General features: G+C 45.4%; 110 protein-coding genes, 1 tRNA gene and 1 pseudogene (1 of these 112 running past the window's edge). 57 read left to right on the top strand and 55 right to left on the bottom strand.

Translation table 11 applies throughout. The features are described from left to right. From fusA to VFC92_14435, 34 genes and pseudogenes are all read left to right on the top strand, one after another. Window positions 1–1,658 carry the 3' portion of an elongation factor G gene (fusA, locus tag VFC92_14600; protein ID HZK09411.1) on the top strand. It extends 448 nt beyond the left edge of the window, so 1,658 of the gene's 2,106 nt are visible here — the last part of the coding sequence; the start codon falls outside the window, past its left edge; the stop codon is at window positions 1,656–1,658. Window positions 1,659–1,688: 30 nt separating this feature from the next. Beyond that, window positions 1,689–1,994 carry a 30S ribosomal protein S10 gene (gene rpsJ / locus VFC92_14595; protein ID HZK09410.1) on the top strand — a complete coding sequence of 102 codons (306 nt, stop codon included), beginning with the start codon at window positions 1,689–1,691 and terminating at the stop codon, window positions 1,992–1,994. Between the two features lie 59 nt (window positions 1,995–2,053). Next, window positions 2,054–2,683 carry a 50S ribosomal protein L3 gene (rplC, locus tag VFC92_14590; GenBank protein ID HZK09409.1) on the top strand — a complete coding sequence of 210 codons (630 nt, stop codon included), beginning with the start codon at window positions 2,054–2,056 and terminating at the stop codon, window positions 2,681–2,683. Continuing rightward, the gene (gene rplD, locus VFC92_14585) at window positions 2,674–3,303 is read left to right on the top strand and encodes a 50S ribosomal protein L4 (GenBank protein HZK09408.1); all 630 of its coding nucleotides are present in this window, start codon (window positions 2,674–2,676) and stop codon (window positions 3,301–3,303) included. The genes rplC and rplD overlap by 10 nt, the downstream gene beginning before the upstream one ends. 33 nt (window positions 3,304–3,336) lie before the next feature. Next, window positions 3,337–3,627: a 50S ribosomal protein L23 gene (rplW, locus tag VFC92_14580; GenBank protein HZK09407.1), complete on the top strand. Its 291-nt coding sequence runs from the start codon at window positions 3,337–3,339 to the stop codon at window positions 3,625–3,627. 5 nt (window positions 3,628–3,632) lie between these two features. Next, entirely contained in the window at window positions 3,633–4,457 is an 825-nt protein-coding gene (rplB, locus tag VFC92_14575; GenBank protein ID HZK09406.1) for a 50S ribosomal protein L2, read from the top strand. Between the two features lie 26 nt (window positions 4,458–4,483). After that, entirely contained in the window at window positions 4,484–4,753 is a 270-nt protein-coding gene (gene rpsS / locus VFC92_14570) for a 30S ribosomal protein S19 (GenBank protein HZK09405.1), read from the top strand. A 19-nt stretch (window positions 4,754–4,772) separates the two neighbouring features. After that, a complete protein-coding gene (gene rplV / locus VFC92_14565) occupies window positions 4,773–5,192 on the top strand; it encodes a 50S ribosomal protein L22 (protein ID HZK09404.1) in 420 nt (139 codons plus the stop codon). Between the two features lie 33 nt (window positions 5,193–5,225). Beyond that, window positions 5,226–5,966: a 30S ribosomal protein S3 gene (rpsC, locus tag VFC92_14560; protein ID HZK09403.1), complete on the top strand. Its 741-nt coding sequence runs from the start codon at window positions 5,226–5,228 to the stop codon at window positions 5,964–5,966. Window positions 5,967–6,007: 41 nt separating this feature from the next. Then, the gene (gene rplP, locus VFC92_14555) at window positions 6,008–6,427 is read left to right on the top strand and encodes a 50S ribosomal protein L16 (protein ID HZK09402.1); all 420 of its coding nucleotides are present in this window, start codon (window positions 6,008–6,010) and stop codon (window positions 6,425–6,427) included. 12 nt (window positions 6,428–6,439) lie between these two features. After that, complete coding sequence (gene rpmC / locus VFC92_14550; protein HZK09401.1) at window positions 6,440–6,640, top strand: 50S ribosomal protein L29; 201 nt, start codon at window positions 6,440–6,442, stop codon at window positions 6,638–6,640. A 15-nt stretch (window positions 6,641–6,655) separates the two neighbouring features. Further along, entirely contained in the window at window positions 6,656–6,922 is a 267-nt protein-coding gene (gene rpsQ, locus VFC92_14545) for a 30S ribosomal protein S17 (protein ID HZK09400.1), read from the top strand. A gap of 2 nt (window positions 6,923–6,924) precedes the next feature. Beyond that, the gene (gene rplN / locus VFC92_14540) at window positions 6,925–7,293 is read left to right on the top strand and encodes a 50S ribosomal protein L14 (GenBank protein HZK09399.1); all 369 of its coding nucleotides are present in this window, start codon (window positions 6,925–6,927) and stop codon (window positions 7,291–7,293) included. Between the two features lie 14 nt (window positions 7,294–7,307). Further along, window positions 7,308–7,634, top strand: coding sequence for a 50S ribosomal protein L24 (gene rplX / locus VFC92_14535; protein ID HZK09398.1), 327 nt, complete (start codon window positions 7,308–7,310; stop codon window positions 7,632–7,634). Then, window positions 7,634–8,206 carry a 50S ribosomal protein L5 gene (rplE, locus tag VFC92_14530; GenBank protein ID HZK09397.1) on the top strand — a complete coding sequence of 191 codons (573 nt, stop codon included), beginning with the start codon at window positions 7,634–7,636 and terminating at the stop codon, window positions 8,204–8,206. Before rplX ends, rplE begins: the two co-directional genes overlap by 1 nt. Continuing rightward, window positions 8,199–8,468: a 30S ribosomal protein S14 gene (gene rpsN, locus VFC92_14525; protein ID HZK09396.1), complete on the top strand. Its 270-nt coding sequence runs from the start codon at window positions 8,199–8,201 to the stop codon at window positions 8,466–8,468. The genes rplE and rpsN overlap by 8 nt, the downstream gene beginning before the upstream one ends. Before the next feature lie 36 nt (window positions 8,469–8,504). Further along, window positions 8,505–8,903 carry a 30S ribosomal protein S8 gene (gene rpsH / locus VFC92_14520; protein ID HZK09395.1) on the top strand — a complete coding sequence of 133 codons (399 nt, stop codon included), beginning with the start codon at window positions 8,505–8,507 and terminating at the stop codon, window positions 8,901–8,903. Window positions 8,904–8,916: 13 nt separating this feature from the next. Further along, on the top strand, window positions 8,917–9,471 hold the full coding sequence (gene rplF, locus VFC92_14515) for a 50S ribosomal protein L6 (protein HZK09394.1): 555 nt from the start codon (window positions 8,917–8,919) through the stop codon (window positions 9,469–9,471). Between the two features lie 43 nt (window positions 9,472–9,514). Further along, the gene (rplR, locus tag VFC92_14510) at window positions 9,515–9,883 is read left to right on the top strand and encodes a 50S ribosomal protein L18 (GenBank protein ID HZK09393.1); all 369 of its coding nucleotides are present in this window, start codon (window positions 9,515–9,517) and stop codon (window positions 9,881–9,883) included. A gap of 6 nt (window positions 9,884–9,889) precedes the next feature. Next, window positions 9,890–10,408, top strand: a complete 519-nt coding sequence (gene rpsE, locus VFC92_14505; GenBank protein ID HZK09392.1) for a 30S ribosomal protein S5 — start codon at window positions 9,890–9,892, stop codon at window positions 10,406–10,408. A gap of 21 nt (window positions 10,409–10,429) precedes the next feature. Then, on the top strand, window positions 10,430–10,609 hold the full coding sequence (rpmD, locus tag VFC92_14500) for a 50S ribosomal protein L30 (protein ID HZK09391.1): 180 nt from the start codon (window positions 10,430–10,432) through the stop codon (window positions 10,607–10,609). A gap of 24 nt (window positions 10,610–10,633) precedes the next feature. Continuing rightward, the gene (gene rplO / locus VFC92_14495; protein ID HZK09390.1) at window positions 10,634–11,080 is read left to right on the top strand and encodes a 50S ribosomal protein L15; all 447 of its coding nucleotides are present in this window, start codon (window positions 10,634–10,636) and stop codon (window positions 11,078–11,080) included. Between the two features lie 6 nt (window positions 11,081–11,086). After that, window positions 11,087–12,448, top strand: a complete 1,362-nt coding sequence (gene secY, locus VFC92_14490; protein ID HZK09389.1) for a preprotein translocase subunit SecY — start codon at window positions 11,087–11,089, stop codon at window positions 12,446–12,448. A gap of 31 nt (window positions 12,449–12,479) precedes the next feature. Next, complete coding sequence (map, locus tag VFC92_14485) at window positions 12,480–13,259, top strand: type I methionyl aminopeptidase (protein ID HZK09388.1); 780 nt, start codon at window positions 12,480–12,482, stop codon at window positions 13,257–13,259. Between the two features lie 26 nt (window positions 13,260–13,285). Then, window positions 13,286–13,504 (top strand): translation initiation factor IF-1, encoded by a 219-nt coding sequence (infA, locus tag VFC92_14480; protein ID HZK09387.1) that lies wholly within the window; start codon window positions 13,286–13,288, stop codon window positions 13,502–13,504. Between the two features lie 15 nt (window positions 13,505–13,519). After that, the gene (gene ykgO / locus VFC92_14475) at window positions 13,520–13,636 is read left to right on the top strand and encodes a type B 50S ribosomal protein L36 (protein HZK09386.1); all 117 of its coding nucleotides are present in this window, start codon (window positions 13,520–13,522) and stop codon (window positions 13,634–13,636) included. A 28-nt stretch (window positions 13,637–13,664) separates the two neighbouring features. Further along, complete coding sequence (gene rpsM / locus VFC92_14470; protein ID HZK09385.1) at window positions 13,665–14,048, top strand: 30S ribosomal protein S13; 384 nt, start codon at window positions 13,665–13,667, stop codon at window positions 14,046–14,048. Window positions 14,049–14,100: 52 nt separating this feature from the next. Further along, entirely contained in the window at window positions 14,101–14,499 is a 399-nt protein-coding gene (gene rpsK / locus VFC92_14465; GenBank protein ID HZK09384.1) for a 30S ribosomal protein S11, read from the top strand. Between the two features lie 36 nt (window positions 14,500–14,535). After that, window positions 14,536–15,141, top strand: a complete 606-nt coding sequence (gene rpsD, locus VFC92_14460; protein ID HZK09383.1) for a 30S ribosomal protein S4 — start codon at window positions 14,536–14,538, stop codon at window positions 15,139–15,141. Window positions 15,142–15,195: 54 nt separating this feature from the next. Continuing rightward, on the top strand, window positions 15,196–16,188 hold the full coding sequence (locus VFC92_14455) for a DNA-directed RNA polymerase subunit alpha (protein HZK09382.1): 993 nt from the start codon (window positions 15,196–15,198) through the stop codon (window positions 16,186–16,188). A gap of 7 nt (window positions 16,189–16,195) precedes the next feature. Next, a pseudogene (gene rplQ, locus VFC92_14450) lies at window positions 16,196–16,621 on the top strand (50S ribosomal protein L17). Between the two features lie 386 nt (window positions 16,622–17,007). Continuing rightward, window positions 17,008–18,297: a phosphopyruvate hydratase gene (gene eno / locus VFC92_14445; GenBank protein ID HZK09381.1), complete on the top strand. Its 1,290-nt coding sequence runs from the start codon at window positions 17,008–17,010 to the stop codon at window positions 18,295–18,297. 579 nt (window positions 18,298–18,876) lie between these two features. After that, window positions 18,877–19,314 (top strand): CGGC domain-containing protein, encoded by a 438-nt coding sequence (locus VFC92_14440; GenBank protein ID HZK09380.1) that lies wholly within the window; start codon window positions 18,877–18,879, stop codon window positions 19,312–19,314. A gap of 242 nt (window positions 19,315–19,556) precedes the next feature. Beyond that, window positions 19,557–20,504: a radical SAM protein gene (locus VFC92_14435; protein ID HZK09379.1), complete on the top strand. Its 948-nt coding sequence runs from the start codon at window positions 19,557–19,559 to the stop codon at window positions 20,502–20,504. A 77-nt stretch (window positions 20,505–20,581) separates the two neighbouring features. On the opposite strand, the gene VFC92_14430 is transcribed toward VFC92_14435, so the two are convergent. The 3 genes from VFC92_14430 to VFC92_14420 all read right to left on the bottom strand — a co-directional run bounded on the left by VFC92_14430 (window position 20,582) and on the right by VFC92_14420 (window position 24,340). Continuing rightward, complete coding sequence (locus VFC92_14430; protein ID HZK09378.1) at window positions 20,582–21,928, bottom strand: metallophosphoesterase; 1,347 nt, start codon at window positions 21,926–21,928, stop codon at window positions 20,582–20,584. A 297-nt stretch (window positions 21,929–22,225) separates the two neighbouring features. Then, on the bottom strand, window positions 22,226–24,004 hold the full coding sequence (locus VFC92_14425) for an aconitase/3-isopropylmalate dehydratase large subunit family protein (GenBank protein HZK09377.1): 1,779 nt from the start codon (window positions 24,002–24,004) through the stop codon (window positions 22,226–22,228). A gap of 168 nt (window positions 24,005–24,172) precedes the next feature. After that, complete coding sequence (locus VFC92_14420; protein ID HZK09376.1) at window positions 24,173–24,340, bottom strand: hypothetical protein; 168 nt, start codon at window positions 24,338–24,340, stop codon at window positions 24,173–24,175. A gap of 300 nt (window positions 24,341–24,640) precedes the next feature. Between VFC92_14420 and VFC92_14415 the strand changes: the two genes are divergently transcribed. From VFC92_14415 to rfaD, 5 genes are all read left to right on the top strand, one after another. Continuing rightward, window positions 24,641–25,387 carry a 30S ribosomal protein S16 gene (locus tag VFC92_14415; protein ID HZK09375.1) on the top strand — a complete coding sequence of 249 codons (747 nt, stop codon included), beginning with the start codon at window positions 24,641–24,643 and terminating at the stop codon, window positions 25,385–25,387. 139 nt (window positions 25,388–25,526) lie between these two features. After that, entirely contained in the window at window positions 25,527–26,051 is a 525-nt protein-coding gene (rimM, locus tag VFC92_14410; protein ID HZK09374.1) for a ribosome maturation factor RimM, read from the top strand. A gap of 14 nt (window positions 26,052–26,065) precedes the next feature. Then, entirely contained in the window at window positions 26,066–26,794 is a 729-nt protein-coding gene (locus VFC92_14405) for a methyltransferase (protein HZK09373.1), read from the top strand. A gap of 48 nt (window positions 26,795–26,842) precedes the next feature. Further along, the gene (locus VFC92_14400; protein HZK09372.1) at window positions 26,843–27,631 is read left to right on the top strand and encodes a gamma-glutamyl-gamma-aminobutyrate hydrolase family protein; all 789 of its coding nucleotides are present in this window, start codon (window positions 26,843–26,845) and stop codon (window positions 27,629–27,631) included. 61 nt (window positions 27,632–27,692) lie between these two features. Beyond that, on the top strand, window positions 27,693–28,658 hold the full coding sequence (gene rfaD, locus VFC92_14395) for an ADP-glyceromanno-heptose 6-epimerase (GenBank protein HZK09371.1): 966 nt from the start codon (window positions 27,693–27,695) through the stop codon (window positions 28,656–28,658). Window positions 28,659–28,870: 212 nt separating this feature from the next. Here the strand turns inward: rfaD and VFC92_14390 are convergent, their stop codons facing one another. The 5 genes from VFC92_14390 to VFC92_14370 all read right to left on the bottom strand — a co-directional run bounded on the left by VFC92_14390 (window position 28,871) and on the right by VFC92_14370 (window position 36,238). Beyond that, window positions 28,871–30,727, bottom strand: a complete 1,857-nt coding sequence (locus tag VFC92_14390) for an LTA synthase family protein (GenBank protein HZK09370.1) — start codon at window positions 30,725–30,727, stop codon at window positions 28,871–28,873. Between the two features lie 39 nt (window positions 30,728–30,766). Then, on the bottom strand, window positions 30,767–32,188 hold the full coding sequence (locus VFC92_14385) for a tetratricopeptide repeat protein (protein HZK09369.1): 1,422 nt from the start codon (window positions 32,186–32,188) through the stop codon (window positions 30,767–30,769). Next, complete coding sequence (locus VFC92_14380) at window positions 32,185–33,282, bottom strand: helix-hairpin-helix domain-containing protein (protein ID HZK09368.1); 1,098 nt, start codon at window positions 33,280–33,282, stop codon at window positions 32,185–32,187. The genes VFC92_14385 and VFC92_14380 overlap by 4 nt, the downstream gene beginning before the upstream one ends. 95 nt (window positions 33,283–33,377) lie before the next feature. Then, window positions 33,378–34,742, bottom strand: coding sequence for a sodium-dependent transporter (locus VFC92_14375; protein HZK09367.1), 1,365 nt, complete (start codon window positions 34,740–34,742; stop codon window positions 33,378–33,380). A 71-nt stretch (window positions 34,743–34,813) separates the two neighbouring features. Continuing rightward, window positions 34,814–36,238 (bottom strand): sodium:alanine symporter family protein, encoded by a 1,425-nt coding sequence (locus VFC92_14370; GenBank protein HZK09366.1) that lies wholly within the window; start codon window positions 36,236–36,238, stop codon window positions 34,814–34,816. A gap of 24 nt (window positions 36,239–36,262) precedes the next feature. Between VFC92_14370 and VFC92_14365 the strand changes: the two genes are divergently transcribed. Beyond that, window positions 36,263–36,418 carry a hypothetical protein gene (locus VFC92_14365; GenBank protein HZK09365.1) on the top strand — a complete coding sequence of 52 codons (156 nt, stop codon included), beginning with the start codon at window positions 36,263–36,265 and terminating at the stop codon, window positions 36,416–36,418. Window positions 36,419–36,519: 101 nt separating this feature from the next. Here the strand turns inward: VFC92_14365 and truA are convergent, their stop codons facing one another. Continuing rightward, window positions 36,520–37,272, bottom strand: a complete 753-nt coding sequence (gene truA, locus VFC92_14360) for a tRNA pseudouridine(38-40) synthase TruA (protein HZK09364.1) — start codon at window positions 37,270–37,272, stop codon at window positions 36,520–36,522. A gap of 174 nt (window positions 37,273–37,446) precedes the next feature. On the opposite strand from truA, the gene VFC92_14355 reads away from it, so the two are divergent. Continuing rightward, entirely contained in the window at window positions 37,447–38,337 is an 891-nt protein-coding gene (locus VFC92_14355; GenBank protein ID HZK09363.1) for a cation diffusion facilitator family transporter, read from the top strand. A gap of 172 nt (window positions 38,338–38,509) precedes the next feature. Here VFC92_14355 and rlmN read toward each other — a convergent pair whose 3' ends face one another. From rlmN to VFC92_14290, 13 genes are all read right to left on the bottom strand, one after another. After that, complete coding sequence (rlmN, locus tag VFC92_14350; GenBank protein HZK09362.1) at window positions 38,510–39,550, bottom strand: 23S rRNA (adenine(2503)-C(2))-methyltransferase RlmN; 1,041 nt, start codon at window positions 39,548–39,550, stop codon at window positions 38,510–38,512. A gap of 22 nt (window positions 39,551–39,572) precedes the next feature. Continuing rightward, complete coding sequence (locus tag VFC92_14345) at window positions 39,573–40,238, bottom strand: hypothetical protein (protein ID HZK09361.1); 666 nt, start codon at window positions 40,236–40,238, stop codon at window positions 39,573–39,575. Continuing rightward, on the bottom strand, window positions 40,238–41,026 hold the full coding sequence (locus VFC92_14340; GenBank protein ID HZK09360.1) for an SDR family oxidoreductase: 789 nt from the start codon (window positions 41,024–41,026) through the stop codon (window positions 40,238–40,240). Before VFC92_14340 ends, VFC92_14345 begins: the two co-directional genes overlap by 1 nt. Before the next feature lie 86 nt (window positions 41,027–41,112). Continuing rightward, window positions 41,113–41,940, bottom strand: a complete 828-nt coding sequence (locus VFC92_14335; protein HZK09359.1) for a M48 family metallopeptidase — start codon at window positions 41,938–41,940, stop codon at window positions 41,113–41,115. 259 nt (window positions 41,941–42,199) lie between these two features. Next, complete coding sequence (locus VFC92_14330; GenBank protein ID HZK09358.1) at window positions 42,200–42,787, bottom strand: non-canonical purine NTP diphosphatase; 588 nt, start codon at window positions 42,785–42,787, stop codon at window positions 42,200–42,202. A 195-nt stretch (window positions 42,788–42,982) separates the two neighbouring features. Next, on the bottom strand, window positions 42,983–44,464 hold the full coding sequence (locus tag VFC92_14325; GenBank protein HZK09357.1) for an alpha-amylase: 1,482 nt from the start codon (window positions 44,462–44,464) through the stop codon (window positions 42,983–42,985). 407 nt (window positions 44,465–44,871) lie between these two features. After that, complete coding sequence (tnpA, locus tag VFC92_14320; GenBank protein ID HZK09356.1) at window positions 44,872–45,423, bottom strand: IS200/IS605 family transposase; 552 nt, start codon at window positions 45,421–45,423, stop codon at window positions 44,872–44,874. Between the two features lie 415 nt (window positions 45,424–45,838). Then, entirely contained in the window at window positions 45,839–47,203 is a 1,365-nt protein-coding gene (locus VFC92_14315) for a hypothetical protein (GenBank protein HZK09355.1), read from the bottom strand. A 16-nt stretch (window positions 47,204–47,219) separates the two neighbouring features. After that, complete coding sequence (locus tag VFC92_14310) at window positions 47,220–48,506, bottom strand: outer membrane protein transport protein (GenBank protein HZK09354.1); 1,287 nt, start codon at window positions 48,504–48,506, stop codon at window positions 47,220–47,222. A 141-nt stretch (window positions 48,507–48,647) separates the two neighbouring features. Next, window positions 48,648–48,731, bottom strand: a tRNA-Leu gene (locus tag VFC92_14305). A gap of 391 nt (window positions 48,732–49,122) precedes the next feature. Further along, entirely contained in the window at window positions 49,123–53,100 is a 3,978-nt protein-coding gene (locus VFC92_14300; GenBank protein HZK09353.1) for a FlgD immunoglobulin-like domain containing protein, read from the bottom strand. A gap of 275 nt (window positions 53,101–53,375) precedes the next feature. Beyond that, complete coding sequence (locus VFC92_14295) at window positions 53,376–63,983, bottom strand: BspA family leucine-rich repeat surface protein (protein ID HZK09352.1); 10,608 nt, start codon at window positions 63,981–63,983, stop codon at window positions 53,376–53,378. Between the two features lie 233 nt (window positions 63,984–64,216). Further along, window positions 64,217–64,438 carry a hypothetical protein gene (locus tag VFC92_14290; GenBank protein HZK09351.1) on the bottom strand — a complete coding sequence of 74 codons (222 nt, stop codon included), beginning with the start codon at window positions 64,436–64,438 and terminating at the stop codon, window positions 64,217–64,219. Between the two features lie 295 nt (window positions 64,439–64,733). Between VFC92_14290 and VFC92_14285 the strand changes: the two genes are divergently transcribed. Beyond that, entirely contained in the window at window positions 64,734–65,270 is a 537-nt protein-coding gene (locus VFC92_14285; protein ID HZK09350.1) for a HEAT repeat domain-containing protein, read from the top strand. Between the two features lie 127 nt (window positions 65,271–65,397). Then, window positions 65,398–65,817 carry a DUF6146 family protein gene (locus VFC92_14280; protein ID HZK09349.1) on the top strand — a complete coding sequence of 140 codons (420 nt, stop codon included), beginning with the start codon at window positions 65,398–65,400 and terminating at the stop codon, window positions 65,815–65,817. 128 nt (window positions 65,818–65,945) lie between these two features. Here the strand turns inward: VFC92_14280 and VFC92_14275 are convergent, their stop codons facing one another. Then, a complete protein-coding gene (locus VFC92_14275; GenBank protein HZK09348.1) occupies window positions 65,946–67,631 on the bottom strand; it encodes a Zn-dependent hydrolase in 1,686 nt (561 codons plus the stop codon). Between the two features lie 237 nt (window positions 67,632–67,868). Beyond that, the gene (locus VFC92_14270) at window positions 67,869–69,227 is read right to left on the bottom strand and encodes an acetyl-CoA hydrolase/transferase C-terminal domain-containing protein (GenBank protein ID HZK09347.1); all 1,359 of its coding nucleotides are present in this window, start codon (window positions 69,225–69,227) and stop codon (window positions 67,869–67,871) included. A 305-nt stretch (window positions 69,228–69,532) separates the two neighbouring features. Here VFC92_14270 and VFC92_14265 point away from each other — a divergent pair, with 305 nt between their 5' ends. Together VFC92_14265 and VFC92_14260 are read left to right on the top strand one after the other, a co-directional pair. Next, window positions 69,533–70,555 carry a hypothetical protein gene (locus VFC92_14265; GenBank protein HZK09346.1) on the top strand — a complete coding sequence of 341 codons (1,023 nt, stop codon included), beginning with the start codon at window positions 69,533–69,535 and terminating at the stop codon, window positions 70,553–70,555. A gap of 303 nt (window positions 70,556–70,858) precedes the next feature. After that, entirely contained in the window at window positions 70,859–72,166 is a 1,308-nt protein-coding gene (locus VFC92_14260; GenBank protein ID HZK09345.1) for a DUF5103 domain-containing protein, read from the top strand. A 175-nt stretch (window positions 72,167–72,341) separates the two neighbouring features. On the opposite strand, the gene VFC92_14255 is transcribed toward VFC92_14260, so the two are convergent. The 10 genes from VFC92_14255 to VFC92_14210 form a co-directional block, all read right to left on the bottom strand. After that, complete coding sequence (locus tag VFC92_14255) at window positions 72,342–73,319, bottom strand: tetratricopeptide repeat protein (GenBank protein ID HZK09344.1); 978 nt, start codon at window positions 73,317–73,319, stop codon at window positions 72,342–72,344. A 230-nt stretch (window positions 73,320–73,549) separates the two neighbouring features. Then, window positions 73,550–74,677 carry a lipid-A-disaccharide synthase gene (gene lpxB, locus VFC92_14250; GenBank protein ID HZK09343.1) on the bottom strand — a complete coding sequence of 376 codons (1,128 nt, stop codon included), beginning with the start codon at window positions 74,675–74,677 and terminating at the stop codon, window positions 73,550–73,552. Between the two features lie 2 nt (window positions 74,678–74,679). After that, window positions 74,680–74,961, bottom strand: a complete 282-nt coding sequence (locus VFC92_14245) for a hypothetical protein (protein HZK09342.1) — start codon at window positions 74,959–74,961, stop codon at window positions 74,680–74,682. A gap of 30 nt (window positions 74,962–74,991) precedes the next feature. Beyond that, a complete protein-coding gene (gene surE / locus VFC92_14240) occupies window positions 74,992–75,822 on the bottom strand; it encodes a 5'/3'-nucleotidase SurE (GenBank protein HZK09341.1) in 831 nt (276 codons plus the stop codon). 11 nt (window positions 75,823–75,833) lie between these two features. After that, window positions 75,834–76,421 (bottom strand): DUF502 domain-containing protein, encoded by a 588-nt coding sequence (locus VFC92_14235; protein HZK09340.1) that lies wholly within the window; start codon window positions 76,419–76,421, stop codon window positions 75,834–75,836. A 270-nt stretch (window positions 76,422–76,691) separates the two neighbouring features. Continuing rightward, entirely contained in the window at window positions 76,692–77,273 is a 582-nt protein-coding gene (locus VFC92_14230) for a Maf family nucleotide pyrophosphatase (GenBank protein HZK09339.1), read from the bottom strand. A gap of 229 nt (window positions 77,274–77,502) precedes the next feature. Further along, window positions 77,503–78,717 (bottom strand): ectonucleotide pyrophosphatase/phosphodiesterase, encoded by a 1,215-nt coding sequence (locus tag VFC92_14225; GenBank protein HZK09338.1) that lies wholly within the window; start codon window positions 78,715–78,717, stop codon window positions 77,503–77,505. Window positions 78,718–78,800: 83 nt separating this feature from the next. Beyond that, complete coding sequence (locus tag VFC92_14220; GenBank protein HZK09337.1) at window positions 78,801–82,163, bottom strand: carboxypeptidase regulatory-like domain-containing protein; 3,363 nt, start codon at window positions 82,161–82,163, stop codon at window positions 78,801–78,803. 419 nt (window positions 82,164–82,582) lie between these two features. Continuing rightward, complete coding sequence (locus tag VFC92_14215) at window positions 82,583–82,930, bottom strand: thioredoxin (protein HZK09336.1); 348 nt, start codon at window positions 82,928–82,930, stop codon at window positions 82,583–82,585. 412 nt (window positions 82,931–83,342) lie between these two features. Beyond that, on the bottom strand, window positions 83,343–84,122 hold the full coding sequence (locus tag VFC92_14210) for a C40 family peptidase (protein HZK09335.1): 780 nt from the start codon (window positions 84,120–84,122) through the stop codon (window positions 83,343–83,345). Between the two features lie 145 nt (window positions 84,123–84,267). On the opposite strand from VFC92_14210, the gene VFC92_14205 reads away from it, so the two are divergent. After that, on the top strand, window positions 84,268–86,340 hold the full coding sequence (locus tag VFC92_14205; GenBank protein HZK09334.1) for an HDIG domain-containing protein: 2,073 nt from the start codon (window positions 84,268–84,270) through the stop codon (window positions 86,338–86,340). Between the two features lie 128 nt (window positions 86,341–86,468). Next, on the top strand, window positions 86,469–86,807 hold the full coding sequence (locus VFC92_14200; GenBank protein HZK09333.1) for a phenylpyruvate tautomerase MIF-related protein: 339 nt from the start codon (window positions 86,469–86,471) through the stop codon (window positions 86,805–86,807). A 119-nt stretch (window positions 86,808–86,926) separates the two neighbouring features. On the opposite strand, the gene VFC92_14195 is transcribed toward VFC92_14200, so the two are convergent. Beyond that, window positions 86,927–88,537, bottom strand: coding sequence for a DUF6377 domain-containing protein (locus VFC92_14195; protein HZK09332.1), 1,611 nt, complete (start codon window positions 88,535–88,537; stop codon window positions 86,927–86,929). Window positions 88,538–88,777: 240 nt separating this feature from the next. Between VFC92_14195 and VFC92_14190 the strand changes: the two genes are divergently transcribed. After that, on the top strand, window positions 88,778–89,680 hold the full coding sequence (locus VFC92_14190) for a cation diffusion facilitator family transporter (GenBank protein HZK09331.1): 903 nt from the start codon (window positions 88,778–88,780) through the stop codon (window positions 89,678–89,680). Here the strand turns inward: VFC92_14190 and VFC92_14185 are convergent. Continuing rightward, complete coding sequence (locus VFC92_14185) at window positions 89,652–89,873, bottom strand: hypothetical protein (GenBank protein HZK09330.1); 222 nt, start codon at window positions 89,871–89,873, stop codon at window positions 89,652–89,654. The two genes, VFC92_14190 and VFC92_14185, sit on opposite strands and share 29 nt — an antisense overlap. 45 nt (window positions 89,874–89,918) lie before the next feature. Here VFC92_14185 and VFC92_14180 point away from each other — a divergent pair, with 45 nt between their 5' ends. After that, a complete protein-coding gene (locus VFC92_14180; GenBank protein ID HZK09329.1) occupies window positions 89,919–90,140 on the top strand; it encodes a hypothetical protein in 222 nt (73 codons plus the stop codon). 47 nt (window positions 90,141–90,187) lie between these two features. Further along, window positions 90,188–90,532 carry an SHOCT domain-containing protein gene (locus VFC92_14175; GenBank protein HZK09328.1) on the top strand — a complete coding sequence of 115 codons (345 nt, stop codon included), beginning with the start codon at window positions 90,188–90,190 and terminating at the stop codon, window positions 90,530–90,532. Window positions 90,533–90,753: 221 nt separating this feature from the next. Here VFC92_14175 and VFC92_14170 read toward each other — a convergent pair whose 3' ends face one another. Next, the gene (locus tag VFC92_14170) at window positions 90,754–90,966 is read right to left on the bottom strand and encodes a hypothetical protein (protein ID HZK09327.1); all 213 of its coding nucleotides are present in this window, start codon (window positions 90,964–90,966) and stop codon (window positions 90,754–90,756) included. 363 nt (window positions 90,967–91,329) lie between these two features. On the opposite strand from VFC92_14170, the gene VFC92_14165 reads away from it, so the two are divergent. Continuing rightward, on the top strand, window positions 91,330–93,738 hold the full coding sequence (locus tag VFC92_14165) for a DUF349 domain-containing protein (GenBank protein HZK09326.1): 2,409 nt from the start codon (window positions 91,330–91,332) through the stop codon (window positions 93,736–93,738). Between the two features lie 200 nt (window positions 93,739–93,938). On the opposite strand, the gene VFC92_14160 is transcribed toward VFC92_14165, so the two are convergent. Then, window positions 93,939–94,067: a hypothetical protein gene (locus VFC92_14160; GenBank protein ID HZK09325.1), complete on the bottom strand. Its 129-nt coding sequence runs from the start codon at window positions 94,065–94,067 to the stop codon at window positions 93,939–93,941. Window positions 94,068–94,099: 32 nt separating this feature from the next. Continuing rightward, window positions 94,100–94,228, bottom strand: a complete 129-nt coding sequence (locus VFC92_14155) for a hypothetical protein (GenBank protein HZK09324.1) — start codon at window positions 94,226–94,228, stop codon at window positions 94,100–94,102. 137 nt (window positions 94,229–94,365) lie between these two features. Between VFC92_14155 and aroC the strand changes: the two genes are divergently transcribed. From aroC to VFC92_14135, 4 genes are all read left to right on the top strand, one after another. Further along, complete coding sequence (gene aroC / locus VFC92_14150; protein ID HZK09323.1) at window positions 94,366–95,463, top strand: chorismate synthase; 1,098 nt, start codon at window positions 94,366–94,368, stop codon at window positions 95,461–95,463. 18 nt (window positions 95,464–95,481) lie between these two features. Beyond that, window positions 95,482–98,403, top strand: coding sequence for an AsmA-like C-terminal region-containing protein (locus VFC92_14145; protein ID HZK09322.1), 2,922 nt, complete (start codon window positions 95,482–95,484; stop codon window positions 98,401–98,403). A 124-nt stretch (window positions 98,404–98,527) separates the two neighbouring features. Beyond that, window positions 98,528–99,340, top strand: coding sequence for an SDR family oxidoreductase (locus VFC92_14140; protein HZK09321.1), 813 nt, complete (start codon window positions 98,528–98,530; stop codon window positions 99,338–99,340). 23 nt (window positions 99,341–99,363) lie between these two features. Further along, window positions 99,364–99,837, top strand: coding sequence for a hypothetical protein (locus tag VFC92_14135; protein ID HZK09320.1), 474 nt, complete (start codon window positions 99,364–99,366; stop codon window positions 99,835–99,837). A gap of 151 nt (window positions 99,838–99,988) precedes the next feature. Here the strand turns inward: VFC92_14135 and VFC92_14130 are convergent, their stop codons facing one another. Further along, window positions 99,989–100,150 (bottom strand): hypothetical protein, encoded by a 162-nt coding sequence (locus VFC92_14130; GenBank protein ID HZK09319.1) that lies wholly within the window; start codon window positions 100,148–100,150, stop codon window positions 99,989–99,991. Window positions 100,151–100,198: 48 nt separating this feature from the next. Between VFC92_14130 and VFC92_14125 the strand changes: the two genes are divergently transcribed. Beyond that, window positions 100,199–100,705, top strand: coding sequence for a flavodoxin (locus tag VFC92_14125; GenBank protein HZK09318.1), 507 nt, complete (start codon window positions 100,199–100,201; stop codon window positions 100,703–100,705). Between the two features lie 249 nt (window positions 100,706–100,954). Here VFC92_14125 and VFC92_14120 read toward each other — a convergent pair whose 3' ends face one another. From VFC92_14120 to VFC92_14110, 3 genes are read right to left on the bottom strand one after another with little or no spacing between them, the layout of a single operon-like run. Next, window positions 100,955–103,294, bottom strand: coding sequence for a T9SS type A sorting domain-containing protein (locus tag VFC92_14120; protein ID HZK09317.1), 2,340 nt, complete (start codon window positions 103,292–103,294; stop codon window positions 100,955–100,957). Window positions 103,295–103,325: 31 nt separating this feature from the next. Further along, window positions 103,326–103,748, bottom strand: a complete 423-nt coding sequence (locus VFC92_14115) for a SoxR reducing system RseC family protein (GenBank protein HZK09316.1) — start codon at window positions 103,746–103,748, stop codon at window positions 103,326–103,328. Window positions 103,749–103,767: 19 nt separating this feature from the next. Next, window positions 103,768–104,472 carry an SDR family oxidoreductase gene (locus VFC92_14110; GenBank protein ID HZK09315.1) on the bottom strand — a complete coding sequence of 235 codons (705 nt, stop codon included), beginning with the start codon at window positions 104,470–104,472 and terminating at the stop codon, window positions 103,768–103,770. 145 nt (window positions 104,473–104,617) lie between these two features. Between VFC92_14110 and VFC92_14105 the strand changes: the two genes are divergently transcribed. Then, window positions 104,618–104,857, top strand: a complete 240-nt coding sequence (locus VFC92_14105) for a T9SS type A sorting domain-containing protein (protein HZK09314.1) — start codon at window positions 104,618–104,620, stop codon at window positions 104,855–104,857. Between the two features lie 199 nt (window positions 104,858–105,056). Here VFC92_14105 and VFC92_14100 read toward each other — a convergent pair whose 3' ends face one another. From VFC92_14100 to VFC92_14045, 12 genes are all read right to left on the bottom strand, one after another. Next, a complete protein-coding gene (locus VFC92_14100; GenBank protein ID HZK09313.1) occupies window positions 105,057–105,692 on the bottom strand; it encodes an energy transducer TonB in 636 nt (211 codons plus the stop codon). Window positions 105,693–105,850: 158 nt separating this feature from the next. After that, window positions 105,851–106,948, bottom strand: a complete 1,098-nt coding sequence (locus VFC92_14095) for a TlpA disulfide reductase family protein (GenBank protein ID HZK09312.1) — start codon at window positions 106,946–106,948, stop codon at window positions 105,851–105,853. 108 nt (window positions 106,949–107,056) lie between these two features. After that, window positions 107,057–107,218: a hypothetical protein gene (locus tag VFC92_14090; protein HZK09311.1), complete on the bottom strand. Its 162-nt coding sequence runs from the start codon at window positions 107,216–107,218 to the stop codon at window positions 107,057–107,059. Next, on the bottom strand, window positions 107,215–107,892 hold the full coding sequence (locus tag VFC92_14085; protein ID HZK09310.1) for a restriction endonuclease: 678 nt from the start codon (window positions 107,890–107,892) through the stop codon (window positions 107,215–107,217). The genes VFC92_14090 and VFC92_14085 overlap by 4 nt, the downstream gene beginning before the upstream one ends. Beyond that, window positions 107,892–108,368 (bottom strand): GIY-YIG nuclease family protein, encoded by a 477-nt coding sequence (locus VFC92_14080; protein ID HZK09309.1) that lies wholly within the window; start codon window positions 108,366–108,368, stop codon window positions 107,892–107,894. The genes VFC92_14085 and VFC92_14080 overlap by 1 nt, the downstream gene beginning before the upstream one ends. Window positions 108,369–108,373: 5 nt before the next feature. Beyond that, window positions 108,374–108,652 carry a hypothetical protein gene (locus VFC92_14075; protein HZK09308.1) on the bottom strand — a complete coding sequence of 93 codons (279 nt, stop codon included), beginning with the start codon at window positions 108,650–108,652 and terminating at the stop codon, window positions 108,374–108,376. A gap of 199 nt (window positions 108,653–108,851) precedes the next feature. Further along, on the bottom strand, window positions 108,852–109,706 hold the full coding sequence (locus tag VFC92_14070) for a hypothetical protein (protein HZK09307.1): 855 nt from the start codon (window positions 109,704–109,706) through the stop codon (window positions 108,852–108,854). 222 nt (window positions 109,707–109,928) lie between these two features. Further along, window positions 109,929–111,503 (bottom strand): radical SAM protein, encoded by a 1,575-nt coding sequence (locus VFC92_14065; protein HZK09306.1) that lies wholly within the window; start codon window positions 111,501–111,503, stop codon window positions 109,929–109,931. Between the two features lie 191 nt (window positions 111,504–111,694). Continuing rightward, entirely contained in the window at window positions 111,695–112,537 is an 843-nt protein-coding gene (locus VFC92_14060; GenBank protein ID HZK09305.1) for a hypothetical protein, read from the bottom strand. Window positions 112,538–112,989: 452 nt separating this feature from the next. Beyond that, on the bottom strand, window positions 112,990–113,412 hold the full coding sequence (locus VFC92_14055; GenBank protein HZK09304.1) for a hypothetical protein: 423 nt from the start codon (window positions 113,410–113,412) through the stop codon (window positions 112,990–112,992). A gap of 19 nt (window positions 113,413–113,431) precedes the next feature. Next, complete coding sequence (locus VFC92_14050) at window positions 113,432–113,926, bottom strand: hypothetical protein (protein HZK09303.1); 495 nt, start codon at window positions 113,924–113,926, stop codon at window positions 113,432–113,434. Window positions 113,927–114,094: 168 nt separating this feature from the next. Next, complete coding sequence (locus tag VFC92_14045; protein HZK09302.1) at window positions 114,095–115,132, bottom strand: YCF48-related protein; 1,038 nt, start codon at window positions 115,130–115,132, stop codon at window positions 114,095–114,097. Window positions 115,133–115,343: the final 211 nt, after the last annotated feature.

Below are 115,343 nucleotides of genomic sequence, written 5' to 3'. Positions count from 1 at the left end.
TTAGCGACATTCGCGAAAAGCTGGGAGCCAACCCCATTCCGTTGCAAATACCTATTGGCGCCGAAGATGATTTTAGAGGCATTGTCGATTTGATTACCAACAAGGCTTACGCCTGGGACGAGACCTCCAAAGGAATGGTATTTAATGAAATTGAAATTCCTAACGACCTTAAAGAAACTGTCGCCTCCCATCGCGCAAGCCTCATCGAAGGCATTGCCGAAGAGAGCGACGAGCTGCTCAATAAATTTATTGCCGATCCCACTTCTCTCACTACCGATGAAATGATTGGCGCCGTTCGCAAGGCCACGCTTGAAATGCGGATAACCCCGGTGCTATGTGGATCAGCATTTAAAAATAAAGGTATCCAAAACCTGATGGATGCCGTGACTGCTTATTTGCCTTCACCCATCGACCTGCCACCGGTAATAGGAATTAATCCTTACACCGAAAAACAGGAAGAGCGTGCTCCTGATCCTGACAAAGAATTTGCCTCCTTAGCTTTCAAAATTTCTGCTGATCCTTACGTTGGCAAAATTGCTTTTATCCGGGTTTATTCAGGAACACTTAAAGCCGGCATGCAAATACTCAATACCGGCACCGGCAAAAAAGAGCGCATATCGCGTATCATGCAGATGCACGCCAACAAGCAAAATCCTGTTGAAATGCTCGAAGCCGGCGACATAGGAGCTTTGGTAGGTTTTAAAGAAATTCGTACAGGCGATACTTTGTGTGCTGTTGAGGCTCCCATCGTTCTTGGAAATATCAATTTCCCGGAGCCTGTAATTACAATGGCTGTAGAGCCCAAAACACAGGATGATTTTGAAAAGCTCATCGAGGCACTTGGAAAGATCGCAGACGAAGATCCTACCTTCAAAATTAAAACCGACCAGGAAACCGGACAACTCGTAATTAGTGGAATGGGCGAGCTGCACCTCGACATAATCGTGGATCGCTTGCGCCGTGAATATAATATACAGAGCAACCGCGGTAAGCCGCAGGTAGCTTACAAAGAGGCATTTGCCAGCACCGTTACCCATCAGGAAGTTTATAAAAAACAAACCGGTGGCCGGGGCAAGTTTGCCGATATTACTTTTGAGATTGGTCCTGCCGACGAAGGCATCACAGGTTTGCAGTTTGTTAGCGAAGTAAAAGGCGGACGTCTTCCCAAAGAATACATCGAAGCTGTGCGCAAAGGATTTAGCATGGCAATGCTCAATGGTCCTTTGGCAGGTTTCGGCGTTTTCAGCATGAAAGTGGTTTTGCAAGATGGCACTACCCATCCTGTCGACAGCGACCAGTTAGCTTTTGAAATTGCTGCTAACATTGGTTTTCGCAATGCAACCAAAAAGATGAAGCTGATCATGTTGGAGCCAATAATGAAACTGGAGGTTTTGACTCCTGATCTTTACATTGGCGACATCAGCGGCGACCTCAACAAGCGTCGTGGACAGATAGAAGATGTTACGTCAAAGGTTAATTTCCAGGTGTTGCATGCGCAGGTGCCGCTGGCAGGCATGTTTGGATATGTTACCACATTGCGCAGCCTCTCTTCGGGACGTGCCAGCTCAAGCATGGAGTTTTCGCATTTTGCAGAACTGCCGCACGATTTGTTAGAAGACGTTCTGTATAAAATTAAAGGATACGTAGTAAAAGTTTAGAGTTCCAATAAACACTAAAACATAATCAAGGTGAGTCAAAGGATTAGAATAAAGCTTAAATCATACGATCATAACCTGGTTGACAATTCAGCCGAGAAGATTGTAAAAACTGTAAAGAGCACAGGAGCTGTAGTAAGTGGCCCGATCCCATTGCCAACGAATAAAAAGATATTCACGGTGAACCGTTCCACTTTTGTGAACAAAAAATCCAGAGAGCAATTCGAATTGTCTTCGTACAAGCGACTGCTCGATATCTACAGTTCAACTACCAAAACTATCGACGCATTGATGAAGCTTGAGCTGCCCAGTGGAGTAGAAGTGGAGATCAAAGTATGATGATTGGTTAAGCTGGATGATAATAAAAGAGTTTCGAAAAAATTAAACATTAGTAAATAATGTCTGGAATAATAGGAAGAAAGATAGGAATGACCGCCGTTTTTGATGAGTCGGGAAAAAATATACCGGTAACGGTTATCGAAGCCGGTCCCTGCGTGGTTACGCAAATCAAGACCAAGAAAACTGACGGCTATGAGGCTATACAGGTTGCTTTTGACGAAAAGAAAGATAAGCATACCACCAAGGCGCTCAAAGGGCATTTTGCCAAAGCAGGAGTTTCGCCCAAGAAGATCGTTAGAGAATTTACGCGTTTTGAGCCCGGACACCAGAAGAAAGTTGGTGAAACCTTGGATGCCAGCATCTTTATCGAAGGCGAATACATCGACGTAGCAGGAATTACCAAAGGTAAAGGTTTTCAAGGTGTTGTTCGACGCCATGGATTTGCTGGTTCGGGTGGCCAAACGCACGGTCAGCACAATCGTTTACGTGCCCCGGGTTCGATAGGTGCTTCATCGTGGCCCTCACGCGTATTTAAAGGTATGCGTATGGCCGGCCAAATGGGTAACACCCACGCTAAGATGATCAACCTGCAGGTGATCAAAATCGACAAAGAAAATAATCTCATTCTCGTGAAAGGTTCTGTACCAGGAGCCAACGGATCATATGTAATAGTGGAAAGATGGAGCTAAAAGTTTATAAAATTACAGGAGAGGTTACCGATCGCAGTGTAGCTCTCGACGATGCCATTTTTGGTATCGAGCCCAACGACCATGCGATTTATCTCGATGTGAAGCAGATCATGGCGCGCAAACGCCAGGGTACGCACAAGAGTAAAGAAAGAAACGAGATATCAGGAAGTACGCGCAAGCTGAAAAAGCAAAAAGGCACAGGAACTGCTCGCGCTGGTTCTATCAAGAGCCCGCTCTTCAGAGGTGGTGGTCGCGTATTTGGCCCAAGACCTGCCGTGCATGGTTTCAAACTGAACAAGAAACTCAAAAAACTGGCACGCAAGTCGGCACTGTCTTACAAAGCTGGTGACAACCAAATCACCATCCTCGAAGACTTCAACTTTGATGCTCCCAGAACAAAGGATTTTATCAAGTTGCTGAAAAACTTTGAGCTGGAAGGCAAAAAAGTTCTGTTGCTAACCCCCGAGACACGTGAAAATGTTTACCTCTCGTCGCGCAATTTGAAAAATGTGAAATACCAAAACTCAGCAAGCATCAACACTTACGACTTGTTGCATGCACAGCAGATTCTGATGCTTGAGAGTTCGCTGGACACTATTTATGCATTGTTTAACAACTAATTCTATCTGATAGAATAAAAACAGTAAGGTAAAATGAATATTATTATTAAGCCGATCATTACCGAAAAGATGACTGAACTGGGCGAAAAGCTCAACCGGTATGGCTTTATCGTTCGCAAGGAAGCCAATAAAGTTCAGATTAAGCAAGCTGTTGAGAGCCTGTACGGTGTAGAGGTCGAAAGTGTTAACACCATGAACAATGCAGGTAAACTCAAATCGCGTTATACCAAAACCGGTCTCATTAGCGGAAGAACCAGGGCAACAAAGAAGGCCATCATTACATTGGCCAAAGGTGAAACTATTGATTTTTACAGCAATATTTAAGATAAATGGCTTTAAAAAAATACAAACCAACGACATCCAGTCAGCGCTTTAAGCTTATTAGTGCGTTTGATGAGATCACTACCGATAAACCAGAAAAGAGTTTGCTGGAACCCCAGAAAAGGTCGGGTGGTAGGAACAACACTGGAAAAATGACCATGCGGTATCTGGGCGGTGGTCACAAGCAGAAGTATCGTCGCATCGATTTTAGAAGAGATAAAGACGGCGTGGCTGCAGAGATACAAACCGTAGAATACGACCCCAACCGTAGTGCACGCATTGCGCTGGTAAAATACGAAGATGGCGAGAAACGCTACATCATTGCCCCCAATGGCATCAAAGTAGGCCAGAAAATTGAGTCGGGAAAAGGTGTATCACCTGATGTTGGCAACACACTCTTCCTTAGTGAAATTCCTTTTGGTACTGTGATTCACAACATAGAGTTGCGTCCTGGCCAGGGAGCCAAAATGGCCCGCAGCGCAGGTTCGTATGCACAGCTTATGTCGCGCGACGGAAAATTCGCCGTCATAAAGTTGCCTTCAGGCGAAACTCGTATGCTGTTGCAGACTTGCAAAGCTACCATCGGCATGGTGAGCAATACCGACCATAGCCTGGAGATATCAGGTAAAGCTGGTCGTACCCGTTGGATGGGTCGTCGCCCCCGTACTCGTGGTGTTGTAATGAATCCGGTAGATCACCCAATGGGTGGTGGAGAAGGCCGCGCTTCAGGTGGCTTGCCCAGATCACGTAATGGGATGCCCGCCAAAGGTTTCAAAACCCGCAGCAAGAAAAAAATCTCCAATAAGTACATTGTCGAAAGAAGGAAGAAGTAACAAGTAACAAGTAAACTATTGATACAATGAGTCGTTCGCTTAAAAAAGGTCCATACATTTACTTCAAGCTCGAAAAAAAGGTGCTTGAAAGTCAGGCAGCCAAAAGAAAATCAGTGATAAAAACCTGGTCGAGAGCCTCTATCATTTCACCCGATTTTGTCGGACTTACTGTTGCTGTGCACAATGGAAACAAATTCATTCCGGTGTATGTAACCGAAAATATGGTAGGTCACAAGTTAGGAGAATTTGCACCTACACGTCAGTTCAGAGGTCATGCCGGTAGCAAGAAAAGATAAAAAAGGGAGATAAACTATCATGGGAGCACGAAAACATAACACTGCGCAAGCACGCAAAGAAGCTAAAAAGACACTTTATGTCGCCAAGCTTAACAATTGCCCTACATCGCCACGTAAGATGCGGCTGATGGCGGACCTGGTAAGAGGTCAAGGCGTGGAAATGGCTTTGAATATGCTTAAGTTCAAGCCTAATCACGCTGCTGATCGTCTCTACAAACTCATAGTTTCAGCCATCAACAACTGGCAGGAGAAAAATGAGGGAGTAAGATTGGAAGACAGCAATCTGTACATTAAATCGGTAATGGTGGACAGCGCACGACAGCTCAAGCGCATTCGCCCTGCCCCGCAAGGCAGAGCTCACCGCATCCGCAAACGCTCTAATCACGTTACTGTTGTGGTGGATAGCCGTCAGGTTCAATTGGCAGATACGCAGGAATAAAATAGATATTAATAATTTATATCAAAATAATTAATGGGACAGAAAACTAATCCAATAGGTCTTAGGTTAGGAATCATCAAAGGATGGGATTCGAACTGGTACGGTGGCAAAAGTTTTGGCGCCAAGCTGGTGGAGGACGATCAAATTCGTAAATACCTCAATGCCCGCCTCTCCAAAGCCGGTATCTCAAAGATATACATAGAGCGTACACTTAAGCTTGTCACGGTTACCATTTACACCGCACGGCCGGGTATCATCATCGGAAAAGGCGGACAGGAAGTGGATCGGTTGAAAGAGGAGCTCAAAAAACTCACAGGCAAAGAGATTCAGATCAACATCAGCGAAATAAAGCGCCCCGAGCTTGATGCTGTGTTGGTAGCCAACGGAATTGCCCGTCAGATTGAAGGTCGTATCTCTTTTCGTCGTGCCATAAAAACCTCGGTGGCCAGTACCATGCGCATTGGTGCCGAAGGTATCAAAGTGTTGATATCAGGCCGACTTGGTGGAGCGGAGATGGCTCGCAACGAAATGTACAAAGAAGGCCGTACGCCATTGCACACTCTGCGCGCTGACATCGACTATGCTCATGCCGAAGCACACACTACCTACGGACGTATTGGTATAAAAGTTTGGATTTGCAAAGGTGAAGTGTTTGGCAACCCTGAGCTGGTTCCAATGACTACACCCGGCGACAGCAAGCAGCAGCAAGGCCCTGGCGGAAAACGCCCTCGTGGCCCCCGTGCTCCTCGTCCGCCACGCCAGCGTAGAGACTAATAATCACAAAGAGTATTCATTTTTTTTAATTATATAAAACAATGTTACAGCCAAGGAAAACCAAATTCAGAAAGCAGCAGAAAGGCAAAATGAAAGGCAATGCCCACCGTGGTACCCAGCTTGCTTTCGGCTCCTTCGGTATCAAATCGTTAGAGGAGACCTGGATAACAGGACGACAGATAGAAGCTGCACGTCAGGCAGTAACACGTCACATGAAACGTGAAGGACAGATCTGGATCATGATATTTCCAGATAAACCCGTGACCAAGAAACCTGCTGAGGTTCGTATGGGCAAAGGTAAAGGTGCTCCCGAATATTTCGTGGCACGCGTTACACCTGGTCGCATGCTCTTCGAAGCCGACGGGGTGCCCATGGAAGTAGCCAAAGAAGCTTTGCGGCTTGCAGCACAAAAACTGCCCGTTACTACCAAGTTTGTTGTAAGAAGAGATTACTCAGAATAATATTTCGGAACTATGAAACAGAATGTAATAATAGAACTAGCTAACGACGATTTGATCGAACGGCTCGAAGGGGAGGAAAAACAACTTACGCGCCTCAAGCTTAACCATGCGGTAAGTCCTCTGGAAAATCCGAATAAAATTGTGGACTATCGCCGCACCATTGCACGGCTCAAAACAGAGATCCGCAAAAGAAAACTTCAAGGTAAATTATAATCAGATTGCATAACAATGGAAGCCAAAATAACAAGACCGTTAAGGAAAGAGCGTACAGGCCTGGTTACAAGTGACAAGATGGACAAGTCTATCACGGTGCAGGTCGAGCGAAGGGTAAAACATCCCATGTACAAAAAGTTCGTTAAGAAAACTACCCGGTTTTCGGCTCACGACGAGAACAACGAATGCAAAATCGGCGACAGAGTGCGCATCATGGAAACCAAGCCATTGAGCAAAAATAAATGTTGGAGATTAGTGGAAATCATCGAAAGAGCTAAGTAATCATGATACAGAAAGAATCCAGACTATTGGTTGCTGATAACAGCGGCGCCAAAGAGGTGCTTTGCATCAGTGTGCTGGGGGGTACCCGCAAGCGCTATGCAACCATCGGCGACATCATCGTTTGTACCGTAAAGCATGCGATTCCCTCGGGAAACATCAAAAAAGGTACGGTAACCAAAGCGGTGGTAGTACGCACCAAAAAAGAAACACGCCGCACCGACGGAAGCTACATCCGCTTCGACGACAATGCTGTGGTACTACTCAACGCTACTGGCGAAATGATTGGAACCCGTATCTTTGGGCCGGTAGCACGTGAGCTTAGAGAAAAACAGTACATGAAAATTGTTTCTCTGGCACCAGAGGTACTTTAATAAAACTCAGAACAATGGATAACTATAAATTGCATATAAAAAAAGGTGATAATGTGATGATTATCACCGGCGACTCCAAGGGGCAGCAAGGCAAGGTGCTGGTGGTGGATCACAAAAAGAAAACCGCCATCGTAGAAGGGGTGAACATGGTTACAAAACATGCAAAACCTGATGCTCAGAATCCGCAAGGTGGTATCGTGAAGAAAGAATCCCCTATCCACATCTCCAACCTTAAGGTAATTGATGGCTCCGGAAAACCTACCCGCGTAGGTCGCAAAACAGATGAAAAAACAGGTAAAAATGTCCGCTATTCAAAAAAATCAGGGGAGGTAATTAAATAATGAGTTACATTCCAAGACTTAAGAAAAAGTATTTCGAAGAAATACACCCCGAACTTAACAAGAAGTTCGACTATAAAAGCCCTATGCAGGTGCCACGTTTGATAAAAATTGCTATCAACCAGGGCATCGGTGACGCAATTGCCGACAAGAAACTTATCGACTCGGGCATTAGCGAGATCAGTATGATTACCGGGCAGAAAGCTGTGCCTACCAAGAGCAAGAAAGACATCTCCAACTTTAAGCTGCGTAAAGGCATGCCCATTGGTGTGCGCGTTACCCTGCGGCAGAATCAGATGTATGAATTTCTGGACAGACTCATCTCGGTAGCTATCCCTCGTATCCGCGACTTCCGCGGTGTGAACGACAAAGGCTTCGATGGCCGTGGCAACTATACCCTGGGCATCACCGAGCAGATCATCTTCCCGGAAATCGTTATGGACAAGGTGACCAAGATCAATGGCATGGACATTACTTTTGTAACCACTGCCACCACCGACAAAGAAGCACTGGAGCTGCTCAAAGCATTTGGCATTCCATTTAAAAATCAAAAAACTGACGTGGTTTATGGCTAAAGAGTCAATGAAAGCAAGAGAAGTCAAACGAAAAGAACTCGTTGACAAATACGCTGCAAAGCGTGCGGCACTCAAAGAAGCTGGTGATTATATCGGCCTTCAAAAACTGCCCAAAAATTCATCGCCTGTGCGTTTGCACAATCGTTGCCAACTCACCGGACGCCCCAAAGGATACATGAGGATGTTTGGCGTATCGCGTATCAACTTCCGCGAGATGGCACTCAAAGGTTTGATCCCCGGCGTGAAAAAAGCTAGTTGGTAAAATAAGAATTAAGAATAATAAACAATCCTGCAAGATATGGTTACTGACCCTATTTCAGATTATCTCACCCGAATTCGCAACGGCATAATGGCCAACCATCGTGTGGTGGAGATTCCGGCATCAAAATTTAAGAAGGAACTTACCAAGATCCTCTACGAAAAAGGATACATCCTAAATTACAAATTCGTAGACGATGTTTTCCCGGCTATCATTAAGATAGCTTTGAAATATCATCCGGTAACCAAGCTTTCGGCTATCACCGAGCTGCGTCGTGCCAGTACGCCTGGTTTGCGCCGCTACGTCAGCCACGAAGAGCTGCCGCGCGTTCTCAACGGCCTGGGCATTGCTGTCATCAGCACCTCCAAGGGCCTGATGACCGACAAAGAAGCCCGCACACAGAATGTTGGCGGAGAAGTAGTTTGTTACATCAGCTAAAAAGAACATTATCATGTCAAGAATAGGAAAATCACCCATTGCGTTGCCCGAAGGTGTTAAGGTGGAAATCACCGACAACAACCTGGTTACCGTTAGCGGTAAGTTGGGCACGCTACATCAAAAAGTAGATCCCGACATTATCGTCGGTGTTGAAGACGGAAACATCGTTCTGCAGCGTCCTACCGAGCAAAAGCGTCACAAAGCCCTTCATGGTCTCTACCGTGCGCTCCTGGCTAATATGGTACAAGGCGTTACTGAAGGTTTCACCATAAAGCAGGAACTCGTGGGCGTGGGCTTCAAAGCACAGGCTAACGGACAGCAGCTCGAACTCGCTCTCGGATACTCGCACAATTTCGTGCTTGTGTTGCCTGACGAAATTAAGGTTGAAACTCTTACCGAACGTGGTAAAAACCCTACCATAACATTGACATCCTCTGACAAACAACTCGTTGGTCAGATAGCTGCCAAAATACGTTCGCTGCGCAAGCCAGAGCCTTACAAAGGTAAAGGTGTCAAATTTGTGGGCGAAGAAATCAAACGCAAAGCTGGTAAAGCTGCTGCAGGTTAATAGTCACAATATTATTGTAAATCAGATAAAAATCCATTGAGAAATGGCAATAAAAAGTAAAAAACAACACAGAAGGTTTCGGATCAAACAACGTATCAGAAAGACCATTTCCGGTACTGCCGAACGTCCTCGTCTGTCGGTATTCAGAAGCAATAAAGAAATTTATGCCCAGCTTATCGACGACATCAATGGTCGCACTCTTGCTGCTGCTTCTTCCCTAAGCAAAGATGTTGCTGGCGAAGAAAGCAAAGCCAACAAGATAGAGCAGGCGCAAAAAGTGGGTAATCTGATGGCCAAAAAAGCCCAGGATGCTGGTATTGATACCGTCGTGTTCGATCGCAACGGATATCTCTATCACGGACGCATTAAAGCTTTGGCCGAAGCAGTAAGAAAAGGTGGTCTTAAATTTTAAGCTATTATGACAAACGTAAACGTACAAAGAGTTAAATCGAGCGAGATCGAATTTAAAGATAAGCTTGTCAGCATTCAGCGTGTAACCAAAGTTACAAAAGGTGGACGTACCTTCAGTTTCTCGGCTATCGTAGTGGTGGGCAATGAAAATGGTGTAGTAGGATATGGTTTGGGAAAAGCAAAAGAGATTACCTCGGCTATTGCCAAAGGTATCGATGATGCCAAGAAAAACCTGATCAAAGCTCCTATTCTCCATGGCACAATTCCACACGAAGTTACCGGAAAATTCAGCGGAGCCGAAGTCTTTATGAAGCCTGCTGCTCCTGGTACCGGTGTTATCGCTGGTGGTGCCATGCGTGCCGTATTCGAGAGTGTTGGCATCAGAGATGTGCTGGCCAAGAGCAAAGGCTCTTCCAACCCGCACAGCGTAGTAAAAGCTACCATCAACGCACTGCTCCTGATTCGTGACCCATACACCATAGCACAGATGAGAGGCATTTCGCTCGATAAAGTATTTAATGGTTAAATCCGAAAAATTATTACAGCAATGAGTAAGATAAAAATCAAACAGATACGCAGCGGAATAAACCGCCCGATCGATCAGAAACGCACACTACAGGCCCTGGGCCTAAACAAAATGCATCGCACCGTTGAACATGACGCTACTCCACAGATCATGGGAATGATCAACAAAGTGAAGCATTTATTGGAAATCGTAGAATTATAAACAATCTTAACCCATACACGTACAATGGATTTAAGTAATTTAAAACCGGCAGAAGGTTCAACTAGCAACAGAAAACGAATCGGCCGCGGACAAGGTTCCGGAAGAGGAGGTACCTCCACAAGAGGCCACAAAGGCGCCCAATCAAGATCAGGCTATAAATCAAAAGCCGGCTTTGAAGGTGGACAGATGCCATTGTACCGCCGTGTTCCCAAAGGTGGTTTCAAAAATATTAACCGCGTAGAATATCGTGGTATCAATGTGGATAAACTTCAGATGTTGGCCGACGAAAACAATATTACAGTTTTTGATATCGATGTGCTCATCACTCATGGCTTAGCGCAAAAACGCGACCTGATAAAGATTTTGGGTCGTGGAACGCTCGAAGCCAAAATAGAAGTCACCGCACATGCATTTTCAAAATCAGCAATACAGGCTATCGAAGAAAAAGGTGGCGTTGCTACAAAAATCTAATTTTTGATGAAAAAATTAATCGAAACCATACGCAACATCTTCAAGATTGAAGACCTAAGAAACAGAATAGGTTTCACTCTGGGTATCATCCTGCTTTATCGATTTGGTTCGTTTGTGGTATTACCTGGTGTTGACCCGTCCATGTTGGGCGCTTTACATCAGCAAACTTCAAGTGGGCTGCTGGGGCTGCTTAATATGTTCTCCGGCGGAGCTTTTGCCAACGCCTCCATCTTTGCACTCGGTATTATGCCCTACATCTCGGCATCCATCGTGGTGCAGCTGCTTGGAATGGCAATTCCTTATTTCCAGAAGTTGCAGCGTGAAGGTGAAAGCGGTCGGAAAAAAATCAACCAGATCACTCGTTATCTTACGGTGATCATCCTGATTTTCCAATCGCCTGCCTACATCGCCAATATCGTTAGTTCGTTGCCTGGCGAAGCCATCTACCCGTTCGATCCATCGATTACTTCGCACACTATTTTCTCGTTCTTTGGAATATCATCCATCATCATGCTTACCGCCGGATCGATGTTCGTTATGTGGCTTGGCGAGAAAATTACCGACCAGGGCATCGGCAACGGTATCTCATTGATCATTATGATTGGTATTATCGCCCGCTTGCCCTTTGCACTTTTTGGTGAGTTTATCTCGCGCATGGAAGAACAAGGCGGTGGTTTGGTAGTATTTATCATCGAGCTTATTATTCTGGTCGGCGTCATTTTGCTTACCATCCTACTCATTCAGGGTACACGTCGTATTCCTGTGCAGTATGCCAAGCGCATGGTCGGCAACCGTCAGTACGGCGGCGTGCGTCAGTACATTCCTCTCAAGGTGAATGCTGCAGGCGTTATGCCCATCATTTTTGCACAAGCAATTATGTTTCTGCCGCTTACCCTCGCCAACTATGCTCAGTCGGAGGCTTTGTCAGGGGTTCTGGCAGCATTTACCAACATGAACGGATTTTGGTACAACTTTGTCTTTTTCCTGATGATCGTTCTTTTCACCTATTTTTATACAGCTATCACCGTAAATCCAAATCAGATGGCTGATGATATGAAAAAGAACGGAGGCTTCATCCCTGGTGTAAAACCCGGTAGACGTACCGCCGAGTTTATCGACACTGTGATGTCACGCATTACATTACCCGGCTCACTATTTTTGGGATTGGTAGCCATCATGCCTGCGTTTGTAAGTCTCATTGGGGTTAATCAGCAGTTTGCCCAGTTTTATGGAGGCACTTCGCTACTCATTTTGGTAGGTGTTGTTTTGGATACGCTTTCGCAGATAGAAAGTCATCTGTTGATGCGCCACTACGATGGTTTGACAAAATCAGGACGTATAAAAGGACGCTCATCATTGGGGATGTAATTTTGCACTCCTCCGACGTAAGCATACTACAATGGCTTTGATTAAAACAGAAGAAGAAATAGAATTAATACGAATCAGTTCATTACTTGTTGGAAAAACACTGGCTGAGGTAGCGCTTCATGTGCGTGCTGGTGTTACTACGCGCGAGCTTGACGCGGTGGCCGAGACGTTTATTCGCGATCATGGTGCCGTGCCGGGTTTCAAAGGCTATGGAGGATTTCCGGCCACACTTTGTACCAGCGTCAACGACGAAGTGGTACATGGAATCCCCGGCGATTACGCTTTGCGCGATGGCGACATCATCTCGGTAGATTGTGGAGCGGTGCTCAATGGTTTTCATGGCGACTCTGCCTACACTTTTATGGTAGGCGAAGTTTCGGAAGAAATACAGCTCTTGCTGCAGCGTACACGCGAATCGTTGTACCTGGGAATAGAGGCTGCGGTTGCCGGAAACCGTGTTGGCGACATTGGCTATGCAATACAAACCTATGTTGAAGGTTTTGGTTATGGCGTTGTTCGCGATTTGGTTGGTCACGGTTTAGGACGGAATTTGCATGAGCCTCCCGAGGTGCCCAATTTTGGCCGACGCGGAAAAGGCAAAGAGTTGCGCGAAGGAATGGTGATAGCCATTGAGCCAATGATTAACCTGGGCGGCAAAAAAGTGTTTCAGCAGCGCGACGGGTGGACAATACGCACCCACGATGGAACACCATCAGCACACTTCGAACACGACGTGGTGGTGCGACGCGGCAAAGCCGAAATACTTTCGACTTTCGACTACATCGAACAAGCATTGAAAACTAAAAATTAATTAAATAGAATACGATAAAAAATTTTATGGCCAAGCAACCTATCATCGAGCAGGACGGAACAGTAGTAGAATCATTGGGTAATGCCATGTTTCGCGTGGAACTCGAGAATGGGCACGTAATCACAGCTCACATCTCTGGTAAAATGCGCATGCACTACATCAAGATACTGCCTGGCGACCGCGTGAAGATTGCTATGTCGCCGTATGATTTGACAAAAGGACGAATTACATTCAGATACAAGTAACACACACAATTAGTCATGAAAGTAAGAGCTTCAATTAAAAAGAGAACCGCAGATTGTAAGATCGTGCGTCGTAAAGGCAGGCTTTACATCATTAACAAAAAAAATCCTAAGTTAAAGCAAAGACAAGGATAGTAACTAATTTTATTAAAACAAGGATAACATTATGGCACGTATTGCAGGTGTTGACATACCAAAGAACAAGCGCGGTGTCGTTTCGCTAACTTACATCCACGGTATCGGCCGTAGCCTGGCTACCGAGATACTGGTAAGAGCCGAAGTAGACCTCGACAAAAAGGTTCAGGACTGGAACGATGACGAACAAAACAAGATCCGCGGCCTGATTTCCGATGAGTACAAAGTGGAAGGTGCACTGCGCTCTGAAGTGCAGATGAACATTAAACGGCTCATGGACATCGGTACTTACCGTGGTATCCGCCATCGTTTGGGATTACCCCTGCGTGGGCAATCAACCAAAAATAACGCACGTACCCGTAAAGGCCGCAAGAAAACTGTTGCTAACAAAAAGAAAGCACCAACCGGTTGATGCTTGTTCGGGATATTGTTTTTGCGAAAATTAAGTAAGAAATAAATAGAAAATGGCAAAATCAGCTAAAACAGGAAAAACAACCAAGAAACGGGTTGTGAAAGTTGAACCATACGGAAGAGCATACATCAGCGCTTCTTTCAACAACATCATTGTTACCCTTACCAACAATGTCGGGCAGGTAATATCCTGGTCGTCATCAGGGAAAATGGGTTTCAGAGGTTCGAAGAAAAACACACCTTATGCAGCACAAACTGCCGCCGAAGATTGCTCCAAAGTAGCTTTCGATGCAGGCTTGCGCAAAGTAAAAGTGTATGTGAAAGGCCCCGGCTCCGGTCGCGAATCGGCCATTCGTACCCTCCACTCTGCTGGCATCGAAGTAACCGAGATTAACGACGTTACGCCTTTGCCTCACAATGGTTGCCGCCCGCCTAAAAGAAGAAGAGTTTAAGATATTTGTTTGTTAGAAATTTAATTATAGATAAAAATGGCAAGATACATTGGGCCAAAAACGCGCATCTCGCGTAAGTTTAACGAGCCACTTTTCGGTGCTGATAAATCCTTCGAGAAGAAAAAATATCCTCCCGGACAGCATGGGCAAACCAGGCGTAGAAAGAAAGAGTCGGAATACGGGCTTCAGCTGGCTGAAAAACAGAAGGCCAAATACACCTATGGTATTCTGGAGAAGCAGTTTAGAAATACCTTTACGAAAGCTGCGCAAAAACGTAGCGTTACCGGCGAAGTCTTGTTGCAGTTCATCGAAACACGCCTCGACAACCTGGTATACCGCTTTGGAATAGCTCCTACCCGTGCAGCAGCCCGTCAGCTCATTGGTCACAAACACATCGTGGTCAATAACGAAGTTGTGAATATTCCTTCGTTTGCTGTACGACCCGGCGACATTGTAGGCATCCGCGAGCGTAGCAAATCACTCGAGGTTATCAGCGAAGCATTGTCTTCGCGCACCAATCCTTACCCCTGGCTGGAGTGGGACGAAGAGAAACTTTCCGGGAAATTGTTGAACTATCCCGAAAGAAGTGATATTCCTGAGAATATCAACGAGCAACTCATCGTAGAGCTCTATTCTAAGTAAGCGTAATAGATTTTTTATTTTTTTATTTAAAACAAAAAACCAAAGGTTTATATCATGGCAATATTAGCATTTCAGAAGCCCGAAAAAGTGATCATGATCGAATCGGATGACTACCGTGGATCTTTTGAGTTTCGCCCCCTTGAACCCGGTTTTGGCATTACCATTGGTAACACACTGCGCCGCATTCTTTTGTCTTCGCTCGAGGGTTTTGCCATAACCAACGTCCGTATTGAGGGGGTGGAGCAGGAGTTCTCTACCATCAAAGGCGTGGTGGAAGATGTAAGCGAGATGATTCTTAACTTGAAACAAATTCGTTTTAAGAAACTCGTCGACGATACCAACGCCGAAAAAGTACACATCGTTATCTCAGGACAGGAAGAGTTTAAAGCCGGCGACATCAATAAATACTTGTCGGTGTTTCAGGTGCTCAATCCCGAAATAGTGATCTGTACGATGGATCCTAATGTTAAGCTGTCGCTGGAACTCAGCATCAATAAAGGGCGTGGTTATGTGCCTGCCGAAGAAAATAAGGATATGAATGCACTCATAGGCACTATCGCTATGGATTCCATTCATACGCCTATCCGCAACGTCAATTTCGATGTGGAGGACTTCAGGGTAGAACAAAAAACCGACTACGAAAAACTCATTATCGAGATTCTTACCGATGGATCTATCCATCCCAAAGATGCACTCAAAGAGGCAGCCCGCATTCTTATCTATCATTTCATGCTCTTCTCCGACGAAAAAATAGCACTGGAGACCGAGGAGAAAAATGTTAGCGAAGAATTTGACGAGAACTCACTTCACGTCCGGCAGTTGCTCAAGACCAAGCTGCTCGATCTGGATCTCTCGGTGCGCGCACTCAACTGCTTGAAGGCTGCTGATGTAGAAACACTTGGCGACCTGGTGGTTTTCAACAAAAACGATCTGCTGAAGTTTCGCAACTTTGGTAAGAAATCACTTACTGAACTCGAAGAGCTGGTGAAATCCAAAAATCTGGAGTTTGGAATGAATACTTCGAAGTATAAATTAGACAAGGAATAATTGTAAGATGAGACACCGTAAGAAATTTAATCATTTAAGCAGAACCAGTTCCCACCGCCGCGCGATGTTGTCCAACATGGCCACCTCGCTCATTTTGCACAAGCGAATCACCACCACCGTGGCCAAAGCCAAAGCATTGCGGATTTATGTCGAACCATTGATAACGCGCTCCAAGACCGACACTACGCACTCGCGCCGGATGGTATTCAGTCATCTGCAAAGCAAAGAAGCTGTGACAGAGCTTTTCCGCGAAGTATCTGTTAAAGTTGCCGACCGTCCCGGCGGATACACCCGCATCATAAGACTTGGCACCCGTGAAGGTGACAACGCCGAAATGTGCATGATGGAACTGGTAGATTACAACGAGAACCTGCTCGGAGGTGGAAAAGTCGAAGAGAAATCAACAGGTCGTCGTCGCCGCCGCAAAAAAAGTGGTGCCGATACAGTAGCTCCTGTCGCAGTTCCCAAAGCCAAAACCGAAGAGAAAAACAAACCACAGGCCAAAGCTGAAGAAGAAAAGCCTGTAGCTGTTGCTCCGGCTAAAGAAGAAGAGACGCCTGTAGTTGTCGCTGAAGCTGAAGAGGAAGAAAAAGAAATGGAAGAAACAGAATCCACTCCTGCCGATCAGCAACCTGAGGAAGTTGAAGATGTTGCTGAGCAAACTGATCAGCAGCAGGCTGAAACCGAACAGGAACCTGAAAACGACGACGAAAGCACCAAAAAAGAGTAACCTTTTGAAGGTTAAAAATTATAAAAGGATAAGGCGATGTCGTTGCTTTATCCTTTTTTATGTAGTATAAATCATCAAAAATAATTTTTATGAGTACAATTGCAAATATCCACGCACGACAAATTCTCGACTCGCGTGGCAATCCCACTGTGGAAGTAGAAGTATTAACAGATAATGGCGTGGTAGGTCGTGCTGCCGTGCCTTCAGGTGCCTCCACCGGAGTGCACGAAGCTGTGGAATTACGCGACGGCGAAAAAGATAACTATCTTGGAAAAAGTGTTTTAAAAGCCGTTCACAACGTCAATAATATCATCAGTGATGAACTCATCGGTGAATACGTGCTCGATCAGGTAGAGATCGATCGCAAGATGATCGGACTCGACGGAACACCCAACAAAGGAAACCTGGGTGCTAATGCTATTCTTGGCGTGTCTCTGGCTTGTGCCAAAGCCGCTGCCATCGAAACTGGTCAGCAGCTCTATCGCTACATTGGTGGCGTTGGTGCCAACACACTTCCCATCCCCATGATGAACATCATGAACGGCGGATCACATGCCGACAACAGCATCGACTTTCAGGAGTTTATGATCATGCCTGTCAATGCACCTACTTTTACCGAAGCTATCCGCATGGGCGCCGAAGTATTTCATCAGCTTAAAGCCGTGCTTAAAAAAAGTGGTTATTCTACCAACGTTGGCGACGAAGGCGGATTTGCTCCCAACCTTAAGTCCAACGAAGAGGCTGTGACGCTTATCCTGCAAGCTATCGAGAAAGCCGGTTACAGACCAGGCGAAGATATCTACATGGCGCTCGACCCCGCTGCAAGCGAATATTTCCTGAAGGACGAGAACAAATACCATCTGAAGAAATCAACCGGTGAAAAGCTCACACCAGCACAAATGGTCGATTTCTGGAACGACTGGATTACACGCTATCCTATTATCTCTATCGAAGACGGAATGGACGAAGACGACTGGGATGGCTGGCATCTGATGAATCAGCGCATGGGTAGCAAAATTCAGCTCGTGGGCGACGACATTTTTGTTACTAGTACCAAACGCCTGCAGGAAGGTATCGATAAAAAGACCGCCAACTCGATCCTGATAAAGGTTAACCAGATCGGTACACTTACCGAAACCATCGAAGCCGTTAATCTTGCTTATCGCAATAGCTACACTGCCGTAGTGAGCCACCGTTCGGGCGAAACCGAAGATACCACTATTGCTGACCTGGCCGTTGCTCTCAACACCGGGCAGATAAAAACCGGTTCAGCAAGCCGTACCGACCGCGTTGCAAAATACAACCAGCTCATGCGCATAGAAGAAGGACTGGGCAGCGCAGCTTATTATCCTGGCAAAGATTTCAAATACGCCCGCTAATATCATCCTGTCGCAACCAGACGCGTTGCGAGATGGTTTTTGAATATTAAAAAAAGCGACCTGCGAGGGTCGCTTTTTTGTTTTCCGGAGTTTTGCCTTTTGAATAAATCGGCATAAGAAGAGTAAACCCCAAAACAAAAACCCAAAAAAAAACCATTTCAATTGGGTAAAAAGTCATGTTATATTTATTAAAAAAAAGGACTGCCTGTGGGTAGCTCCTTTTTGTTTGCCCGGGATAATTTATTTTGGATTAGCATCAATATTTTAAAAATTCGATGTCTACCGATTGGCGTTCACAGCCCTGCAAATGAAGCGATGGTTCTATCTTTATTTTGAGGATTATTTATAAAAAACGACATCAGTCCTTTTTGACCCCCTTGTTTGAAAAAAATGGCATCATAGCCCCCATGGGGGGGGATCATTAGCATGGCGCAAAGCGCTATGATATTGGTTGCGAAATCGGTAAAAGCACCAACCGGGCGGCATCATCAATTTTGAAAAATCATGTCAAAAAATGAAAGAAAGTTTGCGCGAGAATATTTTCTACCTTTACACCTTCATTCATAAAAAAACAGACAGATGAAAATAGGAATCATTATTTGCAACAGATACAAGAGCTGTGCTGGTGGAAAATGCTTTAAAGCCGTGAAAAACCGTGAAGGAGCTTTTGATATTTACGATCCTGCCGAAGAGCTTGAAGTTGTAGGATACACCAGTTGTGGCGGCTGCCCCGGTGGAAACATCGAATACGCCGCTGCCGAAATGATCAAAAACGGCGCTGAAGTAATTCATCTTGCCACCGGAATGGTGGTCGGCTATCCGCCGTGTCGTTCGGTCAATTATTTCAAAAGGTTTATCGAAGAGAAGTACAAAATAAAAGTGGTGGTGGGTACGCATCCAATCCCCCAGAAATATTACGACACCCATCAAAACCTCGAAACCTGGCGTGGAGATATGTGGCAGGAGCTGATAAAACCTACGCTAACCAATGAGGAGCTGAGGATACAATACAATTAGTGTTCAAATTACAAAACACAAATATCAATTGACAAATAAATCCCAAAAGCCACAATCCAAAGTTAAGGATAGCGATTCATTTCGTTTCTTTAGTATTGCCGCTGGTTGTGGTGGCTGAGCGTCGGTTGGTGAGCGGAGCCGAACCAAGTCGAAGCCAGCTTTTCGAAACCTGGTTATTGAGTTTTTGATTTTGAGATTTATTGATTGAGTTCCCTAGTTAAACTAAAAGAAAACCACCTTTCATGTACAAATATCTATTTGGCCCTGTGCCATCGCGCAGGCTTGGAATTTCGCTTGGCGTCGATCTGGTTCCCCGCAAAGTGTGCACGCTCGATTGCGTCTATTGCGAAGTGGGCAAAACCACCAAGCTCACCATCGACCGAAAGGAATACCTCAAAATGGCCAGGATAAAAGAGGAGCTGACGGATTATTTCAACAACAATCCTGATCCTGATTTTATCACCTTCTCGGGGTCGGGTGAGCCCACGTTGAATATTCATATTGGCGAAATCCTGCAGTTTATAAAAGAAAACAAGCCTGCAATCCCGGTGGCGGTTTTGACCAATGCCACGCTGTTTTATGATAAAAACGTTCGCGATGCAATTGTAGGTGCTGATGTTGTGCTCCCCTCACTCGATGCTGCCACCGACGAGGCTTTTAGAAAAATAAACCGACCCCACGAAAATCTCAGCGTCGAAAAATACATCGACGGATTGGTTGAATTCAGAAAGGAATTTAAAGGGAAGATTTGGTTGGAGATATTCATCCTGCCCGGCTACAATGATGATGAGCCGGAACTTACCGGGATCAAAAATGCCATTTTGAAAATCAAGCCCGACTCCATACAAATCAACACGCTCGACCGCCCCGGCACCATCACCGGATTACGGGGAGCTACCCGCGAAGAGTTGCAGCGTGTGGTTGACTTCTGGCAGCTCCCGAATGTCGAAATCATTGCCGCAGCCAAGCAACGAACCGAAGTGCAGTCGTATCGAAAAGATGCCGAAGCCGCCATACTCGAAACCATTGCCCGTAGGCCATGTACAGTCCACGATCTGACGAGCATCCTGGGCATGCACATCAACGAAGTGAATAAATATCTGGATGTGCTCGACGCCGACAATAAAATCGAAACCATAGAGCAGCAGCGGGGCGTATTTTATCAACTCAAGGAGCGGCAGAGCGGATAATCCGATTTTGTGCCGGCTGGGTATTTTTGAGGGGGAGGTGTTTTTCTGAATTTTATTAAAACTAGGCTTCTCGATTCCTACCCCTTCACCAGCTCCATCAGTGTAATTTCGGGGAGGATGCCCACCCGGCCGGGATAGCCGATGTTGCCCAGGCCGCGATTTACGTAGAGGCGCTGCAGTTGCGATTCAGGCGAAAAACGCTCGTACATGCCAGCCCAGTGTTTATAGACGTACTGTGCCGGACTCCATTTTATATTTTTTATTTCGATGCCAAACTGGAAGCCGTGGGTGTGGCCGGCAAAGGTGATGTCGATGTCGCGGAAACGCTCTGTCACCACTTTGTCCCAGTGTGAAGGGTCGTGCGAAAGCAACAGCTTCACACGGGCATCTTCGGCGCCGACGATGGCTTTGTCGAGGTCGCCATGTTTGGGAAAGCTTCCGAAGTCGCCCCAGTTTTCTACGCCGATCACCGCCAGCTTACCATCGCCGTTGTCGTAAATCCGGTTTTCGTTGTTGAGCAATTCCCATCCCAATCTTTTATAAAGATCATAGAGCTGCTGCATATTTTCTTGCTTGGCAGCTTTGCTCGGCCAGCGCACATAGTCACCGTAGTCGTGGTTGCCCAGGGTGGCATAGATGCCTGATGCAGCTTTCAACTCGCCCAGAATATCTTCAAAAGGAGCGGTTTCATCGGTTTTATTGTTTACCAGGTCGCCGGTGAAAAATATAAGGTCCGGCTCCAGCTCGTTGATGCGATGGATGGCTTCGCGCAATGCCTGCTTACTGGCCCAACTACCCAGATGGATATCCGAAATCTGAATGATGCGAAGCCTGTCGAAGGAAATGGGCAAATTTGGCAAAAGCACCTGATGGCGATGTATTTTGAAATCAAAAGCCCATTTTACCATGCCTGCCATCAATCCGCTGAAAAGCAACCCACCGCCAATGAGTCCGGTGGTTTTCAGGAACTCGCTTCTTGTTATACGCTTGGTTTCCCCGTCGGGCGTGCTTTCCCGACGTACTGCGCGTGTCTTAAAGAGCAAATAGCGCAGACCGCGGATAACATCAGCCAAAAGCAAAAACAGGATGGGAATGAATTTAGAAACGTACGCAACGAAGATGAACCCATAGAAATAAATCTCGGTGGGGCGGTTCCATGTCAAATTAGGAAAAGCCAGGAGAGCAAGGGTAGCGCCGACGATCATTGCAAAAGGAACCCAGTAAAGCATTGTAAGAAAATACCGCAGTGCTTCGCCTTTGCGTTGCATCCATTCGCGGATGGAGCGCCACAAATAATAGTCGCCAAAAAACAAGACAACCAGAAACGGAAAACGTCCTGCATTTTTGGGGTAAAGCTGTAAAACTATGAGGTAGGCAACCACTATTGCGATGATGATGCCCAGTATCTTGAAGGATTTCTTCATTTATTTTTATAAAAAAAGCTGTTGTTGACTGTGGGATAACAGTTTTTTATTTCAATTGTTTTGCGCGCGTTTTCGGAAGTAAATTACCTGTGGCTTTGGAAATAAAATGGTATGTATTAAAATGACCAGCCGTCCAGGTATTCCGCAATTATTTGACTCTGAGTTTGGACGAGGCTTAGGGTTTGGACGAGGCTCAGCCTGCAAAAATAGATTCAGCTTAGGCTGTGGTTGAGCGATGTCGAAACCAGCCTAGGCTGAACCTATCCGCCTATGTATGTTTTGTTTGAAACTTAAAAATCAAACAGTTTCCTTGATATAGTTCACCAAACCCTTAGCATCGAATATCTTCATCAGCTTGTCGGGTAGGGGGGCAAAATGGAATTCTTTACCAGCGATGGTAACGGTTCCTTTTTCGAAATCAATTTTAGTTTCGTCGCCCTGATGATAAGCATCCACAGCCTCGGGCAGAATGATGATGGGCAATCCCTGGTTTACTGCCGAGCGATAGAATATCCGGTTTACCGATTTACAAATCACTGCTTTGATGCCGATGTGTGCCAATCCTACTGCTGGATGCTCACGGGAGCTCCCGCAGCCAAAGTTGGCGCCGGCGATGATGATGTCGTTTTGCTGCGCGCGTTCCGAAAAGCTATCGTCGAAACCTTTAAAAAGATAAGGAAGTATCTTTTCTGCTTCCGACGAAAGCACGGTGTAGGTCAGGTTTCCGGCAAACATCTGGTCGGTGTTGAGGTTGTCCACGTCGGCGTAGTTCCAGATGCTGTCGGTGTAGCGGTCATCGGTGGCGGCAACTTCCACGGTAGCGCTTTGCTCGCGCTGGTAGGGAAACACATCGTTGGCACGGATGCCGCGCGGGTCGGTGATCTCACCTTTGAGTGCCGACCAGGCCACGGCTGCCGGCGAAGCCAGATAAATGCTGGATTCTTTGTTGCCCATGCGCCCTTTGAAGTTGCGGTTGGCGGTAGAAATTACATTGTAACCGTCGGCGGGAATTCCCTGGCCTGTGCCCAGACACGGGCCACACGAAGTCGAAAGCACCTGAGCGCCGGCTTCGATGAGTATTTCAATGACACCTTCTTTGAGCGCTTCCAGATAGATTTCGCGGGAAGCAGGAATCACCAACATTTGTACGGTGACGGGCAATTGTTTGCCTTTGAGCACGGCGGCGGCTTCCCTCAGGTCTTCCATCCGGCCGTTGGTGCACGTGCCTACCAGCGCCTGGTCGATGCGTGTGCCTTGTACTTCCGAGAGCGCTTTCACATTGTCCACATGATGGGGCGCTGCTACCACCGGGAAAAGTTTGTTCATGTCTATTTCAATTTCCTGAGCGTAGCGCGCATTGGCATCAGCCCATACACCTTTTGTTTCTTCACCAAGAAATTTATTCAAAACTTCATCGCAGGGGAAAACGGCGTTTTTAGCACCCATCTCCGAAGCCAGGTTGGCGATGGTCATGCGTTGCGACACCGAAAGCGTTTTCACGCCGTCGCCGTGGTATTCTATCGACATATAGTCGGCGCCGCTGCTGCCAATCATGCCGATGATCCAGAGTGAGAGGTCTTTGGCAAATACGCCTGCGGGCAGTTTCCCGTTGAGCGTGATCTTGAGTGTTTCCGGAACACGGAACCAGGTTTCGCCCTGGCGCCAAAGTCCTGCCGATTCGGTGCGGTCGATGCCGGCAGCAAAAGCGTTGAAAGCTCCGGCAGTGCAGGTGTGGCTGTCGCTGCCTACCACCACCATTCCCGGACGGGCATGATACGACATGATCTGATGGCAAATGCCACGGCCGATATCATAAAACTTGCTGATGCCCTGCTCTTTCACAATGTCGCGCACCTGCTGGTATTGGTTGGCCAGCTTGCTGCTGGTGGGCGGTGCATTGTGGTCGAGCACGATGAGCAATTGGTCGGGATCGGCAACACGCTGGCCGTTCATCTTTTTGAACGTAGCATCGATGCTGGCGGTATTGTCGTGGGTGAGGATGAGGTCAGGTTTTTTGAAAACGATACTCCCGGCGGGAGCATCAAAAATCTTTTCTACAAAAGTTCTTCCTTGCATAGCTGTTGGTTTTGATATAATAATAGTAATTTTTAATCCTGCAAATCTCATCAAAATTTAGCTACCAAAAGCGTTGGATCATAATTTAGAAGCAAGCTGGTTTATTTCGCCTTTTGGGTAAAATCATCATTCCGAAAGTTGTTTTCTAATTTCTAATTTCAGTTTTTATTAGGGAGGCCGGGCGGGCTTTCCGCTATACCCGTCTTGCAGCGGCTGTGTTTTTGTAGGTGGTACGTGGGCTTCCTGCGTCAGCCTCCGCCCGCCAACAAAAAACATCAGCTGCTGCAGCGACAGGGTGTCGCTCCAATCCCTGCCTCGAAGAAAGCCTACAGTCACCGTCTTGTCATTGTATTACAAAATCTATCCGTGGCAGCTAATCGATTGATGAATGGAGCTTTTTTAATCTTCTATCCTATCATTGTTTTAACAAATAAGGGTTGCATCCCTTTTAGGGCTGCGAACCCGGCTTCCGGTGTCTTGCGCCAAGCTCTCCGCGCCAAGCTCTCTGCGCCAAGCTCTTTGCGCCTTGCGCCATGCCCTTTGCGGAAAAAGCAAATAACATTTTGTTGTTCAAGAAATTAATCAGACCTTTGCCGCCACTTTTTTAATACAAATTTTTAAACAAATTATCATTTTATGCCAACAAGAATTAGATTACAAAGGCATGGTAAAAAAGGGCAACCTTTTTATCATATCGTAATTGCGGATGGTCGGGCACCACGCGACGGCAGATTTATCGAGAAAATTGGCACCTACAATCCGGTGTCGAGACCTGCAGAAATCAACATTGATTTCGACAGAGCCATACACTGGATTCAGGTCGGCGCATTACCAACCGACACCGTTCGTACATTGCTTTCCTACAAAGGTGTGATGTATAAAAATCACCTGCAAAAGGGCGTCAAAAAAGGCGCTTTAACCCAGCAACAAGCCGATCTGAAATTCCAGGAATGGGACGAAGCCAAACAGGCCAAGATCGAAAGAGCACAGAGCGAGATACAAAATAAAGATCGTTCCGTAGCCAAAGAACGCACCGACGTTGAAATCAAGATCAACGAAGAGCGTATGGAGGAGATTGCTCGCCGCAGAGCTGCTGAAATAGAAAAACAAGCGGCTGAAGCGCGCGCGCGCCACGAGGAAGCCAAAGCTAAAGAGGAAGCCAAAGCCAAGGATGCTGAAAAAGCCAAAGAGGAAGCCAGAGCCAAGGAGGTTCCCACTGCTAAGGATGTTCCGGCTGCCAAGGAAGTTCCATCTGCCAAAGAAGTAGCAGAACCTGCGAAAGAAGCTCCAGCTACAAAAGAAGCCGCAGAACCTGCAAAAGAAGCTGCACCTGAAGAACCTACCGAACAAAAAGAACCAGAGCAGGAGTCGACAGAGAAATAAGCTAGCGCTTCTCCTCTTTAGGATCATCATAAGCCGGAGTGGTAAGACCGATAGTAATAACGGCTGCTGCTCCGGTTTTTTATTTGTTTAGTTTGTAAAGAATACCTCCCCCAAATAATTATCATAATTTTAGAAAAGCATGACGAAAGAAACCTGCGTTTTACTAGGTCCCATTACCAAAGCCAACCGCAAAACCGGACAGCTCACCATCAGCACCGGGCAGCATCCTGCCGAAAGATTTGTAGACATCAAAACACTCTTTCTGGAGATTGACGGTGGATTGGTTCCTTTTTTTGTCGATCAGCAATCGGGTTCCGGTTCCGGACAGTTGCGGTTGTGGCTGCAGGATTATGACACGCCCGAGCTGGCGCAGCAGCTCACCGGATACAAAGTTTACATCGCCGAGGAGGATTTGCCTGCCACTCAACCCAATCAGCTTTATCATCATCAGCTCACCAATTATACTGTCGTTGATAAAACTGCAGGGGAGCTGGGGCAAATCACCGATCTGATAGAATCGACGGAGCAGGCGCTGCTGCAGGTAGACCATAGCGGAGATGAAATATTGATTCCGTTTGTCGATGAATTTATTGTGAAGATCAACAAACGAAAGAAAATCCTTTACCTCGATCTGCCCGAAGGGTTGATTGACCTTAATAAATAATCCAACTGCATGCAATGAAAGCTGCACCAGAACCTTTCCGTTTTAGACAGTTTACGTTAAGCCACCACCAAAGCACCATGAAAGCCGGTACCGACGCCATGTTGCTGGGCTCCTGGCTGCCGCTTGTAGGGCAGGAGCGGCGCGTGCTCGACGTGGGCACCGGCAGTGGCATCATCGCTTTGATGCTGGCGCAGCGCTCGCGGGCTTTCATCGATGCCATCGACATCCACCAGGCTTCCGTGCAGGAAGCTGCCGAAAACTTTCGCAACTCTCCGTGGGGCAATCGCCTCAAGGCACATTGTATTGCTTTTCAAAAATTTGCTTTGCAACAATCTCAGCTTTACGATCTCATCGTGAGCAATCCTCCGTTTTTTCGCAACAGTCTTTTGCCTGCCGATGAGCGGTTGAAGATGGCCAAACACAACGTGAATCTTTCGATAGAAGATTTCATCGGCAGCAGCTTATTGTTGCTTGCTACGGAAGGAAGGCTGGCGGTGATATTGCCCATAGCCGAAGCAGTCGATTTTTGTGCTGGCGCCGAGGCTAACGGTCTGTATCTGCAGCAGCAGCTTTTTGTGTTGCCAACTCCGGAGCGCGTGCCCTCACGACGAATCTTGTTGCTGGCGAAGCAGCCTGCCGATAAAATTATTATCCAACATCTTACCGTGAGGAAGTCGGATGGTAAATACACAGAAGATTATGTTTTGCTCACGCGCGATTTCCATGCCGAGGGCTATCTCTGAAATGACAAAAGATTTTTGCCGACATTTGCAGCATAATAAATTTTGCTGATGAAAACATCTGTTTTAAAACTCTACAGCCTGGCAGCTTTGATGTTGTTTGTGCTGATATTTTCAGCTTGTCAAACGGAACCGGCTCCTAAGCCGCGTCTGATTGCTATTTCGTACATCGGTGGCGATACTGCCGGTAACAGCTATTTGCAATGGCTTCGTTATGCCGATCCGCAGGTGCGCTATGAGGTGATGAACCAATATCCATGGGATTCCGCAGGCATCATCTTCGACGACTGCACGGGGTTGCTGCTTACCGGTGGCGAGGATGTTTATCCCGGCTATTACAACCAAACCGAAGATACTGTTCGCTGCGATGGATTTAACCATTATCGGGATTCACTCGAGTTTTTGCTGATAGAGCAGGCGCTGCAGCGTAAATTGCCAATCCTGGGAGTTTGCCGCGGACAGCAAATTCTCAATGTGGCATTGGGCGGCTCGTTGGTGGTGGATATTCCGACTGAAATCCAAACGGCTGTTTATCATCGTTGCATCGACTGGCAGAAATGCTATCATCGGGTGATGATTCTGCCGGATAATATGCTTACGGGCATGGGTGCAAAAAGCGGCGACAGCGTCACCAGCAACCATCACCAGGCTGTGAAGCGTACGGCTGACGATCTGAAAGTTTTGGCTGTATCCAATGATGGAGTTATTGAAGCTGTAGGTTGGAAGAAGCCGGATGGCAAGCCATTTTTGCTGGGCGTGCAGTGGCATCCCGAAAGGATGGACACCATTAGCCGCTTGTCGATGCCGCTGGCGCGAAGGTTTTTGGAAGAAGCCGAATAAATGTATTTTGGATTTTATTGAAATCCTGTTCAACTTAATTGTAATTGAAAAATACTTCGATATGATAGTAATAACGGGCGCTGCCGGGTTTATCGGCAGTGCATTGACATCAAAACTGAATAACATCGGGCGCCACGACCTGTTGCTGGTGGATGATTTTGGAAACGAACAAAAGCTAAAAAATCTAAGCAAAAAGAAGTTTGCGGAGCAGGTGCATCGTGATGTGTTCTTCGACTGGCTCGACAAAAACCACAAAGAGGTCGAAACCATCTTTCATATTGGCGCCCGCACCGACACCGCCGAATTTGATATGTCCGTCTTCGACAGGCTCAATCTTAACTACAGCAAAAAAATGTGGGAGGCTTGTGCGCGTTATCAAATTCCGTTGCTTTACGCTTCTTCGGCAGCTACCTACGGAATGGGCGAGCATGGCTACACGGATAGCCACGACATTGTTCCTCAACTAAAGCCGCTAAATCCTTACGGTGTTTCCAAAAATGAATTGGACAAATGGGCGTTGAACCAAAAGCAGACTCCTCCTTTTTGGGCTGGTTTTAAATTTTTTAATGTCTATGGCCCCAACGAATACCACAAAGGACGCATGGCTTCTGTGATTATGCATGCTTTTTATCAGATAGAAAAAACCGGTAAGATGAAGCTCTTCCGGTCGCATCATCCCGACTTTAGCGATGGTGGACAAATGCGCGACTTTGTGTATGTGAAAGATGTGGTGGAAACGTTGCTGTTTTTTGCTGCACATCAGCGGCAACCCGGATTATACAATCTGGGCACCGGCACGGCCCGCACTTTTCTCGATCTTACCAACGCCACCTTTGCCGCTATGGGTCGCAAGCCGGTGATAGAATTTATTGATACACCCGAAGACATCCGTGACAAATACCAATATTACACCCAGGCCGACATGAACAAGGTGCGGGATTATGGGTATAGCCGCACCTTTACCTCACTCGAAGCCGGTGTGGATGACTATGTGAAAAATTATCTCTTGCAAGCCAAATATCTTTAAGCTGCTGTTTCTTCCAATTGAGCTTCACCGCAGAGACGCTGAGGCGCAGAGGAAGAAAACTGCATCACCACAGAGCCACGAAGGCACAGAGGAAAATAAAACATATTTCACCACAGAGCCCCTAAGGCACAGGGGTTATTTATTCTTCCTTTTTTCTTCTTTTTTTTTGTGTCCTGTTGGCTCTGTGGTTTTCTTTATTTTCCTTATTAAAATCAATAATCAAGATATTCCTGAAACAGTGTCTGCAGGTAGGATTTACCGCGGATAATCACCGAGTCGTCGGGTGCCATCGGTGGCTGCTGCCAATGATAATCGTTGAGGTCGGCGTCGAATGCAAAGGAGCCTTTTTCTTCTTCCCAAATCAAGCCGTTATCGAAGCCGAAGTAGCGGTATTTTTTTTCGTAAGGATTAAATAAGTTACGGCTCCAGGTAAATTGTTGGTGCGTCAACTGCATCTGCGCAAGCAAAGTAGCAGGAATATCGGTTTGAGAACCGGGGCGAAGCCATTGCTTGCCGCGGTAGGCGCTGTCGATTACCGGACCGGTCCAAAGCATAGGAATGCTGTGGTAGGCGATGGTGTGGTAAGGATGATTGCGGTAACTGTTTTTGCTGTGGTCGGCGACAATGATAAATAAGGTGCTGTCGTACCACGGCTGCCGGCGAGCTGCTTCAAAAAACAGCCCCAGGCTCCGATCCGTATAGTAAGCCGAGTTGATATATCGACGCTCATTATCGCCCCAGTCGAAAACATCTTCCATCGGCTGGTCGTAGGGCGAATGAGAACTCAGAGTAAAAAGCGCTGCAAAAAAGGGTTCCTTTTCAGTTTTCAAATCAGCGATAAGCTGCTGCATGGTATATTCGTCGTGCACGCCGAGTTTTCCACGTATCAGGTTGTCGGGATAGTCGCTGCCTTCTCGTATCCGGTCGAAGCCATTATTGAGAATATATCCTTTAATATTTCCATAAATCAGTTGCCCGCCGAAGCTGAACGAGGTGTGGTAGCCTTGCTCTTTGATTATTTTCGCCAGCCCCGGCAAATGAATAAACTTATCGGGCTGCAAGGTGATAGCCGTGAGTGCATGCGCCGGAAATCCACCAAAGATACTCGCCATGCCCTGCTCTGATCGTGAGCCGCTCGAAAGCATTTCTGTAAATAGCAGTCCCTCTTTTTCGAGTGCTGCAAACGATGGCGTGATGCCGCCCTCCCCGCCCAGAGTCTCTATCAGATCGGCCGACCAGCTTTCCATGATCAGCATTACAATATTAGGACGCGTGGTGCTGAGCACCCGGATGGTGGTATCTTTTTCGACAGTCAGCAACTCCTGTGTGATGCGCTTTGCAGTGGCCGGATCGTAATAAGTAAACGGATTGTTGCGGATGCTTTTGGCATTTTCGAAGATACTAATGTAGAGGTTGAAGGCATTGTTGGTGGCGGTCAGGTTGAGAATATTTTTTTGTGAAAAATAGGTGCTGCTCTGGTTGATAGGGATTTCCTGCCATCCGCCCCGCAATCCCAAAACCAAGAGTGCTGGCGTTATCAGCACAAATACGATGGCCTGAATCGGCCTAGCAGGATGATGAATGTTTTTATAAAAAAAGCGATAATAACTATAAATGCCAACTCCGGCCAGTACCAGCGTTATAATTACTAAAGTAAAAAAAGTAGTGCTGTCGGCTGAGTTATACACCTCTGACGGATTTTCGAGATAGCGCAGCGCCTTCACGTTGATTTTACTTTTCCATTCGCCGTAAAGGCCAATTTCGCCACCGGTGATGAGGGCGTACAAAACGATCAGCACAAAAGTGTAGACCTTATTCACAACATTGAGGAACCCTGCCCTCCAAAGGGATTGAACTGCCAGGAGCAGAAAAGGGATGATAAGAAAGTAGCAGGCTGTGGCCAGATCGAGAGGTAGGGCATGATAAAATACCGAAAACAACTCAGCAATCGTCACATTTTCGATGCGGATAAATTGAAAGTGGTAAACGATAAACAATGCCCGCGAGAGGGCAAAAAACAGAAGCCAGAAAAGCAACTGTCGCAGCAGGTTGAAGATGATTGATTTCAATTGTTAAAATGTTTTGGTTTGTCTTCGGGATATCTTCGTTTAATTGATTTTTCTATAAAATTTCTTCCGTTGTTGCCGGCGGCACGTCAAAAAGGCCAGAAGCACAAAGATGAAAACAACAAGACCGGTGATAATGATCAACGAGAAAAGCCATGTCATCCCGTTGGATGGCGTGTTTCTGATAAGTCCCGCAGAATCATTAGCAGCATCTGTGCTCTCTTCCACCAAAACTATTTCTTCCTCCTCATCAAAATCCATTTTCAGTTGCATCTTCAGCTCTGCATACCGGTCGATGTATTCTTTGGCGCTGTCCATCTGATTGTCCGCAGCAAAAATAAGCGTCAACAGCTTATAGTTTTCTGAGGTGTGTAGCCGTAAACTGGCTCCTTGTGCAATTTCCAGGCTCTTCCTGGCGTAGGCTTCAGCGCTTGCAAAATTGCGGCTTAGCAGCAGATTTTCGCCAATAAATCGCAAACCGGCAGATATTTGAATTTTGTCATCATAGGCCTCACTTATCTGCAAACTCTCGATATACAACTCATTGGCGCGTTGCAGGTTGCCTTCCAGTTCGTAAACTTTACCGATGATGTTGAGGGTGGATGCATATTCCCGATCCAATCCCAGCGAATCGCGGAGGTATAGGCTCTTAAAAAGACAATTCAGCGCCTTGTGGTTTTCGTCGGTTTGTATAAATATCACGCCCATGTTTCTTAATATTGAAGCAGAAATCTTGTGGAAGCGAAGGCTGTCGGCAACTTTGAGCGCCCGGTTGTATCTGTCGAGTGCCTCATCGAATTTGTCCAGTTCTATATAAAGAGCGGCCATATTAGTAAGGGTATTGAGCGCGACATCGATGTATTTATTATTTATGTTCATTTCCATGACCTGCTGATAATAGCTGTATGCCTCCTGGTAACGTCCCATGTAGTGGTAACTGGCCGCAATACCTTGCAGGCATTCGAGCGCAGCGAGCGTGTCGTGTTGCTGAAGAGTAACTTCCAATGCAGTTTGGTTGTAGGAAATGGATTTATCATAATCGGCCTGTGCCACGTAGATGCGCCCCATATTTAAGCAGGCATGCGACCAGTTCACCGTGTCGTTATTGGTATGAAAGCGTGCCATTGCATCTTCCCAAAGTATTTGTGCACTGTCGTAATTGCCGGTGAGGTAGTAAATGCCTCCTTTATTTAAAATCGGTAAAGCCAGCAGTTTTTTATCATCCATTTTGTAAGCAAGTTTCAGCGCCTCGTCGGCAAGCCTGGTTCCCAAAAGAATATTACTGTTACGCACTTCCACAGTGTGTTTGTTGAGTACTTCCAGCTTTTGTCTGTTATCGAGCCCCTGCGTTATCGAGTCGATATAGCGCGCAGCATCCTGACCCACAACCGAAAAAGCTATCAGCAGCATGGGCAGCATCAGTATTATACGAATGCCTCTTTGCTTATTGATGATTGTGCTCAAGGCAAATCCTTTCGTTTTACTGTGGTGAGATAGGGCGCTATTTTAAAATACAACTGATCATAGATCAGAGAGATGTTTTTGAGCTGCGCTATCGAGTCGAAAACTCCAATGGTTTCGCGATAGCTGAAGATTTCTTTTACAATATAATATTCAAGGTAAGGATGCTTAAGCAAAATGTCGAAAGTGGCGTCGTTGATGTTGATACGGCGGATAACCGATTTGTCGATAACCACTTGAGGAGCAAACATCGCATAGCGACTTGTATCGATACCGTATATTTCGAGAAGCTGTGATTTGTCAAAAAAGCCGCCCAACTTATCGCGGTAAGCAGTAATGCGATTTGCGTATACTTCCCCGATGCCTTTCAGCTTGCACAATTCCAGTGTGTTGGCGGTATTGATTTCGATAAGTTCCAGGTGCCCGGCAGCCTCTGTTGTTGCTGGCGGGGTGTTAATTTCCGAGGGCAGCAGGATGTACTTTTCCATATTTTGATAAGTGTCGGCATCAATACCATAAATTTTGTTGAAATCTTTTTTTGACGTAAAGGTGCCGCCGGCCTTTCTGTATTTCAGAATATTTGCTGTTTGGTAGGTGCTCAGCCCTAAAGCCATGAGTTGCGTGCTGTCGGCGCTGTTTGGATCGAAGCCAAATAGAGCTGTTTGTACTGCTTTTGGACTTTTTACTACGTTTTGGTTTTGCTGGCCTATAATAATATAAGGTTTCAAAAGCTCATACTCTGCATCGCTGATGGCATAAATCTTTCCGAAATCTTTGGCATTATAAAACCACCCTCCTGCGTCCCGGTATTTTATTATCATATCAGCCTGATGGTTCGTGAGGCCAAGCTCCAGCATCTGCGTTTTGCCGATGATGTTGGGGTCGAAAGGGAAATAATTGAAGTGGCTGGCAATTGCTTGTGGCTCTGCTGCATCGGTGTGCGCTTCTATTTCGTTTTCAAAATTTTGATCAGATAAATTCTCGGGATGGAAAAATAAACCCATGGTAAAATACAGAACCACCAGCAAGAAGATGCTCCCTGTCAAAAAGAACAGTCCCATGCGTTGCCGTCGGGTGATAAACATAAATGGTCTCATCTATAAATCCCGTTTTACCAATGTGCCTCAATTTTTAACAAAAATAGAATAATATTTGTCCTTCTGCAAGGCATTGAAGCACCTGCTTTTTTATTTTAAAAATTATAAAGTCCAACGCCGTTCATAAATACCAAAGCAATGGCTACCGGCGCCAAAAAGCGGATGATATACAAAAATATTTTAAAAAATCGTATGCGTAGAGTGCCTTCATTCGACAATTCAGCATACACCGTTTTGCGTCCCATAAACCAGGCTACAAAAGTTACGATGAGCAAGCCACCCAGCGGAAGCAGCACATTGGCCGACAAATATTCCAGATCGCCAAACAGGCTGTCGCCCCACAGTCGCAAATGCTTACAAGAGCCTTGCGAAAGGGTACAGCCAATCCCCAGCACAGTGACAAGCGCTGCTGCAATGGCAGTAGCCTTCTTTCGAGGAATGTTAAGCTCTTCGCTAAAATAGGCTACCACCACCTCCAGTAGCGAAATGGTAGAAGTGAGCGCTGCCACTGCAAGTAAGATAAAAAACAGGAGTGCCCAAAAGTACCCGCCGGGCATCTGTTGAAAAATATTGGGAAGCGTGATAAAAACCAGGCCTTCGCCAGCTGCAGGGTCGATGCCAAAGGCAAAAACAGCCGGAAAAATGGCCACGCCGGCAAGCACAGCTATCAGCGTATCGGCACCAGACACGGCAAAAGCGGTGGAAGTAAGATTATCTTTTTTGGAAATATACGATCCATAGGTGATCATTGTACCCATACCAATACTCAATGAGAAGAAAGCCTGCCCCAGTGCTTCGAGAACTGCTTTTGCATTGATTTTTGAAAAATCAGGTTTAAACAAAAACTCTATTCCTGCCCTGGCGCCCGGCAGCGTTATCGAACGGATGGAGATGATGATAATAATCAGCAACAATATGGGCATCAGGATTTTGGAGTATTTCTCGATGCCGTTTTTTACACCCATCCACACAATGGCTGCCGTGAAAAACATAAAAACAATCTGCCATATTACCGGCATCCAGCCACTTTGCTGAAAGATGTCGAAGCCCGTGCGCAGCTCTTCGGTCGATTTGCCGCTGAAGCCGTCGATGATGGATTGATAAAGATATTCGAGCGTCCAGCCGGCAATGGTGGTGTAGAAAGCCAGAATCATAAAAGCTGCACCGATGCCCATCAGCCCGATCAGGTACCACGGCTGTCGCGGTTTTAGCAGCTTGAAGGCGCCAAAGGGATTTCGCTGGGCGCGTCGTCCGATGATCAGCTCCGAGAGCATCACGGGCATCCCGATAAGGAAGATAAAACCGATGTAAATAATCAAAAAAGCGCCGCCGCCATTTTCTCCTGCAACATACGGAAACCGCCAGATGTTGCCCAGGCCTATCGCCGAGCCTGCTGCGGCAGCTATCACGCCTGCTTTTGACGAAAAACTATCGCGATGGCTGAAATCAAATTTTTTCATTAAATCACCTGTTTTGTTTTACTCTTTTTAATAAAAATCATTGCAATGATAAGCCTTTTAGAGCATATTCGTCATAGCTTTCCGGCTTTTTGTTTTTTCCGTGGAGGCTCGAGTGCATCCATGGCGCTGAAATATTTCTGGGTTTCGCTCATCACCACCGGAGCCAATAGCAGGAGTGCTATCAGGTTGGGAATGGTCATAAGCGTGATAACCATGTCAACAAAATGCCAAACCAAATCAAGCCCCCAGATGCTGCCCAGAAAAACAAAAAGTCCATACATGTACCCGAAGGGTTTGATGAACCTTTCGCCTAAAAGATAATTTACTGCACGGCTGCCATAATACGCCCAGGCGATAATGGTGGAGAAAGCAAAGAGCATCAGCCCGCCGGCCACGATGTGTTTTCCCACGCCAACGATGCCAATGCGCGTGAGGCCAATCTCCATAGCACGCGTGGTCATGGTCACGCCCTCTTTGTCGAGTTCCCAGGCGCCGGTAAGGATGATCATCAGCGCGGTGAGTGTGCAGATGATGATGGTATCTACCAGCGGTTCCAGCGAAGCTACCAGACCTTCGCGCGCAGGCCAATCCGTTTTTGCAGCAGCGTGCGCTATGGCTGCCGAGCCTTGTCCGGCCTCATTGGAAAACAAACCCCGCCGCACACCCATGAGCATGGTCATCAGAAAGACAGAGCCGAAGAAGCCCCCAGTGGCAGCCTTGCCGGTAAAGGCATCGCTAAAGATAATCCCGAAAGCATAAGGGATACGATCATATTCGATAACGATAATCAGCATCGCGGCTAGAAAATATACAACAGCCATAAAAGGTACCAACCGCGAGGTTACCTCCGCAATACGCTTGATTCCGCCTACTACCACCAGCAGCGCAAGCAATGCAATGATGGCTCCGGAGACGTATTTGTCGATTTTATAGGTGTCGAATAATGCCCCTGACATGGAGTTGGATTGCGCCATATTGCCCGTTCCAAGCGAACAAAGCACTGCTGCTATTGCAAAAACGATCGCCAGCACTTTTGCATACTTACCGAGTTGATTCTTCAGTCCGTGCTCCATATAATACATCGGACCGCCCGACACCGATCCGTCGCTGTTGAAGCTCCGGTATTTGTGTGCAAGCGTACATTCGGCATATTTCAAAATCATCCCCAGAAAACCGGTTACCCACATCCAGAAAATCGCGCCGGGACCACCCCAACCAATGGCCAGCGCTACGCCAACAATATTTCCTGTTCCTACCGTTGCCGATAAGGCGGTGGTGAGCGCTTTGAAATGGTTTACATCGCCTACGTCGTGAGCCTGATCGTACTTGCCCGCCACAATCCGGATGCTGTGCCCTATCCGCCTGAGGTTGAGAAAACGCAACCGGATGATGAAATATAATCCGGTGGGAATGAGTAACAGTAACAATGCAAATCCACCAATGTATTCGTTGTACCAGATCATTGCATTGTCGATGGTTTGTAGAATTGGATTCATAGCACGTTAGTTAGTGAAAATGAAATGATGATGGAAGTCGGCAGGAGTGAGGCTTCTGCTCTGGGCAATGGTGGCGGTATGATATTGCTTCTGCTGTTGTACACGATTTTTGTTCTGCCAATGATGAAAGGCAAAAATGTAAAAACTTTCGTTACCGGCAAAATTGGAATGATAGAATAGTTTTATTCCACTGAAGGCAGGTACAAATGATGTTTAGGCAATGGATGTTTAGGTGTTACGCACCCAGCCAAATCGCTTGCGCCTCGCGCTATGCGTCCTGTTTATTTCGGCATCCACGGATGATTGTACTCAACCCGCTCCAGAAAAAGCCCCTGCGCCGGCACCGACATTCCTGCCTGGCTGCGGTTTTGGCTTTCGATGATGCGATGGATGGCGTCGGGTTTTATCTTACCACGCCCTACATCCACCAGCGTTCCCACGATGGCGCGCACCATGTTGCGCAGGAAGCGGTCGGCGCTGATTGTAAAAACCAGCAGGTCGCCTTGTATTTCCCAATATGCCTCCTGCACGTTGCAGATGTTGGTTTTTGTGTCGGTGTGAAGCTTAGCAAAGCTGGTAAAATCGGAATATTGCAGCAGGTTGGTGGCAGCTTCATTCATCTTTTCTACATCCAATGGCGCTGCGAAGGTCCAGGCGTGGTGCCGCACAAATGGGTTTTTGCGAAAGCAGATGTAATATTTGTACGTGCGTGAGGTGGCGTCAAAGCGTGCGTGCGCATCGTCAGGAACAGCAAAGATGCGGCGGGCGGTAATGTCGGGCGGCAGAAAACGGTTGAGCTCAGCCACCAATTGTTCTTTCTTTTCATCAAGGTTTTGCGGCAAATCGAAATGCGCAAAAAACTGCCGGGCACTCACGCCCGCGTCGGTGCGGCCGCAGCCTGTAACATGATTTTGCAAACCAGCTTTGTACAAAAGTGCCTGCTCGAGTACTTCCTGTACACTTTTGTCGTCCGGTTGCAACTGCCAGCCGTGGTAGCTGCCGCCATCGTACATGATCTCGATAAAATATCTCAACTTCTTTGTTTTTGTGGTTGGCAAAATAACAACATTCCTGAATATTGTTTTAAAGTGAGACCTCAATTGATTTTTTGGGTGGGGTCTTTTATAATATTATTTTTGTTATTTGTCGCAGGTTTTATTTGTCCAAAGCCTCATTGATGTTATTTTTGTAAAATAAATCTAAACATTTTGTCCGGTACAAAGCATCAAAATAAAGCGAAACAAAACACGCGGATTGCTTATCAGGAAGGATGGTTGTCAGTTGTTGTCAACCTTTTTCTGTTTGCCATCAAGTTATGGGCGGGTATTATTTCCGGATCGGTAGCCATCGTTGCCGATGCCTGGCATACGCTGTCCGATTCGCTGAGTTCGCTGGTTGTCATATTTGGGGCTCGCGTTTCGGCCAAGCCACCCGACGACGAGCATCCTTTTGGCCATGGACGTGCCGAGCTTATTGCCAGCGTTCTGATAGCTGCATTGCTTGGTTTTGTGGCGTACGAATTCATTCGCGAAAGCATCAGTAAGCTCTACGAACACGAAGCCGCTCATTTCGGAACCATTGCCATCGTGGTCACCATCATTTCTATTGTTGTAAAAGAAGGTCTGGCGCAATATGCTTTTCGCGCCGGACGCAAGACCAACTATAGTTCTTTGCGCGCCGACGGCTGGCATCATCGCACCGATGCTATTTCGTCAGCGATAATCCTTGTCGGGATTTTTGTGGGAAGATATTTATGGTGGGTCGATGGTGTGTTGGGGATATTGGTAGCCATAATGATTTTTTGGGCCGGCTACGAAATTTTGAAACAAGCCATGAGCCGGTTGTTAGGGGAGGCACCAGAACCTGATCTGGTGCATCATCTTACCGCTTCCGCTAAAAAAATTACTTCGCTCGATCTGCGTATTCATCATATCCATCTCCACGAATATGGCGACCACAAAGAATTGACTTTTCATGTAAAACTTCCACCGAAAATGACTGTGGAAGAAGCCCATGACCTATCGGAGAAAGTGGAAAAACAGATTTGGGAAGATCTTGGAATGGTGGCTACTGTGCATATGGAGCCTCGTCTGCATTAGCTATTTTCAAATTTTAGATTTTCTTTTTGTAAAATATGCCAGCTCTATCATCGCGTTGGTAAAGTCGAATTTTTTTAGTGAGCTTTTTTTAGGTGTTAAAGAAATTTCATTCTCTTTTATTCCCGTTCCACACCGTTAAAATTGTTCAGATTTATTTTGCCTTCATTCCAAATCAATAATCCTCCTGTTGCCGTTTTACCAGCTCTTTGGTCGATAGCAACCCGCACGCAGCAAAAATATCCTGCCCGCGTGAAGCGCGTAACGTGGTGCGGATTTTCTTTTCGTTGAGTGCTGCCATAAATTGTTCGATCACCTCATCGGTCGACGACTCCAGCGGCGTGCCGGGGATGGGGTGAAACCTGATAAGATTGATGCGGCACCGGATGCCGTTGAGAATGCGTGCCAGCTCTTTTACGTGGCGGGGCGTATCGTTGATTCCTTTGAACATGATGTATTCAAACGATACCCGACGCTGGCGCCCCAGGTCGAAGTTGCGGATGGTTTCGAGCACCTCGCTGAGTTTATACACATTTTCGATGGGCATCAGCTTCTGCCGCTCCTCCTCGAAAGGTGTGTGCATGCTCACCGCCAGATGACACTGGCTTTGCGCCAGGAAAAGCCGCATCGCCGGGATGATGCCAATAGTCGAAACGGTGATGCGTTTTGGGCTCCAGCCGTAGCCCCAGTCCGAGGTCATTATCTCAAGGCTTTTCATCACCTCGTCGGTGTTATCCAGAGGCTCGCCCATGCCCATGTAAACGATGTTGGTAAGCTTGTCCGTTTCCGGAATGCTGCGCACCTGGTTTATGATCTGTCCGGCGGTGAGGTTGTTCTGAAAGCCCTGTTTGCCTGTCATGCAAAACAGGCAGCCCATTTTGCAACCCACCTGCGACGAAACGCACAAAGTGGCGCGTTCCTCTTCCGGGATGTAGGCTGCTTCGATAAACTTACGATCGCCGGCAGCAAAGAGATATTTACGGGTGCCGTCGGTCGAAGTCTGCACTTTCGTAAATGGCGTTAGCCCAAACTCGTAATGTTCGTTGAGCATCAGCCGTGCATTTTTCGACAGGTTGCTCATCTCATCAATGGTTGTAATATCTTTTTGATAAAGCCATCCAGCGATTTGCCTGGCAGTATAGGCGGGTAGACCGAAGTCGGTCACTATCTTTTGCAGCTCGCTGAGGGTTTTACCAAAAAGTGCTTCTTTGGCCATGCTATTATTGGTTTCTTAATTTTTAAAAATAAATTTCCGCTACGATATTGTCGTAAGGGATTTGTTTTTCGATAAGAATATCGCGTGTCTCCACCACCATTTCGGCGCTGCCGCAAAGGTAATATTTCCTGTCGGTGGGAAGGTTTGGCTGCTGTTGGAGCCAGGTGGTGAGGCGTCCATGAAAAAGGCCGTCGCCGCTTTCGTTGGAGCAGCAGCGGATGTAATTTTCGCCCAGTGTTTCTTTAAATTCTTCCGCGAAATAGAAAGAGTGCAGAAACCTGCCGCCATGTATCAGCAGCTTGTCGCGACGAATGCCTGAGCGCCACATCGAAACAAATGGAGCGATGCCGGTGCCGGAGGCAATCCAAACTGCCGGCGCTGCCTTGCCATAAAAGCTGCCCGAGGGCGCCGAGGCAAAAATGCTGTCGCCGGCTTTTGCCTCCGAAAGCGAGGGAGTGAGTTCACCTTCCGGACGGATGTTGTAAAGCAGCCAGATGTCGTCGTCCTGCATGCCGCTGGCAATACTGTACATGCGCGGTTGGTGCGTCGGATCAAGGGCTACCGCCATCACTTGCCCGGGAATAAATATAAAATCGCGGCGGTAGCGCAGTACATAAACTCCCGGTGCTATGGCATCGTTGGCAACGATTTTATACTCTTTTAGTGACAAAGGATTTCGTTCTTTCATTAAAACCCATAAATGGTAAAACCGCCATCTACTGCCAGGCATTGCCCGGTGATGTAGGATGCTTCGGGCATGGCCAGGAAAGCTACTGCGTTTGCCACTTCGGCGGGAGTGCCTACGCGGCGCATGGGCGTGCGGTCGAGCACCGACTTCAGGTAGTCGAAGTCGCTGAGAACTTGTCTTGCCAGTGGTGTTTCGATGTACCAGGGAGCTACGGCGTTTACACGAATGTGATCTTTGGCCCATTCCACAGCCAGATTTTTGGTCATCTGAATCATGGCGGCTTTGGCCATGGCATAAATGGCGCCGGTTTTTAAAGCGGTTATCCCGGCAACGGAAGCAACGTTTACAATGGTGCCGGCGCCCGAATTGCACAACGGCAGAAATAGCTTGCGCGATAAATCCAACGCCGATTTCAGATTTGTCTGTAAAAGATATTCTATCTCCTCTTCGGTATAGGCTACTGTTTTTTTTCGGATGTTGGTTCCCACATTATTCACCAGAATGTCGAGTTTGCCCCATTTGCTACTCACCAGCCCTACGAGTTCTTCGCGGTCGGCAGGAAGCGACAAATCCACCACGGCACTATCCACCTGGTTTTTATATTTAGCGAAAGCGTCTGTGGTTTCCTTCAGGGTTTTGGGGTTGCGGCCGGTGATAAATACCGAGGCGCCAAGCTGCAGAAATTCTTCGGCGATGGCCTTGCCGATGCCTTTGGTGCTGCCGGTAATCAATGCTGTTTTTCCACTTAGCGTCCAGCGCTTATTTTCGGAGGGTGATTGTGTTATCATCCAACAAAAGTAAGATATTTCAACAAAAATATGCTGCCGGCTTAGTGCTGATCAAAAGATAGTGGGATAAGAGATTTGCTGAAGTCTTATGGCTTGTAATATTTCAAAGCTTTGGGCAGGTAATTTTGGAGATTTTTAACGCGCGTTTGATCGGCTGGGTGGGTGCTGAGAAACTCGGGTGGCTTTTGCCCGCCCGCTTGCGACATGCGCTGCCAGAACTCTACGGCTTCGTGAGGGTCGTAGCCTGCCATAGCCATAAAAATCAAACCCAATTTGTCGGCTTCGGTTTCGTGTGTACGGCTGTAGGGCAGGCTGATGCCCACCTGTGTGCCAAGACCGTAGGCCATCATAAAAAGGCTTTGGGTTTGTTCTGGTTTCTGGCTCAGCGCCAGATTTAACGCGGTGCCGCCGGTTTCGATCAGCAACCCCTGACTCATACGTTCGTTGCCATGACGGGCAACGGCGTGCGCAATCTCGTGCCCCAATACCACGGCCAGTCCGGTTTCGGTTTTGGTGTAAGGTAAAATTCCGGTATAAACCACCACCTTGCCGCCGGGCATCGCCCAGGCGTTGGGAACATCATCTTCTTTCACCAGGTTAAACTCCCACTTGTAGCCTTCGACGCGATCGCTCAGGCCATTTTCGCGCATAAAACGTTCTACGGCTATAGCTATATTTTGGCCTACCTTTTTCACCATCGCCACTTTAGCTGCATCGTTGCTGAGCTGGTGTTCGTGCAGAAATTCGCTGTAACTGCTATTGGCCATCGACACCATCTGCGACTCGGGAACCAGGTTAATTTGCTGCCGTCCGGTAATGGGGACTTTGGAGCAGGAGGTAAACAAACCGCCCGAAAACAGGGTGGTCATTGCAAAAAGTATTGCTAAGGTGAGCTTTCTCATGGTGATTTTCATTTATGATTTTTGTTTTTAATAAAAACAGTGGTGCATCAAAAAGGTTTATCAATAGATGGCAGAAGCCGTTATTTTTAATGAATCCTAACAAGGATAAGCTGCGCCTGATTTCCGGAGAAATATTGATTGTATTCTTCGGAGAGCCTTTCTTCATTATTTCCTTCGGCTTCGCTTATTTCGTGTTTCAGGATTCTATAAACGATATTAAGACAAAAAACTTACTTCCAATTTTCAGCTTCTCTATTTTAATCTCTATTTTTTATCCTCTTTTTTGCAGAAACTCAATCAATTTGGCAGTGGCTTTGGCACGGTGGCTGATGCTGTTTTTGGTTGACTGATCCATCTCTGCAAAAGTTAAATTGTAGCCTTTGGGCTGAAAGATGGGATCGTATCCAAAACCGTGCTCACCGCGTTTTTCGCTGATAATGGCGCCTTCCATAATTCCTTCAAAAAAATAGTTTTTCTCATCCATAATCAAGACAATTACGGTGCGAAAGCGCGCGGAGCGGTTGGTCTGGGTTTGCATTTCGCTCAAAACTTTATTCATATTGTCTTCCGGGTTGCATTGCGGGCCGGCGTAACGTGCTGAATATACACCGGGGCGACCGCCAAGAGCGTCTATTTCCAGGCCGGTATCGTCGGCAAAGCAATCTACAACAAACTGTTTATGAATGAAGCGAGCCTTTTGCAGCGCATTTTCCTCAAGGGTTTCGTAGTCTTCAGGAACATCGCTGTGGAAGCCAAGTTGGTCGAGCCCGATGATGGTAAAGTTTAAACCTTCGAGGTGCGCTACTTCGTCAAGTTTGTGTCTGTTTTTGGTGGCGAATATCAGCTGATGTTTTTTCATCCGGCGAAGATAGCGTGATTTGAGAAAAACAAACGAATTGATGAATTTATCGGAATCTTATTTTTAGGTGAATTTTTCGCGAATTTTCACAAATGAAGCTAATTTACGCTAACATCTTTTCTTTTGTTTGAATTAGCGGAATCCTGTTTCAAGCCGATGCGCGCTCATCTCTCACCGCTCATTTTTACTTACTACCTACTTTTTCTTCGGCACCCACACAGAAACCTTCCCGGCCAGGCATTTGAACTCAGCCCAGCCATCCTCGTCGGTGGTAATAGTATCGTCGATATGTTTGGTGAGATCAATATAGGCGGTATTTATGGCGGTGGTTTGCATTCGTTTTGTTCCATTATCGCCATTGCTCATTAGTACGGCTGCGCCGCCAGGGTGTTTTTCATCACCGGTGCGCGTCCATCCGATGCAGTTGGGATGATCCAAATAATCATACTGATCGCCATAAGCAAATTCGCGTCGCACCATCAGAAACTGATCGATAATCCATTGGTGGCTTGGCATCACGATGTTGTATGTTTTGCCGTCCATGCCTGTGTCGCTGTATTCGGCACCGTAGTAGTCGGCGGCAAAGATGCAGGGATAGCCATCACGGCGCAGCAGTATCATGGCATAAGCGAGCGGCTTGAACCACGCTTCAACCACCGACTCGAGCGCTTGCAACGGCTGCGTGTCGTGATTACTCACAATGGTAACAGCCAATTGCGGTGCTTCTTTCAACAGGGTATTATCGAAGATTGTATTCAGCGGGTAATCCTTGCCCTGCTGACTGGCAGTAGCAAATTTGTAATGCAGCACTGCGTCGAAGAGCATGATGGCGCCCTGGGTTGTATCGATGAAGTTTTTGAGTGCTGAAACTTCATGTGACCAGTATTCGCCCACTGCAAATAATTTCTTTTTGGCGATTTTTTGCATCTCCTGAAGCCATTCGAAAAAAAAGCGGGAGTTGACATGCTTTACCGCATCGAAGCGGATGCCATCGACGCCGGTAGTTTCGAGGTACCATTTTCCCCAGTAGAATAGTTCCCCTCTTACTTCATCATTATGAGTATCCAGGTTGCAACCCATGAGATAGTCGAAGTTGCCAAATTCCTGGTCAACGTTTTCATCAAATTTTCCGCCCTCAAATAAGTAGACTGCCTGCTTGTCCGGATCGTTCAAGTTGAAGTCGGTTGCATTGAAATGCCACCAGTGCCATTGCATCTCGGAGTATTTGCCCTGGCGCGCCGGGAAGGTGAAGTTAGTCCAGCACTTTACCTTTTGCTGCTCGCCGATTGCTTCATTGCGGTTCGCAGGATTGATAGGTGTAGCCATAAATTCTTCGGCATGGTCGGCGCCCATCTTATGGTTGAAGACCACATCGGCATACACTTGAATGTTTGCCTTTTGCGCCGCCTGAATTGCTGCAATGTATTCGTCGTGGGTCCCGTATTTGGTGCGCACGGTACCTTTCTGGTCAAATTCGCCAAGGTCGAAAAGATCGTACACACCATAGCCAGGATCTTTGGGGCCACCAGCTCCTTTGAAGGCGGGAGGTAACCATAAAGCAGTAATGCCGGCTTTGGCAAGACTTTCAGCATTCTCTTTGAGTTGTTTCCATAGGACGCCCTCGTCGGAAGTGTACCAGTGGAAATATTGCATCATAACTCCGTTGTATTCTGGCATAGTCGTGTTTCGTTGTTACAAATAATGAAAAAAAAGTGCGGTCAAAAATAAATAAAGAATTAGCCTCATAAACACACCCCGGATACAAGTGGATAAATTTTTAGAATTTTTGGGAATATGCAATATCAAAAACTGCATTTGGATGAGGCTTTCGGGAAGATCGTCCTTACCATAATGCCGCCTCTACTAGGCTTTTGAAATAATTTGTTCATACGTTTCTACCATAATGCCGCCTCTACGAGGCTCCTATTCGAATTTTATCGTGGCATTCTACCATACTATCGTCTCCAAGAGGCTGGCATCAAATTTCATTTAAGCACCGTAGGTGCGGTAGTATGGTAGAAATAAACAAGAAGCCTTTTTTTAAAGCACCGTAGGTGCGACATTATGGAAACAATGCATTCTTTTTATTCATAAAAATCGAAAACATAATTTTCATCAAACGGAATTTCAAATTTCCATAATAACTCCATGTATTCTTCACGGAATGTCGTTTTGCCATGGTGTTTCTCTTGGTTAATAATGTATTTAATTATGGAATCTCTTTGAGAGCGAGAGTATGAAATAGCGCCATAGCCTTCTTGCCAGTTGAAATGACCCCTTAAGAATTTATTTTCGTTTATCCATTTTGATGAATTTGTTTTGATAACTCCAATTACATCCGACACTGAATTCGTTGGGTGTAGTTCAAAAAATGTGTGTACATGATCTTTGTACCCGTTAACTGCAAGAGAAAAGTTTTTTGTGTTGTTGATGATGCCCGCAATATACTTATGTAAGTTGTCGCTAAATTGTGGGGTTATTAAATTTTCTCTTCCCTTTACCGAGAAAACGGCATGGATATTAATCTGGGTGTAGGTATTTGCCATTTTGCTGATTTGTTTTATTTTAAATGCGATTGTAAATGTAGAACATTTTATAAAAGGCCAATTTGATTTTTGAAAAAGATTTCTTTTCATAGTGTCGCCCCTATCTTTGGGGCTTTTGGGTTTATGTACCGAATAATCGCTACCAAAATGCCGCCTCTACGAGGCTTTTGGAATAATTTGTTCATACGTTTCTACCATAATGCCGCCTCTACGAGGCTTACGGAATCTTTGATGACGATGACTTAGATTCGGAAGCTGCCCCGGTGGTGTGTGCGGCAGGGATTGGAGCGGTAGATGGCGCAGCGGCGGCTGATGTTTTTGTTGGCGGGCGGAGGCTAACGCAGGAAGCCCACGTACCGCCTACAAAAACACAGCTGCTGCAAGCTAGCTATAGCGGAAAGCCCGCCCGGCCGCCCACTTTAATAAAAAAAAGCAAGCCTCTGAAACATGGTGCTTCAGAGGCTTGACTATTACTTATTGCCTTTCCCAAAGATAGGCGACAGTTTTATTGATAATAATAAATGCCAGGATAGAGCCGCGGGCTTAGCGGTCTAAGGTCGGTATTGTAATAGGAGTTGATGGCTTCGATGAAGAAGTTGGCAACCAGGGCATATCCCTGAGATGTAAGATGTACGCCGTCGAGTGAGAAGGCGTTGCCGAAGATAAATTCATCGGTAAAGGTGATGCCATCCACGGTGATACCGGTGGTGGCTAATTCGTTGAGTCTGTCATTCATATCCACCAGCACCAGCCCATAGTTGTTGGCCTGCAAGGCAATTACTTCGTTGAACTGCTGTGTGGCCGTTGTGATCTCGCTGATTTCGTCCTGTGAAAGGAAAAACTTGTCGGGGATGCCAAAAGGCAGAGGCATAGGGCCGGCCAGATTTACACTACCCATACCGTGGTTGAGAATGCTGTCGGTGGGGAGCGTGAGCAAGAAAAGCTCACCGGCTTTCATCTGACGCACGTTGAAAGGTGCGGGTAGTGGCAGCGTTTCGTCAGTAACAACAAATGCGTTGGGACCTTCGGCAAAGTTGAAGCCATACGACCAGGTGACACCCTGCGAAGCAAGATATTGCTCAAAAGCGGCATAGGCGCCATTAAGCGCACCTGCCTTTTGTGCATCGAGCACAAGGCCATAATAGGGCAGGCGTGTATTCATGAAGGTGAAATATGGGATGTTGGTAATATCGGGAATGTTGGCCACCGCGCCTTTGGCACCTTTGGCGGTGAGCGTTTGCAGGATGGTGTTCATTGCATAGCTAAAAGTGTTGATGTCGGTGATGCTGTCGGCAGCACCACCTTCCAGAGCATAAGCCAACACGTCGTTGTTGCCGATCCAGCAGGAGAAAAAGGTTGGATTGATGGCTGCTGCGTCGGCGAGCACTGAGGCAGAAAGGCTGGTAGCAAAGCGACCGAAATAGGGATTGAGTTCGGCGTAGCCGGAAACTATCAAATGAAAGCTTTTGGCGCCGGGGACTCCCATATTATGGAAAGGTCCCTCGGTGGCAATCGACATAAAATTGCGCTGATCGAAAGCGACGCCTGCAGGCACCGGTCCGGGAATAGAAGCGTTGAGCAGCAAGCGGCGGCCAAAACCGTATTCGTCGTACATAAGCGGCTGGCGGAATTCGTTGCAGCCGCCAGCTTTCATTTGGTAAGCCAGGATGGCCGGATAAGAGTTTTCCTGTCCGCTGCGGTACAGTTCGCCATCGGCATAGCCGGAAGTAAGCGAGTTGCCCACGGCAACGTAGGTGGTAAAGTCGGCCTTGCCGTCACCGATGGAGAAATCTTCGAGTTCGGGCTGGCATGCCATCAGGCTCATCAAAGCCAGCAACAGCAGTATGTGTGGTGTTTTCATATTCTTCATATTCTAATTTTATTATTTAAAAATTATAGCTGATGCCGATGCCGGGAATCATCGTGCGGGTTTTGTATTCACCTGTAAAATATTCGGGCATGTAGCTGCGGGTATCTTTTTGCGTTTCGAGGTGCAGGTACGAAATATCTATTGCCAGATGTTCGCTGGGGCGGATGGTAAGGCCGGCGCTCAGCCCGATGGTGTTGAGGCTTGGAGTTTCGGGATTAAAATAATCCTTGTTGGTTGGCGACGGATCATAATATGCGCCAGCCCGCAGAGTAATCAAGTTGTTGATGATGTATTCGCCACCGATACGATAGATGAGTTTGTTGGAATATTCGCGCGGGTTTTTGGAGTTGAGCAATTCAGGGCGCTGAGCAAACTCGAAGGTGAGGGTGTCGTAAACATCCCAAAATACGTAGTTTACTTCTACCGAAAGCAGGAGCTTTTCGGTGACCTGATACGCTACGCCCAGGTCGAGGTTGGCGGGTAGGGGAAGTTCAGCATCAAAAGTGTTGGTGGGAGGAACAATACCTGCCATTGAACTGGGTACGGTAAAAGTAGCGTCGCCGCCGTCCATCGTCATTTTTACGAGCGAACGATAGTTGACACCAATGCTCCACTGTTCGTTGGGTGTAAACATTGCCCCCAGGTTGTACCCAAAGCTGGTGGTGGTGCCCTGCAGGTTTACCTGACCAAGTTCTTCAGCGCTGTTATAAGGGATGGCTTTGTTGATCTCCACGGAGCCGGTGGCTATTACCAGTCCGGCGCCAAGGCTAAACATGTCGCTGATTTTGTAGGAGATGGTGGGCTGGAAGAAAAAAGCTTTCAGGGAGATGTCCTGGATAAGATGTGCTCCTGCCCAGTCGTCGCCCCACTTGGCAGAGCTGCCATAGGGAGTGTAAACACCAATTCCTACCGCCAGACGATCGGTGATTTTGGCCGCACCATAAAAAAACAAGGGAGTGCCCATGGGGTTGTCGGTTTCGGCTTGATATACCGAATTTTCGAGCCTGAAGGTAGTGCTGTTTAAGATGCCACTGCCGCCGACCATAAAGCTGTACTTGTTATTTATCAGCGATAGGCCTGTGTTAACGGTATCTAAAACATCACCGGCCAAGAATCTGTACTTGTTTCTCATCAGCGAGAGACCTGCCGGGTTATAAAATATGTTGCTGGCATCGCCAAAAAGCGAAACGCCTACCAGACCCATAGCCGTTTGCCTATGACCTTGCAAACGCACCTGGTAGCCGCCGGCATACACCGGTGAAGTGATGATGAGAATCATCATCATGTAAAGGATTCGTTTCATAGATATTTGTATTATTTATAAATAAAGGCGGCGAAAATAAACAATTTTTTTTAGCAGGATATTTGGTGTTTTTTCGGCAAAATTCCAAAAAAAGGAAAAACAAAAAAGCCCTGAAGAGTTATCTTCAAGGCTTTCTGTGAGTGCCCGGAACAAGAATCGAACTTGCACTCCCGAACAGGAACATGGCCCTCAACCATGCGCGTCTACCATTTCCGCCATCCGGGCTTTTAATTTCAGGCGGCAAAGATAAAAACTTTTTTGGCCATTCATCAAAGAATTTTAACAAAAAATTATTTTTCTAAAGGTATTACTAAAAAGTGATGATAAAATCTCAAAGGAATTCCGTCGGCAAAAAGATATTTCCTAAAATGAGATCAATACGCTCTTGTCTGTGAAAAGCTAAAAGCTCTTTAATAGATTCTTTGCTTCTGGCTATTTCGCAGAGAATCTATTGTTTTTAACGGAATCCCAGTGATTTTATCTAAAAATCAGGCAGGAAGTAATTATTTAATTTACAAGCGCCCCCAACTCTTCTCTGACAGATGGCCGAGAAGGGTTGGGGATGGGATTATTATTATTTGGAATAAGATTCTACCAGCTAAATGGTTGCTGTTATTTAGTGCGTTAACACAATTCTACCGGTAAACTTCTCTCCAGCATCCAACCGGTAAAAATACAAGCCTTCACTAAGTTTAACTCCTTTTTCATCTTTACCATTCCAGCTTACCCGATGCAGTCCACGGGTTTTTTCCTGGTGATTGATAAGACTTATTACCTTTTCGCCTTTTGTATTATAAATCTCCAAACTTACAGTAGCACTTGCCGACAGATGAAACGAAATGTTGGTTTCGTTGGTGAAAGGATTGGGATACACCGAAACCGGGCTGCTTTGCGTATTTACTTCGGGCAAGCCCAGGCTGGGATCAACCACCAGCGTAACAGGTATTTCGCTCTCGCCGTTCAGGTTGTCCGTTACCAGGATAGTGCAGTAGTAGGTTCCCGCGCCCATACCCATGGTGTTGAAGAGTATTTCAATTTGGGCAATTTCACCGCCGTTCAAACTGCCGCTGGCTGGGTAAAAGCTAAGCCAGTCCACCGGATTATTTGCTTCCATAATCTCGATGGTGAATTCCAGGCTGCCCCCGCCAATATTAGCAATCACAAGGGTATCGGCCAGGTTTTGATCCGGTCCCATCGTAGCTTCAATAATTTCCTGGACGATAAACATTTGAGGAAGGCCATCATCCACGGGAGGCAGCACAATATAATCTACCCAGGCACAATCGTAGCCGCTGCTCGCGGCAGGGTCTTTAGAATAAATCCATTTAAAAGTGTGCGTGCCGGCACTCACGGTGTAGCTTTCCTGGCTCCAGGCTATTTCGCCGTCCCAACGGCCTTGCTCATCATCATCAATAAAAAAGGCCATGTAATCGTAGCCGGTTCCGCCGGGATCGTTTTCGCACGATACTTTTTTGTAAAAACTAATCTCTCCCTCTGCGAGTACTTCCATTTCGAGCAGAAGCACGCTTTCCTGCAGGTGGGAAATAACTCCCGAACGGGCACTGTAAATTCCTTCGTATGCGTTGCCATCATCAATTGTCCAGTTGGCATTTCCATCAAATTCCCAGGGATAGCGCGTAAAATCACCACTTTCAAAATCTTCAAAAATAGTTCCTATGACAAGACCGAAGTTTGTGGGATTATGATAGCCACCGTTGGCAGAAATATTTATATTGAAATGAATAGCATGACCAAGGGGAGCGTTTTCAGCAACCGAAATATCAAAGCCAATTTCGGCACTGCCGCCAGCTTCCAGCAAATCGATTGTGGACGAGGTATTGCTGATAATTACGAAGGGGTCGATGGTGGAAATATCCAAATGTATGTCTTCTGCTCTGGCTCCGCCAACGTTGTTCACGGTAATAAGCACCGTGGCAGTTTCGCCGGGATCGAGGTTGCCGTCGCCGCCATCATCTATTATAATATTTCCGGGTCCGACAACGGGGGAATAAGCGCTTAGTTTAATCTGGCCATCCCACACATCTATATCGGAGGCAATGCTGGTAGCCAGGATTATCGGATAATCGTCAGGCACATCCGTTGCCACAAAAAACGAAAAAGCATCTTCGATCAGCAGGCTGTCGCCGGCAGCAATGGTTCCAAAAACCTCGGTGCTATCCAGCATGGTGATGTATTGCGATGGAAACGAAATAGTCATGTTTATAGCTTCGGCAGCCACATCCATGTTATTTTTGAGCTGTATGTCCAGGAAAACGGTTTCGCCGAATTCGATCAGATCGTCATCGCCTGCCTTCACAGCAAAGGTGGTGCTCATATCTACGGGAACCACAGGATGCAGATCGGTCTCCCACAGACCGCGGCCATAAGTGCCTGCGCGTATCTTGCCTGCTTCGTAGTGGATTTCCAACTCGTTAACAATTACATTAGGAAGCCCCTCGTAAAACGACTCCCAGGCACCCATCGAATTGTCGCGATAAAAGATGCCCACATCCATACCTACATAAATGCCGATGTTTTCGTCTTTATGAAAAATCACACAGTTGGCCGGCAGATTGGGGAGCATATCAGAGAAATTTTCCCAGCTTTCGCCTGCATTGTAGGAGATATATACTTTTTTGTTGTTGCTAAATCCCGAAAGGCTTACGGCCACAATTTCCGGATCGAGCGGATGCACCGCGATGTAGGTAATGTAAAGGTTGGGCAATCCGCTGCTGATGTTCTCCCACGTATTGCCGCCGTCCTTTGTACGGTAGAGGACTGCATCTTTGGATACATACAAAAAATTGGGATTGGACTCGGAGATGTACATATTTTTAATGTATCCGCTTCCGAGGTTCGAAATGGTGGTCCAGCTATTCATGCCGTTGGTGGTTTTGCGCACATCTTTCAATCCGACAAACAGCGTTTGGGGATCCTCGGGGTGCATCACAAAAGGCGTAACCCACGAGCCGGTGCCGGGCTGGCTTACGTTTACACTGCCGCCATTGCCACCGTTGGTAGATTTGTAAAAAGTGCCATTTTGCGAGGTGCCATACACGATGTTTTCGTTGGTGTGGTCGATGGCGCATTCCATGCCGTCGGCTCCCAGCCACTCGTGCCAGTGGTCGTCGGTGTACACGCTGGTGCCGTTATCCTGGCTCCCGCCCATCAGTTTGTAAGGATTGGTTTTGCTGCCGGCAATACGATAAAACTGTCGTATGGAAACGCCCTCGGTAAAGCTGTGCCAGGTATTTCCGTGGTTGGTCGATTTGCACACCAGGCCATCGGTGCCCACGTAAAGCGTTCCGCCGTAAAACACCATTTCGTGAATGTCGCAGTGGGTGTAGCCAATGTTATTGCCCCACATCCAGTCGGTGGTTTTGGTCCAGTTTTGTCCGCCGTTCAGCGATCGCCAGGTGTTTATTTCGCCCAAATGGACCTCCTCGGCATTTTCGTGTGAAACGGCAAAGGCCAGGTCGTACCATCCCTGGCTGCCTTGGTTTGGCTGGGAAGAGCGTTTGCTAAAAGTGTTACCGCTATTTTCGGAGCGGTAAATACCGCTTTGGTAGGAGAAAAAATATACGTAATTCGGATTGGCATCGCTCACGGCAATCTGCACACGGCTCGTAGTGGGCACACCGGTAATCTGTGTAAAACTCTCGCCGCCATTGGTTGATTTGTAGAATTTCTGGGTGCAGGCATACACGATGTCGGGGTCGCCGGGTTTAAATTCCATGTCGTCGATGTCGCCGCCTTGCACGTTGTACCAACTTACACCGGCATCAGTAGTTTTATAAATGCCGTTGGTGGTGGCGGCAAAAAGGATGTCCGGGTTCTCGGGATGGATAAGCAATTTTGCTATGGTTCGGTTTTGGCCAATGCTCCAGTCAAGCCCGGTCAGCTCCCAGGTGTAGCCGCCATCGGTCGATTTCAATACGCCGATGCTGTAATTGTCGCTGGCATCCTTGTCGCCGGTGCCGATATAAATAATGTCGGTATCGACAGGATGGATGGCGATAGCTGAAACACCCAGGATAGGCAGATGGTCGGTGAGCACCTCCCAGTTTTCGCCCTCGTCGTTGGTTTTCCAAAGGCCGCCGGATGGAGCACCAATGTAAACGGTCATGGGGTCGAAGGGATCGCGGGCGATAACGTTGATGCGGCCAATGCCCGGGTTCCAGTGGCCGGTGATGTTGGTCCAGGTATCAGGACCCAGGCTTGTCCAGTTGCTTTTGGGGGCATTATCTTTTTTGGGATTGCTCTTGCGGTATTGCATAGTTTCGTTCCACACCCGTGCATGGTCGAGGCGTTGGCCGGTGGGGAAAACGCGCGGCTCCATAAAGTGCTCCCAACGTTTAAACTGTTTCCACCCACTGCCTTTGCCGGTAGGCCTGCCATCAAAGTATGTGGTGAAGGCTTTTTGCACCTCGTAAAAGTTTGCCGACACATCCTGCATCATATCCACCCAATAGGGGTTTTCGGAGTAATCCACTGGGATATTTTGCTGTGTAGCTTTTTGATTGTTTTGCGCCTGAAGGAAGGAAATGCCAAAAATCAGGAAACAGAAAAGAGCGCGTAAAAGTTTGTGTTTCATTTGTAGGTGAGATTTACAGTTAAATGCAGCTATTATTTTAAGACAGATAAAATTAAAACCGCTAAATTAGCTAAAATGTAATGGATCATACGTAAAACCTGTCAAAACGACTTTTCTAATGCTTGCAATTTGAGAACAAAACTCGCTCTGAGCGTTGGTTAGTGAGCGTCGGTGGCTGAGTTTAGTCGAAGCCAGTCGAACTAAGCCGAAGGGAAAAAACAACGGCCGAAGCATCTGCCCCGGCCGTTAGTTTTATGAAATCTGTTGAATACCTTTTACATAACCACAATGCGTCGGGTAACAATCTGACCGTCGATTTCCATGGTGATCACATATAGGCCGGGATTGAGCATGCTAACGTCGAGCAGAGCTTCGGTTCCGGTGAAATGATCCTTTGCAACCAACCTGCCGTCCAGATCGGTAATACGGTAGTTCACTTTGCCTTCATGGTTAGGAATAAGAATAAAGATGTAATCCTCTGCAGGATTTGGATAAACTCTGACGTAGGAATTTAACCCACTTTCGTTAGTTCCGGTAGCGCCTGCTTTAAATCCTGTTATTGCCGAAAGGCCACCTAACGCAAACAGTCCATCGGTGTTGGCGAAGCTTTCGCTAAAAGTGGCTGTGAGCAGAGTTTCTCCTCCGGTGGCCGGGTCGTAAGCACGGAACGTGATTACTTCACCTGCGCTGGCGCCATCTTTAAATGTTGTATAAACATCATCTCCATAAACGGTCAGCAGGATATTGCCACCGTTGCCGGCAATGTTTGCACAGCCGATGCAAAGGCCGTCACTGTCGAAAGCTCCGATATATGCGTAATTTTCCAGGCCACTTAAAGCGCTTTCAAAAAGCGATATCAGATGTACTTCGCCGGTGCGGACGTATTGCCACGGTGCTTCCAGCTGCGTAGCCGGGTTTGAAGGGATGGGCGCAGATTTCAAAGCTTGATAATCCGGGAAAGTGATGGTTGTCTCTTGGTTGAACCTAGTGAGATAACTCCGGCCAGGAATCAGTTCCTCGATGGTATAAATACTTCCCTGCGGCCAATATACCTGTCCGGTTGTGATGTCGAAAAGATACGAGATGTCGCTTTCAGGATCCGTAAAGATATTTGAAATCATAACAGGATCATTCGCCAGCATGGGGATGAAATATAGGCCAGCGTCAAAAGTTACTTCTTGATCCTGCAGTTTGTCACCATAGACGGTCAATACATCAGCCTGGTTGTATTTCACTTTATATCCATGCAGGACGTCCCAGTTGCCGATGCTGTTGATATTGTAGCCAGGCCAATAGATGCCTGTATTATCCATCATAATGGTAAGATTGTCCGGAAATCCTGTGTTCGACATCACGGTCTCGAGAGCAGGCTCAATGGGTGCAAGAAATGAAGATATCGCCGACCAGCCCTGGGAGAGATCAATTTCCTGAATTCCCACAAATATATTAATTTCTGTTATGGAAGATTCAAGTCCAGCGGCATCAACAGCTTTGGCTTCAATTTTCTGGTATCCACCAGTTAGGAGGAAGTTGAATGTCCAGTTATCGGTTCCGGTGGCCAATTCCCAGGCTCCTTCATTCAACTTTATGTAAATTTCCGCAAGGTCGCCGTCAGCATCCGATGCCGTTCCCAAAACCGTGAGCGCATAGTCGTAAACGGTGCTGCCGTCGGCTGGAGAAACAATCACTACTTCGGGATGGCGCAGGATGGTGAGGGTCATGCAGTCTGTGTCGCTGATCAGGCACGGGCTTTCAGGAACTACAGTTAAGCAAAGCTCTACTTCGCCGGTAGCAATATCGCCGTTGCCCGGCGTGTAAACGGGGTTCAGCAGCGCGTTGCCGTTGAAGGTTCCATCGCCAACTGACGACCACAACAGCGTGGAATAATTCACGGCTCCGGCATTGGTAAATGCAAAGGTTTCACCTTCTACGATGTTGCTGTTGCTACCGGCATCTGCCACGGGCAATTCCTGGATGGTTATTTTCCAAGTTCCTGTAGAAATTTCAAAATCGGTATTGCAGATTCCATCCTTTGCATAACGACGATAACTGGAGGTTTCGGTCAGGCCGAAAGGCGGATTATAGCTTGCTGATTCAGCTCCCAAAATTACATTTCCTGCTGTGGCAAAATCATCCGTTGACGATTCCCATTGGTAAGTGATATTTTTATCGCCACCGGAAGCGTCTGTAATATTAACAATTTCTCCCGGATTACCGCCGAAGCAAATGGTTTCGCCAGTGGTTTCGATAGCGCCTGGTGCGAATTCATCATAAACTATAACTTTCCATGTACCTACAGAAACCGTAAAATTGGGATTACTGGTTCCATCGTGGGCATAGCGACGGTAGCTGGTGGTTTCGGTCGGGCCGGCAGAAGGATGATAGCTTGCTGATGTTGCACCAACAATCAACGAACTGTCGATAAAATTGTTTGTGCTCCTGTACCAGGCGTAAGTTATATTTTCATCACCACCGGAAGCATCCACAACGCTAATGATTTCAACAGGATCACCGCCATAGCAAACCGTTTCACCTGAGGCTGCAATTGCACCGGCAGTGAATTCATCATAAACTATAACTTTCCATGTACTTGTAGAAGCTTCAAAAGCAATGTTGCAAGTTCCGTCATGGGCATAACGGCGGTAACTCGTTGTGGCGGTCAGGCCGGATGGTGGATCATAGCTTGCTGATTCAGCTCCGGAAATTACACTTCCCGGGGTGGCAAAATCATCTGTGGAAGATTCCCATTGATAAGTAATTGTGCCATCACCACCGGAAGCATCAGCCAAGCTGCCAATTTCGATAGGATCATCACCGTAGCTGATGGTTTCACCAGCAGTTTCGATAGCGCCGGGTGTGAATTCATCATAAACTACAACTTTCCATGTACCTACAGAAACCGTAAAATTGGGATTACTGGTTCCATCGTGGGCATAGCGCCGGTAGCTGGTGGTTTCGGTCGGGCCGGCAGAAGGATGATAGCTTGCTGATGTTGCACCAACAATCAACGAGCTGTCGATAAAATCGTTTGTGCTTCTGTACCAGGCGTAAGTTATGTTTTCATCACCGCCGGAAGCATCCACAACGCTAATGATTTCAACAGGATCACCGCTATAGCAAACCGTTTCACCTGAGGCTGCAATTGCACCGGCAGTGAAATCATCATAAACTATAACTTTCCATGTACCTGTAGAAGCTTCAAAAGCAATGTTGCAAGTTCCATCGTGGGCATAACGGCGGTAACTCGTTGTGGCGGTCAGGCCGGATGGTGGATCATAGCTTGCCGATTCAGTGCCTGGAATTACAATTCCTGCTGTGGTAAAATCATCGGTTGACGATTCCCATTGGCAAGTGATGTTTTCGTCACCACCGAAAGCATCAGTCACGCTGCCAATTTCTCCGGGATCACCACCGTAGCTGATGGTTTCACCAGCGATTTCGATAGCGCCAGTAGTGAAATCATCATAAACTATAACTTTCCATGTACCTACAGAAACCGTAAAATTGGGATTACTGGTTCCATCGTGGGTATAGCGACGGTAGCTGGTGGTTTCGATAAGGCCGGAAGGCGGAGTATAGCTTGCTGATATTGCATCAACAATCAACGAACTGTCGATAAAATCGTTTGTGCTCCTGTACCAGGCGTAAGTTATGTTTTCATCACCACCGGAAGCATCCACAACGCTAATGATTTCAACAGGATCACCGCCATAGCAAACCGTTTCACCTGAGGCTGCAATTGCACCGGCAGTGAAATCATCATAAACTATAACTTTCCATGTACCTGTAGAAGCTTCAAAAGCAATGTTACAAGTTCCGTCGTGGGCATACCGGCGGTAACTTGTTGTGGCGGTCAGGCCGGATGGTGGATCATAGCTTGCCGATTCAGCGCCCGGAATTACAATTCCTGCTGTGGCAAAATCATCTGTGGAAGATTCCCATTGATAAGTAATTGTGCCATCACCACCGGAAGCATCAGTCATGCTGCCAATTATGGAAGGGTCATCGCCATTGGAGATCGTCTCACCAGTAGTTGCGATGGCACCGGGGGTAAACTGTGGGCGAACTGTAATTTCCAAGATATTTGATTCCATCCATGTGGATTCACATTCAACTTTGACCAAACGTCTATACCAGGTGTTGGCTGTTAAAGCTTCGGGGCTGTAGGTTTCAAAGGCTCCATCTATAGCAATATTCGTGAAGTCGATGCCATTAGAAGATACCTGCCACTGATATTCCAGGGTACCCACAAAGCCATCAGGTAATGTGGAGCTTGACAGGGCATCTGGAGCTGTAGCTACGCATATCAATTGATCCTCAGCTATAGTACCTCCTGATGTTGGATTGATACAACCAATGCTAAAACTCTGCTCTTCACCATAACTGGTGCCGGCAGCATTCGTTACAAAAGCGCGTACATAGTAGATTGTGTTAGGCAAAAGCGGAGAGATGATAGCTGTAAAAGCTCCGGTGGCTGTAGCCTCGCCTTTGTCCACCATATCATCGGCTGTTGTGGGTGTTCCGGTGATGTTCCAACAAAAACCATGTGCCGTTGGGTTGGTTGTGCCCAAACAAATGATGTTCCCGTTAGCGGTGGCTGCAGTTGAACTAATGTTAGTTACAGCCTGTGTACTTACTCCAGGCAAGCCACCACCATCGGTGATTGTCCATCCGAAAGCAGTGATGAGGTTATCTCTGGCATCTGCAGCAGCGCAACTGTAGGTGCTGTTGCCACCGTCAAAAATTACTGCGTTTTGCAGGAGTTGGCTGTTCCAGCCAATTAGCGTTGCATCATAGTTGGCCGTTGAAAGGCCGGCATTACCAAACATATGGGGCATGTCAGTTACACTTTGAATATCCCAACCACCCAAACTCCGATCAAAGGCCGTAGCACCGTAGAACATACTATCCATAACTTGCACGTTTTGGACATTCCAACCCGAAATATCCGAATTAAAAGCCGTTGCACGGTTAAACATGGAATACATAGATTGTACGCTTTGTACGTTCCAACCCGAAATATCTCCATCAAAGGCTGCTGCAAGACTAAACATGTAATTCATATCCTCCACTTTTTGCACATCCCAACCCGAAATATCTCCGCTAAAAGCTGCTGCATCGAAAAACATGGAATTCATACTTTGCACGTTTTGAACATTCCAACCCGAAATATCTCCGTTAAAGGCTGTTGCACCGCGAAACATTGCAATCGTATATTGTGCGTTTTGAACATCCCAACCTGAAATATCCCCATTGAAAGCTGTTGCTCCGTAAAACATGAAAGCAAAAGTTGTTACATTATGCACATCCCAACCCGAAATATCCCCATTAAAGGACGTTGCATTACCAAACATTGCCCACATTTGCTCTCCACTTTCAACATCCCAACCCGAAATATCCCCATTAAAAGATGTTGCATCAAAAAACATAAAACTAAAATCAGTCACGTTTTGCACATCCCAACCCGAAACATCCCCGTTAAAGGAGGTTGCACCCCTAAACGTTTGATTCATGGATAGCACGTTTTGGACATCCCAACCCGAAACATCCCCGTTAAAGGATGTTGCATTCTTAAACATTTCATCCATATATTGTACATTGCTCAAATCGGGAGCATCCGTTGCCGTTAGCGTTAGGTTACTACAACCATAGTAAGATTCTATCATATAGTCCCACTGGATATCGCCCCATTGCTGGATGGTCATTATTTTGTCTTTATCTCCGCTATTATTAAAGTAGATCATAGGGAAAGTTCCAATGATTTTTACGGTATGAATACCTGCCGTAGAATAAATATGTGTGGCATTGTCGGTTTGGTTTTGGCTTATGTTGCCGTCGCCCCAATCCACTGTATAGTCATAAGATAACGCGGAAGCAATTGGAATGGTAATGCTTTCATTTGCAGAAGTGGTCTCCCAGGTGGTGATGAAAGGATTGGTTATCGCCATAGAACTCACCGTTAACACAACGTCGTTTCCATCGCCTCCATTATAACTGATAACCAAACCCTGCCCATTAAATGACATGGCAGTTCCCTCGGGAAGTCCGTTAAATGTCCCCACTACGGCACCAGTACCCGTATTATTGATTATAGTAAAAATGTGTCCTTCGGGTAGAGATCCTGCAAAATTATCTACCAAAGTTAATGTCGCATCGGTAATATCTACGGTACCATTCACGACTAGCTGGTCATAGTCTGTGCCTGCGGTGGTAAAACCATTTATTTCAATTTCCAATGCGTCTCCCGACCCAATTGCAAAGTTTCCATTTATGGCTAGTTGTCCCGGAGATTGCCCCGGAGCAAGGATTCCATTAACCGCTGTAGTGGTAGCATCGAATATTGAATAAGCAGGAATTCCAGCCGGAGTTTTAAGTTTTCCTACGTTGGCTGTTGCAGTTATAGCTCCGCCGGCAGTAATGGGAGTTCCCAACGACTCGATATTTATAGCCGGACTATCTGCTGAAGCACTTGTACCAATTATTTGAATAGATCCTGTTCCCGTTGAATTGATTAAGGCATTATTAAAATACACCCCAAGGTTATTAGCTCCTTGAGAGCTACTGGGAACGCTTCCATTCAGAGCTATATCTCCATTTTCAGTACTTACAACGGTTCCGTCCGATGAAATTTCCAAACCATAGTTACTCCCTACTCCACCGCCACTCGTTCCATCGATAGAAATGGCTCCACTGCCTGTTGTTGAAACAGTTGCAGTATATCTTATGATGGTTCCAATATTATAAATACCGGTTGTTGCCGGATCTGCTATTCCTGAAATAGAAATATCTCCTCCATTTGAAGTAACTGAGGCCGGTCCATTTATTTGTACTCCTAAGTTCGCTTGAACCCCTGTTCCACCATCACCCACTATTGTTACACCACCGGTTCCAATATCGCGTACTTGTGCTGATGACACAATGTCAACTCCCAGATTGTCATTACCACTACCCTGGCCACCAGTTCCAATGAGCACAATATTTCCATTGTTGGATTCCACAACACTGCCTATTATATTAACTCCAATATTGGAGTTAACACCATTTCCACCTGTACCCGTTAATAAGATATTTCCACCGTTCGAATCTTTTATAAAAGAAGCTGCTACCATGGAAATACCGACATTACTGTCGTTAGCTCCTGCGCTACCGCCATAAATGAATACACCGCCACCTGCAGAACTTATTTTACCTTCGAAAAGGTTAACACCTCTGTTATAATCTGTCCCAGTTCCTGAATTCCCTGCTATGCTGATGGCCGCTGTTCCTGTAGCTTCGATTAGCGCCCCGTAAATAATGGTTACCCCGTCATTTTCATCGCCGGTGCCATTTCCTGCTATTCCATTTATGGTAATTCCTCCATCAATGGTTGTAATTCCAGTTGTTGCTCCGCCGATACGAACCCCTTGATTAGCTTGAAATCCGTCACCTCCGATACCCATCACTGAAATACTACCGCTTCCTGTATTTTCAATAGTACCGCTTTCAATTTGAACACCAAAATTAAAGCTGCTTGCACCACTGCCAACACCTACTCCCGTCATTTCAATATTTCCCGATCCTGAAGTAGTAATTTTTGAGTCGTTATAAATCCCAATAGCAATTACATCCACACCTGTTAATCTTGCCCAGGCATTTGCATGAAATGTAATATTGCCATCTGCTGATGACACCATTGCGGCCGAATTCACTACAATATTTCTTGATGCAGAAAGAGTAATGGCTCCTGTTGAAGCGGTCGTAAGATTCTGCACTACTGAAATCGTTTTTCCATTAATATCAAAACTACCATTGCCAATATTGGTTGGGTTGGTCTGGAAGTTTATGTTGTCATCCGATCCGCCATTTACCGTAAGGTCGGCATCAAAACCTGCGCTAACTCCTTCAATATTTACAACGTCTGCTCCCGAACCACCATCTACTTCGGTATTGATAGTTAATGAGGTGTTTGGGTTATTGAAATCCACCGATTCACCCAAAGTAGAAACAATTTGATTATCGAGACTTCCTCCGGCATTTAGGGTGATGGTTTCTGCTCCACCTGTATAGTTGAACACCCGGTCATTGACGTTCAGATTATCGATAATGGGTTCAAGGCCTGTGTATGATATTAGGCCATTGCCTGAAACGGATACACTTCCATCGTTTTTATTTGTAAAATTATGGGTCACATTATCGAAAGTACCGCCGCCGGCCAATGCTAAAATATCACCGCCGGTCTGAATACCGCCTTCGTAATCTATGGGAACATTAAAATTGCCTCCTGAGAAATCTACCGTGAACGTATCATCGCCACCCAGGGTTTTTGCCAAAATACTGTTTACGCCAATATTGGGTATGGTAACTGAAGCAGTTCCGTCGCCGGTGGCTCCGGCAACATTCGTATTGATTATTCCGCCATTAATGTCTGTAATAATAAAGTTGCCACCTGTGTAGCTAATGGTTAGATCATCATCCTTATCTACAAGGTCCTGGATTGTTAAAATACCTGAACCAAGCGATACCAGCGTCGTGTAAGCAGGTGGGTTGACCTGGGATTCAAAAGCTCCCATATCGATTGATAGACCAAAAAGTCTTGGGTTTCCCGCCAGGTCCACATCATTTTGCAAATCGCCGCCGGCATCGGTATAGGCTTGGTTACTTCCTAAGTTAATAACCGGGCTTGTGGATTGTAGGCTGTAATCGCCATTAACAGGATCGGTAAATTGAGGGTCGTTGTTGGTATCGGTACCATCCAATCCATTGCTGCCTGTGTTGTCAATATCCTGCACCAAACTATAAGAGATAACAGGTGTACTATTGTCATTATAAATACCACCACTGTTAGTAGCCGTATTGCCCCATAGAATACTATTGGTCAGGTTTGGGGAAGAAGATTGGTTATTGAACATTCCGCCGCCAAAATTAGTTGCTGAATTCCCGCTCAGGGTCACGTTAACCATGCTTGGGGAAGAAGATTGGTTATTGAACATTCCGCCGCCAAGATCTGCCGTATTCCCGCTCAGGGTCACGTTGGTCAGGATTGGGGAAGAAGAATAATTGTACATCCCGCCGCCAAGATCTGCCGTATTCCCGCTCAGGGTCACGTTGGTCAGGATTGGGGAAGAAGAATTATCATTTTGCATTCCAGCTCCATAAGTTGCTGAATTCCCATTGAAGCTTACGTTGACGATGTTTGGGGAAGAAGTGAGGTTATACATTCCTCCACCGGATTCGGCATCAACCATTTGAAGCGTGTTTATCGTTAATTTTACAGTGCCATTTGCATTTCCTCCGGTTACAGCAAAGCCATCAAGGCATGCCGCATCCACGGCTCCAAAACTTACTAAAACGCGGTAATTGTTCTCGTTGTTGTTGGTTATGCTCAGCGTACTGCCACTACCGGAAATCACGTCATCTCCATTAATGTCGCCACTTAAAATAGTTTCATTCCCAATTATACTCAAATCACGCTCTGCCAAAGAAGCTTCCGTTCCGGCAAAGCCGCCATATAGCTGCACGTTTTTTACCATTAAGAAACTGTTGTCGCGGCCGGCATCGTTTCCGAAGTTATTATCTGCCGGGCTATAAAGTGGTTTGTAGGTGCCACCAGCTACAAATATTTTAAGTGGGTTGACGGAAGTGTATGGTGTAATGGCATTTTGTAACTGTGCATATTTCAGTGCGTCGGCCAGTTCGGGAACTGCGTTTGCCCAACTGTCGCCACTGCCATCTCCTCCACTAACATTTATGTCCACGTAGACAATGTTGTTGCCATCAGGAGATATTTGGAGCCCTTGAGATTCATATGCTCCCATATCTATCGTTCCTTCGTACAAACGTGGGTTGCCCGCTAAATCCACATCGTTTTGCAAATCACCACCGGCGTTGGTATAGGCTTGGTTGCTTCCTGCGTTAATGGCCGGGCTGGTGGCTTGCAGACTGTAATCGCCATTGGTAGCATTGGTAAACTGTGGGTCGTTGCCGGGATCGGTACCGTCCAGGCCATTGTTGCCCGTATTGTCAATATCTTGTACCAAGCTGTAAGAGATAATGGTTGAGCTGCTGCCGCCGCCTTCGTTAAAAACACCATTAACGGAATTTGCTGTATTGTCCCATACAATGCTGTTGGTCAGGCTCGCGTTAGATAAATAAATATTTGCAAGCCCGCCACCCTGATTTGCCGTATTCCCAATCACGGAAACGTTAGTGAGGGTTGGGGCAGAACTTGAATTGAACATTCCGCCGCCATTGTCTCCGGCTGTGTTCCCTTTCAGAATTACATTGGTTAGGATTGAGGGAGAATGACCATAATTGAATATACCACCGCCATCATAGCTTGCATAATTTCCACTCAGGATCACGTAGGTCAATCTTGGAGTAGAATGATAATTGTATATCCCACCGCCATCAGTATTTACTGAATTCCCAGTAATATTAAGATTGGTCAATGTGGGGGAAGCTTCATAGTTATAAATACCACCTCCAGAATAACTGTTTCCTCCAGTAATGGTAAAACCATCCAATACAGCGCTTGCCAATAAAGGGTTGCCACTAAAGGTGTTCTTTATTACACTGTTACCGTTTCCTTGTAGAATGGTGGCGTAGGTTTTCCAGTTTCGATCTGCCATTCCGGGATTTCCTGTGTCGTCAAAGCCACCGTAAATAGCTACGTCGTTTTTCATTACAAATGAACCATTGACTGCTGGCTGGTAGGTGCCTTTGGCTACCCATACCTGCTCTACGCCGGCACTGTTAATCATGGCTTGCAAATCGCCCGAAGCATTTGCCCAGGAAGTACCGTCGCCAGAGCCGCCTGCCTTCACATAGTGTATTGTCTGTGCAGATGCGCTTGTTACAGCGAAAAACAGAAATACTGTTAAAAAGAAAAATAGATGTTTTTTCATAATTTGATATTTTACGTTAGTTGAAATTATTTAAAGCATTAAAAATTATTGATGTGCAAACTATTTATTTACATTTTATTCCGGGTAAACCTGCCTGAAGTCGGGCGGGCAGCTTAAAAATCGAATGGGTCGAAATAGTATCCGATTTTGAAATTACCGCCAGGGTAGCACCCGGAGGATTTCTTGGTGTGGTTTGGATAGGAAGAAAGACCCTACCCACCTGACCGTCGGCATCATATTCGGATAAATAAAAGGAAGCCGGTGGTTTGCAGGAAACGCTTGTTCCAATAGAAATTGGTTTTACAAATATCCTTTGGCGTGGTTTTGTTGGCAAAAAGGAAAGACGATGCAGAAGCTTTTGCCCCGCCGGAATAGGAAGTCAGCCCATCTGCATTTATCATTAAGCCTGACAATAGCAGGGCGAACCAGAAGCTATAAAACGACTTTGTTTTCATCTTTAATAATTATGATGTTCATCCACCTGGACTGGCAATAATCACCTCAGCATTCAAGCGTACAATTCATTAAAGTTTAAAAGCTTTCAGAATGTTTTCATTCTCTATGGGAAAGGTGTGTTAATAAACTGTTAATTAAATGTTTGGCTGAATTGACAGGGGGTGCGAGGGGAAATCAGAGGTTAGAAATGAGAAAAGAGCGATGAGAGGGGAGAGATGCGTTTGCAATATCCCATTCCCACAACTTTTACCGGACTCCATTGTTTTAGTCAGACAAACTCTTAATAACCTTAAGATGAATTTGAGAGAAGAAGAAAAAAACGAACTGCGGCAATATGGTTTCTCCGAAGAGGTGCTTCAGCAACTTTACGAACTTACCGATGTGGCTGATTACAACCGGCACATGGATGCACGACGCCGTTTTGTCGAAAGCGGTGAGGCGGCGCTTCCGGTGATTCACAAGTTGCTGAACTCTAAGCAAAGAGTGATTCGCAAGCAGGCTGTTAAGGTGGTGCAGCTCATCGCTCATCAGTCGTCCATAGGCGAGTTACTGGCAATGCTCGAAGACGACGTGAGCGGCATCCGGTGGATTGCTGCCGAAGCGCTTATAAAGATAGGTCGCCCTTCGCTGCGCCCGCTGCTCAAAGCGCTTGTTAGACGCGCCGACTCCTATAATTTCCGTTTGGGTGCGCATCATGTGCTGGCCAAACTGGTACATAAAGACGATCCGGAAGAGCTGCGGCATCTTCTGCGTATAACTCGTTCGGGTGGCGATACTCCCGAGACACTTCCCGTAAATGCAGAACGCGCACTTAAACAAACCGGATTTTAAACTTCCGCTTGTTATTTGTTTTCTGTTTTTTATAAAATATATTTAGACGCTTTGCTACAGATTTCCCTGGCGTTTCTATTTTGGCTGTGATCTCTTTTGTTTATTTTAGAACTAAAATTTTATAATTATGAAAAAGATAGCTCTGTCACTGCTAATCGTTATTTCGCTCACTTTATGGATGGCCACTCCGGAAGCTTCAGCGCAGCATCATCCCAAATCTGCCGCCGACAGCCTTATGATTACCTCTGTCGATAGTACCGAATACGAAATCGCCATCATTGCCACCGGCTTCGATAGCTGGCTAATTGGCCACGCTAAACCCCGCTGGTATTACAGTAACGAATACTATCGCACCAAAAACAATTATCTGGTTTCTAAATGGAACCGCCGCGTGCGCGAAACCATGCATCAGGAGCCTTACGAATATTTGATAGATTACCTGCCCGGCATCGATTACGGGCTGGAAGTAAATTACCAGCTCTACTGGTATTTCCGATACATCGAAAACGAATACGGTATCGATTTGGGAATTCCTGCCACGGATTAATTATACTTCGGAATGTAAAGACGCACGGCCGTGCGTCTCTATGTTCTAGAGAAGCACGGCCATGCTCTCTGCAATCCAGAGAAGCACGGCCGTGCGTATCAAAATGCCAATATTAAATATTCTGATTATTAAATTCCTAACACGGATGGTCCCTGCTCAAATACGATGTCCACAGGAATACCTCCGGCGTTGATGCGATCGAGGTCGGCTTGCAGCTCAGGGCTTACCACGCCATCTTTTACTATCCAGGCTTTGGCAGCTTCGTAGTCGCCGTCGCCCTGTATCACCTGTATTTTATCCACCAGCATATCGATGGCAGCTCTCATCTTTTCAGGATTTACACGGTAATATCCGTCGTCGTCGCGGGTAAAAGCGCCTTGTTCATTAAAGAAAGCAAAACGCATCATGTTGGCTTTGCCGTGAGCGCTGGCGGCGCCAAAGCGGCTGGAGCGGAAGATGCCGGCCATAAACGTTACGTAGTTGTCCATTAGTTCGCCGTCGGTGATCTCGCCTTTTTCGCGAAGTGTCTGCACCAGCCACAAACCCATGATGTCGGCTTTGCCTTCTTCTATCGACGAATAAGATTCTTTGAGCGCTTCGCGGGCTGTCCCTTTTCCGGTGATGGTGTTTTTTACACCCATACCGTGTGCCACTTCATGAAACATGGTATTAGAAAAGAATGCGTCGAAGGTTACGTGTTTTTGCTGTTCTGGCGCAATCACCATTTCGGCGATAGGCACCAGGATTTTATCAAACTTGGCGCGCATGGCGTTTTTGAGTTGTAGCTTGCGGGTGCCTTTTTCGGCGTGTACCCTGGGGTCGTTGGGCAGGTTGATGGCGATGGTTTTGCTTCCGGCATTGCAGTCGCCGGCGTAATAAACTACATCATAGGCATTCAGGTCGGAGTCGGCGCCGGGGATATCTTTTTTGTAAGCTTCGCCGGTGGGAACTTCTTTTTGCAATTCGGGCAGCATGGCAGCGAACTTTTGCAGTCGTTGGCTCCACTCCGGGTCTTTTATAAGCACAAAAGCTTCGTAGGCGGCTTTGTATCCGAAAAGCCCGTCTTCGTAGTTTTCGATGGGTCCGATTACAATGTCAATATTGGTATTTTTCATGTCCATCCAGGCCAGGTCACTCTGGTAATAGTCATCGGTGAGCATCGCATCGGCACGCAGGGTCAGATATTTTTTCAGCCCTTCGTCTTCGGCAAGGTTAGCAGCTTTGCGCAATAGAGCAGCCGTACGTTCTATCTCGGGCTGATAAGCTTCGTGAAACCAGAGCGTGTAAAGTTTGCCATCGTCGTTGCGGCGGATGAGCGTGTACTGGCTTGCTTTGTCACTATCGTTTAAAGCTTCAAAATCTTCTTTGGTCATATCTTCCGGGTAGAAATTGGCGCCGGCAGGCTTAGCGCCCACGTTGGTCAGAAAGGGAGCATTGCCATCCAGGCGGTTCCAGGGGCCGTAATGAATTTTGGCGAAAGCCCGCGCATCTTCTCCCTCGATGCGGTTCAGGAAATCTTCGCGGTAGCCGATAGCTTGTTTCCAGTAGAGTTCGTTCATGATGTCGGCAGCCTGAAAGAGATACGGCAGCATCTCTTTTTCTTTGGCGGTGAGATGATCCAGATTAGCCGTCAGGCGAAAAGAAGCAAACTCATCGAGCTTCTGTTGCATGTCGATGCCGGGAAGCGCTTCAAATTCTACTTCCAGCGGCACTATACCGGCACGCTGTGCCTCGTTGTTGCTGTCGCCGGCGCATCCGGTAAACAATGTTGCCATAAATACAATGATTGTGAGTGTTCCAAAAAACTTTTTCATAAGTTGTTGATGATGATTTGTGATACAATAATTATAAGGTCGCGAAGATAGGAAATTCCCACCAATTCATTTTGTCCGATGTATCTCTGGCTCCCTAGCCCAGCCATTCATGGCTGAGAACCAAACGCGTTCATACAATTCTTTCTTTTGTCCTCATAGTTTCATGTAAACCCAGGCGCAAACGCCTGGGCTGCGGAATAAATGAGGTCTAATTATAACAGGGTGAGAAGAAAAACTTTACTTCACCATATCATAAGTCGTGAAACCTTTGGGCGGCTTGCCTTTAAGGGCTTGCTGCGGCTTGTGGTATTCTTTGCTTTCGTAGATATATTTGAGCAATTTCTCGCGGCATTCGGGTTCTGCCAGATGCGCGATGCCTACAGCATGTTCGGCCAGGTTGAGGCCGCGCGGGTCGAAGGCACCCTGTTCGGTAACGATTATCACCGGGTCGGCGGCAATGGCTGAGGTGGTGATGCCCTCCGGACATTTCATCATAACTTTAGACAGTCCTGTGCGTGTTGTCGACTTCATGGCAATCAGCGGCACTCCCCCTTTGGAGAGATAAGACCCGCGCAGAAAGTCGGCCTGTCCTCCTATGCCGCTGTAGATGCGTGTGGCGTTGAGTGAGTCGGCCCAGACGTTGCTGTGCAAATCCACGCCAATGGCGCTGTTGATGGCCAGCATTTTGGGCATGCGTGCAATGTTGGGTACATAGTTGGTGAAATCGGAGGGGCGGCTTTGTACCGAGCTGTTGTAGTTCAACCAGTCGTAGCCGGCTTTATCGCCCGCCAGAAAGATGCTGGCGATCGAAAAGTTGAAGTCGAGATATTTGTTGGTAACGATTCCCTTTTCGACAAGTTTGCGCATGGCGTCGGCAAAAAGCTCGGTATGGATACCCAGGTCTTTGACACCCTTTTCGATGATGGCATCGGTAACGGCCTCGGGCACTTCGCCGATGCCATATTGCAGGGTGCTTCCGTCTTCTACATAAAGTTCTGTGATGATTTTGGCGATGCGGCGTGCGCGCTCGTCAGGCTCTTTTACCGGGCTTGTGGGTAGATTATAGTCGGTGTCGATGAGATAGTCGATATCGGTTTCGTGAATAGTGGTTCCCAGCACAAAAGGCATTTGCGCATTGCGCTCCACGATGATGGTGCCTTTGCCTGCGAGGGCTGCATCCACAGCACCTTTGCAACCTTCCACGGTGGTGCCGTAGCTGTAGTTGCCACCGTTGTCGGGGCCGGCTACCATAAGGAAAACCACGTTCGGTTTCACAAAATTACGCATCTGGTTGGCGATGTCGGAGAGATGGATCAGCTGGTAAGAGGCGCCGCCACTGTTGATGGCTTCGCGTGAGTGGTGTCCGTTAAAAATTACACGATGGCAGATGCGCTTGGTAACTTCCGGGGCGAAAAGCTTTCCTATGTCACCCAACAGCAGCACACTCAGCATATCGACGTCGCGGATGTTTGTGTCCTCGGCAATCTGGCGCAGCAGCACTTGCGGTGCGGCGGCATTGCCGGCAGTGTAGATAATGCTGCCAGGAGGAATGGTTTCGGCATTAATGGCCTGTTCTACTTTTTGTACAACTTTCATATTTTTATTTAGTTATGATAAATATTCTGCTCAAAAATCAAAAATAGTCGAGTTTTGGCTACACATGCCATCTTGTGTGAAATTGTGACTGGTGCTACCCGGAGTTCGTTCGGTATTGTTTGGGTTTGCAGGAAGTAGAAGGGAGGAGGGTTGATTTTAGCGAGAAATAAAAACTGTTTTGATGCTTTGGATGGCTTCCGTGGCTCCCTTCACGACAATCAATTATTTTTAGTCTTATTTTGTAACCAATAACTTTTGTAAACGGATTATTATCATAAAATAAAATACAACATACCTGACCGCTTATGAAAAACAACGCAACAGCAAAGTCTTCCTCTGAAGTGACCCTCAACCATCCGCAATGCGAAAAAATTGCCGGCATCGTTTCGACGATGAAACCTTCGACAGAATTTTACCATCGGCCATACCTGCAGGGCACCGGCAGCCGTGAAACACAGTTCCGGATGCACTTCTTTGCCGTGGCTATCTGTCATCAGACCTACAGCCTGCATCATAAAGTAAAAAACCTGTTTGGCTGGGATTTTATCGAAGAGGTTTTTTTGCAGCTTGCCGCTGATGATTCACCACTGCTGCAGCCGGACTGGCTTGCCACAGCAGCTTTAGATGAAATCGTTGCGTTACTTTCGGATGCTTTTGCCGAAGGCGCCGAGTGCACTTTCGACCGCCTGCCGGAGCGTGCACAGCTGATGCAACAGGCGGCTGATTTGTTGATCCGGGATTTTAGCGGAAGCGTCGAAACGCTTTTTTCCGCCAGTCATTATCAATTAAAAAATGCGCAACAAACCGGATTGTATCAACTGATGCCACATTGCGAGGCTTTTGCCGATCCACAGCAGAAAAAGACAACCTTTCTGGTGAAGCTTCTCGAAGACGCCGGGCTGGTGAAAATTACTGACCGCGAAAACTTTATCCCGATCATGGACTACCACATGCAGCGCGTGCTTTTGCGTACCGGTTGTGTAGAAATAGCAGATGAGATACTTCGCGACCACATTATCCGGCAACAACCACTTCTTACAGACGAGCCTATCCGCAGCCGGTGCATCGAAGCTATGCGCATAATTGCCAGCCTGAGCCACAAACCGACAACCCGCTTGAACGACATCTTTTGGGCGCTGGGACGTAGCTGCTGCAACCACACATTGCTTTGTCGCGACGGCCACTGCGAGAAATCGCCCTGTACGCTTACGCAGATTTATAAAATCGAAAACCACACCCAATGCGTTTTTCAGAAGGTATGCAAAGGTGCGGTTGAGCCCGATTACCAAAAACTCTGGGAACCGCGGGTGCAAACGCATTTTTATTAAAAAATAAAATGTCTTCCAATTGCATGAAAGCAGACGATGCGCGGTTAGATATTTCCATATCTTTGGCCGGGATTTAGATAAATGAAAGTTAGAATAAATTGATGCAAAACGACGCAATAGCACCATCCGCGACCCTTCCCCGACACGTGGAAGGGAGCGCTTTTGCATGGCAAAGTGGAAAAACCCAAACGGAGCAGGCAGTTTAGAAAATATTTCTATCGCCACGAAGAAGCGCTCCCTCCAATTGGGAGGGGTCGGGGGTGAGGAAAAAAAAAGGATTTTTAACCACACAACTAAATACAAATGATGAAAAAAATACTATTGTTAATAACGGTAATGATCGTGGCGATGCTAACAGGTCGAAGCCAAACCGACCCCGACGATTATTACCAGGAAGATTTCGTGAGAAACTCCAGCTACATCTACAAAGACTATATCCGCGCGGTGTTGATGCATCCCGACGGAGCACCCATGTCGAAGCCGGTGGTGAAGCTTAAGTCGTCGGAGCGCCTCGTTTTTTCGTTCGACGACCTCTCGGCCGATTATAAAAAGTATGGTTACACGATCATTCATTGCGACGCCGACTGGAATGTATCCGATTTGGTGCCCACTGAATATCTGGAAACTTTCCAGGATGATTATATCGATGATTTTGCTTATTCTGTCAACACCATGCAGCCCTATGTTCATTATCATGGGGTCATCCCAAATGAGAATATTTCATATCGCCTTTCGGGCAACTATCTGCTCAAGGTTTATCTGGCCGACGATCCTGAGGAGGTGATTTTTACACATCGGTTTTTTGTGGTAGACCCACGGGTGCAGGTTGTGGCGCGGGTGCGCAAACCACTCGATGTTTCGGAGCGTGACTGGCGGCAGGAGGTGGTCTTTAATATTCAAACCATGGGGCTGTCACTTACCGACCCGCGGCAGGAGATAAAAGTAACCCTGCGCCAAAACGGTCGCTGGGACAATGCCATCACCGACTTGAAACCACGCTCCATCACCGGCACAGACCTGTTGTACGATTACGACGGTGTAAATGTGTTTGATGGAGGCAATGCCTTCCGCTATTTTGATCTTAAAAGTCTGCGCTACAATTCATTCAGGGTTGCCGAAACTGATTATGATCCCATGGAGGGCTATCAGGTTTTTCTGCATGATGACGTGGTGAAAAAGAAGAATGTATTTGAGAATGTGCAGGAGAGTATCAATGGCCTTTTTTTGATAAAGACGGAGGATATGGAAATAGATAACACGATGGCTGACTATGCGCAGGTTCATTTTTTCCTGCCTTACGACTACCCTTTGGCTACCGGCAAATTGTATCTGATGGGCGGATTGACATATTGGCAATTTATACCCGAAGCCGAATTAAAATACAACTACGATCGGAAAGGCTATGAAGCATCGTTGCTGCTCAAGCAGGGATTTTATAATTATCAATATCTGTTTTTGCCCAACAACGCCACCCGTGGGGAAACCGAGCTGACAGAAGGTAACTTTTTCGACAGCAACAACGATTATTCTTTCTTCGTCTATTATCGTCCTGTTGGCGGGCGCTTCGACAGGCTGGTCAACGTCACCACCATTCTTACCTTTCCGGAATAAACAGGACGCATTTTATCAAATTTCAATAAGGCGAAAAGCCTAATTTGTGTAACACGCAGATCATTAATAAAAAAAGACAGAATGCCGAAACATTCTGTCTTTTCTTTTATGATTGTTCCTGTTCCGAACTTTTTTATCCGATGCATCGGAAAGCTCAGCAGGAATGTTTTGTGTATTAATTACACTTTAAAACCGTTTTGATCTCGTAATCGGCGTTTTGTACAAATTGTCCGTGTTTGGCATTTTGGTATGCATCGCAGGCGGCGTCGTTGTTACCTTGTGCCTTTAGTGCGTTACCTTTTTCGTAATAAAACTTGGCTTTAAAATCAGCGCTTTCGCTGGCAGCAACTTCAAGCCCCTTGTCAGCGGCAGCGATGGCTTCGTCGTATTTTTTCAGTCCGTTGTTGGCCAGAGCAATGTAATAATATGCTTCGGCATTTTCGGGTTCAAATTCGGTAGTGGCGTTCAGGCACATCAGTGCTGCCGGCCAATCCTGGGCTTGTAGTTTTTTAGCGCCTTCCGACTGCAGCAGCTTGCTGGCATTAGCGCGCACTTTTTTGGCCATATCCGCATCGCCTTCGCCTTCGGCCAATTCCAGCGCCTTAGCAAACGATTCTTTCATTTTTTCGGTGTCGTCAATTTTGTTGTAAACCAGCGCCATTCCCCAGTAAGCCCGAGAATAGTCGGGTGCCAGCTCAGCCGATTTGCCGAAACTTTCGAGCGCTTCGTTGTATTTTTCATCGCTGTAAAAGCTGTTGCCCTGCGAGTAATAGAGCTTTGGGATAATGTCGGTAGCTTTTGCAGCGGTTTCGGGGTCGTTGTATTGGGTAGCATATTCGATGGCTTTTTCAAACTCGCCAACTGCCTTGTCGATGTTTTTATCTTTGTAATCGGCGATTCCTATCTTGTAATAGAGCGAAGGAATCTGGGATTTTGCTCCGGCAACTATCTGTTCGCCTTCCGGCCCAAGCTGCGAAGCCATGTCCATGGCCTCCTGATACTTGTCGATGGCCAATTGGTAATTGTTGTCTTTTACACCCTGATTGCCCTGGTTAAAAATGTCGGCAGCCTGATTAACGTCTTGCCCTGTCGCTGAAAATGCCAACATGATGGCGGCCAGCATGAAAAAGCTTTTGATCTTTTTAAAATTCATAACGATTTCCTGTTGATTAGTTTGTTTATTAATAAGTTCTAAAACACGAGTTTTGTTGATAAACGCAAAAATATCCTTTTTGTTAAAAGGTACCGCTCGTTCTGGCTTACATCGAAAAATATTTCAATTAATTAAATATGAATGCAAAAGCGGGTTTCCTTTTAACTAAGATTTCGAAAATATATTTTGTTTTAAAAAAGACAGTGAAAATCACGGTTTCAATTTAGTTGTCATTTTTTGGGGCTTTTTAAGCTTTCCACCATCAGTTTTGCAGCGCGGCTCGAAGCGCCGGCATTGCCCAATTTCTCGCGCAGGGATTTATAGGCTTCCAGCATTGTTTTGCGTTGGGAATGGTCGAGCAGCATTTTGAGTTCTTTTACAATATTTCCCTGAGTCAGCTCACTCTGTATGAGCTCTTTCACCACCGGGCGATCCATAATTAGATTTACCAACGAAATATATTTTATGTCAACAATGCGTTTTGCAATCTCAAACGAAAGCGCGTTTCCGCTGTAGCAAACCACCTGAGGCACGTCGAGCAAAGCTGTTTCGAGCGTAGCGGTGCCGGAGGTAATCAGTCCGGCCCATGCGTTGTGCAACAGATCGTGCGTGGCGCCGAAGATAATTTTATATTCAGCCCCTCGTGCAGCCTGCTCATAAAATTCAGCAGGAACCGAAGGCGCGCCGGCAACCACAAATTGGTATTGTGGAAAGGCATCGGCGGCGCTTAAAAGCAATGGAAGCAGGCGTTTGATTTCTTGTTTGCGGCTGCCCGGCAACACAGCGATGATCAGGCGGCGATCCAGATTGTGCATTGCGCGAAAATCGGCAGGATTATGAAAATTTACCCTCTCACGCTGCAAAGCATCCAGCAAAGGATGCCCAACGTAATCGACCTCTACACCATATTTTTTATAAAAATCTTTTTCAAAAGGCAAAATCACAAACATGCGATCTACATATTTTTTGATCTGCTTCACCCGCGATTTTTTCCATGCCCATACCTGTGGCGAAATGTAATAATAAACCGGTATTTTGTGGCAGGCAGCAAAAGAAGCGATGCGCAGATTAAAGCCGGGATAGTCGATAAGTATCAACACATCGGGTTTCCAGGCCAGGATGTCGCGTTTGCAAAGTCGGATGTTTTTCAGGATCGTCCCCAGATTGCTGATCACCTCCACAAAGCCCATAAAAGCCAGATCACGATAATGTTTTACCAGCGTTCCCCGCTGCTGTTCCATCAAATCGCCACCCCATACCCGGAATTCGGCGGCAGGGTCTTCCACAGTCAAATGGCGCATAAGCCCGGCGCCATGGAGGTCGCCTGATGCTTCACCGGCAATGATGTAGTATTTCATGGTTAGGAAATAAAGATGAAAAATATGGCTACCAATACAAAAGTTGTGATAAGAATGCCTTTTCCGGTGCGCACCATTTTTATCGAAACCAGATAGTAGCGCATCAGCAGGATGTTGGCGGTGAGCGACAACAAATAAAGATCGCGAAAGCCGTAATGGGGCAATTGAATCAGCTTGCTGATCCACAAAAGCAAATAATAGAAAAACAGCATTGCAATTAGCGGAGCGCCCAAAGCCATTAAAGTACCAAATCCGTATGAGTCTCTTTTAAGTGTATCGTGCATAGAAACTTTGATTTAATCATCAGCGGCGGGTCAGCCGTTGATCGATCGGACAGGTTGATGCTGTTTGTTGTTAACTTTTTTGGGTTCAAAATCAAACTCGCCGATAAGTTTCATAGAGTTAGCGGCGGTAAAGTCGAATTGCGTTGGTACCACGGCGATGTAGTTGTTTTCCATGGCGCGGATGTCGGTGCCTTCGTCGTTGTCGGCATTGCTGAATACGCCTGTTATCCAATAGTAGTCTTGTCCGCGCGGGTCGATCCGCTCGTCGAATTCTTCAACCCACGTTCCGCGAGCCTGACGACAAACCAGCGCTCCTTTTATTGGCTCCTCAGAAATTTTGGGGATGTTCACGTTCAGACTAACGCCATTGGGAAGTCCGCGCTCCAGCACCTGGAGTGCAATCTGGCGGATATGTTCTTCGGCATGTTCAAAGATGGCTTTCGCCGAATAATCGTTCAGCGAGAAACCGATGGAAGGGATTATGTCTATCGATCCTTCTATCACAGCAGCCATGGTGCCGGAATAAAGTACGTTGATGGAGGCGTTGGAGCCGTGGTTGATGCCCGACACCAGCAAGTCAGGATTTCCGCGCAAAACGATTTTGGTGCCCAGCTTTACGCAATCTACCGGAGTGCCGTTGCAGCTAAACTCGCGGTATCCCTCGGCTTCTTCTATCAGTTTTAAACGCAATGGCTGTGAAACGGTAATGGAATGGCTTTGCGCCGAACGCGGACGGTCGGGGGCAACCACCACCACATCACCCAGTGTGCGCATTATTCGTATTAATGTACGGATGCCGGGGGCGTTGATGCCATCATCGTTGGTAACAAGTATCAGTGGTTTTTTTATTGAATGTTTCATATTTTTAGAATTTATAATTTGGTAACTCCTGCCGAGATAATATATTTCATCACATCGGTCGCCGAAGCATCGATGCGCGTAACATTTTCGACAGGCACAATAAACAGATTTCCCGACCAGGCGTAAGAATGTGGCAGATAAACGGCTATTCTGCCGTCGGTGATGCCCAGCTCCGAAAGGTCTTCGTTGGTGATAAAACCAATTTTTTCGAGCGAGTCGCTGCCACCGATACGCACCAGCACGGGCTGGTTAAAGCGGCGTTTGTTGCCCACAAATGCCGACATCAAATCCTTCACAGAAGTATAAATGATTTTGATCAGCGGCATTCGGCTGATTATCCTGTCGAGATAGGTGAGGAAAGGTTTGAAGAAAAACAAACTCCCCAGAAATCCTATCAGCGTGATGAAGAGCAGCAGTGTCACCAAGCCAAGTCCGGGTATTTCCAGCCCCAGAAGTCCCTCGATATGTTTGTAAAGTAGCCCGTCAATCCATAAAAAGGTAATCTTTACCGCGTAAATTGTCACGGCCAGTGGACCCAGAAAAAGTAAACCCTGGAAGAAATAATTGAGCAGGCGCCTGAAAGTGTTGCGTGTCTTCATAAATTTTTAGTCGGCAAAAGTAATAAAACAGCACAACAACGCAGAAGGTCAAAATGTTGGCGGGGAGCATGGCGCAGGGACGCAGGGCGCAAAGAGCATGGCGCTTGGCGCAAAGAGCATGGCGCATGGTGCGTGGCGCAAAGCCCCAAAGCCCCAAGGATAGAGGCGATATCAGAATAATAAAATTGGAATGAAAAAGAAGACGGAATTAAAATCTTGAATATCGGATCCTGACTTTTAAATTTTGAATGATTGCCGTGTCGGAGCATGTCATGATAATACAAATTCCTCCAGCTCCTCTTTGAGCCGCGCCGTCGGAAGCCCCATCACGTTAAAGTAGGAGCCATCAATTTTTGCAATGCCTACCAGGCCAATCCATTCCTGAATGCCATAGCTACCCGCTTTGTCGTAGGGTTTGTAATGATCGACATAGTGTTCGATGGTTTCTGCTGACAACTCTTTAAAATACACCTCGGTACAATCTGTGAAAGCTTTGATTTTGCCGATGCTGCGCAAACAAATACCTGTGATCACTTCATGCTTTTGCCCGGAGAGCATCTGCAGCATGCCAATCGCTTCATCGCGATTCCCGGGCTTATTAAGAATTTTATCATTCAGGCAAACGATGGTGTCGGCGGTGATGATGATTTCATCCTGAAGCAGCTCTTTTTCGGCGAATGCCATTGCTTTTTTTTTACAAAGAAACGAAGCCACCTCTGCGCCTTGTAGATTCTCCGGGAAACTTTCATCCACTTTTGCAAGACGCACCGTAAATTCATATCCCATCTCAGCCAGCAGCTGCTGACGACGTGGTGAGGAAGAGGCAAGGACAATTTTTTTGGAAAGGCTCACAAGATTTTTATGTTAATCGTTAATGGTTAGTAGTTAATTGTTAATCGTCCTTCCCTTCGGCTACGCTGGTTTCGACTTGGTTCGGCTACGCTCACCAGCCGACGCTCAACCACCACAGGGCAGGCGTCAATTGTCCTTCGTCTTTGCATGTTTACTAAAATCTAAAATCTAAAATCTAAAATCTTTAAATCAGCACATCACCCTATCACCACATCACCCCATCAACAAATCACTTCAGCATCCCAGCCACTTCGTCGAGGTTGCCATCGTTGGGGGCCGGTTCTATTCCCAGCACGCGGCACATGAGTGGATAGACCGATACGTTGGCGAAGGGCGGATTCACAAAACCATCGTTGCGGAAAGCTGGACCGGCAGCATAGAAAATAGTGTGCATGTCGGCGTTGGCATTGTCGTAGCCGTGGGTGCCACCATAATAGTTGCGGGCGATTTTGTAGCCCACGCTCCAACTGCTGTCGGCAGCCACCACAAAGTCGAGTGTGCGCGAATTGGTGCCGTAATGAAGCCTTTCGGGAACCTGACCTGAAGGCCACCAACTGATGTGTGGAACTTTGGCCAGACCAGCCGCCACCGAGTCGTGAAATCCATTAGCAGCTTGTAAAACCCAAACCGGGTTGCCGCCTTGTGCTTCAGCTATCCAGGTGGTGTCGATGTAATCGGAAAGTACCACAGCTCTGCTGCCGTCGATTTCGGCCATTCCATGATCAGAAAGAACAATCACATTTATTTTATCGTGGTGAGGCAGTCTGGAAATACCGCGCATAAAAATCCCCAGAAGGGAATCGAGGTGTTCCATCGTTTCGACGATCTGCGGGCTGTCGGGGCCATATCTGTGGCCACAGCCGTCAGGTTCATCCACATACCACATCACCAGTTGTGGGCGCTGCGCTTCGGGCAGTTGCAGCCAGGCTAGTACCGTGTCGATGCGCGCAGTGTAGGGCATGTTGTGCTCGTAAGGCATCCAGATGCTGGGGTGCTGCCCCTGCACATCGGCTTCGGAGCCTACCCAGAAGAGGGTGGCCGAGCGCAATCCGTACTTTTGGGCGGTATTCCAAACAGGCTCGCCGCCATAAAAAGTGCCATCGTCGCGCGACACAGGGTCTTTCATACGGTAATAGCGCTCTTTCTCCGGATCGTAAAAGCCGTTGAGAACGATGCCGTGATGATCGGGATAAAGCCCGGTGGCCAGCGTAAAGTGGTTTGGAAATGTCTTGGTAGGAAACGATGGAATCATCCTTTCGGCTTTTACACCTGCTGCCGCTAGACTATCGAATGTGGGCGTATGAGCCTTTTGATTGTAGTCCCACCTGACGCCGTCCATGGAGAGAACGACGAGATAAGTATCTTCCGGTTTGGTGCTACTGCGATTGCACGATGCAAAAAACACTGGCAGAATGAGTAGCAGCAGAATTACTTGTTTTTTCATATCAGTAAATAGCAATTAAGTTAAAATAAGAAGTCCTGCATAAATAGCAGGACTTCTTCAGAATTGTTCAAAAAACGGCACTCTTAGAAGATATATCTTACCCCAATCTGGAGTTGCCAAACTTGAGTGCGATTATAATGGGGAGAATAGGTTTCTGTTGGATATTCACCGTCAACTTTTACCATTGAGAAGCTTGGAACGTTGTCTGCATCCTTGCCTTCATACTTTAAAATTTGACCATTATTCGATCCGTAATCTGTCTGGTAAACGCCCCATTCGCTGTTTAGAATGTTGCCAAAGTTTAAGCAGTCAAGGCTAAATTGCAAGGTGTTTGTTTGTCCGGCTACCTTAAAATAATACTCGCGTGCAATACGTAAGTCGAACCTGTTTACCCAGGGAGCACGTGCAGCGTATGCCTCAGCATATTCGCCTTTGTGGTTACTAAGGTATTTGTCCTGATCTACAAAATTGAAGAAAGCATTTTCGTCTTCTGCGCTAACAAAATTTATTTCACCTTTTCCATTTGGGATGTAAATCAAATCAGTTGCAATGCCATCGCCATTCATGTCATTTGTGTAAGTAAAGCTATTGCCGTAAGGTGTAAAGCCGGAATAGAACAAGTTAACGATTGTACCAGATTTTAAGGCATTGTTTCCCCAGGGAATTTTCCAGGAAGCAGAAGCAATTACTTTGGATGGAACAACATATTGTGAGCGTTGGTTCAAAGGAAGATGCGGGCCATCAATTTCGATGAGACCTGTATAAGCAGATGCTGCGTTGCTACCCGGCATGCCTGAAATTTCTTTTGATTCAGTGAAGGTGTAAGCAGCCATCAGGTTCAGATCTTTTGCAGGTTCGGCGAAGATAGAAATATTGCCAATTGCACCCCATCCATCACTGGTATTCGAAAGAACATATGCATTTCTTCCATTGTATGTCAAATCAGCTTTGGCAGGATAAAAATACCGGTCATCTGCACCGCTGAATCGTTGCCAGGTATCATCAGGTTCTTTAAGGTCGTAGTTTTTTAACATTACATCATTGAGGGTCTTGGTAAAGATACCTTCCACTGTTACCGATAATGGGAAAGAAACCGGAATTTCATAATCTAAAGCCAATGAAGTTTTCCATACCTGAGGCATCTTAAAGTCAGGGTCAACGGCATTAATATCGCGTGGAAGTGCACCGTCTTCAGGGGTAATGGTGTTCTGTAATCCTAATATCCGAATCATTTCATCTACATCAGTAATCATGCCTCCGGCCAGTAATTCAAGATTAGGATCAGCACTCGTGACGTTACCATCAGAATCATACTTTGTTACAGCAGAATAACTGCCTTGTACCATGCCTGAGTTGGTGGGCATATTGGTAAAGAAAACCAGGGGCAATCTGCCGGCAAACAAACCTGTACCACCGCGCAGCTTCAATGATTGATCACCCATTACATCCCAGGTGAAACCAACCCTTGGTGAAATCTGGACTTTTGCGTCGGGCCATACACCTGTATCAATTTTATTACCACCATTTTTAAAAACTTGATTACCCTCGTCGTCAAGAACCGGATTGTTATTTTCATCTAAAACCGGGTCTGAAAAGTTTAGATCATAAATTGCATTGTTTCTTAAGATGTTCTCGTCATCATAGACCAGGTAATCGGCACGAATACCATAAGATAATTTGAAATTCCGATTGATGTTCCACTCATCCTGGGCATAGATACTAAACTGGTTGAATGCAACTTCAGCAGCAGGGTTTTTCTCTCCTGCGTAACCATAAGTAATCGAAAAATCCCTGGGAGCGGCCTCGTTCAGGAAATCATCAACGCTTGCATAACGGTAGTAACCGGTTCCGTTGCGCATATAGGAGTTGTTTGCCATCTGATGTTCAAAACCTGCTCCGATGGTAATTTTATGATTGTTTAAATAGAGGTTTACGTTATCAACGATATTTAAAATATTGTTGTTTACTCCGTTGTTCCAGGTAAACAATTCATAACCTGCCGACATGTATGGCTCAAGAATCTGACTGCCATCAGGATTAACACCATTCATGATGTCGATAAAAGGGAACGGGCTTGATTCTGATCCACGCATATCTTCAATTTTTGTGTAGGTGGCCAGGAACTGGTTCGAAACCTTGTTTGAAAAACGACTGTTCAAATCAAGCGCGATAGAGTTAACGGTATTGTCTTGTGAATAAATGGAGTTGGAGAAGGCCATCGAATATTGTGAAATTCGGTTCATCGAACGGTTACGGAAGCCAGCATCTGTTGAGTTTCCATTTGTTGGATACCATGCTTGATTTTTAGTGTAGTTATATCTGACACTCATCTTGTGAGATTTATTGATATTCCAGTCGATGCGGGCCATGAGTTTTTTGTTGTTCTCATCAGCGGGGAAACTATTGTATGAACCAGGATCATAACCGTATTTTGAAATCAGATGTTGTCTTACCGATTCCAAGTCTTCTTTGCTGGTGCGCGACAGCATGAGGTCGGTGTTCATGACGCCATCTTCAGAAGGTCGCCAGGTAACAACCTGACCGGGGTTGATTTCGTATTCCCCGTTTACAAAAAAGAATAGTTTGTTTTTAATGATTGGACCACCCAATGTGAGGCCATAAGTTTTTGTGGATTCTTTATCGCGTTCTCCAAAGTCAACATCACCAATCCTGTTGCCACGCATATCCTGGTTTTTGAGGTAGGCGTAGGCAGATCCTCTGAATTGGTTGGTTCCCGATTTTGTAATTGCGTTGATACCACCACCAATGAAGTTGGTTTGGCGGATGTCGAAAGGAGCAACTACAACCTGAACTTCCTCGATAGCATCCAATGAAATGGGGTTGCCTCCTCCGGGAAGGTTGGGGCCTAAGCCGAAGTTGTTGTTGAAATTAGCACCATCCACCGTAAAGTTGGTAGACCTACCATCTCCACCGGCAAAGCCCATCCCGTTAGCATAAGGTGAAATACGCGTAATGTCCTGGATGCTTCGACTGATGGAGGGCATTCTGGTCAATTCTTGATTTGAGATGTTGGTGGTGGCACCTGTTTTATCAGTTTGGAATGCAGATGCTTTCTTGCCCACAACCATAACTTCGCCTAGTTCTAGTCCCTCTTTTAGAACAGCATTCAGAACAAAAGTTTGCCCTAAGAACAAAGTGATGTCCGAATAAGTCTCTTTGGAATATCCCACGAAAGATACTTCCACTGAATATGGGCCACCGGCTCTCATACCAGTTAGGTTGAAATAGCCTTCACCACTGGTGATGGTGCCATACTGTGTTCCTGATGGCTGGTGGATGGCAATCACAGTAGCCCCCGGAAGCAATTCTTTGTTAGTGTCCATAACTCGCCCATTCATGGCTGAGGTAGTCACCTGCCCAAATAGAGTTTGCGCGGCGAACACCAGAGCCAGCGTAAACATCAAGTTAAGTAATGATCTTTTCATAGTGCATTTTATTAAATAAGTAAATAAAAATTTAATTCAAAATGATGGTGTAAAAATAGAATTTTGCTTTGCATTAGGCCATGATTGACATAAAATGTTATCCAATTTTATTTTGGTGATATACAATAAGTTAGATATGATTGTTGATAAATCATGATGAAATGACAGAAAGTTTTAAAGCTAAATTCTTTCCGCAGAATTACCTTTATTAGCCGAATTGATTGTAATCCAATGGTTTCGTTCTCACATCCCATCATTTATCACTCAAAATTTATTTTTATCCTCACCGAGAAGATGCGGCCGAAGCCTGAGAAGCCGCGAAATGGTTGCAGGAGCCTGCAGTCGGGCAGCATCCACGGTTGAAAAATTTTAAAATTCGACTTTTGAGATCAAAGAAAGAAATTAAGAACGATGCTACCCTATCCGCCAAATTGTGCGTCGAGCACCTGGCGAATCTGCCCTTCGTTTTGTATGCTGGTGGTGGCTGCGGTTACTTCACCATTTTTGTAATAAACCGTAAAAGGCAATCCCATGAAGCTCTTACATTCAGGCAGGCTTTTGATAAGATGTGCATCGGGATGATCGAACAGGAAATCATAAAAAGCTACGTGATTGTATTCGCCTTCAAGTTTTTTCATGGTTTGGTACACCGGTGTGCACATGGGCCCCATGCGACCGCAGCAAATCATCACATTGTTATTTTCGGTCAGGATTTTTCGAAATTGATCGGCTGAGGTTATGTGTTGTAAATTGGTTTGTAGTGTCATTGATATTGTCTTTTGTTGGGATAAAATAAAACGGGGCAAAGATAATTTTAATAATAAGGCGGTGATATTAAAACGATTTAAAAATGTGGGGCGCAGGGCGCATAGAGCATGGCGCATAGAGCATGGCGCAGGGCGCGTGGCGCATAGTGCATAGAGTAAGGAGCAAGATGCAGAAGGTAGGGTCGATGGTGGAAAGCGCAAAATAAATTTCATCCTGAAAAAATCCTGAGAGATGGGCGATTCGAGACACAAACAACACCCGCCTTATGGTGGATGAGCAAATTAACGGATAACAAATAACAATTAACGGATAATAATTTAGGAATGATGACAGATTGCTTCTCCGCCAGCTGGCGGAGAAGCAATGAACCATTAACAATTAACAGATAACAATTAACATTAAACCTTATTCTTAAACATTCCTCTTGATAATCCTCAGGTTGTGGGTATATTTTCTGATTTTGCTGTCGAAGATGCCCTGGTGGTCGATGTCGTTGAGGCGAACAAAGCCGGAAGCGTGGATGATGGTTCCTTCGCCGGCGATGATTCCGACGTGCGTTATCTCGCCATCGGCATTATCAAAAAAAGCCAGGTCGCCGGGCTGCGCTTCCCATATCAGATGTATCGTTTCGCCTTGGGTAGCTTGCATAGAAGCATCGCGGTGGAGCGCAATTCCGTTTTGTTTAAAAACGTTTTGCGTCAGTCCCGAGCAGTCGATGCCTGCCATCGAGCGTCCGCCCCACAAGTACGGAGCGTTGAGGTACACCTGTGCCGTAGCTATCAGATTATCGCCGCTAGCCGGATGAGCAGGTTTTTGTATGGGTTCATCAAAAGAAAATGTAGTAGTGCCCAATGTTAACTTCCCACCCCGAAAGCCTCGCATATTTGCACACGGAAAAATGCCTGTACGATTGCCCGCCTGGTCGGTGACATAACTTGCAGCATTAGTAGAATACTTATCGTGAGCTTTCTGCAGATGATGATACTCTTTGTCAGAGATCAGCAAACATTGCCGCTCATCAATAAATCCCTGATAATCGTCGTGGCTACATTGCACCGCCAGCCAGGAGTCTTCGGTGCCCATAATTTCAAAGGTGTCGCCAAAAAGCAACTGGCTCACCATCTCGCTGCGATGGCTGGCTGCAGCGCGCAACGGCACACAGCTCAGATTGCAAAATCCAAAAGTTTCCATACGATTATTTTTTGGCAATGTTAACAATTATGCTGCAATTAGCGTTCATCCATACAAAACAAAAAAACTGAAAACCGGCGTAGTAGCGGGTTATTTTCCCGACAGGTAAAAAAAAAGCTACTTTCGCTTCAAAATTTTGGTTGTTATGAGCAGAATCTGGAACTTCATCAGTCAGCATTATTCGATATTTTACAAGGTTTTTCTTTTTCTGGGAAGCCTCGTGATACTGGTTTCCTTTTTTCCGAAAGAGGCCAAATTCAAATATGAATACACCAGAGGACGTCCGTGGCAGCACGAAGATCTGATAGCGCCTTTCGACTTCCCAATACTCAAAGCGCCCGAGGAAGCCGAAAAAGAGCGCAACGAAATTATGGCCAATCGGGAGCTGTTTTTCGATTTTAATATGCAGAAAAGTGAAATCATCCGCAGCGAGTTTATCGATAATTTCAACAACTATTGGGTGCTTAAATACGGGCCATCTGCTACCAACCTTAATTTGAAGCAGGCTTCGCTCGAACGCGCGCTTAAAATCCTTTCCTCTACGCTCAACCGTGGCATCATACAAACCATACCTGCCATCGAAAATAAGCCACCCGATTATCAAATCACGCTCATCATCAACAATACGGCTGAGAAGGTGCGTCTGGGCGATCTTTACACCATCCATACAGCATACGAGAAAATTAAAAATATGCTGGCGCAATCCGAGGGCGTCGACCAAGAGCTGCTCAAACAGCTGCTCGAAGAGTCGATGACGCAAAACGTTTCTTACAACGAATCGATGACCCGGAAAGAGCTGCAGAATTATCTGAGTCAGATATCTTCTACACGTGGCATGGTGCAGGAGGGCGAGCGCATTATTTCGAAGGGAGAGCTTACCAACAAAAATAAGTTCCAAGTGCTCGAATCGCTGCGCCAGGAGTACGAGGCACGGCTGGGGCAGGACAGCAATTATTACCTCATCCTTGCCGGGCAGGTGCTGCTGGTGGCCATTTCGCTGATGGTGCTGGTGTTTTTCCTTTACTTCTTCCGCCGCGACGTACTGCGCGACAACAAAAAGGTGATCCTGATATTGCTGGTGCTCATCCTTATGGTATTCCTCACCAGCGTGGCACTGCGCATCGACCCACAGTTTATTTACCTGGTGCCCTTGTGTATCGGCACCATTCTCATCCGTGTTTTTTTCGATACACGGCTGGCGTTGTACGTTTATCTAATTATGATCATCCTTATCGGATTTCTGGTTCCCAATAGTTTCCAGTTTTTGTTTATGGAACTCATTGCCGGGATCATCACCATTTTCAGTATTGTTAATCTACAAAAACGGTCGCAGTTTCTGTTTACGGCCGTTGTGGTTTTTCTTTCCTACGCGGCCATTTATACAGGGCTCAATCTGATACAGGAAGGAAATTTCTCGACCATACGCCCGGTGGATTATGCCATGTTTGGCGGCAGCGCGCTGCTCATTTTGATAGCTTACCCGCTCATTTATCTCTTCGAACGCATGTTTTCGCTGGTCACCGACGTAACGTTGCTGGAGCTTTCGGATACTAACAGCAAATTGCTGCGCGAGCTTAGCATGCGCGCTCCGGGTACGTTTCAGCATTCGCTGCAGGTAGCCAATCTGGCCGAAGAGTGTATTTACGAAATTGGTGGCGACGCGCTAATCACACGAACAGGAGCTTTGTATCATGATATTGGTAAGATGAATCATCCGATGTATTTTATCGAAAATCAGGTGACGGGTGTCAATCCGCACGACGAGCTTACCTACGAAGAGAGCGCCCGTATCATTATTGATCACGTAATTGATGGCATCGAAAAAGCAAAAAAAGCCAAGCTGCCCGAGCAGATCATCGACTTTATCCGCACCCATCACGGAAATAGTAAAGTGGGATATTTCTACACCATGCAGCAAAAAGAAAATCCCGACGAAAAGGTCGACCCGCGCCGCTTTACCTATCCCGGCCCGATACCTTTTAGCAAAGAAACCAGCGTGGTGATGATGTCGGATTCGGTGGAAGCCGCCGCACGCAGTATGAAAATTATCGACGAGGTGACCATCAACAATCTGGTGGAAAACATCATCAACAAACAGGTGGAATCCGGCCAGTTTATCAATTCCAACATCACACTGCGCGACATCAACAAGACGAAGAAAATTTTGAAAAAGAAGCTGATGAACATTTATCACATCCGCATCGAATATCCGAAATAGGATTTATAAAATTCCAAATGAAAAGCTTCAAATGACAAATAAATTCCAAAAACCAAAATTCAAATCTTCGTTTTTTGGTCATTGAGTTTTGAATTTTATTTGTTTTTTGTGATTTAAAATCTTTTTCTATGCCTTATCTAAAAATTAAAACCAACCAAAAGCTGAATGCCGGCGATGAGCTTATCGCAAACCTTTCGAAATTGGTAGCTGAGATGCTTCACAAGCCGGAAAAATATGTGATGATTGATGTGGAAGATCAGCGGCAGATGCTTTTTGGAGGCACCGATGCACCGTTGATTTATTGCGAGCTGAAAAGCATCGGCTTGCCCCGCGAACAAACTTCTGATCTGTCGGCGCGTCTCACCGGCTTTCTTACCGAAGCCACCCATGTTCCGGCAAATCGGATCTATATCGAATTTGTGGATGCACCCCGCGACCTGTGGGGCTGGAATGGCGGCATTTTTTGAATCAGCAATTTACAAATTCTAAAGCCCAAAGTTCTGTCATGTACAGTCGCCCGATCGGGCGACCCTACTAAGCTACACGTTCAAATTTCGATCGGGTTTATTAACCTGCAACCCGCAACTCAAACTGACCGGATGGCCATGATGTGATCTTCAAATTCGTTGTTGGCAAAAACCGATCGGGTTTTGATGCGGTTTTTGTACGAATAAATAGTGTTGATGGAGAAGTTGAGGATTTTGGCGATGGCTTCGTTATCGGTGATGCCCATACGGATAAGCGCAAAGATGCGCAGGTCCGTGTTCATGGCGCCATCTTCGGTAAGCTGCACCTGGTCTTCGGGCTTGAAGAGTGCGTTGAATCCTTCGACGAAATCGGGGAAGATGCTCAGAAAAATCTTATCGAAATTCTGAAAAAGTAAAAGCCGCTCATTTTTAATATTAAGCTTATCGACGGCTTGTTGCAGGTTTTCGTAGCGTTGGTTGTCGATGTTGCGCTGCAGGCTGTCGCGCAGCATTTCAAGCTTATCCACGTAAGTGGTGCTGATATTGAAATAATAGGCGATGTATTCTTCTTTGATTTTGTTGGCCTCGCTCAGGGTTTCGTTGAGGGCTTTCAGATTTACATTTGCCTGCAAAATGGTTTCGCGTGCTTTGCGCAATTTACTGAGCTGTTTGACGATTACCAGCATTGAAACCAGCACCAATGCGGCAAGTATTGCCAAAAAAATCACGTAAAGCTGCAACTGTTGGTTTTGGTTTTCGGTAAGTTTCAGTTTCTCGCCTTCAATCAGCGGGAGCACCTCCGAAATCTGGAAGGTGCGCTGGCGGGCGCCATAAAATCCTGCGTCGTTGTTGGCAAGCAGGATGTAATTGTAGGCTCTGAGTATGTCGCCTTTGCGGTAAAGCAGCGTGGCCAAATTGCGCAGCGCGATGGTTTCGGTCACTACTGCCCGGATGTCGGCCATAGCGCTGCGGGTAAGGTTGCCGATGGCTGCGGTGGTATCCATTTCTTTCAGGTCGAGGGTAGCCAGGCTGGCGTAAATCATGGCTTTTTCGTGGGTGCTGATTTCGAAATTATCAAGCACCTTATTATAAAAAGAACGGGCGCTGCCGGTATTTCCCTCGTTCAGGTTAAGCAGTGCTGTGAGCACCCATTTGCGATAAGCTGCACTGTCGGCAATGGCGATAGCCTTTCGGATAAAAGCATTGCCGTGCGCAATATAATAAGGCGTAAAATGAGGGTCGTTGGAGTACTCTGACATGTCGTAATTGGCGCGTCCCAGGTGATTGTACCGTGTCACCTGCTGATGGTCGGTGAGATGGCGCGGATCGATGGCCTGAAGTGTGTCGAGCGCCTCATGAAACATGCCCGACGAAAGCAATACAAAACTTATGTTAAGACGTGCCGTAGCTATTTTTTCGGGCTGACCCGAAACACGCGCCAGATCCTGCATGCGCCAGGCATAATGAAAAGCTGAATCGTAGATAAAGGAGCCATATTCCTCAAAGAGCTGCTGGCAAAATTGATATTCCTGCACGTAATCATGAGCGCGGTGTGCTTCTTCAAGCTCTTTTTTGAGCTGCCCGATGTTGTGGTATTTTTGATTTCTAAACTCCTCTTTTTGTAAAATCACTTTGTCGAGTTGCAGCAGCAATGTGTCGTTCGACAGGCTAAAGAGCGGAATCGAAACAAAAAACGTGAAGATTATAATAAGATATCGCAAGCGGATCATACAAGTTTTGTATAAATAAATGAACGGCTAAAAGTAATGCTTTTCGTTTTGCGAGTTCCCCTTTTCTGCGCAGCCGCTTACATTCTTCTTTCTAACGATTATCAGTATTCATCAGGAATAGTGTGATCCATAATAGGTTTAGTGGACAACTAATAGTGTTTTGTAAATGGAATCCGGGAAGAAACTTTCAAACCTTTTTAAACCTTCGTTGTTTCATCGCCATAGTCTTATTTTTAAACGATGTCACACAATCATTCGCATACGCACGCTCAAGGTTCAAATGTCAGCTACGGACGTGCCTTTGCCATTGGCATTTCGCTCAATGTCGGCTTTGTGATTGTAGAGGTTATTTATGGATTGCTGGCCAACTCCTCGGCGTTGCTTGCTGACGCAGTTCACAATGCCAGCGATGTGCTGAGTCTGGCATTTGCCTGGGGAGCAGCCTGGCTGGCCACGCGCCGTCCCAAAGGTAAATACACCTATGGCTTACGCAAGACCACCATTTTGGTTTCTATTCTCAACGCATTGTTGCTTTTTGGTGCAATGGCTGCTATTGGCTGGGATGCCGTAAGTAAAATCAAAAATCCCGAACCGGTTGCTTCTATCCAGGTGATGTGGGTGGCAGGCATAGGAGTGGTAATTAATACCCTTACGGCGCTGCTATTTATGAAAGGTCAAAAACACGATTTGAACATCCGGGGAGCTTATCTACACATGATTGCCGATGCCGGCGTTTCGGTGGGTGTGGTAATAGCCGGTTTACTCATCACCCTTACGGGGGCATTATGGATCGACCCCATCATTAGTTTTGTGATTATTATCGTGGTGCTTTGGGGCACCTGGCACCTGTTTACCGATTCCATCGACCTGGCGCTCGACGCAGTGCCCCGGCATATCGATCTCGAAAAAGTGCGTAATTTTCTTTTGAGTCAGAATGGAGTTGTCGATATTCACGATTTGCACATCTGGGCCATGAGTACTACTGCGGTTGCTCTTACCGCACACCTGGTCATGCCGGCGGGTCACGACGATTCATTTATCCGCAACCTGCAGCAGGAGCTTCAGAGCCATTTTAACATCGGACACACTACTTTTCAAATCGAGCAGCACGACATCAGCGAAGGCTGCGAAACCGTATGCTGAGACGCTTTACCTCCACAACACCACCTTTTTGCATCTGATAAGGTTGATCGTAGAAACACAGCAACAAATGTGTGTAGGAATTTACCCATGAGTACCCTACGTTTTTTTTGCCGGTAAAATAACGCGATGACTGGTGCCGGCAGGTAATACGTTGTTGAAATGCGTTTTCGGCGTATTGGAATAATAATTTCATCGGTGGTATTTGATGTTTCCACTTTTTAAAACCTTAATTTATTATTTGGATATGAATGATTTGTTGAATAATCTGGGTGTAGGTTGGATATGGATTGCAGGAGCTTTTCTGCTGGCGTTCATTTTATGGGGAATAATTAAAGCGTTGCGGGAGCAAAATCCGACTCGCCGCAAACCGGATTCTTCGCCACAAGAAATTCCGGAAGAGGATCCTGTTGAAGATTTTGCAAAACATGAGGAGTCGTTGGAACGTAAACAGAATTTGTAGCCGATGATTTTAAAATCAAGATTTACTCAATTTAAAAAAGGAAAACAATGATAAATATCATAATGAACCAAAGCGGAACATACAACCTGGACATGGTGTGGGCATGGGTACTTGGCCTTGCTATAGTAGTTGTAATAATATTCGTAATCTTTCGAAAACCTTCACGGAGCAAAGGTCACGGGCCCGATGGAGAATCAACACTCGATGTACTCAAAGACCGCTACCGGCGCGGGGAGATTACGCAGAGTGAGTTCAACAGCGAGAAGGGAAAATACCTTGAGCCACCACTCCATAAAGATCCCACTGCTATCGAACATACCACTTCATCAAAAAATGGAATCCCCGGCGAACCTGACGGTTCGGAGGATCTTGGCAATAAAACAACCCTCTAAGAAGTGTGGGGTAGGAAAACGTTAGGCAGTACTGCTCTTACAGGGTTCGGCTGCCACGTTAGTGTTAGAATCCTTGCAGGTTCCTGCCGCTACGTAAGATCCATACAATTTGAAATCAAATTCAAATAGCTCTGCTTAGCGTAAAAAACCTGCAAGGGCTTCGCTCTGAGCTCACTCTGCAGGGCTTAACTTCCTTAGAACTTTTACCAGCTTATCTTTGCTCATTTCTGATAAGGCGGTTTTGAATATTTCGCCACCAGTAAACCGGCTATCAGCAACAGTGCGCTTAATACAATCGGTATGTAGCCTGCCAAGTGGTGTCCGAGGAGGATGCCGAAAAATTTAAAGCTTCTTGCATTGGTAAAAGTTTGAATGCCAAATACCGCTACACCTATGATTCCCAAAAAGATCATTATAATTCCTACTTTGCGCATAATTCAAATTTTAAAGGTTTCTTGAACAGGATTGATTTGAAAAACGTGCCAATTCGTTCTGCTGGAAATATTTATTATGAGAATTCCCGTTTAACGTAGGATTCAGTCGAATTATGATGATAAAATCCACCAAGGCTTTTTTGGATTAGAAACTCCACAATTCGTGTTAGGTGTTGCGCGGTTTTTATAAATGATGCTATGGCAAAAAGTTAAATTCCGATTGATTAATTATCCTGTTAAATAAATGCTATTTTTGCACTCATTTTTTAAAAAAACAGACATCTAATTATCAGGTTTTTATTTGAGTATAAAAACCAGAATACCGTAAAACAAAACGCTACGTAAGACAAAATTCTTTAGTCAATGGAAACAAAAGATCAAACCAATCAAATTCCTGAAGAATCCCAAAACGGGACACAGGATGAGAAGACACTCCAGACTGAACAACAACAGGAAGAAGCCAATCAACCTTTAGTTCAGGTTCAGGAATCTGCCGACGAACAATCCCAAAGCGCTCCTGTGGAAGCAGAGCAGCAGCTGGATGAAAATCCCGCTGAAAGCGCAATTACAGAAGAGACCCCAAGTGATGCTGCATCTGCAGATAACGCTGAAAAGGGTGTTGAGTTAATCACTTCTGCGGTAAGCGATGTAACTGATGAGGAGGCGCCATCTGTTGAAGCAGAGGCTATTCCGCAAGATGAAACAGAACCAGCAGCCGCAGTTGATCAGGTTGAATCCACTGGCGATGACGCTGGGGAAACCATTCAGGTGACGGATGAATCGACTTCGGGACCTGCTGCAGAAAAACCGGACGAAACAGAGGCTGAGGCAAAACCAGTAACCGAACCCGAAGCTGCTGCTGAACCCGAAGTTGCTGACAAAACAGAAGCTGTTGCTGAAGCTGAAGCTGTGGTTGACACGGCAACACAACAAACTGCGGCTGCCTCCGTAAAAACTGTCGACAACGACCTGGATAAAACTCACGACGAAGAAGAGGATGATGAGGAGGAAGAAGACGAAGGAGAGATTACCAATTTTGAAGAATTATCACGCGAGGAGCTTATAGACCAGCTTGAGAAGCTGGTGGCTGCCGATGATGTGAACGAGATAAAACCAAAGGTGGCTTTGATAAAAGTCGCATTCATCAAAAAGACCAAAGCTTTCAAAGAAGACCAGATGCAGGAAAGTCTTACCGACGCCGGGCAAGAAGAAGGTCAGGAAAGCGAAGAAGAAGTTCCTGAAAAACAAGCAGCCCCGATTCACGACACCCTTCAGGGAAAATTTGACCAGCTTTTCGCTATTTATAAACAAAAACGCGGCATTTATCTGGATCAGCTCGAAGTGCAGAAACAGAAAAACCTGACGCGTAAGCAGCAGATACTTGACGAGCTGAAAGAGCTTATCGCTTCCGAAGAAACCCTGAAGAAGACCTACGACGATTTCCGCGCTTTACAGGAAGAGTGGAAATCGCTGGGAATAGTTCCCAAAGCTGAGGTGAACAACCTGTGGCAGAACTATCATTTTCTGGTGGAGAAGTTTTTTGATAAAGTAAAAATTAACAAAGAGCTTAAAGATCTCGACCTAAAGAAAAACCTTGAGCAAAAGATAGAACTCTGCGAACGAGCCGAAGAGCTCTTGCTCGAGTCGTCAATTATTAAATCTTTCAAAGCCCTGCAACGCCTCCACGAACAATGGAAAGAGGTGGGGCCGGTGCCTGCCGACAAAAACGAAGAGATATGGGAACGCTTCAAATCCACAACCGATAAGATTAACCAGCGTCGCCGCGATCACTACAAGTTGATGGAAGATCAGCACGACATCAATTATGAGCAAAAAGTGGCGCTCTGCGAAAAAGCCGAGCAATTGGTCGAAGGTCAGGTGGATTCGTTGAAACAATGGCAACAGAAAACCCACCATTTCAACGAGCTTTTTAAAGTGTGGAAAACCATAGGTCCTGCCGCAAAACGCCAGAACGACGAGGTGTGGGAACGCTTCCGCACCAGTATGGATAATTTCTTTAACGAAAAGAAAGAATATTTCGGCAAGCTCAAAGATCAGCAGGTTAACAACTACAACCAAAAACTCGACCTCTGCGTGCGCGCTGAAGCCCTGAGCGAAAGTGACAACTGGAGGCAGACTACGCGTGAGCTCATCGAAATGCAAAAAGAGTGGAAAGAAATTGGACCGGTGCCACGCAAAAATGCCGACAAAATATGGAGACGTTTCCGTGTTGCCTGCGACACTTTTTTCAATAATAAATCAAAACATTTTGCCAGCATCCGCGAGGACGAAGGTGAAAACCTGCGCCGCAAAGAGGAGCTTATCAAGCTGGTGGAAGAAACCCAATTTGGTGAGGATAAATCCGAAAACCTCAACAAACTCAAAGACTTCCAGCGCCAGTGGACCGACATCGGCCACGTGCCTTTCAAAGACAAAGACCGGTTGCAGAATGCTTTCAGAAATATTGTGAACAAACAACTCGACAAGCTCAACATCAGCAGCCACGAGATTTCGCTCTCCACCTATCGTAGCCGTATGGAATCCGTTAGGGAGGCTCCCGATGCCCAGCGCACATTCACGCGCGAGCGCAGCTTTATTCAGGGAAAAATCAGCACCCTGCGCGACGACATCAACGTGTGGGAAAACAACATCGGTTTCCTGGCCGACAGCAAGAAGGCAAGCCTGTTTAAAGACGAGTTTGAAAAGAAAATCAACAATGCCAAAGAGGAATTAAAAGTCCTTGAGTCAAAACTCAAACTGGTCAGCGACTAGTAACAGCTCTCTGGCATCAGAATAAAAAACCCCCGGGAAGATTGAAGCACCAATTCATCCCGGGGGTTTTTCTTTTAAAGAATAAGGCATCGACAGGCTGGCTTCGGCTCCGCTCAGCCACCAGAGTCACCGCAGCCACCGCAACCACCGAAGGGCTGGTTTTATTCAATTGTTATTTTCTAAATTTAGGTTTCACTGTGTTACTCTGTGTAAAACTTAGTGTAACACTGTGTAACTTTTCGGATGGCTTCGACGGGCTGGATTCGGCTCCGCTCAGCCACCAGAGTCACCGCAGCCACCGCAACCACCGAAGGACTGGCTTTATTCAATTGTTATTTTCTAAATTTGAGGTTTCACTGTGTTACTCTGTGTAAAACTTGGTGTAACACTGTGTAACTTTTCGGATGGCTTCGACAAGCTGGCTTCGGCTCCGCTCAGCCACCAGAGTCACCGCAGCCACCGCAACCACCGAAGGACTGGTTTTATTCAATCATTTTCTCATCTCTCACCGCTCATCTCTCAATTCTCATCACTCACCTCTTCTTTCCATCTTCTTTTTATCAATTAACTTTTTGTAACACTATATTATCCGACCTTTGCTGTAATTTTTAAGAATCACCAGACGCTATGGCCTCAAACAGTTTTGGAGAAATTTTGCGCATCACAAGCTTTGGCGAATCGCACGGCTTGGCCATGGGTGGCGTTATTGATGGTTTTCCGCCCGGCGTTATCATCGACCTGGATTTTGTGCAGCAATGTCTCGACCGTCGCAAGCCCGGTCAGTCCAGGTTGGTAAGCCAGCGCAAGGAGGCTGATAAAATCGAGGTTCTTTCCGGCATTTTCGACAACAAAACTACAGGATCGCCCATCGCTTTTATTGTCCGCAACAGCGATCAACGTAGCGCAGATTACGATGCGCTTTCCAATGTTTACCGGCCTTCTCATGCCGATTACACTTATCACCAAAAATATGGTCATGTCGATCAGCGCGGCGGCGGACGTGCTTCGGCGCGCGAAACTTTGGTGCGTGTTGCGGCGGGCGCCTTTGCCACACATCTTTTAAAGCAGTTTGGAATTCAGGTGTTGGCTTACACACATCAAATCGGAAACATTACTGCACAAGCGAATTTATCAGCGCTTACGCAAAAAATAGTGGACGATAGTCCAACGCGTTGTCCCGATAAAGTCGCTGCTTCGCGAATGGAAGAACTACTCGCGGAGCTTGCCCGACAGGGTGACTCGGTGGGCGGCGTTGTGGCGTGTACCATCACTGGTGTGCCCGCCGGATTGGGGGAGCCTGTTTACAACAAACTCAGCGCTGCTCTGGCTGCCGCCATGATGGGCATCAATGCTACCAAAGGTTTTGAGGTGGGAGAGGGGTTTGTCGCTGCTTCGCGCAAAGGCTCTGAACATAACGATGCTTTTGTCGTTGAAAATGGTGCAATCACCACGCGTACCAACCACTCCGGAGGCATTCAGGGCGGCATCTCCAACGGACAGTCCGTTATTTTTCGGGTGGCATTTAAGCCGCCGGCAAGTATTGCAAGGCAGCAAACGACGGTGGACAAAAGCGGCAAAGAGGTGCAACTTTCGGTTACCGGCCGCCACGATCCTTGCGTAGTGCCACGTGCAGTGCCGGTAGTAGAAGCTATGGCAGCGCTGGTGATCGCTGATTTTTATCTTAGAAATTTAATCTATGTTCCTTTTCGTAAAGAAAATAAATGAAATTTAAAATAAAACGTCATGAAATTATTTTTTAAAATTATTGGAATCTTCTTGTTGGTGGTGCTTTTGGCAATGGTTGCCATACCCTATTTTTTCCGTGACCAGATCGTGGAGAAGGTAAAACAGGAGATTAATAAAAATGTGAATGCACAAGTGGATTTTACCGACTTCAGTCTGTCGTTGTTCAGGAGTTTTCCCAACTTCAACTTCAGGCTCGAAGGGCTTTCGGTGGTTAATAAAGCGCCTTTTGAGGGCGACACGCTGGCGTGGATTCCTGATTTCGACCTTACGCTCGATCTGATGAGTGTGATCAGGTGCGAAGCCTACAAGCTGCGCAAGGTGCACATTAGAAACCCCCGTGTAAATGTGCGCGTAACCAAGGAGGGACTTGCCAACTACGATATTATGCTGCCTTCCGAATCAACTCCCGAACCTACACCTGACGAATCGGCTTCCCCTTTTAAACTCGATTTGCAGCATGTGGCCATCAACGACGGGCGCATCATCTACGACGACAAAAGTCTTACTACCTATGCGCTGCTCGAAGGTGTGGATTTCAAGATGTCCGGTGATTTTACGCTCGACTTTACCTCATTGAATACCTACACCAGCATAGAGCGCGTGACGGTGATTTACGACGGCGTGAAATATCTTCGGAATGTGGATGCTGAGTTACATGCCCTGATCGACGCTGATTTGGCCAACAGTATTTATACTTTGAAAAAAAATCAGTTGCGACTTAATCGATTGTTTATCGGATTTGATGGTTCGGTGGGCATGCAGGAAAATGGCGACATGAATCTGATGCTGACTTTCGCCTCTCAGGAATCGGAGTTTAAAAACTTCCTGTCGATGGTGCCGGCAATTTATAGCACCAACTTCGATGGTTTGAAAACCTCCGGCACAATGAGCATCAAGGGCAACGTGAAGGGAATGTACACCGAAACGAGTTATCCTGCTTTTGCTATCAATCTGGAGGTGAACGACGGTTACTTCCAGTATCCCGACCTGCCGCAGGCCGTGCGTGATGTAAATATCGACACCCGCGTCAACTTCCCTGGCGGCGACCTGGACAATCTTACCGTAGATGTTTCCCGCTTTGACCTTGTGATGGCTGGCAATGCAATTTCGGCTAACCTTTTTATTAAAAATCCAATGAGCGACATGCACCTGAAGGGTGCCGTAGAAGCGGAGGGTGACTTATCGCGCATTGCCGAAGTGTATCCGCTCGAAGAAGCTGAATCCCTTAGCGGAATGATCACGGCCGATTTTTCTTTTGAAGGAGCCATGTCGGCTATTGAAAATGAACGTTATGAAGATTTTAAATTCATAGGATCGCTGTTGATGAAAAACTTTAATTATCCGACGGAATTTTTCAATGAGCCGGTACACATTGCCAACGCACAACTCAACTTTTCGCCGGCCTATCTCGACCTTGTAAACTTTGCCTTGAACATTGGACGAAACGATTTTTCGGCCACCGGCCGCATCGAAAACTTTATGCCTTATTTCCTTTCCGATGGAATCTTGAGAGGACAGCTCGACGCCAGGTCATCCTATCTTAACATCACCGATCTGATGCCAGCCGATGAATCCGCTCCAACCAATGAACCGACTACTCCGGCGGAAAGCACATCGCCGGCAGATACTGCTTCAATGGGCGTAATTGAAATTCCGGCCGACATCCACTTCACGCTCACCACACAATTTGATAAGGTGTTTTATGATAATTTGGAATTGACCAACGTCAATGGCAAAATGGTGGTAGCCGACAAAGCTGTTACACTCGATAATCTCAACATGGGAATTTTGGATGGAACTGCCAGCCTTTCGGGAAAATATGATACAAGAAATCCCGCGCATCCACAAGCCCAGCTCGACATGCGTATTGCCGACATCGACATTCAGACGGCCTACAAAAACATAGGTACCATAGAGAAGTTTACCCCGATCGCTGAAAAAACACAGGGAAAATTTACCGTCAACTTCGATATGACGACACTGCTGGACAAAGGAATGATGCCCGTTTACAGCAGTCTCAACGGTAACGGGAGCCTGCAAACTACTACCATTACCATTCAGAATGTAAACACCTTTAATAAATTGGCCGACCTGCTCAAGATGCCCGATCTGAAGCGACTGCTGATGGGGCCGGTGGATCTTTCGTTCGAGTTTATCAATGGCAAATTGCACGTGCAGCCTTTTGATATAAAATATGCCGACATGAGCGCCAGCATTGGCGGCTGGACGGCGCTGGATCAAACCATTAGCTACGACATGATCCTGACCATACCGCGCGCCAAATTTGGTGGAGCTGCCAACGACATCCTCGAAAACCTGGTGAAGGAAGCCAATAAGATAGGAACCAACTTTAGCCTGGGGGAAACCGTCACCGTAAAAGCCAACATCGGCGGAACACTTTCCGATCCTACCGTGAGCATCTTCCCGGGCGAAGGTTCCGGCAAGTCGATGATTGATGATTTGAAAAATAAAGCACTCGAAGAGCTGCAACGGCAAAAAGAAAAACTCGAACAGGAGGCTCGCGAGAGATTTGACAAGGCGAAAGCCGAAGCCCGTGTCGATGCTCAAAAAATTATCGACGACGCTGACCAGAAAGCACGAAAGATTATTGCCGACGCACAGCAACAAGCTGACGCAACAATGTTAAAGGTAGCGCAGAGTGCCGAAAAAGCCAAAGAGGAAGCACGCAAACAAGCCGATAAATTATTAGATAAAGCCAAAGAGGAAGGCCCACTTGCTGAAGCGGCAGCCAAAGCTGCAATCAAAAATCTGCTGGCCGAAGCTGACAACACAGCCGACAATCTGGTAAAGGCTGCGCAAAAGAAATCTGATGATATCCTTGATGCTGCCCGCCGCCAGGCTGATAAATTAAAAGCAGATGCACAGGAGCGTGCCGACAAAACTTTGGGAGGTGAGTAATTTTTATGTTCAAACTCAATTTGGGATGTTTATCGCGGAATATAAAAAACAAAACCCAAAGAAATTTCAATAAGTTTTTCATCAGACAAAATTAGATGCAGTTTACAACGTTGTTTCCGCAACTATGAATTTCAAAAACAAAGTTGTCGTGATAACCGGGGCTTCCTCGGGAATAGGGGAGGCATTGGTGAGAGAGCTGTCCGGCAATGGTGCACGTGTGGTTGCTGCCGCCCGCAATGTGGCTAAGTTGCAACAGATGCAAAAGTCGCTGGCCGAAAAAGGCCATGAAATGCTTGCCGTTGCTACCGATGTGAGCATTGAGAGCGATTGCCAAAATCTGGTAGAAGCTGCCATCGACAAATTCGGAAAAATAGATGTATTGATCAATAATGCAGGCATCTCTATGCGTGCGCTTTTTGAGGATGTGGAACTCGATGTGCTCAGGCGGCTCATGGATGTCAACTTTTGGGGCACTGCTTATTGCTCTAAATATGCGCTGCCCCATCTTCAGGCTACGCAAGGCTCGTTGGTAGCTGTTTCTTCGGTGGCAGGCTACAAAGGGCTGCCGGGGCGAACTGGCTATTCAGCTTCCAAGTTTGCCATACAGGGTCTCATGGAGGTGATCCGCATCGAAAATCTTCACAACAACGTGCACGTGCTCATAGCCTGCCCGGGTTTTACCAGGTCTAACATCCGCAATGTGGCGCTGGCTGCCGATGGCTCGCAGCAGGGGGAGTCGCCACTCGACGAAAATAAACTCATGAGCGCCGAAAAGGTGGCTCATAAAATTGCCTGCGCCGTCTACCATCGCAAAAACAACATAATTCTTACCGCGCAGGGCAAAGCGACCGTTTATCTTAATAAATTTGTACCGCAATTTCTTAACAAGATGGTTTTTAGACATTTTGTACACGAACCAAATTCACCATTAAAATAATTCATTAAAAACTATTACAAATTATGAAAGAAATGTCATTCGAGATTAAGCCACTGGAGGGATTTGGTGCGCTTGAGTTTGGCAGTACACCAAAACAAATCGTTGCTCATCTGGGCGAGCCCGACGAGAAAGAAGAAATCGTCGACGAGGACATGGGCGACAGCATTATCTATCACTACGACGACATGGAACTGTCGTTGTTTTTTGAAGTGGACGAAGAGCCCGTGCTCACACAGTTCGAGACCGAAAACCGCGACGTAATGCTCTTCGGTAAAAAGCTTTTTGACCTCAAGGAAGCTGAAGTCATCAAGCTGATGAACGACCACGAATACGAAGACATGGACACCGAGGTGATGGATGACGAAGAGTACGAAAACGAAAAACGCGTTTCATTCGACGATGCTCTCATCGACTTCTATTTCGACGACGGCACACTGACAGCCATCAGTTGGGGTATGATGATGGATCTGGAAGAAGACGAAGACGACGAGGCATAGCCTTGAAATCTGAAATCACAACACAACAAAATACAGGGGATCGCATTGGCAACAGGGAAACCTGGGCTGTTAAAATACCAATTATGTGCGTCATCCCCTGTGTTTTTTTAGTAAAATAGAATAATGAATCCCGACCTCGAAAACAAATACTTCATCGTCGGCGGTGCCACCGCTCACTGGCCGAATGGCTTCTCTCACAGCTGTCGGCATGCATCACCGGCCAAGCCTTTAGCTTGGATGGTGGCTTGATGGCAGGTATCTTTGGATTGAACCAAAGTTGAACAAAGGTGGGCACTGCGTGTTTTTTGCTCATTACTGAATGTGTAGGCATACTACTGCCAACATCTAAAATTTATTTGTGATGGAAAAAAATATTGGAATATTTTATGGCTCCTCAACCGGGAGCACCGAAAAGGTTGCTAATCTCATTTGCAACGCCTTTGGCCAGGAGCGATGTATGGTTATAAATGTTGAAGATGCTTCAAAAGCTGACCTTAACAAGTTCCCATATCTGGTGCTCGGAACCCCCACGTGGGAAATTGGTGAGATGCAGGAAGACTGGCTGGATTTTATTGATGAAGTAAAAAAGGCCGATCTAAAGAAAAAGAAGATAGCCATCTTTGGCCTCGGTGACCAGGAAGCCTCCTCCGACAGCTTTGCCGATGGAGCAGGACGTTTATACGATGCCGTGGCCGACAAGGCAACAATAATCGGTGTGTGGCCCACCGGCGGTTACGATTTTGCCGAGTCGATGGCCGTGAAAGATGGTAAATTCGTTGGCCTGATCATCGACGAAGACAACCAAAAAGACAAAACTCTCGAGCGCGTCAACGCCTGGGTAGAAATCCTAAAGAAAGATTTTAAGTAGAAAATTATCTATTTTAATAAAAAACAGCCTTGCGTATGATAAATCCGGAAGGCTGTTTTTGTTTAAAGCAAACCCATTGGAATGCTGTGGAAATAAGGCAAAGGCACAAGGCTGCGTGTCCTAAAACGCAACATCGTCCAGACGCCTAACTTGGGCGCATCTAAAAATAAAAACAAAAAAGCCTCAGTCATCTGAGGCTTTTTTGTTTTTTAAAATTCGAATATTATTGGAAATGTATTGCGCCACGCGCTACTGAATGATCACTTTTTCCACCACAGTAGTTTTTCCTGTGTTGATCTGCACAAGATAAATGCCTGCCGGCTGATAGCGCAGGTCGAATGCTCTGGAGTATTCGCCGGGCTGCATGTGTTCGGTAAAAACGATGTCGCCGGCAGTATTCATGATGTTGATGATCGCATCCCGGTTGATGCCACTGGCCGTGACGGTAAATTTCCCGGAAGAAGGATTTGGGCTAACCGAAATTTTTTCTGACGCTGGTGCTTCGGCGATTCCAATGGTGGGATCGAGGGTTAGGGTTAGGTTGTCGCTGCCGCCAAAAGAGCAGGGCGAGAGGGGTGAAGCCATCAGCGTAAGCTTCACGGTGCGATTTACTTTGTCTTCTTCGCCCGGCGTATAGATCGTTTGCAGGGAGCTTTCGTTGCTGAAGACGCCGTCGCCGGTAGTACTCCACAGCAGGTTTTCGTAGTTGGACGCCAGTGCGTTGGCCTGATAGGCAGCCTGTAGATGTATGGTGGTGTCGTTGCCGGCATCGACGATGGGACGAAAAACAATTTCTACGTGGATGCTGTCGGAAGCAGTCATGCCTTCGCCGTAGCCTTCGGCGGTGAGGGTGAGCCAGAACTCTCCTTTCGCCAGGTCGCCGTTTCCTCTGAAATACACTGTTGTGAGGTTTTGTGGGTTGGGAAGGATGCCGTCGCCCGTGGTTGTCCACAGATGCCCCTTGGCGTTGGCAACGCTGCCGAAAGCTCTGAAAAGTGTGTCCTGACAAACGGAGGCGTCCTCGCCGGCATTGGCTACTGGTGGCATCAACGGGTCAAAATTGAAAGAGATAATGCGGGTTTTCCATCCGGCACGACAATATTCGGTGGTAAACCAAAAAGTTGTGCTGTCCACCGGATCCACGCTCATATTGGCATAGTCGCCCCAGCGCGAGATACTGCTTTGGTTGCTGGTTCCGGTCACAGCTTCTATTTCTTCGTAAGTCATCTCGCCCAGCGGAGCATCGGCCGGACGTCCGGTGTAGCGGATGGAAGGAAAATGGTTGCTGCTGCTCACCGAGTATCCCAGCGCTATGGTGCCGTCGGCGTTCATGGCCAGGCTTCCCATCCAGCGGTGCAGACCGTCGTCGGGAGCGTACACACCCTGCTGATAGATGTACCAGTTGGTGGTGTCGTTTTTGCGCAGCTCATACCATTTTATGCCTGCGCGGCTACCCACTTTTACGGTGTGGTTGGCCAGCATGGTTTCGTAGGTGCCGAAGTTGCGATAGGCGAGCCTGAACATGAGCATCTGTGCCAGCACGTCGAGGCGGTTGTTGGTTCCTGGCTGCGGTATTCCATCCACATCTGCATTAAAATAGCCCGGGTTGAGCGATACGCTTAACTGATAAGTTGAGTTAGCCGGATCGTCCCAATCGACAGCAAATTCATAAATCTCAAGTTTTTTATTATTAAAAATATTAGCTGTAGCGATGTAAGCAGGCGAGCCTTCGGGTGGCAGGATGCCGTCGAAGTCAGAAGGCTGCAGGCTGAATTTACCGGGGAAATACCCAAAGAACACCATGTTGGCGTCGGGGTCGCCGACGAGCATTTTGTCGCGTTCGAAGGCGGCTACGCCTGAACCGATGAATTGGCCGCTGAAGAAATTGAAGGTGCAGTAGTAGCCATCGCCCCACACGCCCAGTTTAGGATAATCATTGAAATGATCAAATTCGAAAGCATAACGGTAATATTCGCCCAATGGGTCGCCGGTTGCTGACACGGCAACCAGTTCATAGCTTTTGCCGTTGGAGAGTTCGACGGCAAACTGTGATGCTACCCAGCGGTCGGCATCCTCGTCGTAGATCACGATGGGGTCGCCATCGTTGGTGCCGGTCCAGGGGCCAATAAATCCCTGCCATAGCGTGCTGTTGTCGGCGGGACCATAGAGCCTTGCGCCAGTTTTACTGAATATGGCAAATGAGAGATTGATCATCTGAAAATAATGATTCGGACCTACATCGCCATCGGTGTCGGGCGGGTAAACGCCGTTCACATTGCCCACGCCATCTACGTTAACCAACGGTCCGCGCGATTTTGTTTCACCTTTGGTTTGTTGCAGGCTTTCATAAATTCCAGGCTGCTCTCCTGCTTCATTTTTAGGGAGCATTTCAACGGATTCATTTTTAATAATGCCATCTTTCCATGCGCGTTTTCGTTCGCCGGGCAGTATCACGGTCATTTCACGAAGTGGTGGTGTTTTATCTGCGTAAGCTGCTTTGCGAATAATGCGTGGCGAAAGCTGCTCCTGCGCCGGAACAATAGCAGGGATAAAGGCGAGAAGTAGAAGATAGAATAGGAATTGTTTCATTGGATTTTATTATTAAAGTAGAAGTGATTGATTACGTTTCGAGTATTGTAAATTCAAATCTTGTTTTCATCTTGTCACGAAGCATGTATAGTCCAAAGTAGTAAGGCAGCAGGATGGCCAGTGCCAGCAGGCCTGCTTTGCCTTCGTTATGGTAATAACCCATTGCAACGAAAAGTGTTGTCAGCAAAAGCACAAAAGGTAGTAAATATCCATACAAAACGGCTTTGAGTCCGGTGGTGCGTTTCATAGCCACGGTCACCGGAGTGCCAACAGTAAGTTCTGCATGATGCGCGTCGCTTATTTCTACAACCTTTTCCTGCATTTCCGACATGCCACAAACTCCTTTGGCGTGGCAGGCCGAACAGGCCGATTCCGCTATGATGCTTACGAAGAGGGTTCCGGTTTCGTGCCGTGTGATGATTCCGCTATGTGTTATGAGATCCTCGTTGTCCATTTATTAAAAAATATATTTTTCAAGGTGTTGATGATGAAACGGGAAGTACTTTCCCGTTAAAAAACTGATGTCCGTGCGTCGCAAACCAGGCGACAAACTCCGCCATATTTTCGGGGCTCAATGGAGCGGTGTAACCCGGAAAGGCCTGCGCCAGCATCTCTGTTTGCACAGCGCCGTATGCCAGACAGTTTACCGAAATCTTTTTTTCGGATAACTCCTCGGCCAGTGCTTCTGTAAGCACCGCCACAGCGCCTTTGGCGGTACTGTACAACGACAACCCAGCAAATTTGGCCGTGCCTTGTATGCCGCCCATACTGCCGATGTTGACGATATGTGCCGGACGAGCAAAGTAGGGCAGCAGCGAACGGGTGAGTTTGAATACGCTCTTAACGTTTACGTTCATCACCGCATCAAAATCTTCATCTGAAAAAGCTGCAAAGTCTTTCTTTATCAGCAATCCGGCATTATTTACCAAAACATCAACACTATCAAAAGCTTCAACGATTTTGGGGATAAGATTAAATGAATAGCCAGGCGACAATAGATCGAAAGCAATGGGGTGAACATGCGCATCGCTGTTTTGCCAGCGACATTCAGCAGCCAATGCGTTCAGCTTTTCGGCATCGCGCGATATGGCTACAATATGATGCGTAGGATCGGCAGCCAGCCGCCTAACCAGCGCATTGCCAATACCTTTGCTTGCTCCTGTTATTACGATGTTCATTGCTTGGTTTTTTAATACTTTTAAAACTCCTGCAAAGATAATTCAAAATAGCCGATAGCCGAAAAACGTCAGGTTGAAACAGCGATTCTGACCAAAAGGAGAAATAATATCTCACCAGTCAGCAATTAATAAATGCTCTGCTTCAATGTCAACACGGATGTCGCCCATTATTTATCCCAATCCGGCTACCGGAAAGTTTTACATCGGCGGGGTGAAGTTTCCTGTCGAAATTTCTATTTTTAACAGCCGGGGAGTTAAGATTTTAAGCCCCCGCATGATTGGAGATAATAATGAGTTGGATTTATCGCACCATCCTGGCGGCATTTACTTTGTAACTTTTAGCCACAACGGAGAACTTTGTATCAGGCGGCTGGTCATTTATTAAAAAATGGGTGAGTTCGTGCTGGTAAGTGTGTGATGCAGGAATCCGCAAGAGCTATGTCTGCTAACGTTTTGCAGCTACCCGAAGGACGGGACTTTTACCACAGACTTTGATTCGGAGAACTGAACTTTCGGCTTGAACAAATGTGTCTGCGAAGCACGAAACCCCGCCTTTTGGGTAGTTGCTGTTATGGTGCGTTTTCTCATTTATATTCAAGTTGAATTGGCATTGAATATCTCATTCTTGTAGGTTTTCCATACAAATATGCTGGTATCCAATTCGGCATTACACTAAATATCTGTATGACATTGTTGTCAACCTTTTCACTAATTCCTTTCACTACTTTAATGTCTTCAAGTTCTCCTTTCTCAGTTATTGTAAATGAAATAAATATTTTAGTTTGAATTCCTTCTCCTAAATCACCTTCTTCAATTATCAGTTTGTCCGTAATGAATTTGAACATTGCAGCATTTCCACCAGGAAACTCTGGTTCTTTTCTCCAATTTTCAGTGCGCTCTAAACTATCAGCTTTTGTTCTTGCATTATTTAAAAAGTCATCTCCATATTTTTTCCTCAAATTCACGGTCAAAGCTGAATCATAGCAGTCGTAATAGTCCAAAGAGTCTTGGTCGATAAAACTCCATTGAATGTTGTAATCTTCTCTAAGCACAAAGAGGTAAGTATTTTCTGTTGGCTGAAATTCTAATGAATGAAATAAATAATTTCCTTCTACAAAGTCTGTTTGAGCATTCAACTTAGCTTTATTGCAGTCTGTCTGTCCAAAAGCTGCAAAAGTTGTCGAAACGATAAGGGTAAATATAAATGTTAGTTGTTTCAATTTCGTCTTTTTAAAATGCACCATAACGGTTGAGGCTATAAATAGTGGCGGTTTGCGTGGTTGTCCGCTGTCAACCAACACCAATGCTGGTGCGGGTTACGAGCTTTCAATTATGTACTTCACCCGCCATTATTTATAGTCTTTGTTATAATCATTCCTTATTCACCGAATATGTCCTTTAGTTTTTCTCCTAATTGGTCACCCTGTATATTTATTGCTATAATTTTTCCAGTTGGATCTATTAGAAAATTTGACGGGATAAATTTAACATTGTATTTGGCTGCTACCTCCGTATCCCCAAGCAAAGATGCCCAAATTATGGAATCTTTCTTTGTTGCATTAGCCCAATCTTTTTTATTTTTATCGTTGGAAATACTAATTATTTCAAATCCCTTACTATTATAAAGTTTATAGTTTGCCAATAAGTTTTTATTTTCCATTCTACAAGGACCACAACCTGCTGCCCAGAATTCTAGTAAAACAAACTTACCTTTAAAGTCTTTCAACCCAACTTTGTTGCCATTTAAGTCTGGTAGTTCAAAATCGTCGGCAATGTCACCTATTTTTACATCTTTACTAATTTTTAAAAAATTAGAAACAGCTATTGCGTTAGCAGACTCTTTGATTTTTGGAGACAAATTTTCGTAAAGTGATTTTATTTCGTCCTTTTGAAGTAAAGGTGCAAAATCGGCTAGTAGGGATGCACTTAAAAAAGCGTTGGGATTTTCCATTATATATTTAGCTCCCAAGACAACTCTTTCATCTATTATAGTATCTAATAGTAAATTCAGAGAGTTTATTTTTTCTGCATCTTTTACATCACCGGAATTAATTATTGCATTTATACTATCGAAATGCAGACTTAATGGTTTTATGATTTTGTTATAGCTATTTTGTTGACTCTGTACTATTCCACCCTCAACATTTGCATATTTCATCTCGCCTTTAATTCCATTAATTGAAATGTCAACATTTTCTTTCCAGAAAAATAAGAACTCATCTCGAGGCTGGTTTTCCATTCTGAAAAAAATTCCATAACCAGTAGGTTCAGATTTAGGAGTAGTAAAATTGAAACTGTTGTTTATAATATAGGCAGTGTCAATGTGCTTATGAGTATCTACATTGGTCAGAATTAACATTGAACTATCTGAATAATTTAAGGCCGTTCCGGAAATATTAATTTCCCCTTTTATAATGTCATCACCTGAACATAGAGAATGGATTAAAATGAATGCACAAATCAGTATGTTTCTCATAGTATATAGTTTGTTAAATTGTTTCATTTCTTTTGCTTTTCACTCTGTCAATTTATACCCGTTAGCATGAGTATTCAGACTTTCAAAACCAGTTTGGTGGATTGATTATCAACGCTTTGCAGCTACCCGAAGGGCGGGATTTTCACCACTAAACTTCATTCGGAGGACTGAACTTTCGGCTTGCACAAATGTGTCTGCGAAGCACGAAACCCCGCCTTTTGGGTAGGTGCTGTTATAGCCAGTAGTTCTCTCGGTTGTGGCTTTTTTCATTTAATGTATTTTAGTCCAGTTGGTTTGTCTGTCAGGTTGAAAAAGGGAACTTGTGATAAAATTAAAATTATTCCCGATGATGCTCGTCCAACATAATTTTGGTTGATGTAGTCTCTGGTAATTGAGCCGTCCGTTAAAAGTTTGTTAATTGCCTGTTTGAATATTTCAACCTTAATTTTCCCTTTGTTTCCGTTTGATGTTAGTCGTTCAACTTCACTCCAATTTACTTTTAGAATTTCGTTTGTTTCTCCGTTGTCCCTTGTTAAAGTTTTGCCTTGCAATGGAAGAATATATTTTTCCCAAATGCTATCAAATGTCTTGTCGTTTGAAATTGATTTTTTAATAGTAACCGGAACTGAACTGTCAATATTTAATATGTCAATTTTAAGTTTGTTGGCTACTTCTAATGCGTCTGAAAGTAATATTCCATCTGTCGCAATAACTGCTTTTGTGCAATCAAAATAGTCTTTTGCTCCGTGAAGTTCCATAACCATTTGTCGGTTTATTTTTCTTGTTCCACCGCCATACATTTTTGCTTGAACTGCAATTCTTTCTTTGCCTTTAGTTGCAAATACGTCAACGCCATAGTCGTTGCTGTATGAAGTTACTTCGGCTTTATATCCTTTATTGCGGAAGTGTTCGCAAACCAAGTCTTCAAATTGTTTTGGTGTCATTAGTTAGCGAGATTTGCAAACGGTCTGCAACCGAAAGTTTTTACAAATTGTTGAATTAGGTCGGCTTCAAATTCTCTTGGGTCAATTGTCAGGGATTTCCAACAAACAACAAGGTCTTTGGAGTATTTTAATTGCCATATTAGTCTGCCACCGTAATGCCCAATATTTTTCCCTTGTCCAAAACCGAAATACTGTTTAAGCCTTGACCTTAATGAAGTTGCTTTTCCAATATAAACAACTTTTGTATTTTCAACCCAATTAGATTTTAATTCTGCCAAAGAAATATTTGGGTCTTTTCCTTTGAAGTGTCCGCCCGAACCAACCGTTAAAAAATCTCCAGGTTTATTGTCAATGTTAAGTACAAGGTAAACACCGTTGTTGTTGGGAAGCATTGAACTGTCAAGAAACAATTCACTCATTTTTTTAAAGCCTGAAAATCCAGCTTTTTTTATCTCGTCAATGTCGTTAAAGGTCATAAGGTTTATTTGTTAGATTTTATAAAATACCAGTTTTTGTTTTGCTCTTTTTGCTCAAAATGTGCTTGAGGAATGAGCTTTAAGTTTTTACCTTTTTCCAATTCTCTTAGAAATTCACGAATGGGAAATCCATCTTGGTGGTCTTTCGTGAATATTCCTTTTGAAATAAATAATTTCATTAAGTCCTTCGCCATTACTGTCGTTTGAGTTGAATTGTCAAAATACTCAGTAACTACTTTTTTTATTTTTAATGCTTTTTGAATGTCTGCGGTTGTAATGCTCATTTGTCTAATGTTAAGTTGTCGTTTTGTGTGTCGTTACTATTGGCTATAACGGTTTGAATATGGTGCGTTTGGCATTTCAATGCTCCAATCTTTCAATTTACAACTATGTTTATTTATCGCTATCATCTTCAAATTTAGCACAATCTGCCAAATGCACTATATTTTTTGTTACCAACTGGGTTTTATTAGCTTGTTGTTTTTAAGAATGCAAATTATCATATCCGTATTTATTAAATATGTTTTTTAATGTTTTAATGTTAATTCTCTCTTTTAAGAAGAATGCAATATAATTCACAATTTCTAGTGTTTGAATAATTTCGCGATTAAATAAGATTGTGTAACGTTCTTCATCTTCTTCTCTTAAATAAGGTGTAATTGGAGTACGTGCTAATTCAAAATCTAATAATTCTAGAGATAGTGTATAATTTTGACCATGAATAGCATTATGTAAAACATTATTGGAATGCATTATTTTAATGTTTCCCAGCATTATATCCGCTGCAATACAATGGAAATCGTTATAATTTTCTTGTGTAAAATTCTGCCATTGATTAACATAATAATCCTGTGTCTTTTTTGAGATAAATGGTAAATCATGTATCCTGTAAGGACACAAAACGCTATATTGTAGAATATAAGGTTTTAATACTTGTTCTTTTCCAAAAGTTTTTACCTTTTGAGGTAAAATGGAAAAAACAGCTTCCATTAAGTTTGTTTTTATTCCAAGTTCATTAATATAAATACCACTTAAATAATCCCTTGTAGCATCTTGTTTGTTTAGATACCCCCAAACATTATAATCGAGCTCTTTTGTGTTAACAAAACCATAAGGAAAATAAGTTAAACCATTGCCTTTGGTAATAGTATACCTATTGGTTTTTTTATTGAAATGTGTAATGATACTTCTACCATGTATTGGAGATGGCGAAATCAATTCAAGGTCCGTTAACTCGCTTGTAATAATATAGTTTTGTAAGACAACCTCTTTATTTTGATATAAAACATTATCAATATCAACCCTTTTACAGTTTAACTTTATTCCTTCTGTTCTCATAAATAATATTTAAGAAATGCTTTGGGGTAACAGATCTGTTACCCCAAGCACTAATTCCTACGATCTTCTATACGAAGTACCACATTGATACTCTGACGCTCTTGGGCAATTCGACATTGTAATTGTCGTAGAAGCTTTTAAAATTTTAAGATTCTTTTTCATATCTAAAAATTTAAATGAATTACCTACTTATGGTGAGGTAATTTGACCATAAATTTCTTTTCATAATTCCATAGAATTATTCCTATAATTTTTATTCGTTTTTATAGATATCACTTTCTTTGTAATTATAATTTCACCATCTTTTAATACTTCATGTGGTTTTCTTCCTCCGAGGGGGTCATTTCCATCTTTAATTTTTTTTGCTAGTTCAAAACGAATTTTAGCAATTTTGTGATTCGCAGTACTTTTTTTCAAAGCATTGCCGTGTTCAATAAAACTTTGTCCAGGACATCTGTTACAATACCAACATTGCTCGTAAGCACCACATTCTTCATAGTCGATAATAGTAATGCTTTGCCATTTTTTTAATATTTCAGAACTAAAAACAATATCCTTAAAACTTGTATCCTTAAGATTTCCAAAACTTGTAGGAAAAGCATTACAAGGTGTTATATTCCCTTCTGGCGTTATATTAAAAAAACTTAAACCTGCGCCACAAAATGGTTCATTTTTTAGCAGTCTTTTTTTTCCAAAATCAGGAGCTTCTTTTCCAACATACAATGGAATGTTGGAATCTCTTAAAAGGATTTCTAATTGCTCGTTAGATACTTGTAATAGTTGAGAAACTGCAATATCACCATCTAATGAATCAGCTAAATTAACATCAAATTGAGCAAGTGCAGTATATTTTTTTGCCAAATCATAAACAGTATGATAACTTGATAAATTATTTTTCATTACCGGACAGTTGAAGTAAATAGGCACTCCGTTTTTTTGTAAATCAGCAGCAACCTTTAGTGTTTTTGCTAAAGAGCCTTTAATACGAGTTATAGAGTCGTGTATTTCTTCATCTGCACTATAAACTGATAACTTAACTGATTGAGGAAAATATTGTGTTAGCTTATCTACATTATCTATTAAAGCTAATCCATTAGTAAAAATATCAAATGAAAAACCATGCTGATGAATTAGCTCAATTATCTTCCATATATCTTTTTTTATAAAGGGTTCACCTCCTGTGAGCGAAATTTTAGCAACACCTAATTCTTTTAATTCTTTTATTAAACTTACATAATCAATAAAATTCAATTCTTTCAGTAAATGTCTTTCAGATTTTTCATTGTTATTTCTTGCTGCACCCGGATTGTAGCAATGAATACATTTCTCGTTACAATTATATGTTAATTCTATCATAACAGATAAAGGAATGCCATCCTTTTCAATAAAATTTGAATAGTCCCTTTCCGCAGAACTAATTTCAAATGGCAATTTTTCTTGTATTGTTTTTTCAACAGTATCAATTTCGTTTCTTCGTTGTTCACTTATAATTTTTCTTAATTGATTAACTTCTGTGGCATTAAATATTTTAGGTGTTAATAGGCCTACACTAATTAATTCATTACAAAACCCTATTATATCTTCCTTCAAGAAAGATTCGTCTCCTATTTTCAATAAATTTGAAATGAGAATTGGTTTATTTGTCTGATATTTTAAAAGTTCGTTAATGATATCAGCGGAATCACCTTCAAATAAAAAAGACATCCCTTCCAATTTATTGTACAATAAGGCCAATCTGTCTTTCCCAGTTTTATGATATCTGCCACTATTCCATTTGGGTCTGTATACTTTATTCATGTTTTAATTCTTATTTAATTTGCGCATCACATATTGTTTTTTAACCTTGTTGGTAACGGTCACATGTATGAAACGTTGGGGATTGCGGGCTTCTTACCTATCTGCCGACACAAGCGCTGATGCGGGGCAGAAAACTTCAAATAACCACTTAAACCCCAATGTTTTATACATGATGTTAGCAGAAGTATTTTTTATTCTATTTTTTTGTATTCTATTCTTAATAACATAGGCAAAGTTGTTTCAATATCTTTCCATTTAACCTCTATTGCAGAAGGTAGTCCGTGTTCATTATATGCATATATCCATTTTGTTCCACCAATAAACTCAGTCATATTATTTGTAGATAATTGCCTTTGTATATCTGCTTCTTCAAAAAATGGAAGAGGTTCATAAATGAAAAGATAGTCAAGATTAAAGTTAGGTCTCGAATGATTATCGTAATTAAATTCTTGAATGGTAGTTATTTTTGTTCCCGGTATTGGCTCTCCCAATAAATTCATTTCTGGGCTTTCGTATATATATTTACTTACATTTCCTGTATTGTTATATACTAATGAATCCCTATAAACCAAGGTTCCAAAGTTGTACTTTAAAATTCCCGTTAGATAGTCATCTTTGTATCTATAATTTGAGTTAGAAGAAATTTGCAGACCTTCTTTGTATACTTCAGTTTTCGTTATTTTTCCGTTAGAATTGTAGATGATATGGGTTTCATAATTAAACATATTGTGCGAAATGTCTTTATGAATAATTTTTGAAACAAGACCATCATGATATTCAAATTCATCTGAGTAAGAAGCCCATTCTTGCTGATAGTTATTGCCCAAATGTTCAGTTACATACTTTTTTATAAGTTGGTTTTTGTTGTTATAAAAATATTCTGCCACAAGGTCGTTGTCGTAATTGTATATCTTGTCTACTACGAATAGTTTTTCATTCCATTCTGGTATCTCATCATCTTTTTGGCAACTATAAAGCGTTAAAAAAGCTGTCAAAACAAATATTACGTTTAAAAATCTTATTTGATATTTCATGTTGTCTGATTTAATATTTCTGCTAACGGTTTGCAGCTAAAAGAAGTGGCGGCTTTGGAACACTAAACTGTCTATACCCACCAAACTTTATTAGTTGCACAAATGTTTGTATTCGCACTGCCCCCGCCATTTTTTTTAGGTGCTGTTAGCTGTGGTTTTTCTTTCTGTCAGCATTGTAATCAATTATTAAAGTCGTCAACAAAACAATACTCCAAATAACGTCAACGATGTTCCAAATTGTCCTACCAAGTGCTATTTTAAAAATCGGATTAATTAGAACAGCGGAACAAATCCAAATTATCATTATTGTTTTGTCTTCTTTCTCTTTGTCAAGGTATGCGAGGACAATAAATCCAGTCATACCAACAAAACGAACCAACTGAAAATACCCATAGGGCATATCAAGTAGACAGCATAGAAATAATACTGTCAATAAAATTTTTACAATTGGTTTAGTAATGTTCTTCACTTGCTGCTGCTGCTCCATATATTAATGCAAATGTTAGTTCTAATACAAGTAGTGTCGCAACCACTGCACCGAATGTTTCCCAGCCAGAATAATCTTCTTTTAAAGTCCAAAGATTATAGCCTAAAATACCACCGTTAATTAATGCAAGGATTGAAATTGTTAAAGTCCCAAGCCACTTGATTGGAGAAATGTATGCTGCTAACATTACAAGTAATGAAGCCAGCATTTTAAATAGTCCCCAAATTGTCCCACCGAGAAAAATAATTACCACGATGAACCAAAACTTGCTTAAACCTATAAACCAAATTAGCAAGTGTCCAAGACCCCAATTGACAATAGCCATTGCAATAAAGCAAATTGGGAAAAAGATAAGAAAACGCAGAATTTTTACGATTGGATTGTCCATATTTATTTGAATTTAATTGTTAGTTATCTAATAGTTCAAAGTCGGAATAGTTATGCTCTTCAATTTGTTTTTGTTCTTTCCAAATGAAAATACCAGCTATAACTAATCCAATTAGTTGTGCAATTATTTCGGTCAAGTTTCGCAGTAGTTTTTCAGTTGTCCATTCCATTCTGAAAAATGTCAGACCAATAGCAAATGAAATGAGTAAAAGAAACATTAACCAAAGGAAAATGAAACCTGCAAAAACAATTTTCTTATGCTTTGGTACGAGATAAACACCCGAGTAAACACCAAACCCAACAGCAAAGGCTTCCCTTAAAAAAACAAACAATGGTCCTAAAATGTAATGTCCGCCATAGTCGACCACCGAATTAATATCATCTACCATATTGCTACTTATGAAATAGAATGTCCAGGAAAGACAGAGTTTTGAAACAATATAAATTGTCGCAGCAAGTGGAATAAAAAATGTCCACCTAAGTAGTTGTCCGATTATGTTGTTTGTCTTGTTCACGGTCTTTTTAAAATCACAGCTAACGTTTTGGCGCTTGGCGAAGGTGGCAATTTTTACCACAAATGTTGATGCGGAGAACCAAACTTTGATTAACCACAAATGTGTCTGCGGAGTACTGAACCGCCACTTTTGCCAAACGCCTGTTAGTGGCTGCCCGAATTCGTCCTTTTACTTTACTTTTACTTTTAATAGTTTACTACCTGCTACCGCATATCCTTCAGTCGTTGAATAAAAGCTTGAATATCTTATTGGTTCAATTTCTTTTAATTCTGTTTCAGTCCAATTATCTCCAGCGTTTGTTGTTTGTATAATTTTTCCACTCCAAGTCCCGAAGTCGCCACCAGAATATGCACCAGCACCAAAAACTAAACAGCTATTTGCTGTCAATGGATTAAGAACAAAAGAACTACTTTGATGATTTAGAGATTGTGCCCAATTGTTTCCGTTGTCAGTCGTTTTGTAAACTATTTGATTGTCTGCAATGCAAAAACCATTTCCATTGATGAACTTAATGTCGGTTGCGTAGTTAGCTGTGAATGTTGTATTCAAAGTCCAAGTTGTTCCATTGTCGCTACTACGAATTATGTTTCCTTTCATTCCTGAGCAATAACCAAAGTTGTCAGCAAAGAATATTTTTTGCAAATTAAAATTCAGGCTGTCAATAGTTGTCCAATTTAAACCTGCGTTTGTGCTTTTGTAAATTCTACCTTTTGTTCCGTTCGAAATTGCAAACAAGTCGCCAGAACTATTTGAAGAAATTGAAACAAATTCCTCAAAACTTGATGCTTGTAAAATTTTTGTCCAATTGTTGCCGCCATCAGTTGTTTTTAGAATTAGTCCGCCCGGTGGAACGCAACCTGTCCCACCGCAAGAGTTAGAACCACCAACTACAAAGCCAACATTTGCATCGGTAAAAAGAATTTGAAAAAACGGTTGATTTGTAGTCGGATTAGTGTATTTTAAGTCCCAAGTAACTCCGTTGTTTGTCGTCTTGTAAATTTTACCATCATAAGAAACTGCAAATCCAGTTGAAGCATTGAAGAAAAAAATGTCACGAATGCTTGAAGGTGCAGGATTTGCAAAAAGTTCTATTTTGATGTTGTTATTTTCAAATGGAAGTGTCGCACCTGTTGGAATTACTTCGTCCTTCTTGCAACCTGTGGTTAGTAAGAGTCCGATAAGTAGAATGTAGATTAAATTTTTCATCGTCTTCATTTTTTTGTTGTCTGTTCAAAGTTAAAATGTTTAAAGTTAGCATCGTCCCAACGGGTTGCCACTAACGGTCACATGTATGAAACGTTGGGGATTGCGGGCTTCTTACCTATCTGCCGACACAAGCGCTGATGCGGGGCAGAAAACTTCAAATAACCACTTAAACCCCAATGTTTTATACATGATGTTAGCAGAAGTATTTTTT

The organism is Bacteroidales bacterium (assembly GCA_035647615.1).
Lineage (GTDB): Bacteria > Bacteroidota > Bacteroidia > Bacteroidales > 4484-276 > SABY01.
This window is presented reverse-complemented; position numbering and strand designations above follow the sequence as displayed.

Coding starts and splice junctions, on each gene's coding strand:
- VFC92_14245 (HZK09342.1), bottom strand. CDS start 74,961: ATGCACGATACACTTAAAAGAGACTCATACGGATTTGGTACTTTAATG.
- VFC92_14290 (HZK09351.1), bottom strand. CDS start 64,438: ATGAAAACAAAGTCGTTTTATAGCTTCTGGTTCGCCCTGCTATTGTCA.
- VFC92_14135 (HZK09320.1), top strand. CDS start 99,364: ATGAAAGAAATGTCATTCGAGATTAAGCCACTGGAGGGATTTGGTGCG.
- rimM (HZK09374.1), top strand. CDS start 25,527: ATGACGAAAGAAACCTGCGTTTTACTAGGTCCCATTACCAAAGCCAAC.
- rpmC (HZK09401.1), top strand. CDS start 6,440: ATGAAACAGAATGTAATAATAGAACTAGCTAACGACGATTTGATCGAA.
- VFC92_14300 (HZK09353.1), bottom strand. CDS start 53,100: ATGAAACACAAACTTTTACGCGCTCTTTTCTGTTTCCTGATTTTTGGC.
- ykgO (HZK09386.1), top strand. CDS start 13,520: ATGAAAGTAAGAGCTTCAATTAAAAAGAGAACCGCAGATTGTAAGATC.
- VFC92_14260 (HZK09345.1), top strand. CDS start 70,859: ATGATGAAAAAAATACTATTGTTAATAACGGTAATGATCGTGGCGATG.
- VFC92_14120 (HZK09317.1), bottom strand. CDS start 103,294: ATGAAACAATTCCTATTCTATCTTCTACTTCTCGCCTTTATCCCTGCT.
- VFC92_14365 (HZK09365.1), top strand. CDS start 36,263: ATGATGATGGAAGTCGGCAGGAGTGAGGCTTCTGCTCTGGGCAATGGT.
- rplV (HZK09404.1), top strand. CDS start 4,773: ATGGGAGCACGAAAACATAACACTGCGCAAGCACGCAAAGAAGCTAAA.
- VFC92_14425 (HZK09377.1), bottom strand. CDS start 24,004: ATGCAAGGAAGAACTTTTGTAGAAAAGATTTTTGATGCTCCCGCCGGG.
- VFC92_14415 (HZK09375.1), top strand. CDS start 24,641: ATGCCAACAAGAATTAGATTACAAAGGCATGGTAAAAAAGGGCAACCT.
- rplB (HZK09406.1), top strand. CDS start 3,633: ATGGCTTTAAAAAAATACAAACCAACGACATCCAGTCAGCGCTTTAAG.
- rplC (HZK09409.1), top strand. CDS start 2,054: ATGTCTGGAATAATAGGAAGAAAGATAGGAATGACCGCCGTTTTTGAT.
- VFC92_14185 (HZK09330.1), bottom strand. CDS start 89,873: ATGAAATTATTATTCCAATACGCCGAAAACGCATTTCAACAACGTATT.
- VFC92_14295 (HZK09352.1), bottom strand. CDS start 63,983: ATGAAAAAACATCTATTTTTCTTTTTAACAGTATTTCTGTTTTTCGCT.
- rplX (HZK09398.1), top strand. CDS start 7,308: ATGGATAACTATAAATTGCATATAAAAAAAGGTGATAATGTGATGATT.
- VFC92_14255 (HZK09344.1), bottom strand. CDS start 73,319: ATGAATTTTAAAAAGATCAAAAGCTTTTTCATGCTGGCCGCCATCATG.
- lpxB (HZK09343.1), bottom strand. CDS start 74,677: ATGAAATACTACATCATTGCCGGTGAAGCATCAGGCGACCTCCATGGC.
- rpsK (HZK09384.1), top strand. CDS start 14,101: ATGGCAAAATCAGCTAAAACAGGAAAAACAACCAAGAAACGGGTTGTG.
- VFC92_14375 (HZK09367.1), bottom strand. CDS start 34,742: ATGAAAAAATTTGATTTCAGCCATCGCGATAGTTTTTCGTCAAAAGCA.
- VFC92_14075 (HZK09308.1), bottom strand. CDS start 108,652: ATGAGCATTACAACCGCAGACATTCAAAAAGCATTAAAAATAAAAAAA.
- rplO (HZK09390.1), top strand. CDS start 10,634: ATGGATTTAAGTAATTTAAAACCGGCAGAAGGTTCAACTAGCAACAGA.
- VFC92_14440 (HZK09380.1), top strand. CDS start 18,877: ATGAAAATAGGAATCATTATTTGCAACAGATACAAGAGCTGTGCTGGT.
- rpmD (HZK09391.1), top strand. CDS start 10,430: ATGAGTAAGATAAAAATCAAACAGATACGCAGCGGAATAAACCGCCCG.
- tnpA (HZK09356.1), bottom strand. CDS start 45,423: ATGAAAAGAAATCTTTTTCAAAAATCAAATTGGCCTTTTATAAAATGT.
- rpsD (HZK09383.1), top strand. CDS start 14,536: ATGGCAAGATACATTGGGCCAAAAACGCGCATCTCGCGTAAGTTTAAC.
- map (HZK09388.1), top strand. CDS start 12,480: ATGGCTTTGATTAAAACAGAAGAAGAAATAGAATTAATACGAATCAGT.
- VFC92_14195 (HZK09332.1), bottom strand. CDS start 88,537: ATGATCCGCTTGCGATATCTTATTATAATCTTCACGTTTTTTGTTTCG.
- rpsQ (HZK09400.1), top strand. CDS start 6,656: ATGGAAGCCAAAATAACAAGACCGTTAAGGAAAGAGCGTACAGGCCTG.
- VFC92_14085 (HZK09310.1), bottom strand. CDS start 107,892: ATGACACCAAAACAATTTGAAGACTTGGTTTGCGAACACTTCCGCAAT.
- VFC92_14080 (HZK09309.1), bottom strand. CDS start 108,368: ATGACCTTTAACGACATTGACGAGATAAAAAAAGCTGGATTTTCAGGC.
- VFC92_14125 (HZK09318.1), top strand. CDS start 100,199: ATGGAAAAAAATATTGGAATATTTTATGGCTCCTCAACCGGGAGCACC.
- VFC92_14430 (HZK09378.1), bottom strand. CDS start 21,928: ATGAAGAAATCCTTCAAGATACTGGGCATCATCATCGCAATAGTGGTT.
- VFC92_14115 (HZK09316.1), bottom strand. CDS start 103,748: ATGGACAACGAGGATCTCATAACACATAGCGGAATCATCACACGGCAC.
- VFC92_14095 (HZK09312.1), bottom strand. CDS start 106,948: ATGAGAAACATACTGATTTGTGCATTCATTTTAATCCATTCTCTATGT.
- VFC92_14280 (HZK09349.1), top strand. CDS start 65,398: ATGAAAAAGATAGCTCTGTCACTGCTAATCGTTATTTCGCTCACTTTA.
- rplF (HZK09394.1), top strand. CDS start 8,917: ATGTCAAGAATAGGAAAATCACCCATTGCGTTGCCCGAAGGTGTTAAG.
- VFC92_14275 (HZK09348.1), bottom strand. CDS start 67,631: ATGAAAAAGTTTTTTGGAACACTCACAATCATTGTATTTATGGCAACA.
- VFC92_14110 (HZK09315.1), bottom strand. CDS start 104,472: ATGAACATCGTAATAACAGGAGCAAGCAAAGGTATTGGCAATGCGCTG.
- VFC92_14045 (HZK09302.1), bottom strand. CDS start 115,132: ATGAAAAATTTAATCTACATTCTACTTATCGGACTCTTACTAACCACA.
- surE (HZK09341.1), bottom strand. CDS start 75,822: ATGAAACATTCAATAAAAAAACCACTGATACTTGTTACCAACGATGAT.
- rpsH (HZK09395.1), top strand. CDS start 8,505: ATGGTTACTGACCCTATTTCAGATTATCTCACCCGAATTCGCAACGGC.
- VFC92_14285 (HZK09350.1), top strand. CDS start 64,734: ATGAATTTGAGAGAAGAAGAAAAAAACGAACTGCGGCAATATGGTTTC.
- VFC92_14265 (HZK09346.1), top strand. CDS start 69,533: ATGAAAAACAACGCAACAGCAAAGTCTTCCTCTGAAGTGACCCTCAAC.
- VFC92_14405 (HZK09373.1), top strand. CDS start 26,066: ATGAAAGCTGCACCAGAACCTTTCCGTTTTAGACAGTTTACGTTAAGC.
- VFC92_14220 (HZK09337.1), bottom strand. CDS start 82,163: ATGAAAAGATCATTACTTAACTTGATGTTTACGCTGGCTCTGGTGTTC.
- VFC92_14070 (HZK09307.1), bottom strand. CDS start 109,706: ATGAGAACAGAAGGAATAAAGTTAAACTGTAAAAGGGTTGATATTGAT.
- secY (HZK09389.1), top strand. CDS start 11,087: ATGAAAAAATTAATCGAAACCATACGCAACATCTTCAAGATTGAAGAC.
- VFC92_14330 (HZK09358.1), bottom strand. CDS start 42,787: ATGAAAAAACATCAGCTGATATTCGCCACCAAAAACAGACACAAACTT.
- infA (HZK09387.1), top strand. CDS start 13,286: ATGGCCAAGCAACCTATCATCGAGCAGGACGGAACAGTAGTAGAATCA.
- VFC92_14455 (HZK09382.1), top strand. CDS start 15,196: ATGGCAATATTAGCATTTCAGAAGCCCGAAAAAGTGATCATGATCGAA.
- VFC92_14235 (HZK09340.1), bottom strand. CDS start 76,421: ATGAAGACACGCAACACTTTCAGGCGCCTGCTCAATTATTTCTTCCAG.
- VFC92_14055 (HZK09304.1), bottom strand. CDS start 113,412: ATGGACAATCCAATCGTAAAAATTCTGCGTTTTCTTATCTTTTTCCCA.
- VFC92_14060 (HZK09305.1), bottom strand. CDS start 112,537: ATGAAATATCAAATAAGATTTTTAAACGTAATATTTGTTTTGACAGCT.
- rpsC (HZK09403.1), top strand. CDS start 5,226: ATGGGACAGAAAACTAATCCAATAGGTCTTAGGTTAGGAATCATCAAA.
- VFC92_14215 (HZK09336.1), bottom strand. CDS start 82,930: ATGACACTACAAACCAATTTACAACACATAACCTCAGCCGATCAATTT.
- VFC92_14345 (HZK09361.1), bottom strand. CDS start 40,238: ATGAAAGAACGAAATCCTTTGTCACTAAAAGAGTATAAAATCGTTGCC.
- rplN (HZK09399.1), top strand. CDS start 6,925: ATGATACAGAAAGAATCCAGACTATTGGTTGCTGATAACAGCGGCGCC.
- VFC92_14065 (HZK09306.1), bottom strand. CDS start 111,503: ATGAATAAAGTATACAGACCCAAATGGAATAGTGGCAGATATCATAAA.
- rplW (HZK09407.1), top strand. CDS start 3,337: ATGAATATTATTATTAAGCCGATCATTACCGAAAAGATGACTGAACTG.
- rpsS (HZK09405.1), top strand. CDS start 4,484: ATGAGTCGTTCGCTTAAAAAAGGTCCATACATTTACTTCAAGCTCGAA.
- rpsE (HZK09392.1), top strand. CDS start 9,890: ATGACAAACGTAAACGTACAAAGAGTTAAATCGAGCGAGATCGAATTT.
- VFC92_14205 (HZK09334.1), top strand. CDS start 84,268: ATGAGCAGAATCTGGAACTTCATCAGTCAGCATTATTCGATATTTTAC.
- VFC92_14225 (HZK09338.1), bottom strand. CDS start 78,717: ATGAAAAAACAAGTAATTCTGCTGCTACTCATTCTGCCAGTGTTTTTT.
- VFC92_14210 (HZK09335.1), bottom strand. CDS start 84,122: ATGGAAACTTTTGGATTTTGCAATCTGAGCTGTGTGCCGTTGCGCGCT.
- VFC92_14130 (HZK09319.1), bottom strand. CDS start 100,150: ATGAGCAAAAAACACGCAGTGCCCACCTTTGTTCAACTTTGGTTCAAT.
- VFC92_14200 (HZK09333.1), top strand. CDS start 86,469: ATGCCTTATCTAAAAATTAAAACCAACCAAAAGCTGAATGCCGGCGAT.
- VFC92_14380 (HZK09368.1), bottom strand. CDS start 33,282: ATGAGACCATTTATGTTTATCACCCGACGGCAACGCATGGGACTGTTC.
- VFC92_14335 (HZK09359.1), bottom strand. CDS start 41,940: ATGAAAATCACCATGAGAAAGCTCACCTTAGCAATACTTTTTGCAATG.
- rplR (HZK09393.1), top strand. CDS start 9,515: ATGGCAATAAAAAGTAAAAAACAACACAGAAGGTTTCGGATCAAACAA.
- VFC92_14400 (HZK09372.1), top strand. CDS start 26,843: ATGAAAACATCTGTTTTAAAACTCTACAGCCTGGCAGCTTTGATGTTG.
- aroC (HZK09323.1), top strand. CDS start 94,366: ATGGCCTCAAACAGTTTTGGAGAAATTTTGCGCATCACAAGCTTTGGC.
- VFC92_14270 (HZK09347.1), bottom strand. CDS start 69,227: ATGAAAGTTGTACAAAAAGTAGAACAGGCCATTAATGCCGAAACCATT.
- VFC92_14165 (HZK09326.1), top strand. CDS start 91,330: ATGGAAACAAAAGATCAAACCAATCAAATTCCTGAAGAATCCCAAAAC.
- rplE (HZK09397.1), top strand. CDS start 7,634: ATGAGTTACATTCCAAGACTTAAGAAAAAGTATTTCGAAGAAATACAC.
- VFC92_14190 (HZK09331.1), top strand. CDS start 88,778: ATGTCACACAATCATTCGCATACGCACGCTCAAGGTTCAAATGTCAGC.
- VFC92_14105 (HZK09314.1), top strand. CDS start 104,618: ATGTCAACACGGATGTCGCCCATTATTTATCCCAATCCGGCTACCGGA.
- VFC92_14310 (HZK09354.1), bottom strand. CDS start 48,506: ATGAAACGAATCCTTTACATGATGATGATTCTCATCATCACTTCACCG.
- VFC92_14340 (HZK09360.1), bottom strand. CDS start 41,026: ATGATAACACAATCACCCTCCGAAAATAAGCGCTGGACGCTAAGTGGA.
- rplD (HZK09408.1), top strand. CDS start 2,674: ATGGAGCTAAAAGTTTATAAAATTACAGGAGAGGTTACCGATCGCAGT.
- VFC92_14370 (HZK09366.1), bottom strand. CDS start 36,238: ATGAATCCAATTCTACAAACCATCGACAATGCAATGATCTGGTACAAC.
- rlmN (HZK09362.1), bottom strand. CDS start 39,550: ATGGCCAAAGAAGCACTTTTTGGTAAAACCCTCAGCGAGCTGCAAAAG.
- VFC92_14325 (HZK09357.1), bottom strand. CDS start 44,464: ATGCCAGAATACAACGGAGTTATGATGCAATATTTCCACTGGTACACT.
- rfaD (HZK09371.1), top strand. CDS start 27,693: ATGATAGTAATAACGGGCGCTGCCGGGTTTATCGGCAGTGCATTGACA.
- VFC92_14435 (HZK09379.1), top strand. CDS start 19,557: ATGTACAAATATCTATTTGGCCCTGTGCCATCGCGCAGGCTTGGAATT.
- rpsN (HZK09396.1), top strand. CDS start 8,199: ATGGCTAAAGAGTCAATGAAAGCAAGAGAAGTCAAACGAAAAGAACTC.
- VFC92_14315 (HZK09355.1), bottom strand. CDS start 47,203: ATGAAGAATATGAAAACACCACACATACTGCTGTTGCTGGCTTTGATG.
- VFC92_14145 (HZK09322.1), top strand. CDS start 95,482: ATGAAATTATTTTTTAAAATTATTGGAATCTTCTTGTTGGTGGTGCTT.
- VFC92_14090 (HZK09311.1), bottom strand. CDS start 107,218: ATGAAAAAAGCCACAACCGAGAGAACTACTGGCTATAACAGCACCTAC.
- VFC92_14170 (HZK09327.1), bottom strand. CDS start 90,966: ATGCGCAAAGTAGGAATTATAATGATCTTTTTGGGAATCATAGGTGTA.
- VFC92_14140 (HZK09321.1), top strand. CDS start 98,528: ATGAATTTCAAAAACAAAGTTGTCGTGATAACCGGGGCTTCCTCGGGA.
- eno (HZK09381.1), top strand. CDS start 17,008: ATGAGTACAATTGCAAATATCCACGCACGACAAATTCTCGACTCGCGT.
- rplP (HZK09402.1), top strand. CDS start 6,008: ATGTTACAGCCAAGGAAAACCAAATTCAGAAAGCAGCAGAAAGGCAAA.
- VFC92_14175 (HZK09328.1), top strand. CDS start 90,188: ATGATAAATATCATAATGAACCAAAGCGGAACATACAACCTGGACATG.